Source organism: Arthrobacter sp. HLT1-20 (assembly GCF_054510895.1).
In genome coordinates this window covers 1-112,189 of the sequence record NZ_JBTNDR010000003.1, presented here as the reverse complement: position 1 = coordinate 112,189, position 112,189 = coordinate 1, and the positions used below count along the sequence as shown (strand labels likewise).

Here is a 112,189-nt window from a genome sequence, read left to right as displayed (position 1 = left end):
TCCGGGACATCATGCGCCGCACGGACGACTTCGCCCCCACGAACGCACTGACCTCAGTGGTCCCGCTGGCCCCGGCCACCCTGCGCATCCTCAGCAAGGTCCGTTTTGCGCTGCCCCCAGTACTGGCATCGGCCACGGGCGCCCAACACCGGGCTGTGCGCACCATGGTGGGCCGATTTTTCACGCCCGCCAAGGTTTCCGCCATTGAACCCCGCGTCCGGGAGCTGGCACGGGAAAAGCTTGCGGCCACCAGCCTGGCACTGGGTCAGGGCCCGGTGGACCTGGCGGAGTCAGTGGGCAGGCACATTCCGCCGGTTGTCATGGCCGAACTCACGGGGCAGCCAACCCCGGACCTTGACCTGCTGAAACGGTGGAGTACGGATTCCCTGGAACTGTTCTGGGGCTGGCCCGATCCCGACCGTCAGCTGGTGCTGGCTGCCAGTGCTGCGGAATTCTACGTGTGGCTGCGGCAGGAGGCGGCAGCCGCCCGGGGCACGGGGTCGCTGTTTGGCGTGCTGGACGCGGCCGGGCTCTCCAGCGCCGAAGTCTGTTCGCTTGGCTACTTCCTGGTTATTGCGGGCCAGGAAACCACCTCTCAGCTCATCAGCACCGTCTTGTTCCGGGGGCTGGAAACAGCTCAGGCAGAATTCGCCGGCGGCTGGGCCGCCTTGGGCGATCCGGCCGCTGCCCGCAACCATGTCCGGGCGGTGCTGGCCACCGAATCTTCCGTGCACACCTGGCGGCGTGCAGCACTTCGCGATACCCAGGTGGCGGGCCAAGCCATTCCGGCCGGGGCGGAAATCCTGCTGGAATTGACCGGACGGCATCCCGGGCAGGCGGCACCAACGGCTTACTCGCTGGCTTTTGGCCACGGGCTGCACCGCTGCTTGGGTGCCAAGCTGGCAGAGCTGGAAACCGCGCTGGTCTTGGAGGAGACCGCCCGGGCCCTGCCGCGCCTGGAACCGGCGGGCCCCCCGCCACCGTGGCTGCGGCTGCTTTCCTTTCAGGCCCCACTCACTGTCCACGCCCAACTCACCAGCAAGGAACTCCCATGAGCGTCACCTATATAACGGGCACCGACACCGACGTTGGAAAAACGCTGACGACGGCGGCCCTGGCCGTGGCGCTGTCCGCCACCGGGGCCAGCGTGGCCGTGTACAAGCCAGCCCAAACCGGCGTTCCCGTGGGCGGTCATGGCGACATTGACGAGGTTGCCCGGCTCAGCGGCGTTCACGCGGTTCATGAGGGCATCCGGTTCGATGACCCCATGGCACCACGGGCGGCCGCCCGCCGGGCCAACCGTGACTTGCCGGGGCTGGCGCACCACGTCAACCGCATTGCGGACTTGGCGGCCAGCCATGACCACGTGCTGGTGGAGGGCGCCGGCGGAGTCCTGGTGGAGCTCGATGCCGCGGGCCGCACCCTGGCGGATCTCGCGGCGGCAAGCACGGGAGCCCCGCGAAGCGGTTTCGTGGTGGTCTGCCGCAGCGGCTTGGGCACGCTGAACCACACAGCACTGACGCTGGAAGCGTTGCACAGTCGCGGCTTTGCCACCCCGGCCGTGGTGGTGGGCTCCTGGCCGGCAGCGCCGTCGAGCATTGACATCAGCAACCGCGAAAGCCTGCAAGGCACTCCGGGTGCCCAGTTTCTGGGATGCCTGCCGGCCGGGGCGTCGCGACTGGACCCCTCAACGTTCCGGCAGTTGGCTCACAACTGGCTGACACTACCCACGTGGGAATGATCGTGGCACAAGGGCCAGCCTAGTCGTTAGGGGACTCTGGCCTTGGCCGTCCCGGCCACAAGCACGGTGAGGCCGGGACGGCGGGTGCGTTCCAGTTCCAAACCAGCCTCCGCCAGCCCCCGGATGGTTCGTTGCGAGAGTGGCGGCAGCTGGGGCAGGACCGTTTTCGGAGATCGGGCCACTGCAACAAGAAGGGAAATTCTGTGCCCGCCACCGTGGACTTCCACGCGGGCGTAGTCGCTGTCGCATCTCCAGAGCAATCGATCCAGATCGCGGTACGGGATGGCCACCGTCTCCGGGCCCGTCGTGACTGTGATCCGATCATTGCCAAAACTGACGGCGCAGGGAACGGTCTTGCGGCCCACGATTCCCTAGAACAGATAGTAGCCCGGAAGCCCGATCAATAGGCCGAACACAATGATGATGAACCTGGCGCTGCCAAGGCGAAGGAGGAACGTGTCAAAGGAGATCAGCAGCATCAATGCCACTGCGCCACCGAGAAGGACCACTCCTACGATGATCATGGTCAAAGTTCGCATCGGCAGGGGGATCGCCGAAAAATATACCCGCGTTCCCGGGCTTGTATCCGCCCACGACGGAGCAACCCTGACAGGTTTCGCCTTCTTCGACGGTTTGCATGCACTAAACGTGATTCGGCTCAGAAGGCCAAGCCACATCCACGCCACGGCCGGGATGGCCCCCATTTGCACCAGAAAAAGTAAGCTGCGGGGCCGTTCAGGAAGTTACTTCAAAATGCTGCTGCCGCCAAACACCATCCAGTGCAGCAGCACCCCCGAAACGGCGGCACCTACAACGTGGAGAAGCACACCCAGCCAGGCGCGTTTCACGCCGAGGGTGAAATTGACGAACGCAAAACCACACAACCACCCTCCCAGCAAAGTCAGCAGGAACGGCAACAGGTCCATACCGTTGCCGGCCAACTACCAAGGCAACGCCAGTGCTACACACCCGAGGGCCCAAAACAGCGGGTATCGATAAAACCTTCGCGAAAGCGGGGCATTCGCTGGCGGATCAGTTTCAGTCAATACCTTGGACATTCTTCGAAGCACTCACTTTCGATGTGGATATGACCGATCATAATCCGTGTAGGTATATCCAACACCGACGATGGCCGGGACCGATATGTCACCGGTCCCGGCCATCGTCGTGGCTCTACGGCGCTGAAGGCAGCGAAAGCTCCGGCAGGTACACCTTGCCGCCCGTGGCTAGAAACTGTTGGCTCTTCTCACGCATGCCGGCGTACATATCGGCTATCGCTGCCTGGGACTCGGCGGAGCCGTACTCGTCCCTAATGTCCTGACTGATGCGCATGGAACAGAACTTAGGTCCGCACATGGAACAAAAATGTGCAGTCTTGGCCGGTTCGGCCGGCAGCGTCTCGTCGTGGAAGGACTCTGCAGTGACCGGATCAAGGGACAGGGCGAACTGGTCGCGCCAACGGAACTCGAAACGAGCCTTGGACAGGGCGTCATCGCGTTCCCGGGCGCCGGGATGGCCCTTGGCGAGGTCAGCCGCGTGCGCAGCGATCTTGTAGGTGATCACGCCGGTCTTCACATCGTCCTTGTTGGGCAGGCCCAGGTGCTCCTTGGGCGTCACGTAACACAGCATGGCCGTACCGTAGCGGGCAATCTCAGTTGCCCCGATGGCCGAGGTGATGTGGTCGTATCCGGGGGCGATGTCTGTCACCAGCGGCCCCAGTGTGTAGAAGGGCGCACCCTTGCACAGCTCCTGCTGGCGCTCAACGTTTTCCCGGACCAGGTGGAACGGGATGTGTCCGGGGCCTTCCACCATCACCTGAACGTCAAACTCCCACGCCCGCTGCGTCAATTCGGCCAAGGTGTCCAGCTCAGCAAATTGGGCGGCGTCATTGGCGTCGGCGATGGAGCCCGGACGCAGGCCGTCGCCCAATGAGAATGCCACGTCGTATTGTGCAAAGATCTGGCACAGCTCGTCAAAGTGCGTGTACAGGAAATTCTCCTGGTGGTGGGCAAGGCACCAGCCAGCCATGATGGCACCACCGCGGGAGACAATTCCGGTCACCCTGTTGGCGCTCAGCGGGACGTAACGCAACAGGACTCCTGCGTGAATGGTCATGTAGTCAACGCCCTGCTCACACTGTTCAATCACCGTGTCCCGGAAGATCTCCCACGTCAACGCATTGGCTTCGCCATTGACCTTTTCCAGCGCCTGGTAAATCGGCACTGTGCCAATCGGGACAGGTGCGTTACGGATGAGCCATTCCCTGGTGGTGTGGATGTCATCGCCAGTGGACAGGTCCATGACGGTGTCCGCACCCCACTGGGTTGCCCACTGCAGTTTGTCCACCTCCTCGGCGATGGAGCTGGTGATGGCCGAGTTGCCAATGTTGGCGTTGATCTTCACCAGGAACGCCCGGCCAATGATCATGGGCTCTGATTCCGGGTGGTTGATGTTGTTGGGGATGATGGCCCGGCCGGCCGCCACCTCGCTGCGCACCAGTTCCACGTCGCAGTTCTCCCGGATCGCGACAAATTGCATCTCGGAGGTGGTGATGCCGCGACGGGCATAGTGCATTTGTGTGGCGGACCGGCCGGCCAGGGCACGGCGCGGCTCAGGTACCAAACCCTTCCATTCGGCGGATGCGGCGCCCCTGCGCACGGCGGACTTGCCGTCATCGAGCAGGTTCCGTGTGCGTCCACGGTAGATTTCCGTGTCGTTGCGGGCACTGATCCACTCACGTCTAAACGGCTGCAGTCCCATCACCGGATCGCTGCCCGGCCCTGCGGTGCGGTACACCCGAAACGGTGCGTTAGCCTGGCCGTTGGGCGATGGCTCCAACGCGATTTCGGTCACTGGTACGCGAATTCCCGATTCCGTGTCCACGTCAAAAGCCAGTGAATGCGATTTCAGGGAATGCGTTTCAGCCTGCTCCAAACCCTTGATGGCAGGGGTGATTGTTGTTGCTTTGGGGTTCACAGATTGCTCACTTCCTTCGCCGGCATTACCCGGACAGGTTCAACGGTCGCAGGCTGCTTCAGCCTGATCTCAGCCCCTGCAAGGGCTCCCGTGTGGTCGGAAGAAACGCTACCACGCACCGCGGCCCACCATTTGCCACGTGAGCTCAACCGGTTCCACACAACACAACCTGGAAAGCGCTAGCATGAGGGCATGACTTTGGCAGCCAAACCGGCACTTCCGTCACTATGAGCGCCGCTGATCAGCCGCCGCTGGCGTTTCCCCCTGACTCGCCCGATATCAGGCTGTTGGTAGACCTCACCAGTCACGCCAGTGACCTCTCGGAGGCGTCTCACACTCTTCGTCTTGCGCTGGAAGCCGGTGAGGGGGAACCCCTCTGGTTCCCCCTCACAATGCAGGCGGTCACTGCATACGTCCGCCCCTTCGTCCTCTCGAATGTGCGTAAACGGCTGGATCAGATGCCCCAGTTCACCGGTATCCCAGCTGAGTTGCAGTCACTTCATGACACCATCCGAAAGTACCGCAACACCACGGTCGCCCATTCCCAATCCGACCTCACCATGCCCGTCGCGGTTGCACTTCTCAACGAACACGGTACCGTCCGCGACGTCCAGGGATGGACGCTCCAGCAGCCGATGCCTGGTTCCGTGGCCAATGACTTTGAACTCCTCATTGACGCCGTCCAGACGATCATCGAGGATGCAACAAGGCCCGTCGCGGACAGGCTTCGGGAGCGCTTTCGTGGCGAGTCCGCCGAAACGATCGCAGCATGGCCGAAACTCGAGTTCATCGCCGCCAGGGACAATGAATTCTCCGGTACCCGGCAACGCCCTAGGGCGCCGCGGTTCACAACTTATTGGCGGATCGACAGTGAAATTGTGCCCAGGGACGCGTTTCCAAACTCCCAGGGCAACGACCCGCTGCACAGATGATGTGCACCATCGGGAGGGCCATTGTCGTCTGGACCGGTCTTACGCTTCCTCATAGCGGTCATAGGCGTGTCAGTCACGCGCAATGAACTTCTCGGGTGCGAGCGAACACGCGTGCACGGCCCGGTACTCCTGAAGGTGTCGCCGGGGCAATCTAGGGGTTAGGGCGCAAATATTGGTAGATGGCTTGGCGGCTGACCACGAATTCTCGGGCAAGGGCGAATTTTGCCTCTCCGGCAGCGGCTCGTTGAATTGGTGCGCCTGTCTGCTCGGCGTTCAACATCTTGCCTCTGCCGTTCTAGGTGCCGGTCTTTTTAGCCACGGTGATGCCCTCGGGTTGTCGTTCACGGATGAGGGCTCGTTCGAACTCGGCGAACGCCCCCATCACGGAGACCAGGAATGTGGCCTGAGGTGTACTACTGATGTGGAACAGTTCCTGAATGGGTTGTTCCTATGTCCTCTCGTCCAACGTTTTCCGATGAGTTCAAAGCTGATCCTGTCGCGCTGGTTGATGCCTCTGGTCACCCGTTAGCTCTGGTGACTGCTGAAATGGGTATCTCCCTGACCGCTCTCAAGCGCTGGGTGAAGCTCGCCCATGAGGGCCAGAAGGGTAGCGGCAAGAAACCGGATGAGCCGGTGGATACCGCGAAGTACAAGGCCTTGGAAGCCCGGCTGAAAGAAGTGGAACGGGAGCATGAGTTCTTGAAAAAGTGTCGGCGCTCTTCGCCAAAGAATGTCAAGCCCCGGGTTTTGTGGAGGGTTTGTTAGACCCGTTCCATCGTTTTGATGGCGGGTAGATTTGTGTAGTAGTTGGCTTCTGCTTCGACGGGTGGGATGTATCCGATTTCGCTGTGGAGGCGGCGGTGGTTGTACCAGTCGATGTATTCAGTGACAGCTATTTCAAGGTCGTTGATACCGGTCCATGGCCCCTTGTTCCTGACCAGCTCAGCCTTGAAGAGTGAGTTGAGGGCCTCGGCCATGGCGTTATCGTAACTTTAACCGGCTAATAATGGCTGAGTCTGTGCCATAACCGGCTAATCGTGGTGGCTCATCGGGGCGTGGTGTGCGGCCTGCCTTCGAGTTGCCTGAGGCGTTCTTCTTGGTTGCGGACGCGTGCGGCCAGTGCCTCGATGAGCACGTTGAGTCGGAGGACCTCGGTGGCAAGATTCTTGTCGGCGTTTAGGCGTGTTTCGGCGATGCGCTGGTGGATGAGTTCACGGGCGGCCGCATCGCGGTAGAGGCTCGAGCGTGGGATGCCGGTGAGGACTGCGACAGCGGTGATGCTGATCCGGGCGCCCTGTCCGGTGAGCTCCCGCAAGGCTGCTTCGATCCTGTCATTGAGCGGTTTCTGGCTCATGCTGTTTCGGTTTCTAGGATGAGCGTATCCAGCTGGGCCACGAGTGCTTCGTGTCGGCGGGCTTCACTGTCCCAGCCGCGGCCCCGGGCGTCTTGGGCCAGCAGGGCGGCATCCTTGCGTTGGGCTTGAAGCACTGGCAGGTTGCTGTTCTCGGTGCGGAAGCTGGGGCAGTGCTCGCAGATGTTCGCATAGGGGCAGGCTTCCTGTGCTGGGGCGCGTAGGCAGTAGCCGCCAGCCAGCCGGGATTTAATGGTCGGTGTTTCACGCCAGTTGCCGTCGGTGATGCTTGTGATGGGCAGCAGGGTCCTTCCCGTTCCGGTGGTGGTGCCGATGCGGGTTTTGGCCAGGTCCAGGGCTCGTTCGTATTCGGTGCGCACGGTGGAATCGAACAGGGACGCGTAGCGCAGGCTCATCTCTGCCGAGACGTGCCCGAGCAAGCTCATCAGGGCTTGGAGGGTGACGCCGGCATTGATCAGGGCGGTGGCGTAGGTATGGCGGAGCTGGTGCGTGGTCACGTGCCCGAGCCCTGCACTGGCCGCGGCACGGTCCAGCTCTGAGCGCAGTCCGTTGACGTGCAGCCGCTTCCCATAGTGGGTGAAGAGGAACTGCACGGGTTTTCCTGTCACGGGGTGAGTGATCGCCTGTCCTGGGGAACGGGCGGAGGTGATCCGATCCAGCAGCGCTAGGCTGTCATCATCCAGGGGCACCATCCGTTCGGTCTTCATCTTGCCCAAGGGGACCTTCAACCACGCGCCGTTGCCAGCGATCTGGTGAACACAGTCCAATTCCAGATCCAGAAGCTCACCGACTCTCAGCCCGCAAGCCCGTTGCAGCAACAACGCGTCGGCGACCAAACGGTTGGAGGATACCAACAGGGCATGGGCGAGCATCCTGTCGCTGTCCGGAGGAAGATAGCGCGGCAGCGGCCGGGGCAGGCGAGGAATATCGGAACGGAACAACAGTTGCCGTGCCGGGGCATCTGGCCATCCCCATTCAGTGATTTCCCGCAGGAAGTTTGAGACGGCGTGGATCCGCCGGGCCTGCTCGGCAGGTGAGAGGATGCCCCCGCTCTTGGTGTTCGGGGCCCGACTCAAAGCGATCAGGTACGGCTCAACATGCCGGCACCGCTCCAACCCGGCAGGCCCGCAAAGATCCGGATCCAGTGTGGTGACATACGCCCCAAAATGGGCCAGTCGAGTAGCTAAAGATGAGACCGTTCCGGGAACACAGGTCACTGTTTTACGATCCAAATACCGCACCAAAGCCCCGCTCAGGGGCCCGTGAACTGTTTCCATGTGTTGGATGAAGGAACGGCGAGTATCTGGTTTCGGTGCTGGTTCGGGCATGATCTCAGCATGGAAAAGCACCCGGCGAACATCAGCGCTGAGCACCAGGTAGGGGTGGGCCGAGCGGCCGGAGCGTTGTTCCCGAGCCCGGCAAGCGCCCTCAAATTCCTCCAAGTCACCGGTACCTGCGGAAGAGAGCGGGCCGCCTGTGTGGAGCAGTAGCCGGGCCACGACCCCGGTGGCCATGGCACGGCTGACGCGGTCACTAAAGCCCAGTGTGCGGGCCCGGTCCAGAAAGAAAAGCAGGTCCGTTTCCAGTGGCTGGCCCGCGCAGGCACTAAGGATATTGGTGAGTTTGGTTTCCAGCAGATACCCGTAGTCACCATGGATCCTTCCGGTGAGCATCAAGAACAGAACGAAGGGCGTCGTATGATATTTGGTTTCGCAACGGGCCTGCAGGGGTTTACTCAACCAGTCTTCGGGGACCGGCCAGCGGGCCATGAACGTTCTGGCGCCGGAGAAGGCAGGTTTGGAGCCGTGCCCGCGGGCCGCTAGGTAGTTCCGGTATTCGCCCACGATCAGGGCCGGGTCATCAACTGCTGGATTGCTGGCGTTTACGGGCTGCATCGTATTCGGCTTTCACGTGGGCGGGGGCCAGATGGATATAGCGGGCGGTGGTATTGACGTGGGCATGACCCAGCAGCTCACGCATCACGGCCAGATCGACCCCGGCCTCGGCCAGGGCGCTGCCGAAGGTGTGCCGCAGCGCGTGCGGGTGTCCCTCGGAGACGCCGGAGATTTCCCGGTGATACCGGAAAATGGTCCGCAATCCTGCCGGGGTCAGGGGCTGGCCCCGGGTTTTGCCCTTGGCCACCAGAAACAGCATCCGGCTGGTTGATTCAGGACGCTCGATCAGCAGGTAGGTCTGGATGATCGCGGCAACATCGGTATCCAACGGAACCCGGCGTTCCTTGGCTCCCTTGCCGTGCACCAGCAGCCAGCGGGCACCGATATCAACATCCCCTACGGCCAAGGCCAGGACCTCTCCGGCACGCAGCCCGCAATAGAGCATCAACCCGGCCATGGCACGGTCCCGCCAGGACTTCAGACCTTCAAAGAGGGCCACAACCTCCGCATGGTCAAGGGCGCAGGGAAGCCGTCGAGGTTCACGTAGCCGCAGTGCCGAGCGTGGCTGCGGGCGGGCCAAATGACCGAGCAACCCGGAACGATGGTCTGGCCCGTGCCACCTGCTTTCCGCTCCGCGAGGGATGGGATTCTTCAACGCGGGGTCGCGCATCACCATGAACGTGAACAGACCCGAGACTGCGGCCAGGCGCCGGTTCACCGTGGCAGGGGCATAGCCGTCGGTGCGTTGCCCTTGCAAGGTCAACACATTGGGTCCGGGGCGGCCAGGAACCGTGGCCTGGCGGCAGGCAGTGAGGTAACGCAGCATCACGTCGGTGCTCACGTCAGCGAGACCGACGCCTTCGGTGCCCAGCCAGCGGCAAAAAGCCAACAAATCAAATCCATAGGCCCTCACCGTCGCCGGCGAATAGTTCCGGTCCGCCAGATAACCCAGATACTCGTTAACCGTGGCGAACACGGCCGAGCCAGAACCGGCAATCTGCCACGCTCCACCGGAGGCCTCCAACCTCAGATCCTGCCCGCTCTCCATGGGACAAAAGGGTCCGCCTCGTCCGAGCTAAAGTCAAGGGTTACCGTGGGTTTCCTGGGGTGAACAACTGGATTAGCCGGTTAACGGGGAATCGCCCTTGGCACCGACGGAGGCTACCGCTTCGGACTCGGCGAGGCGCTCGGTGTAGCGAATGGCACGATACTGCACACCTCTGTCCGAGTGGTGTACGAGCTGTGAAACATCTTTTCGATCACGCCGTCGAGTCCATAATCCCATCTCCAATGCGTCCAAGGCAAGAGCGGTGTGCATGGTCGTGGAGAGCTGCCAGCCGACCACCCGGCGGGAGAAAACGTCCAGCACAAACGCAGCATAAACCCAGCCCGAAAACGTTTTAATATACGTTATGTCTGCGACCCAGAGGCAGTTCTGTGCCGGCGCTGTGAACTGCCGACGGACCAGATCCGCTGGCCGTGCCGACAGGGGCCCCGGAACGGTTGTGCGGGGCCCCTTGGCCCGCCGCACACCATGGAGCCCGGCACGGCGCATGAGCCTCTCCACGGTGCAACGAGCCACTTTGTGGCCAGCACGGTTCAGGGCCGCGTAGACCTTCCTGGCCCCGTACACACTGTAGTTTTCCTGATGCACCACCTTGATCTTCTCCGTCGTTACAGCATCGCTGACAGCCCGCTTCGATGCGGGGCGGGACTTCGCCGCGTAGTAGGTCGAAGGGGCAATCGGCAGCTGCTTGCAGATCGGCTCGACCCCGTACTCTTCCTTGTGCTGGTCAATGAACTCAATCATCGTCGGGAGGGGCGGTCGAGCTCCGCCGCAAAGAAAGCCGACGCGGACTTCAAGATCGCATTCGCCCGACGCAACTCAGTGACCTCCCGCTCCAACTCAGCCAACCGGGTCGCGTCATCGGTGGTGGTGCCAGGGCGAACGCCCTGACCAATCTCCACCGTGCGAACCCAACCACGGAGTGTGTCCGCCGGAATGCCCAACTGCGCGCCGATACGAGTAGCAGCTCTACGCCGGTCATCAGGATTCTTCTGCGCATCCATCACCAGGCGAACTGCTCGTTGGCGAAGCTCATCAGGATACTTCTTAGGTGGTGCCATGGGGCTCATCCTTTCAAGGAATCAACACCCTCCATTAAACCCGGGGCGGTTCAGAACAATGGTAGATACCATGTACCGTCTTGTTCAACAGGAGGAGAACGCCGGAGCGACACCGACGAGCCTACGTCGCCGGGAGCTGACGGATCAGGCGGCGCGTACTCTGGCCGGATAGCGGCAACCTTGGCACGGAACAGTGATGCCGATCCCGAACAGCCCACCCGCTCGGCCAACGCCGCGGCCGGCATCGAAGGTGTCTTCACCAACAACTCCCGCACCCTCGGACTAAACGCGTCAAAACTCGAGATCCCGGACGCGCGCTGATAATCCGGCACACGGTCCGATTCCAAAGCCCGGTCAACAGTCCCGCGGAAACACCCACGATCCTACCGATCTCCCGCTTTGAGTGCTTGCCCGTCGAAAACAGGTGGCGTATCTCAGCCCAATCATCCAAATTGATCACCCTCCATGATGGTTGGTGGCCCTGTTTCATTTGGCAGCCGTGGCCCTATTTTCGGTTGGCGTTAACAGATTCAGGGCAACCCCGCAAAGAGCCGCCAGTCTCATATGGGGTCATGCCCGGCGAAACACCTAATACCAGTATCAAAGTCCCACATTCTTGACACACCTCAAGTGGCTGAGCAGGATGTGGTCGACCAGATCCATGCTTCCCTCATGTATCCGTGGAACCTGTTTTCTTCCGGGATCGCAGCGGCGATGTTGTACAGCCGGTTCCGATCCCCCTTGTCGGTCCGGTCGAATCGGCCGGTTCCCAGCTGGGATCCGAATGGCCCGTGCAGCATGTGCGTATTGGCGGCCGGTTCGGTATAGTTCACGTCCCTCAGTACGACCGCTGAGGTGGTGCCCTCAGCTTGTCAATCAGACCGGCCAGCATCGGCGGCACAAGGACTGGTTGGCGATGCAGCGCCAGGTAGGAATATTCGTTGTCGGCGGTGACATTCTCGGTGGTGGGGGTAACTATTTGCGTGGGAATCTGTCCGTAGAGAAGCACGAGTGCACAGGCAACGCGTGTTTGAATCGGCAGCTTGGCGTCTCTGAGGCAACGTTGGAGCATTTCCCACCGGCGGTCGGATCCCATGATTTGCTCTGGCAGCCGGCGACCCGGCAGCGGGAAGCCGGCCTTGGGGACCAGCGGTACAGCGGTTAGCGCTAAGCCGGTGGTTGTGATCGCTGAGTGCAGGCGTCCAGGCAGTGTTGGACTCGATGTTGCTCGCGGAGTCCAATCTGGGGTTTGAGGAGGAACTGAATAGCGGATAGCGCTAGGAGGGTCAGCCATATCCGTTGTCCTTGGCTATCGTTCTGAAGCGGGGAGCGGCTGGACGCCTCCGCGGCAGCAAACCAGAGCGCCGGCGCAACCTGGGGGGCACACGTACGATTTCGTCCGTTTTCAGCGATCCTGCACTTCGAGGCCTCCTCACCGGATATGCCCGTGTCTCTACCAGTACCCAAGACCTGACCACTCAAAAGACCGCACTAGCGGCCGCCTGTTGTTCAGCCTTCCGACCAAAGCCTTGAACGCAACTCTTACCCGGCGTACAGTGTCCACAAGATCTCGGCTGCAATGAGGCAACGACATGATCTGTATCTGCGTTAATGGAAGACCCGGGACGACGGCCAGTCCCCGTTTCGTCAGGAACGCACGCTTGTTGGCCGCAAGCCTCACTTTAGTCATCGCGGCGCAGCTGACCGCATGCGACGTCAGCGGCCCCCCTGCGCATGACAGCGGCTGCACTTCGAAATGGCCCGAGCGAGTTGCCACAGAGACAACTAACCCGGCTGAAGTCGAGTACCTCGACGACATCGTTGCATGCTTAGGCGACGACGCGGGAAGCATGTCCTTGACCAACAACAGCGACATGGTTTGGGCCATCTATTCGGAGTCTACTGCCAAGGTCGATACCGTATCCCCGGCCCCTACCGTTACCGAGTTCCATACCATTACCGATAGTCTCACCCCAGACAGATTCATGGTCCCAAAGGAAACAATCAGTATCAATGCAGCACGGCAGGTTGTCGAGTGGGCAATCCACCCGGAGTTCAGTGCCGCATGGACTGCAAATGCTTTCCTGCTCAAGCAAATCACCAAGACGGGTGAGTCCGCTCTCAAAAAAGCCCTAACGGGCACCTCCGCAGTCCGTCGCGCAGTATGGGCTTGCACAAAGGGCGTGTACGACGCAGGAACAGCCGCCCTGAAACTCACTGGCTATCAGCAGTACGACCCTGCGGAGCAGATCGCCACTGGATTCGGCATTTTGAACTCAGCTGGAACCTGCGGAACAGCCTGGGCGGCGGCAGCCGAACGAGAAGCGGGCACCACGCCGCGCTGGGCGCTAGTCGTTGAAGAAACTCATATTGCACTGGCGCCCGCAGGGGAGCTCGCCGAAAGATCCTCCAGCCTGAAGAGTGGCGTGAAGACGTTCCTGCCTTTGATCTGCAAGTGGGTCCCCCGCTGCTAGGGGTCGCTTAAGAAAGAGGGGTAAACTCCCGAAACCCAAAATGAGACCTAGTCTCAGCGCGATGGAATTTGATTGAGCGCCCACCCCAATACGGACTCAGATCACTTTTCGGCACAGAAATCTGCGCCGAAATGTAGTCCAACGCTCCCAGCAGAAGATCCTCACGCCCGACTGGAAATCTGGCATGGTGCTGAAAGAACTTCAGAAAGACAGCAAACCCTGCCCGAGTCGTTCCTGACTACTTAGCCCCCAAGGCCACATCATCATCGACTAAAGCCCACAAATCAAGAAGCTCACTAGTCAGTTCCAGGCCAATACCAGAACCTAACCACATCTAGATTGCCCCTGACGACACTTTCAGGAGTACCGGGCCTGCGAGCCGTGCGGACAAGCAACTTGACTGCCGCGGGCACAATTTCCGCCATGGAGGGAAGGGCGGTCACGACGAGCATGCCCGCGATGCCCAGATGGAACCCATCGAGCAGGCCGCCGTTGGCCGAGGCCTGCTGACGGATCCTCAGCTCACTATAAAGGTACGTGAAAGGGACTAGATTCAGCCGGACAGCATGGCAACATTCATTGGCGAGCCGGTCAAAACCCACATTGGCAACACCAAAGCACGGGCGACCGTTGGCCAGCCCAGCCGCCTCATCGTGTCATTGCCCCTGCAGCTGCAGCGTGCTCAGCCCGCGGCCACACTCACTGCCCCGCCTCGTTGCGAGCGTTTGCCTGCTCCAGTCCGGAGCGGGAATCTGCCAGTGCGAGGATCTCCGCCGCCCGCGCCTGCGCCATGGCCGCATCAGCCCGAACAAAGCCTAGGCGTGTGCGCCGATCCAGGAGGTCCGCCACGCTGGCGGCACCCTCGGCCTGCACCGCGAAGAGCAGTTCCGCCCCGGTGATCTCCGTCCCCTCAAACAAGGGCTCCGCCAACCGTGGATCCTGCCGCTGGAGCGCCTGCACCGCAGCGGCTTCCGTGCCGTATTTTTCCACGAGCCGGGCCGGTGCGTCCATCGCTCCGAGCACTGTGGCGGAGGCGGCGCCCACCAGCGGCACGGTCTTGGTGCGACACCGGGCGTCGATCCCCAACCGGGCCACCACAGCGTCCACGGCATCCTGGGCCATCCGGCGGTAGGTGGTCATTTTGCCGCCCACCACGGTGATGGGAGCTCCAGGGACATCCCGGATCAGGTGCCTGCGCGAAATGTCCGCCGTGCCATCCGGACCAGCCCCGTGGGCAGCCTCCACCAGGGGCCGCAGCCCCGCGAAAGATCCCACCACGTCGTTGCGGTCCAGGGGCACCGCCAAGGTGGTGTTGACAATGTCAAGGAGGAAGTCGACGTCGTGCTCGGGAACCAGGGGACGGTGGCCGTCGGCCAGGTGGTCCTCCTCATCCGTGAGCCCGATGTACACCACGCCGGAGGGCTGCGGCAGCACAAAAACGTAGCGGCCAAAGTGGCCGGGGACGGCCACCGTGTGAGCTGCATGGGGATTGCCCAGACGCTCGGCCCGCACCACGAGGTGCGTGCCACGGCTGGGGGTGACTGTCAGTTGGGATTCGAAGGTGGCCGCCCACACGCCGGTGGCGTTGACCACCACCCGCGCCCGGAGGGAAACGGGCTCCCCCGTTCGGGTGTCCACAGCCTCCACGGTGGTCGCCGTCAGGCGGCTGGCCTTGACGTCACGGATCACGTGGGCCCCATGCCGGGCCGCCGTGCGGACTACGCCAAGCACCAGCCGTGCGTCGTCCACGGCCTGTCCGTCCCAGTAGAGATAGCCGCGCCGCAATGCCGTGGCATCGAGGGCCGGGGCCAGGGCCGTCACCGCCTGACTGGAGAGGAGTTGGGGCCGCGGCAGTGTTTTGCTGCCCAGCCCGGACAGCCTGCGCAGGGCATCGTAGATGAGAACACCCAGCCCCGCCGCCGCACCCTCCCAGGCCGGGGCGCTGCGGGCGTCCGGGATGACAAACCCCAGCGGGCGGACCAGATGCGGGGCTATTGTGCTCATGAGCCAGCGCCGTTCCATGGCCGATTCCCAGGCCACGCCAAAGTCCATTTTTGCCAGGTACCGCAGCCCGCCATGGATGAGTTTGGAGCTGTAGCCGCTGGTGCCGGACGCAAAGTCGTGGCTGTCGATCAGGGCAACGCTGAGTCCGCGGCTCGCGGCATCCAGGGCCACCCCGGCGCCGGTGATGCCGGCACCCACCACCACCACGTCCACCGTGTGGGCGTCCACATACTCCAGCGCGCGCCGTCGGCTTTCATCATTGATCCAACTGAGGTTTGCCATCCTTATGCTCCATTCTGCTGTGCGCCGGTGTTCTGCGGGGTGAGGTAGCGTGCCAGCATCTTGGCCAGCTCTGCCAGTGCGTCCTCAAAGGCGTCCGCCTTGAGCAGAACCCGGCAGGACAGGGCCACGCCTTGCAGCGTCAGCAACACCGTGGTGGCGGTGACGCTGGAGGCTTCGACGCTGCCATCCTGCACGCCGGCATCAAGCAGCAGGCGGAGCTGGTCAAGAATGAGCTGTTGGCTGGCACCAAACCGGTCCGTCACATAGGGGATCAGGAATTCCGGGTCGCGCTCGGCGATGGACGCCAGCAGCGCCGAGGTGGCGAACACCCGGACGCTTTCCACCGCGAAGTGCACCAGCTGCTCCCGTCCCGTGCCGGTGGGCGTGCCGGTCCGCACGCTGTTCGCATAGCTGCGGAACTCATGGGTGAGCGTTGCCAGCACGGCATTCTCCACCGATCCCATGCGCCGGTAGAAGGTCATGCGGGAGATGCCGGCACGCTCGGCAATGTCGTTGGCCGTGGTCCGCCGGACACCGTGGAGCACCACCGAGTCCCGGGTTGCGGCCAGAAGCGTGTCATCGAGCTGCACATTGGTACGTTGTGACGTCATGTGTCACACTGTATCTCATGGTGACGAATCTCACAGAAGATATTTCCCGCTCCGTCTGGCACGGTTGGGGTGACCCCGCCCGCGCACGGCCCCTGGGCACCGGCGCCCTGGACTTTCTCCGCCGCACCCTGAAGTTGGCCAGCGTCGCGGCCGTTCATCCTCCCGTAGACCTGTCCGAGGTACGCGTGGGCCCGGTGGCGCTGGAGGAGACGGTGTTGGATGAGTTGCGGGCCATTGTGGGCGCGCAACACGTGGCCACGGATGCTGTGGAGCGCATTCTCCACGCCGGCGGCAAGAGCACCCCCGACCTGCTGCGCCGCCGCGGCGGGGATGCACTCGAGGCTCCCGACGCCGTGGTGTTCCCCGGCAGTAGCGAGGAAGTGCACCACCTCCTGGAACTGTGTGTGCGGCGGCAACTGGCCGTGGTGGCCTTTGGCGGCGGGACGTCAGTGGTGGGCGGTGTGGAGCCACTGCGTGGCCGCTTTGCCGGCGTCATCACCCTTGACGTGCGGCGCATGAACCGGCTCCTGCACGTGGACCCCGTCACCCGCACAGCAACCTTTGAGGCCGGCATCAGGGGCCCGGCCATCGAGGCGGCGCTGGAACCATACGGCTTCACGCTGGGGCATTTTCCGCAAAGCCACCAGGAAGCCACGCTGGGCGGTTATGTGGCCACCCGCTCCGCCGGCCAGGCGTCCACCGGTTATGGGCGTTCCGACGATCTGGTCAAGACCGTGCACCTGGAGACCCCCGCAGGCCCGTTCGACGTCGGCTCGCTGGCACCGGGCACGGCTGCCGGGCCCAAGCTGCTCGATGTGGTGGTGGGCAGCGAGGGAACACTGGGAGTCATCACAGAGGTCACCGTCAAGGTCTCCCCCACGCCCGGGGACAAGGTGTACGGCTCCTGGTCCTTCCCGTCCTTTGCTGCCGGGGCCGATGCCATGCGGCGGCTGCGCCACGACGGTCGCAGCGGCGACATGCCGCACGTCTGCCGGCTCAGCGACACTGATGAAACGGCGTCGACCTTCAGGCTGGGCGGCTGGAAGACGGGCTTGCTGTCCCGCTACCTGACGGTCCGCGGCCAGCAAAGTCCGGCACTTGCCCTCTTTGTCTGGGAAGGCGACGGTCGCCAGGCACGGGCCCGCATGCGGCGCAGCGCTCGGATCCTGCGGCGCGCCGGGGGCATCCCGGTGGGTCCGCTGCCGGGGAAGTCCTGGGAGCACGGCCGCTTCAGTGGCCCTTACCTGCGTGACGAGCTGCTGACCCGCGGCGTTTATGTGGAGACGCTTGAAACGGCGGCAACCTGGAGCCAGCTCGAGACCACCTATCAAGGTGTCCGCCAGGCCATCCTGGACGCACTTGAGGCCAGGGGCGCGGCAGCCTATGTACAGACGCATATTTCGCACGTTTATTCCGACGGCGCGTCCCTGTACTTCACCTTCCTGGCCGGACTCGAGGAAGACGGGATTGCACAAAATGCGCGGGTCAAGGAGGCTGCCTCGAACGCCATCGTGGCGGCCGGGGCCACCATCACCCACCACCACGCCGTCGGCCTGGATCATGTGCCCTACCTGGGTGCCGAAATCGGGGACCTGGGCATCAGGGTCCTGGCCGGCATCAAAAACACCCTTGACCCTGGCGGCATCATGAACCCGGGCAAACTTTTCCCAACACCTTTGGAGACTCAGCCATGAATAGCACTATTGGATCCCTCGCCAATGCAACCGTCCTGATCACCGGCGCCGCCATGGGCATGGGCAAGATGTACGCCCACCTGGCGGTCAAGGACCGCGCCGCCCAGGTGGTCCTGTGGGACATCAATGCCGATCTGTTGGAGGAGGCAGCCGCCGAACTGCGCGGCCGCGGCTCCGAGATCCACACGTACGTGGTGGATGTCAGCAAGCTGGCGGACATTGAGGCTGCGGCGGAGAAGGTGCGCACCGAGGTGGGCACCCCGGACATCCTGATCAACAACGCCGGCATTGTGCGCGGCAAGTACTTTTGGGAGCACGATCAGCGCAGCGACATCGCCGCGACCATGGCCATCAACTCCCTGGCCCTGATGCACGTCACCCGGGAATTCCTGCCTGCCATGATCGACGGCGGACGGACGTCGCGGATCGTCAACGTGGCTTCGGCGGCCGGCCTGCTGGCCAACCCGCGGATGAGCGTCTACTCCTCCTCCAAGTGGGCGGCAATCGGATGGAGCGATTCGCTGCGGCTGGAATTGATCCAGGCCGGCCACCACCACATCAAGGTGACAACGTTTTGTCCTTCCTACATCAAGACGGGCATGTTTGAGGGCGCCCGCGGCCCCCTCCTGACCCCGCTCATGGAACCGGCGGCTGTGACGGAGCGTGTGTGGCGGGCCATGAAGGAGGGCACCCCCATGCTGATGATGCCGTGGACGGTGAAACTCAGCACGGCACTACGTGGAATCCTGCCGATCGCCGTCTGGGATGTGGTGGCTGGGCGCGTGTTTGGCGTGTACAAGTCCATGGAGCATTTCACGGGACGCAAGTAAGGATCCTGCCGCATTGGCCCATTCCTCGTCCAAGCCCGCGCCACCAGAGGAAGGGGCTCAGGACTGTCATGGTGGCAAGACGGGGGCGTCGCGGCATGCGCCACAACCGGATTGAGGAAGAATCGCAGAACGGGTTCTGCTTCGATCCTCATCCATGGACCCTGAAATTACCGAGGATTTGATCAGGCGGCCACTCCCGACTCCGTTCGATTGACCGCCCCAACGAAGCGGTGTGTCGTGGCCATTTTCAAGAGGAAGACTGCCGCACCAGAGGCACCCGATTCGGAGCTCACATTTTTCACCGAATCGGGCGCGAATGAATGTAGAGAAACCGTGCACGAGGTTTTCGCCGAGCTAGGGCTCGACGTCACCATGCACCCCGGCCATGCCGTCGATGCATCCGGACGCCGTTTCGGTTTCTGGAATGTCGCCGCTGCCTGCCACGAACGGCCACGGCGTGCTTGGCGGGGTGTGATCCGGAAGCATCTTCAACGAGTGCTGGCCAGCTTCAATGCGCCCGATCCGTTCGACAACCTTGCCCCAGCGAACGTGGCCACGCAGACAAGTTCGGCGGCTGGGAAGCCCTCCGAACGCACAGGTCAGTCCGTCCGGGAAGACTTCGGCTGGCTCATGAGCATCCCGAATCGACATCAAGTTGTTTGGCACATCATCAAGGACGCCACCGTCGTCGCAGCGGTAAACGCCATGGCCCATTTCACCGCACTGGGATACAGCGATTCAGCAGGGCCGATCAGTCCGCACGTCTTCTGGTGGAACGGCAGGGGCTACGAGCAGCTCACGCACATGACAGAAGATGGTGGCCTGACAATCCAGGTGAGCCCGGCATTCCAAGCCGTCGTTGAGGCGGTGGCTGAGGGCAGATAGCGGACACCGGTGGAAATAGCTGCGACGTTTCCAGTAGCGTCCTTGATATGAACATCACGTTTCCTGCGAAGCTCAAGCCCGACGATTTGATCCGCGTTATAGCGCCTGCCCGAAGCCGGGCCATGGTTGCCGAACATGATCACAGCAACCTGATCGAACAGCGGTTCGCCCAGATGCGTCTGCGAATCTCCTACGGTTCGCGCATCGATGAACGCGACGGCTTTGACTCTTCCTCGATTGAGTCCAGGGTCTCCGACATTCACGAGGCCTTCGCGGACCCAGAGGTGGCAGGCATCCTGTCAGTGATTGGTGGTTTTAACAGCAATGAACTCCTTCCGCATCTGGACTGGGACCTGATCGCTGCACATCCAAAGATCTTCTGCGGCTACTCCGATATCACAGCGCTCCAGAACGCCATCCTCGCCCACACCGGACTGGTAACGTATTCCGGACCACACTGGTCCAGCTTTGGGATGCGGGACCATTTCGAACAAACGCAACAATGGTTCGCTGATACCCTCCTTGGCAATCAAGCCATGGACCTGAAACCCGCCACGGTATGGACCGACGACGACTGGTTCCTTGACCAGAACAACCGCAATCCTCTCGCCAACGACGGTTGGTGGGGGCTTCAGCCGGGCGCGGCGTCCGGCCGCATCGTCGGCGGCAATCTGTGCACGCTCAATCTGCTGCAGGCGACGCCCCACATGCCTGCACTGGATGGTGCGATGCTCTTCGTTGAGGACGACTACGAAAGTCATCCGGCGACATTCGCTCGTGACCTGACCTCTCTCCTGCAGGTGCCTGACGCCAGTGGTATCACAGGACTGGTCATTGGTCGTTTCCAACAGGCAAGCCGGATGACCCGCGAGCTTCTGGATCAAATCATCCGCACCCAGCCGGGCCTCAACGGTGTCCCCGTCCTAGCCAACGCGGACTTCGGGCACACATCGCCGCTCATGACGCTGCCCATTGGTGGGCAAGCCGAGCTGACCGTCGGGCCAAGCAATAGGCTCCGCATCAACGCGACCGGGCCGGCTGCAATCAGCTAAGGGCAGCAGGCATTGGAGGTCGGAGGTTCCACATGCGGGCAATAGGAGTGGAGTACCAGAACAATGAATTGGCCAAAGATTGAACCCATCATTTCGGGCCGTCTTCGCCTGGAACCGCTGCCAGTGGAGCATGCGCCAGAATTGGCGATGTGCCACCGGGGTTCGTTCACGTAACAGTGGAACGGAAAGCGTCCGGGATGGTTGCAACCGTTGCCTGGCTAACTTCAGCAATCCACCAGGGCCTTCATCCAACGCCCATGGTGAAGGGCGTCGAGAGTCGCTGGGAATCTTGGCAGGCATCAACTATCCGGGGCAGGCTCCTTGCACGCTGGCCAAGGTCATTGCCAGCTGCGAGTATGTGCACGTGATGATAGTCGGAGTTATCGGGGTCCGGTAGATCGGTACGGAAATTCACGCTCAGGACGTTCCGGTGTTGAGTGCGGCATGGACGGTGAAATTCTGTGGATCCAAGCGGCGGCTTCGCCGCCGCGTTTGATGGCACAGTAGACGGTGGAACGGGCTACGCCGAAACGTTCGGCAATTTCAACAGTCGTGTGTGTTCCCGCTCGGTGAACAGAAACCAAGTGTTTCTCCTGTGCCTTGGAGAGCTTGAGCTGCTTTCCGCGCAACTTGCCCCTTGCTTTGGCGACAGCCAGCTCCTCACGAGTTCGTGCCCGGATCAGGTCTGCCATAAATTCGGCAACCATGGCCAGAACATTGAAAGGGAGCCGGCCCACGGGATGGGCGGGGTCGTGGGTGGAGCCCCCGATGCTGAGCCTGACCTCGCGACGGGTGAGTTCATCAACTATGCCCTTTGCATCGCCCGGTGTTATTCCGATATCGGAATAACACCGGGCTTAATTGCGGGCACGGTATACGGGTATTTGAGGCCTTCGGAAAGACGTATTTTCGAGAATTTCAGAAGTCGTCTGCACACGCTCCGGTGAACGACCGGCTTACGGGACAACGCAGAAGTTTTATCCGGCCGCAGCCAATTCGGGATGATCAGACTGATTCGTCTGTGACTGCTAGTTCGGAATTGCGGTTCATTCGCAGCTCGGTTTGGCGGTTAGGTGATTCCGATGACGATTGTTGAAACTGCGGCTGTGAACGATGGCGGTTAATTCGCAGGATCGGTTGGCGGTACGGCGTCCCATCCAGCCGCCAGGTAGTGGCAACTCGAACTATTTTCGAAACCATCGGAGTTGACGAGGTAAGCAGCGTATTGTTCGGGGGCAGCTCTTGAATATATGCCCTAGCGCCACGCAGCCAGTGCACGGTAGCCTCGCGCCCGCTTGTTATTTTATTCCTATGGGGAATTTTTCATGTGGCTCGGACGACATACTTGCTGACCTCGCTGAACGCGCTCGACGGGACTTCCAACTGCGGGTAGAAGCGAAGGCTCGTTTCGATGCCGAAGGTCGAGCCGCGATTCCTCCGAGCCGCCGAGCCGAACTGGGACTAACGGAGCAGCATTATCGCAAGGCCGAAGTTTGGCTCAGAAGTCGACAGGAGTGGGAACGGGAACGACTAGAAGTTGGAATTGAATACTTCTCAACTTTCTCAATGGATGTTCTCCACACTTTCGTGAATGACCTGGACCGTGATGGTCCATTCGCGAAGGCGCACGGTCTCCGAAGCAACCTCGGGGATCCCCAGATGCCAGTGGAGCCGTATCCTCGCGGCCTCGAAGAGTTCATACGGACGTTTCACCACCGCTACTCCGATGAAAGGTATATTCGCGACTTCATCACCTTCCAACCTTCAATGACGGAAATCATTCAGCTCGCTTGGGCTGCTCTGAACCTAGAGGCCCCGATCGGTCTCACCGAGGCGGCTAACTGCAGGTACACCAAGCCGGCTGTCGAAAGATTGCTGCTCGTCGCCCAAGCCTTACACGCGGCGGAATACGGATACGCCGTGAAATTCGTGCAGTCGACCGGATACGCAGCCGGCGATGAGATCGCCTACCGTACCGAGCACTTGAAGTACCTCACTCCTGATTTCGCACAGTACATCCTGAATGCCTCCCCCAGTGATGAAACCTTGGCGAAAAAACTGACGAGCGGGTCAAGGACAAGATTCGGGCTCACCCTAGAAGGCGTGACCGTAGAACGCTTCCTGTACTTTCTAGACCGCTGCACAACTAGCGCAGCCAGACGATCCCACTAGAGAGTTCCGGCGCCCATCGGTGACCGTGTCGATACCGCACCGCATCGTTGCTGCGGTGCTTGCGTTCCTATCCCCGGTCTTCCGATTCTCTCTAGGATGGAGGCACCCACCGAGGCCGCGCGACCGCTGGCTCTCTCTCGCACGAACCCCGTGCGCTGAACCGCACGAACCGCCTGGTCGAAGATCTTGTTCGCGTACGCGTGCGTGAAATTGACGCCAACGGACAGTAAGCCGCTGGCGTCTCACGACCCGGCATCGTGGTCACAGCAATGGCCAATCTACTTCGAGTAGCCGTCCCGCAGAGGGTTCCCCAAACTGGGCTCTTAAGTAGTTGCTGATGACAGACTGGGAGCTAGAACCCAAAGTGGCGCGAATATTGCGGATTGTTGGCGGAACTAGGTTCAGTGTTCCTAGCTGTCGACTGTGACTAAGGACGACGATTGCATTGGCCCGGGAGAACTGTATCTGCTGGCTCGGATAGTCAACCGGACGACTAGGAGCAGGAGGCCCACGGTTGTGGCGAGTGACAAGATATTGATGCCGCTCCAGCCCAGGACTTGAAGTAGCGAGGCGGCTGCGAAAGACCCTGTTGCTGAGATGGCGGCGGTGGTTCCGTCAGTGAAGCCTTGAAGTTTCGCTCCCCGCCCTTGGGGATAGGACTGGAGCAGCAGTGCCGATCCGGCAACAAATAGAACGTTCCAGCCAACCCCAACAAGCATCATTGTTGCTGTCATGGCCCATCCAGTGCTCGAGATCATGCCTATGACGCACGCACTGGCCATAATGAAACACCCGACGACGTTGGTCATGAGCGTTCCAAACCTCTTGAGAAATAGTGCGCTGAGCGCGGACGGGGCGAACATGCCTATGAGGTGCCATTGGATCATTGTTGCTCCCATGGCAGAGCCGTGGCCTGCATGGTTGTTCGCCAGCGGGCCTGCGGCCATGAGGAGCGTCATGACGAGACCGGAACCGGCCAAGACAAGAACTGCCTGTTGAAACTGCGGATTGGCGACACGTTCTCGAATCTGGATCGCCGGCTGTTTGTATTCGACGACGGCGCCAGTTGCTGGTGGCATGGACGCGGCAAGGATAAGCGCGAGAACTCCCAGGAGTCCTATTAGCAGGCAGGACCCCACATAAGGCTGCCCGCCTACTTGTGCGGCGGCGATGGCGGCGAAGGGCCCCAGTGCCGCTGCAATGATCCCACCGTACATCACCAGCGCTAACGCGCGTTCACGCTTGGTCGGTGGAGCATATTCTGAGGCGACAAAGCGCAGAAACCCGCCCACGGCCCTGTATCCGCCGGTCAAGGCAGCCCCCACGCAAAACAGGGTGAATGAGTGCGAGGCGACGGCGATCGCCGAAAGTACCCCGCCAATAATTGCCGCGAGCGCCCCAACGATCATGACTGGCCGGTACCCAAATCGGGAGGCCGCATGACCGGCAAGGAACGAGCAGGCCGTTCCGACCACAACAATCAGACTCAAGGGAAGAGTCATCAATGCCGGGATGGGCGTCAGAGACATTCCCACCAATCCGGTAAGGGTCAGCTCGATGCTGACAATCATGTAGTAGCAGGCCTGGGCGGCGATGAGGCGGATCAGTAGGTTACGAAAGCGTAGAGGTGGTGTGGTCATGAATCCACAATTCCATTGGGCAAACGAGCCCACCAGTGGCTGGATAGCCATTATGCACAAGAATCCAGACATTTTGATCAGAAACAGTGCTGATCCCGCGAAAGACCTTGGTCGGATCAAGGTCGCGGTCCTAGCACTGCCGGAGGTCCTTGCACTGGATTTTGGCATTCCCATCCAAATCTTCGGAAGGAACTCACCACACCTCTACGACGTGGCCACGTGTTCCCCAGGCGGGCAGGCGGTCCCAGCGTCGGGCGGGTTTTCAGTGGTCCCGGACAGGGGGCTTGACCTGCTCGGTGAAGCAGACACGGTGATCGTTCCCGGATTCACCAGGTCCCGGGATCCGCTCCCGGACGATGTCCTGGATGCACTGGTCGAAGCCCATCAACGAGGGGCGAGGATGGTTTCGATCTGTACGGGCGCCTTTGCACTGGCCCAGGCCGGAATCCTGGACGGGCTCTCTGCCACCACCCATTGGGGTTCCACTGCCGATTTGGCCAGTCTCTATCCGCAAATCACCGTGGATGAAAATGTTCTCTTCGTTGACAACGGCCAAGTGCTCACATCAGCCGGTGTCGCAGCAGGAATCGACCTCTGCCTCCACCTGGTTCGGAGCGACTGGGGCGCCGCCCAGGGAAACCAGACAGCCCGATCTATAGTTTCAGCGCCTCGCCGCGAAGGCAGCCAATCACAATTCATTGAACACCGGAGCATGTACGGCAACTCGGACCAACCAACCGACGTCGCAGCCGCCATGGAATGGGCAACCCAGCACATGCACGAAGCCGTCACCATCGCGGACATCAGCGCCGCGACAGCACTCAGCGAAAGAACACTCTCCCGCAGATTTATCACCCATGCAGGAACCACCCCCATGAAATGGCTCGCGCTGCAACGCGTCGAACGAGCCAAAGAGCTACTGGAAACAACGGCAGCCCCCATCGACCGGATCGCAGCCTCAGTCGGACTGGGAACAGGAGCCAACTTCCGCCAAATTTTCAAGAAGACTACGTCCCTCACCCCCAGCCAATACCGACACGCCTTCAACGAAGGCCCCGAGATGCACCCTGACAGTGAGGCAACAGCACACACCCACCCGAATAGTCCCGCAGTAGGTTCCGCATATGGTCAGTTCTCCGTGGTGGTCTAGCAGGATATGTGAGGGCCAGCACTCGGGGCGAGTTGAACAGTATTTTGGCTGGTCGGTGGATTCTCGGGGCCGCCGAAAGACTCGAGTCACTTGCCCTCCGCTCATGCAGTCTCCCCTGATGATTGGTCCTCATCAGCAAGTCTGAACTTAGTCATCCGAAGTGTGGAACTTGCACGGTTTCAGTGCATTTGAAGTCACCCCGACACATAGTGTGAAGCTATGCCCAGCATCCTCCGCTTTCGTCCTCGCCTCAGGTTCCTGGCCGCGCCATGCTGCGCTGCCGCCCTAGTGCTTTGGCTGTCGGTCCTTGAAGACCGGCAATTCAATGCCAACAGTGCGCTGTTGCTCGCTCTTGCGCTGGCCATTGCCGTGGCGGACACGATCCCATTCGTGGCACTTGCGTTTGCTAGCTGCGCATTAGTTGCCCAGGCCGCTGGCGTATTCCCCTCGATTCTCGTGGCCGGTGTACTGCCGTACTGTGCAGTGCCGTTTGTGGTCTTTTTCGCCACACTGGGGTATCGCGGTCCACTCCGATGGGTCGCCCCGGTGTCGGCTGTTCTGTTGGCGGCCACTGCCACCGCGTCGTGGTTTCAAGACGGGCCGTGGATCAACTTCATTTTCGGCACGCACCTTTACGGGCGCGGCATGATTCGTAGCCTCACGGTGTGCCTGTTGATTATGGGAGCTTTTGCCGCCATCAACCTGGGGGCATGGGCCTTGGCTGTTGCTGTCAGCGCCACCTCGGCCAGCCGCCGAGCCCAATTGCGAGCTGAAGCCCGACTTCGTGAGACGGCCACGGCTCTAGCTGTGGAACAGGAGAGAAGTCGAATAGCTGCTGAGCTGCATGACGTTTTGGCTCACTCCCTGGCTGTCGTGATCGCTCAAGCTGAAGGAATCCGCTACATCCACCGCACCGAACCAGAATCAGTGGAAGCCGCCGCCACGGTCATCGCCGAAGCCGCACGGAGCGCCTTAGTGGAAACCCGACGATTGATTGAAGACACCAAACCTGATCTGTCCCTCGCTGCAGTAACAAGCGGCATTGCACTGTTGGCACAACGACTAACCAGATCCGGCATGACCGTCCGCCTTTCAGAAGAGGGCAGCCCCGACAAGCTGGTCCAACCGCATGGGCCTGCCGTCCACAGGGTCGTGCAGGAAAGCCTGACTAACGCCTTCAAACACGGAGACCGTGACGCCGGGGCCGACGTCGGTTTGAATTGGCATCCCGGCGGTGTCATCGTGCGTATTGAATCAACACTCCCAGCCGATGCAGCGCAGCCTTCGGGCAACGCAGCCAGCGCATCGGGTACCGGTTCCGGACGGGGCATTCTCGGAATGGCTGCCCGTGCCAACGCCAGCGGTGGCTGGCTGAACGCCTTCTCCACCGACACCCACTTTATTGTCAGCGCCTCCATCGGTGCACCACTCCTTGAACGGAATCACTCATGAGCACACCAACCATTCGTGTCGCCCTGGTCGATGACCAGCCGCTGTTCAGTGCGGGCCTGAAAATGATCCTGCGCAGCCAAGCCGACATTGATTTCATTGGTGAAGCCACCGATGGCGAAGCCGCGGTCCAGCTCGCGGAGGACTCGGCACCGGATGTCATGTTGATGGATATCCGGATGCCCGTGATGGACGGAATCACAGCGACAGCTCGCATCTCCAAGTCATCCTCAAGGACCAAAGTCATTGTCCTCACCACCATCCAACACGACGAAGCAGTAGTCCGTGCCATCCAAGCCGGGGCAGCGGGATTCCTGACCAAGGACGCAACGCCAGAGTTCCTGTTAGCGGCCATTCGAACAGTCCATTCGGGTCATTCAGTGATCGCACCATCAATCACCAACGAACTCCTACGCGACTACACCAGCCCCAATCAGGGAAACCCTGCAGCCATTGACGTCCTCTCCGAACGGGAGAAAGACGTCTTCGGGCTAGCCTCCACAGGCCTGTCCAATGCCGAAATCGCCGCGAACCTATTCCTCAGTGAGGCCACCGTGAAGTCCCATGTGGGCTCCATCCTGTCAAAACTCCAAATCAAGAACCGCATTCAACTGGTGGCCTTCGCCCACCAAAACGGTCTACTGACCTAACAACCATTCCGCCGAGCATCACCGAGCACCAGGAGTCACCATGAATAAGCGCATCATCTCCCTGGCCGTTCTGGCCGTTGGAACCGCAGCCGTCATCGGCGCTTCCGCTATCCCCGGACCCGGCATCACCGCATCTCCCGCGCCAATCGCCGGCATCACCAACAGCACAGAGGCATTGCTAAACTCGGGCACCATCGCCCAGGCAGGGTACAGCCAAGCCATTCATGAGTGCCTTGTATCTGCCGGATTCGACTACACACCCGCACCCGAAGGAGCCGCTGTTGATCTCAACGGGGCCATGGGCATCGGCCGACTGGATCTGGCCACGGCCCAGAACAGCGGCTACTCATCAGTGCAGGCTCAAGGCCCTGGCGAACCGGGACCCGGCACCCCTGAGGGTGACCTGTTCGCCAACCCGTCCTTCCTCGAAGCCCTCAACGGCACCGAAGCCACCCGCCAACTAGTCCGGGCCGGCACCACGGGACCATTCACATTCCTGGGCGGCTGCAAACTCCAAGCCGCCAAGACCATCTACGGAAACACCGAAAACTACGGATTGGCAACCGCAGCAGCCATGAATATCCTCGCGCCCGCCAGCCACGCCGCTGCAACGGATCCAGATGTTACCCAAGCCATCAAGGGGTGGAAGGACTGCATGGCGAAAACCCCATATTCCGCTTTCGAAGGGCCCTGGCAGGCAGTCAACGCAGGAACCACTGCCGGCGGCCAAAAGGAACGAGAAATAGCCGTGACCGACGCTATCTGCCGCGACCAGACAAAGCTGCACAACACTTTGGATACGATCCTAGATAAGTACGTCACGACCCTGGTCCAACAGCAGGACTCCCAGTTCCAACGCATCGCTGACATCCTGAAAGCTGCAGCAACAAACTCGGCAACACTAGCTGCCTCCAAAACAAGCTAGGCCCAAGGCTGCCAGGCGTCACCGCCCCGCACAGACCTCGAAGTTCAAACTCTGCGCCAGAATCTCACCAACAACTTGAAAGCCCGCCGACTGTCCCGTTCAAGGTTCCGCTGCGGGACGCGTCTCAGCGTTCGGAACGTACCTGTTCCGGGCTAGGCAAACTCGCTCAAAATGGCGTGGGCCGTCCATGGCTGGCCACCGCTTTGGTCGGTCCATGTGACCGAAAGAGCACACCACGCGATGACCCACGACCGCACCGTATCGATGTCGAATCCGGAGTGTTCGCTGACGATGTTCAGGCGGCGATTGAAATGGGACAGTGCCACATCTGTGGTTGGGTTGCAGAATATATTGGCATAGTCGAATGCGCGGTGGCCGAATAAGCCCTTTGGATCAATCGCACGCCAACGGCCCTGGAAATCAAGAACATTGCCGTGGTGGACGTCCCCGTGCAGAACCCTGTGTTCCTCTGTCCCCGTTTTTGCCTGAACCAACTCCCGGGCCATCGTTGCCGCCCGCGCAATGGAGCCTGTATGAGGCCGCGCATCATCTGGCGAGATGAGATCTTGAAACCACAGGGACAATGGCACGAGATCAGCAGGTGCAGTTAAATGGGCGGGCACATCGTGGAGGGCGGCGACGGTTTCGCAAAGGATGTGAGTGACTTCATCATCACGACCTGCCTGGCACATGTCGGCCAGATCCCGCTGCCGGTCCGCCCTGTTCATCAAGACTGCCTGGTCGCTGAGCTCATACACGTCAGCCGCGGCAGAGCCTGCCCACCAGGCCAGGACGCGGCCACCGCGGGCTTCCTCGGCGACACGAGCCACCTTGAGCATAACTTCTCGATTATGCCAGCGACCGCGAACTAACCAGCTCGAAGATGTGGTCACCGTTTCGCCGCATGGCTGGATACCCCACCGGTCAACGTAAGCCATCACTGTCCCCGCAACCCAATCCATGAATACGATCGTATCGGACTGACATTCAGAGGCCCCTTGACCCCACGATGACGACGCACCACGCAGAGGAACCACTCCTGTCCCATATGCCGTTACTTCAGCGAGTATCGCGATCAGCATGACTTCCCCCTATCAAAGAATCTGATTCATGTACATTTCAAGGGATAGGATGTACAATAAGTCCATGTCCATAGTCAGTGTCGCAGACGCACGCAACCACTTTTCAGACGTCATCGATCGCTCTAAAACCGAAGCGGTGTTCATTGAGCGCCGCGGTCAGCGGGCCGCCGTGGTTGTCAGCCCTGAGCGCTACGAGCGGATGCTGGAAGCTCTGGAAGAAGTCGAAGATATCGCCGCGTTCGACGAGGCGATGACAGAGGAAGGCCCCAATATCCCTTGGGCTCAGGTGAAAGCCGATCTGGGCTGGGTATGACCTACCAAGTCGAGTTGCGACCTGCCGCAGTTCGCGCTTTGAAACGAATTGACCATCAGGATCGCGACCGCATTCGTGGAGCGATTGCGCTTCTCGGGGAGGATCCACGGCCACCCGGCGCCAAAGCCGTCCAAGGGCATCCCGGCCTCAGAGTTCGTATAGGGGACTACCGCATCGTCTACACGGTTGACGACAACATCCTCGTTGTCGCAGTAATCTCCCTCGGTCATCGAAGCAACGTCTACGAACGCTGACTGCCCCCATGCATCCGCTTCTTTGGTCACCCCCGGTGTCTGTAGAGCGTCCCTCCAACGGTATGACTAATCGTCCAGGGCTCGATGCTTGTACACACGGATCACGTCCGAAATTGGATGGGGCAGGCCAGGAACTCCTGTGACGAACTCATCCGCCGTCACCTGGTCAACGGCTGGCAGGGCATTGCCGTCTTCTTCCGGGTCCTCCCTTATAAGGGTGAAACCGAGTTAGGGTTCGGTCATGTCAGAGAACTCCGCCCGTCGCATCATTCGCCTGTTTCCTGACTGTGGCCATCAGTGGCCACTGTGGGAGAACTGCACCGCCGAGCGACCGACCAAATACACAATGGATCCCGCAGGCTTTCGGCTGTCCCAGAACCTCACTCATCGGCTGCGCACTTGGTACGACGTCTGGGATGCCGAGAAACTATATGAGAGTGGCTGGAGTTCGCCTGAAAACGAATCGGCATGGAATGCGGAAGGTGCCAGCATCGCGGAGCAACTTCGCGAAGAAGTCAGAGCTTTCGCTGATGTGGAGTACGACGAGTAGAATCGGCGCCCGCCAAAGGTTCGACTAAGGGCACGATAAGCGCCGGGTGGTCATCGTCAGTCAAAGTGGGATGCTAGTTCTGTGGACTTGAAAATAAACCTCAATGTGCCAGTAGTTGCCATTCGCTCCTACCGTCTCGCGGATGCTGCAGACACCATGGCGATATTCCCTGCCGCAGTGACCGAGACCGCTGCCGCCGATTACTCGCCGGAGCAGATCCAGGCGTGGGCACGGCCAGAAGCGGGAGAACTATCCACCTGGCATGCCGCGATGAACGCGCGGAACAGTTACGTGGCGACCGTGGACGGGGAACCAGCAGGCTTCTCCGACGTAGATTCGCAAGGGTGTATTGACATGACGTTCGTGTCCCCGCGCTTCCTGCGGCTCGGGGTAGCGCGCCACCTGCTTGCCCAGGTGAAGGCCCACGCGCGCGCAGAGCGCCTGGCAGAGCTGACCGCCGATGTCAGTCTTACGGCCCGCCCCTTCTTCGAGCGCTAAGGATTCGTCGTCGAAGCAAAACAACATCCTGTGATGGTCGGTGTGCAGTTGACCAACTACGCAATGAAGAAGAACCTGATCGGCAGCGGGAGTCAGACTTCTCCCAGCGGCAGGTGTCCCGCAGAAGGTTCCTTCTCCGGGCGCGCTAGCTCAGTGCAGAGTACTGTGGACAATCAATGCGTTCGCCGTCGGAAAATGATTCTCGCAGCCGGCGAAGACCTGGGCCAGAGAGGCGTCTGATCAAGGAACGCTCTACCGGACACTGCAAGGAATTGACTCCCTGACAATCTGATAGTTGGAAAACAATCGCTGCTGACTTGGGCATAGAATCGAACACCATGAGTGATAGTCAAATTTCAATCGACTGGGAATCTGCGCGCGCGAGCAACCTCGACAACTGGGAGGACCGGGTCCCCTTGCACGAAGCGGCGTACGCGATCAGCGAGTTGGACGATCCCGACCATCTGACCGAAGTCGTCCGATCCGACTTGGCAGCACTCGCGCCTTTCCTGCCGGACGGCACGGTCTCGGGTTTGGACGTGTGCCATCTCCAGTGCCACATCGGGACGGACACGCTGTCAATGGCCCGGGCAGGGGCTAGGGTCACCGGCGTCGACTTTTCACCTTCCGCCCTGGAATCAGCAGCCGGGCTGGCGGATCGTCTGGGGCTCGAAGCGAGGTGGGTCGAGACCGACGTTCTCGACGCCCGTGCCGCCGTGGATGGCGACTTCGACCTCGTTTACACCAGCATAGGAACCATTAATTGGCTTCCCAACCTGGACCGCTGGGCGGCCCAAGTGGCGGGACTCCTGCGAGCCGGAGGGACGTTTTACATCCGTGACGGGCATCCTTCCCTCTATGCCATTGATGAGCATGCCGACGGACTGCGGCTTCGATACCCATACTTTGGCAACGGCCAGGCACAGGTGTGGGACGACGAGTCCACCTACGCGGGAGACGGCAAAGTGGCCCACGCCCGAACGTTCCAGTGGGCCCATCCCCTCTCCGAAATCCTCAACTCCCTCATCGGGGTAGGGCTGCAGATCCTTCGTCTCGACGAGGGCGCGACGCTTCCATGGAAGTTCAGCTCCCGCATGGTCGAAGTCTCGGACGGCTTCGCGTGGCCGGAATCCGAACGTGATCTTGTGCCTTGCACGTACACGATCGTCGCCCGGAAACCGAGCAAATAGACGAAACAGGCTGGGCACAGCCCGGTGCTTCGCCGTGCAAGGCGCAAGCACCGTCGTTACAACTAGCGTGACCACGTCGAAACCACGGGCAATACGATTCCGAATCCGAAACCTGCAAGCGTTCTTCTTCGCTGCCGGACCAGTTTCGTCGTCCCGTAGGTAGATGCCCGGATTGTCGCTTGGAAGTCCCGTAAGCCGTTCGCCCGTCGGGACAGCCTGGGATCAGTGACATTGGGCTGATTGCGCATTGGGGATGGCTTCGCATCGGGTTACATGGATCGTAGCGCCGAGACTGACAGCCAGACTCAAGAGCAGTGCCAGCAATCCTACGGTGACGGCAACATAGTAGCTAGCGGGGTCCGGAACGGTATCGACCACCGGCTCCATGTAGAACCAAATGGTGGTGGCAGCATTCAACCCAAGTACGCCGATGAGGCCAGTCATGACCCATGCGGCTACTGCAATTACTTTGATCTGCATTGTTCCCCCAATTTAGGAATGGTTGTAGCCCACTCACTGTCCTTGAATGCTAGCCGAACGCTGATGTTACAAGGATGTGTCCGCAGGGGGCCGCCAACGGAACACCCAAGCGCCTTGACACGAACCAAAAGGATCCGCTGCGCGGTGCTACTGGGTTCCAGGACCTGATCCAGCTACGACGAGGTAGGACACCTGACTGAACGGTTAGCCAGCGCTAAGTAGATGCGTCCCGGCCAACTTCCGAAGCGGCTCCGAACCACCGGGGTACACAACGGAGCAGCTCCGGCCCTGCTCCAAAGTCATAACGGATTCCGGTGCCGCTGGTCTTCTCAGCAAGGAAGCGGCTGACGTCCGGCAAATCCATCACCTCGCTCATCCTGGTAACTATCCAACAGCCGTTCCGAGGCCCATCCATTGACCGCGGCGGGTGGACGCGTGCCGCATCGCCAGCGAGAATAACCCGGCCGTCCCTGTACCGCTCGGCCAGCCGGGCGGCGTCGCTGAAGCGAGTTAGCGAACGTGGTGAGCGGGCCCCAAAGTCGGTGCCGGCGTGGGCGATCAATGGAGCCTGGAACTCTTCAAGGGTGGGTGGAACCACATGGCCCTCGGCCACGGTGGCCGCCGTCGCACCCCACCAGCCGGGACGAGCGCAGGCGGTCGGTGACAGGGTGCGGGATGCCCAGCAGACCACGCTGGTCCATGATCTCGATGCTGCGCGGGTGCAGTCCCAGCGAGCGGACCGCCTGGCTCGGCTCCGCCGAAACCTCGAGCACCAGCACGTCTACCTGGTGGAGCCGCAACTCGCTGGCCAGCATCATCGCGGTGGCCCGCCGCCGGAAATGATCACGTCAAAAGTTTAATCCACCAATCCCTGCCGATCACAGTCAGCTTGTGGTGTTTGAGCGGTCACCGCTGGACATGTCCCCCACCCCTGGCATGCCGTCTGCGAGCGCGTAGCGGAGCATCACCGTGCCCGTTGGCGAGGTCACCGCCGGCTCCACCAACACCATGTTGCTGGGGATCACGCCGTCGGCGAAAACCTTTTTCCCGCTTCCAAGGAGTATTGGGTACACCCAGAGTGTCAGCCTGTCGAAGAGTCTTTCGGCGAATAGGGTTTGGACAAGGTCGAGGCTGCCGATGACATGGATGTTCTCGTGGCGATCCCGCAGTTCACGGATGGCACCGGCGGTGTCCGGGCCAAGGTGTGTCGAGTTGGCCCATTCCGGTGTCAGCAGCTGACGTGAGGCCACGTATTTGGGCAGGCTGTTGAAGAGCCGTGCGATGCTCCAGTCCACGCCCTCTTCCTGGAAGGGCCAGAACGAGGCGAATATGCTGTAGGTCCGCCGTCCAAGCAGGAGTGCGTCCATCCCCGCCATTCCGGCGTCGATCTGCTCACCAACACGTTCGTCCAAGAAGGGTGCCTGCCAACCGCCAAAGGCGAAGCCACCATCGGTGTCTTCCTCCGGTCCGCCGGGCGCCTGCGCCACGCCGTCGAGGGTGGTGAACAGGTCTATGTGAATGAGTCCCATGGAGTGCTCCGTCCGGTTTGCCCGCCGTCGCCCCGGCTGCGCGACTACCCCCAAGGCTTTCACAGCACCCCACGCAAATCAATGGTCATGGTGGGCGGGTGCGGCTGAAGACTGACGCCCCGAAGACATGTTGGCCCTGGCGCGGCGGGGATCCCGCTAGAATTTGGGACGGGCGCCAACGAGGTGTGCCATCTACACACCCTTGGAGGGTTCCTTGTTCCCTGTCAGTTCACGCCGCCGCGCAGCAATGTTGGCGGCCTCCATCGCAGCACTCGGGGCAGCGGCCTTGGTTGCCGGCCCCGCCTTGGCCGGCCCCACCCCCGGCAGTGCTCCGGCACCCTACGTGCCCGTGACCCACAGCGTTGACTTCGCTGCGGGGGCAGCGTCCACGTGGACAGTCCCGGCCAACATCACCTCTGCAAAGGTCACCTTGTGGGGCGGCAACGGTGGCGCCAACCGGGGCAAGACCAAGCCCAACGGCCTCCCTGATGACAATGGCATCCCGGGCGGAACGGGGGCTGCATTGGCACTCGAGCTGCCCGTGCAGCCTGGTCAGGTGCTCAGCGTTTCGGCGGGCTTTGCCGGCAACGATGCCAGCAACGTTGCTGCCGGTTCGGCCGGCACCCAGCAGGCACCGGGTGGCGCTGGAGGCTTCACCGCCTTGCGCACCAACCCTGCCGGCGACATCTTCAGCCACGGCGGAGCTGGCGGTACGGCAACACTGCTGTTCATGGCCTCCTCCAGCACCGGCCCCTCCTCATTGCTGGCCATCGCAGGCGGTGGCGGCGGTGCCGGGGGAAACATCGGCGGCAGTTCGGTGTCTCAAGGCGGCATGGGTGGCTCCTCCACCCTGGCAACAGCCAATGACGGAGACCCCGGACCCAGCGGCGACGAAGGCTGCCCGCCTGTGGCTGGCGGCCTGGGTGGCCAGTCGGCAACCATGGCAGGCGGCACTGGCCAGTCGGTGGCGGATCCCGTAACGCAGGTCCTGGGTTCCGGCGGCGGCGGTGGCGGTGGCTATCTTGGCGGCCTGGGTGGCGCGTCGGGAACTGCTGCAACATCAGGATGCAGCGCGTCGGGCGGTGGCGGCGGCGCCGGCTCCAGTTGGATAGCAGCTGGCACCATTGCCACGGACACTGCCCGGCCGGCCGGTCTGTTCAACGGCCAGGCAACCATCAGCTGGACCGATCCCACACCCGTGGCCGCACTCACGGCAACCCCGGCCACTGTGGACGCAGGCGGAACCATCACCCTCGCGGCGGCAGTGTCCCTGCTCCCGGCGGTCAGCTCCCCCATGGCGATCTTCTCCGACGGCAGCACAGTTCTTGGTCAGGCTCCCGTGGCCGCCAACGGCACGGCCGCCTTGCCCGTGACGGGCCTGGCCCCCGGGGTCCACACCATGACAGTTTCCATCGTGGCGGAGAACATTGCCTACGCGGTGTCACCTGCCGTGGACGTCACGGTGAATGCCGCAGTGGTTCCGAGCACGCCAGCGGCAACTGTGGCGCCGTCCGCTTCATCCTCACCGTCTTCCTCCGCCACGGCAAACGCCACGGCCTCATCCACGGCTACGGCAGCCGCGTCACCGGGTCTGGCGCAGACCGGTGCCAATGGCGCCTTGCTGATTGTGGGCTCTGCGGTCGTTCTGCTCGTTGCTGGCGGCATCCTACTGATTGTTCGACGCCGGGCTGGCAAGTAGCGCTTACCGGCCTGCCGACTCAAATAGACCTCCGGGTTGAGACGGACCTCCTTGCGAGGCTCCCCAACCCGGGGGTCTTTTTGATGCCCCCGCAGTGCCGTTGACCATCGGTTGACCGTGCCGCCAATTCTTACCGGTCTTCAGATTTCCACACTTCTATAGGCCATCCAGTTCGTTCGGTAGGGCCTGATGATGAGCCCGGCCATGGGACCTTCTGTCTTCTTTCATCTCTGCCTCGTACAGGTGGCGTTTCCCCTCCACCAGTTCAAGGCGGGCCTGCTTCTCGGCCTCCTTGAACTCCGCGTAGTAGCCGTCGTCGTAGTCTTCAACGATTTGAAACGTCCAACGGCCACTGATGACGTTCCTGCCCACCATTCGTTGACCCAGGGAGTCCGCCAGCGACTCATGACCAGCCGTTCTGAGAAGATCAACCGCCTCCCCCAGCGCCAGATCGGCCGTGCCCGTCAGCCGATGGAATCCGTAGAGGTATCCGCGGGCGTGCTCAACCACCTCCAAAGCCTCAGAAAGTTTCCCCAGGGCCAGCACGGTTGCATCGCTCACCCCGGATCCCCGTCGGTGATTGGCATCCGGACCGTCATCCCGCATTGATGTCTCCATGGTGGACAGCCTATGCCTCCACCACCTGGCGGCCGGCAGATGAATAGTTGCGATTGCATCCCCACCAATCACCGGCTGCACCCTTCGACACCCCGGGCAGTCAATGTCCAAGCACCCTAGATGCCATTCGCCGGTGGGCTTAAAGTAGGTGTTAGCCGGTGGATCGCAACTTCTTTAGCGCCCGGTACCGAATCTCAGTTGCCAAAGGAGGCATGCGATGGGCGAGCCAGCAATACTGTTGCACTTCCTTGCTTCTGCCCTATTGATCGCGACGATGTCTGGGTGCGTGCCAGCGGGCGGGGGCCCCGTTCAAGCAACTCAGGCGTTTTATGCAGCAGTGAGGAGCCACGATTTAGTGGGGGCTTGTGGGCTGATGGCGCCAACGACCGCCAAATCCGTGGCCAAGGATGCTGGTGGTTCTTGTCCCGAAGGCCTCGGCGAAGCGGCACTGGCTGATGTGGATGCACGGGCAAACCCCCATCCAACAAGCCAAGTATTTGGCCGCAGCGCCTTGGTCGCTCTTGGCTCCGAGCATGTGTTTCTCACGAAATCCGGCACGCGGTGGCTCGTGGCTGCCGCCGGTTGCAAGCCCGTGGCGAATTCCCCGTACGACTGTGACATTGGGGGCGACCAAGAATGAAAGCTCTCTTCGTTGGCTATCTGTTCATCGTTATTCTTGGGCTGGCATTTATCTTGGCCCTGGGTTGGCTTCACTGGTAGGGGTGTGAGATGAGGACTTGGTTGCACAACAATGGTCTGGGCTTGTTCTTCGGCATCATCTTTATCGCGGCCCTTGTGGGCCAGGCGCTCACCGGCCACGCGCTCTTCAACCAGGAGCAACTCACTGCCGGACTCGACCAGATCAGCTTGGGCCAGTATTTGCTCTCCTCAAGTTTTGGGGTTGACGTCGCAGAAAACTGGCAGTCGGAATACCTGCAGTTCCTGCTCTACATCAGCGCGACTATCTGGTTGGTTCAGAAGGGTTCCCCTGAATCCAAGGAACTCGACAAGGCGGGACCCGGTTCCGACAGGGACCAGTTGGTGGGTGGGTTCGCAAGTCCCGACTCCCCAGTGTGGGCCAGGAGCATGGGATGGCGCCAGCCCCTGTATGCCAACTCGCTGGTATTGGTGATGGGCGGGATCTTCTTTCTATCTTGGTTTGCCCAATCCGTGGCAGGAACCAGCGCCTACAACGAACAACTTCTCCAGAACCTGCAAGCCCCGATCACCTGGGCAGGCTATGTGGCTTCGCCGGAGTTTTGGAACCGGACATTGCAGAATTGGCAATCCGAATTCCTGGCCGTCGGCTCAATGGTGGTGCTGTCCATCTATCTGCGCCAGCGTGGATCGCCGGAATCCAAACCCGTCGGATCAGCGCACAACACCACCGGGACCACCGGCTAGGGGCAAAATCCGTGCTACTCCTTCGACGCCGGCTCTGCCGCACAGCGGAGGTTGTCTGTAGTTGACGGCGCCTCACTCCGTCAGGAGCGCTAGCACGGCGCTGTCCGGTTGTCTTTTAGGGTTGGCCACCACACCTTGCTCGAACAGGAGAATGACGCGGGGGTTGATGTAAGACTCCCGGGCAATGGCCGGAGTATTGTGAAGCCACGTCGCAGCTGCATCAACTGCCGCACTAACTGCTTCAAGCTCGGGAACTCCGGCACGATGGGACCGGGACAGGGATAGCGCCGCCACCGCTGTGCCTTGCCAGGAGGGGGTCTTTGGCAGTAAAGCCGTGTCCCGCGATGTCACCAAGATAGTTGTTGATCTCTGTGTCGGAAATGGGCTCCCCGCGTGTGCGTCTTCCCTCGCGCACAGCACTGCAGATGGCTGGACCAGTTCCCGGGGTGCGCGGCATCGACGCGAAGTAGTCCCGCAGCAGTTCATCCGTGACGTGGACTTTCCATGCGCCGCCCGAATTTCCCCGGAACACCAGCTCGAGTGCACGTCCCTGGACAGCAACGCGGCGCCGTTGCAAGGTCGCCACCCCAAAGGAGCCGTTTTCCTGGGCGTACGCGGCACCCCCGACACGCAACCCCGCCCGATCCATCAGGCGTACCCCTGCCGCCATCGCACGGCGTCGGCTGTCCGCGGTCTGTTTCAAGTCAATGGAGACCCGGCGCCGAATTGTTGGCAAACGCTGCGCGAAGGCTAGGGATCGCACGGATTTCTCCTCGTCACGAGCATCTCGCCAGCGCGGATGATAAATGTATTGGGTGCGGCCCGCATCGTCAACGCCCGTGGCCAGTATACCCGTGGCCAGTATATGGGCATCGTTTTGGGAAGCGATCCACACCTCTGACCAGGCAGGGGGTACGGCGAGATCACGAATGCGCACCAGCATGCGCTCGGACTTGATGGCTCGGCCGTTTGCTGACCAGTAACTGAATCCCTGCCCAGCCCGCCGCCGAATAATTCCACCCCGGCCGGGTTCAACGTGCCTCAACTCTTCGACCATTTACATGCCCTTCGGAACCGGGGATTCCTGCATCCAGACGGCGAGTTTGGTTTTTGATCCGTGAGCCGTGGCTCGATATAACGCGCCGGAAACCATTGGCGCCATCCAGTGGCCTGCTCCGGCCGATAGCTGCCGCCGACAGCTTCGGCGCTTCGACAAGGGTTGACGGCAAAACGTCAAAGTGACAGGGTGAAGTTAGGCGCAGTTGAGTATTCCTACATCGATGATCCTTACAATTCATCGAACAAAGGAGCAACAATGAACACGAATCCTTCTCCCGACTCTTCCGCTTCGAAGAATCCGGCAGGCGGGTATGGGACGCCGGCTCCTGAGGATGAAAAGCCTCACGATGACGGATCCACAACCGACTCTTTGCCGGACGGTTCAGGAAATTCCAGACGCGGTTCACTCGAGGGGTCCGGACAGGATGAACCCGGCGATCGATTTGATGCCGGATAGCCGCCCACAGCGCTGCAGGGAATCATTGACAAAGGACCGGAAACCCGGTTCGAGCCATGGCCGCCGAAACGGCAGCGCGCATTGCCACGCTTGGGGTGTCGCTTAACAGTTTGCCCGGCGCTCCCGTCCAGGCCCGGGACTGGAATGACTACTCAGCAGGCCGGGCCGCGGCTGCTGAGCTTCTGGCCACTGGGAACATCGTGGACGAAGGAGTCATTTCGAGCCATCGGGACACCATCACAGCCACCGGGGAACTTGTTCATGGAAACGCCGCCGCAAAGTCGGCAAAGCAGTAGCCACCACCCATGCGTGGGTGTACAAAGCGACTTCGAACACCACTTACTCAAGGAGGAATCATGGGATTCATCGGATGGATCATTCTGGGCTTGTTGGTAGGAGTCATTGTCAAAGCAGTCATGCCGGGGAAAGTCGGTGGCGGCTGGATTACCAGCCTGGTCCTCGGCGTGGTCGGAGCCATTGTGGGTGGATGGATCGGCGATTTGCTGTTTGGCTCCGGAAAGATGGAGTTCTGGAATCTGGGATCCTGGATCCTCGCCATTGTGGGCGGCTTGCTTGTCGCCGGCGTCTACGGGGCCATCACAGGACGCTCCAAAAGCAGTGCCTAGATAGGCGGCGGTCAACCCCATCGGCAATGGAGGCATTGGAGTGAGGACCCAGTGCCAGAGGGCATATAATTCATCAGGTTCCGTCCAACTGGCGGCAAGTACCGGAAACAGTCCGGGACTTGCCGCCTAGCTTTCCACCAAGCAACAGCACCCGCATCCGATGCTGCCATTGCAGTAAAAAATCAAAGTCAGGAGTAACACATGAAGGGGAAATTGGTATTTGCCGCAGGAGTTCTCACCGGCTACATCTTGGGGTCTAGAGCCGGACGAACAAGCTATGAAAACCTGAAAAAGTCTGTGAAGTCATTGTGGGCAACAGATAGTGTCCAAGACATGGTGAGCAGCGTCGAGCACCAACTCAAAAACGTTGCAGGTGAACTCGGACATAAAGTGAAAGACACCATTGCAAGCTCTCCGCCACAGCAAAATGTTCCCAGCATGGCCACAATGCCCACGCTTCCGGATGTCACCTCGGACCCGGCGCTCAACGACACGGTAGGACAGGACTGGGCCGATGAAGGCGGCGCTGCGCCCACCACGCAATAGTCATTTGGCAGGGCAGATTTACAATTCTGCTGGTGAAGCGAGTGGAATGGCTCATGACCGAGCTCCAGCACATATGTCAATACCCTGTCACGCACTAACCGGGCATCAGTCAGCCTGAACAAGACCAACCTGAACCTGGACTAGACCGGAAAGCCCTGATCACAGGGCCGGCTTTGGCGCTGCGGTGGCCAGTGCTTGCGGCGGCGAGGGGCCGACGCGACATTGTCCTGCCTTCCGAGGAGGAAACCCCTGCGGAAGCCGCCCGGACCACTCTGGACACCCCTGCAAGATGGTGACGGCCTGCCCAAGTCTTCCTCGCGTCACCGGAATCCAGCTATGTGCTCGGGAAACCCTTGAACGTCAACGGCGCAACACCCACACCGTAGAAACGCGGCACCCGCTGCAGTTGAGCCTATCGGCACGGTGTCTGGAAGCGTAGGCTCACAACCAACGCTGCAAAGCTTCAGCGGCCAAGGGAATTGGGATGCGTAAATCCGTTCACTGGGCCAGAAAGGGCTCATGCATGGCCACCAACAAGAATCCAAGCCTGAAGGATCCGCACCTGTACGCGGTATTGCGTGACGACGGCGCTTCCCAACAGAAAGCGGCAAGAATCTCCAACGCTGCGGCCAAGGAAGGAAGATCGGCCCTGGGCCGCAAAGGTGGAAAGTCCCCGGCGTATGAGGAGTGGACAGTGGCCGAGCTGCGCGCCAAAGCCAAGGAGATGGGCCTCAAGGCATACTCCACGCAGCGTAAAGCAGCGCTGATTGAGTCTCTGCGGAATTCCTAGCCAGTCCAACCCGATCCCAGCGAGGAGATCAAGCGAATCATGGACACCGAATCGGCCGCTGCCAACCCGGGCGGCCAAGAAGCTGTGAGCGGGCGAAACGAAACCCGCGACGAACAGCGAGATCGCCAATGGATTGACCTGCTGCAGGAGCTCAGAGTCATGCAGACAGGTACGCAAATAATTGCCGGATTCCTACTGACTCTTCCTTTTCAGTCTAGGTTCACTGATTTGGATGCCATGGCCGTCGGGCTGTACTTGGGCAATGTGGTTTTGGCAGCCCTGGCAACGTGTTTGATGCTGGTTCCCGTGGCGATGCACCGCGAACTCTTTGCCCGGCGGATGAAGGACCGTCTGGTTTCCTCCGGTCACCGTGTGGTCCGCATCGCGTTGTGGCTTATTGGCCTACTGGTGGTCGGTACCATTGCCCTGGTCTTTGACATGGTTGTGGGAAGATTCCAGGCTGTCATAGTTTCGGTGCTGTTCGGCTGCACCTTGTTGGCGATGCTGGGTATCTATCCACTGTGGATACGGTCCCGGAGCACCTCTTCACCCGGCCGGCGGCGGGGGGCCTAGGCCATGATGTCCAGCCGCCGGTTGGTGGACTGAGGACTCATTTTTGATGGCGTTGGCCAGAAATGCACCCAGTCCTTCCACACCGCCCATGACAAACGCCTGACGCTGGCGGTCGGCCCCCGTGCCAAGCAGAAGGACCTGCTCGGCCAGGGCCGTGACAATGGCCAGGTCACCGGATTTCTCCAGTGCCTGGCGGGTTTCCTTCAGCAAGCAGCGAACCACCTCCGAGGCCGGCGCCAGCTTGTTGCTCAGGGGATGCACCAATTCGGCGCCGAGTCCGTGACGAGCAGAGTGCCACAACGCCGCATCCAGCATTTCCGGCCCGGCCGCCAGCGGCGGCGACAGTGGCTGGGTCATTGATGTCGCCACCAAAGCACGTCCCAACAAGGCCAACAAGAGAGTCGTGGAGGGTTCCAGTTGGGCATCGGCGACTCGTATTTCCACCGTAGGTTGTTGATCTGACAGCCTGGCGGACCAAGAAACAGACCCCATGTCCGGGGTAACACCAATCCCGATCAGCGCTTGGGTTCTCTTGTCGTAGTCGGCGGCGTCAATGAACGTTGGAGGACACCCGGCTGTAGTCCACCGCCGATACTCAATGGCACGCCAGCTGGCGAATGTGGTGTCCTTCCCACACCAAAACGGGGAGTTTGCCGACATCGCCAGCAGGGTGGGAAGCCAGTGCCGCAGATAATTCAAGGCATTTGTGGCGACATCCCGGTCCGGTATCCCCACGTGGACATGCAGACCGTTGATGTGGTGCTCGAGCGCCAATGTGCCCATGCTGGTGGCAATATCCTGGTAGCGGCTGTCCTCTGTCACCATGGGCCCCGCCGGGTTGTTGAACGGCGTACCGACGCCGGCCACCAGCACCCCATGATCCTCGGCGCAGTCAACGAGCGCTGTGCGGAAGCTCCACAGCGCTTGGGCTGCTTCTTCAAACGTTGTGAACACGGGGGACACAAATTCAACCTGCGAGCGCAGAAACTCGGCTTGAACAACTTCGCTGCCAAAATTTCGCTCGGCGAGATCCCTTTGGACATCCGCCGAGAGGGGGACGGGCGTCAGGGATGGGCGGTCCAGCAGAACGAACTCTTCCTCAATCCCAAAAGTTAACATGTTCTGTGCCTCTTTCCGCTCGGCCCAGCCTCACTCGCTGTTGGGCCCTGCCGGACTACTTGAAAATCACGGCCACACCCTATGGGGGCCTGACCTAGGGCGGCACGTCACGGTTCTATGAGCCTGGATGACCAACCAGCGGATGATGAGGAGAATGCTAGTCCTGATTCCAAGGACTGTCCACATCTTCCCTCGCCGGACTCCGGGCCCCCCGGTCGGCGTCTTGCCCAGGCCCACACGGGTGGTTGACAACCCAGCCCATTGCCCTAGCGTGGAGGGAAGAGCCACATGTAACAGGAGGTTGTCATGGCGGAGATCAACGGCGAACCAATAGAAATCTCAACGCGTATCAGGCCAAGTGAATGGACTCCTGAAAGCTTGTCGGAGCTAATTGCCTCGTACCAGCACAAGCTGCTGGAGATGGGTGCACCAGAGGGTGAGATCAGGACAGAGTTGCACCAGCCAGTGGACGGTTCAGCCAGTGTCCGCGTGAGTTGGGACCGCCACGGCGTGCGAACATTTGCCGATGTGGGGCGGGGCATCCCCCCTGAATCTGAGGTTGCACGGGGGCATGGAGAGTCCATCGCCGCTGATGAAGCAACCGTTGACTCACAAGGTCTTGGTGCTGTCCTCGGCGACGCTGAGTGGTCCGCCATAGACGCCCCTCCCACTCCACGGGCAATGAAAGCGCGCGAGAACAGTTCGGTTCCAGATGTCATCATCTACACAGACGAAAATGGCAAGACCTACGTCGAAGACGCCGCGAGCACCAAGGATCAGTGAAACCACCCCAACCTGACACTCACCGCGTTGAGAAGGCACCGTGGCTGGTGCGGCCTACAGTGGCATCCGATCGATGTCGTCAGCCACCCACTCGGCACCATTCCACAGCAGGTTGGCTGCGAGCGGCAATTGGTGTGAGGCGCTCTCCACAATGTGCATAAGATATCCAGCGGTGTTGGGAAACGCCACAAGATCCCCAGCAGCCACTCCCGCCGGAAATTCGAAGCGGCGGCGAAGCAGGAGCTCCTCTTCGATACAATAGGCTCCCACGAGGAACGCGCTGTCGAAAGTTCGTTCCCTTCGGGGCTGTCCTTGGTGCACCAGTAGTGGATCGACCAGGAAATCCGCTGACGTGGAACGGCATTGGGTCCGGTTCATGTGCAACCCCACCAGTGGCACGCCGTCGCTGCGATTTTTCGTGAACGCCACCTCGGCGATGGTCATGCCGCAACCATCCAGCAATGACCTGCCGGGCTCGCAGCGCAGCTGGATCTGCGCGCGACGCAGCGAGGAGGCGATGGACGCGGAGCCTGGTTCGGGCACGGAGCCGAGTATTTCACCCAGCCAGGCACCCCGCACGAGTTCTTGGTGGTACGGGTAGACCCCGGCAGCAGGGGCGCCCCCGGTTGCGCCGAACCTGTCAGATTTCCACGTCAATGTCTCATCGCCAGCGGGCAACGGTTCCAACGTGGACCAGAAATTTTCCCATTGCTCGGCACTATCCACATAAGACATGGGGATGCCGCCACCCATGTCCACGAACGTTGGCTCGTGGCCCATGGTTCGCAACTGGCCGATAAGGCTGAGCGCCTCACTGATTCCAAGAGCGCGGGCGGACGCGTCGTAACCGTTGAGGTGGAAGTGAATGCCGGCCACTGTGACGCGGGAGGCAAGTTCGGTGTCCCCCAGGACTTCCAGCCAGCGGGCAGCGAGGAGGCCAAAACGGGTGGGCGGGATCGCGGGGTGGGCAACTGCCAGCCGCAGAGCCACTTCGACGTTCTCCCCGCGCTCATCCGCCAATTCACTGACCACTAGCAGCTCATCCTTGTTATCCACACTGATAGTCACCCGGGACGCGATGGCCAGCTGCAACAAAGCCCTGGATTTCACTGCAGCAGTGACGATAATCCGCTCCGCCGGCACACCGCGGTCCAGACACTGGCGCAACTCATTGAGACTTGCCACGTCGACGCCGCATCCCTCACGGATTGCCTGATCGATCGCCCCCATCGTTTTGTTCGCTTTGCGGGCAAAATAGATTTGAAAATCGATGCTGTGGGCGGCTGCCACTGTGCGCAACTCTTGGGCATTGCTCCCAAGTGCTGCGAACTCATGAACATTGACGGGGGAACCGTAAGCGTCGATCAACTCCCGGCAGCGAGCAGGACTGTTCAGTAGATCCTCCATCCAAGTTTCGAGTCGGGCAGTCAACGGGGCGGTTCCGTACATTTTTTCGTTCATCAGCATTTCCCTATGAGTCGAATTGGTCGATGACACGGTCCGCGACGCGCTGGGCCCACAGACTGTATTCCCCATGCAGAGCCCGATTCAGGGTGTCGTGGCCCAGCGTCGGATCCTCGGAGGGACGGCCCAGCGCGGCCAGCGACTCAGTCCTGGACCCGTCGCGGGCCAGGGCGGTGCCATCCACATCGGTCAGCAATCCGCGGTCGCCATCGCCGACCGAGACGTGCCCACTGTGCAAGAGGCCAGCGATAATGTCACTGCTGGGGCGGCCACCAGGTGCCGCAGTGTGGAGCGCACCTGGCCCCGGCGTCACGGCGTCCACCAACACTGCCCCGTGGGGCGGGCTCTCCCCCGGTGTGGCCAGGCGAAGAATTCCAGTGTCGAACAGCGCCACTAGCTTAAGTGCGGTTAGCTCCGGCGGGCCAAAGGCGAACCGTTCCAGGTTGTGGGCGACCCGGACAAACTCTTTCCGCGCCTGGTTGCTCCTGGGCAACCGGTCCATCACCAACACCAGGTCCGCATAGAGCCCTGACCAGACCCTGGCCCAAAGCCACGCTGTGGTGATCGGTGCCGCATAGTGATTGACGGCCAGGCTGCCCCGCAAGCCTGCGGCGGTCGTCACCGCTGACGCCAATGTCCCGGCATCCAGTCCGGGATCTGCGGATCGTCCAGTCATGGCTGTTCGCCACAGCGAGAGGGCGCTCGCCGTTGACCCCATGACGTGGGCACACTCTTGAGCACAGTCAAGCAGAATCGACCACATCCCGGCGAGGCCAACACCGCAGTCGGGCACTTCGTCACGGACCTGCCTGCCCCACTCGCGCAGCGGCTGCTTGTATTGCGCCACGCAGGCGGAAACCCGCTCAGGCACTGATTCGCTCTTCGGGTACATGAGTGACCCGCTGCGAGACGATAAAACGATGTGCAAGGGCTCACCTCCGCTGGCAAGGTAGTGCACCCCTGCTCCGTCATGACAGTCGCCGCCGGGCCACTGCCATGAGCCCCCACGGCCTTCGGTCAACAGAAGCGCCACATCGTAGGCGGTCAGGGCGGCGCCGCGAATCCACACGGTTGACTCCGCAGGGATGTTCTCCGTGGTTAGAGTCGAGTAGTCCCCAATCAGAGCGTGTTGATTTGCGGCTCCGGGAACCGGCGTGAAAGGAACGGCGTCGGCTAGGCCATGCCCTGTAGCCAGCAGAACTTCGTCGTAGTGATGTGACCCGAAGGGGCCGCTCACCCGCCAAGTCGAGCCTGCTCGTTCCACCCCCGTAACAACAAACGGGGCGTGAACTACTGCCATGTTTCCGTGCTGGGAAAGCAACTGAAACTGCTCCCGCAAATACCTGCCCACCAACACTCGCTGCGGGTATTGCTCCGCAGGTGATTCCGGGGCAACCCGCCTCAGCCAAGCGGAGAAATTCTCACTGCTGAGTGAGGAGGAAGCATCCACAATGCCCATGTTCACGTTCAATCGCAGCATGTCGGGTTGCTCTCCTCGCCACACACTGCCGGAGCCGGGAGGAAATGGGTCGAACACATCGACAGTGATCTGGCGGGACGAAGCTGAAGTGAGCCGGTCGTGAAGCGCGAGCAGAGCAAAGAGACTCTTAGGTCCGCCGCCGATCACGGCTAGGCGGATCATTTGCCCCAAAGATCGTCGGATTCGGCCGTGGACCCCTGATCTGGTTCCGGATTGAGCGTGGAGCGAACCCAATCATCGTTGTAGACCGTTTGCAGGTAGGGCACCCCCGTGTCATGGACCATGAACGCAATGCGTGCACCTGCCGCCAGTGTGGGCACCAGCGTTTGCATGGCGGCAACTATTGCCCCCGTGGACGCACCGGCCAGAATGCCCTCCCGGCGTGCAAGTAGTCTGCAACCTCGGACCATGTCGATTTCTTCGATCTGGAAGACCAGGTCCGGATCGGCTCCGGATGCCAACTCCGGCACTATGCCAGCGCCCAGCCCCGGCAGTCGGCGCGTGCCGGACTTCCCGCCGAAGAGAACGGATCCTACGGAGTCCACGGCAACAATTTTGGTGTCAAGGTTGTGCGCCTGAATGTACTGCTGGCAGCCAAGGAGAGTCCCGGTGGTGCTGGTGGCAACGAACAAGTAGTCCAGGTTCCCGCCGGATCCGGCGATGATTTCCGGCATGGTGGTGGTGAAGTGCGCGCGCGGGTTGGCCATGGACCCATATTGATTGGTGGTCACCGAGCCCGGGTTCTTGTCCAGCAGTTCCCTGACTCGACGCCGTCGAGCGGACAACTTGTTGCCATCTGCGGGAGTCTCCACACGATCCACCGTTGCCCCGTACGCCTCCATGAGCTTTAGGGCAAGAGGATTGGCATTCTCATCGACCACTGCCGTGAACTTGACGCCGCGAACCACGCACTGTCGCGCCAAAGCTATGCCCAGATTCCCCGAAGTTGACTCGACAATCGTGCCCCCGGCAAGGAGTTGGCCTGAGCCCAGCAGTTCCTCAACGAGCCCATTCGCAGTCCGTTCCTTGGTGCTGCCGGCAAGTTGAAGCAGGTCAAGCTTGGCGTAAATCTCAACATCGTGTGACCCGAAGAGCCGGCTGAGCTTCACCGTCGGAGTCACAAATGGCTGTAGCGTTCCCAGACTATCCAAAACTGCTTGTCCCATTTCTACTATGCGCACATTCACTTAGGGGCCACCGATGCCAGTGCAGCGGGGCCAAGATTATGCATTACAACCGCGAACTGGTCAAACCGCCATTTTGTTGGCGTCTGGCAAGTCTAGATGCCAATCGGACCAACCCGGCGAGTCTTCGGGGGCGTGTTTCACGGCTTTGGTACTCCTTGTCCGCGGAACTGGCAGCGGCCCGGACTAATCGGCCATCACCTGGGCCACCGGTTTGTGGGACAGTAGAGTCATGACCCGGCCCACACGCAAAGTCCAGCTCGACAGTTCCGATCGGAAAGACGGTGGTGCCGTGGATCAACCCCCGGCGCTGGCTCTTCTGTCCTCGGTCATGCACGTGGCCGGCGTGGTCCATGGGGTTCGCACCCGGATAGCCAACGTCACCGGCTCCGTCCCCACCATCGTCGCCTACCCTGGCTATGGCAGCACCAGCTGGGTGCGCATCCTCGCCCGAGTAGTCCTCATGAAGAAGCCCGGCGCCGCCAACGACACCGTGCGTGGCTGGCGTGCCTTCACGAGCGTGCCGATCCGGCACAGCGAAGTGGAGGTTGAAGTCGGCGGCTTTGTCCATACGGTCCGCGCCGACTCGGGCGGCCTCGTGGACGTAGTTTTGGACGCAGCCTTGTCCCCGGGCTGGCACCCGATCTCCCTGCGGAGCACAGTTGCGGCCCCGGTCGAAGGGCGGATCCTGATTGTGGCGCCGGATGCCACCTTCGGCATAGTCTCCGACATTGACGACACTGTAATGGTGACTGCGCTGCCCCGGCCGCTGCTGGCTCTGTGGAACACGCTGGTGGTCAGCGAGCGGGCCAGGACACCTACTCCGGGCATGGCGGTTTTGTACGATCGGATTTTAGCCGCCAACCCTCAAGCGCCCATGATCTACCTGTCAACAGGACCATGGAACGTGGCACCCGCCCTGGCCCGGTTCCTGGCCCGGAACTTGTATCCCGACGGCGTCCTGTTGCTCACCGACTGGGGCCCCACGCAGCAGCGCTGGTTCCGCAGCGGACCTGATCACAAGCACCGGAATTTGGAACGGCTCGCACTCGAATTCCCTGGTATCAAGTGGCTCCTGGTGGGCGATGACGGCCAGCACGATCCTCAAATATATGCCGATTTTGCCCGCACGCACGCTGTACAGACGGCAGCGGTTGCTATCCGCCAGCTATCCCCCGGTGAAGCCCTGCTCGCCGGCGGCCGCACCTCCGAGGACACGCCTGCAACAGAACATGGTGCCGTGACCTGGGTTTCCGCACCGGATGGGGCCGGACTGGCAAAGCGGCTGAAGGCTCACGGATTCCTCTAACACCCATTTCGTTTCCCTCGCTTCATTCACTCCAACACGAAGGCAGCCATGACAGAGAACAAACACCCGGCAGACCAGCGTGCCGCCGTTGTCATCAACCCGATGAAGTCCCCTGACGACGGCTTCAAGGCGGACTTCTTCCAGCTGTGCGCGGACGCGGGCTGGGCTGAGCCCCTCTGGCTGGAAACCACCGAGGAGGACCCGGGCGGAGGCCAGGCGCGGGAGGCACTTGAGGCAGAGGTCGACGTCGTCATTGCCGCGGGCGGCGATGGCACCGTCCGCTGTGTAGCTGAAGTTCTGGCAGGCACGGGCACGGCAATGGGTTTGTTGCCGCTGGGGACGGGCAACTTGCTGGCCCGAAACCTGGGCATTGACGTCACGGACCCCCTCAACGCCGGCAGGGGCGTTCTGGGTGGAACGGTGACCGCGATCGACGTCGCCAAGGCTGTGGTTGACCACGGGTCGGAGGAGCAGTTTTTCCTGGTCGCCGCCGGGCTGGGATACGACGCCGCCCTCATGGGCGACACCATCGACGGGCTCAAGGATAGGGTGGGTTGGCTGGCGTATGTTGAGGCCGGTATCCGGAACCTGCCGGGGAAATCAGTCACAGCCAAGGTGGTGCTCGACGGCCACTCCACCGTCCACCGCAGGGTTCGCAGCGTGATGGTGGGAAATTGTGGAAAATTGATGGGCGGCTTGGAAATCTTCGAGGACGCCTCGGTCACCGACGGCATCCTGGATCTGCTGGTACTGGCACCCAGGGGCCGGTTTGGTTGGCTTCGCGTCATCGCGGGAATCTTTGGCAGGGGCAGCAACAGCTCAGCGCAAACCCACTCCGGCAAGTCGGTGGAAATAGCGTTGGACGGTCCGCAGGAATTCCAGGTCGACGGCGACCATGTGGGTACGGCAACACATTTGCTCGTCACGGTTGAACCATTGGCGCTGACCATCAGAATGACGCGCTCACCGGAGGAGGGGCAGTAAAACAGCCACCGCCACACCGATTTCATCCTTCCACGAAATACGAACTTCCCGACGCAGCAAAACGGGACGATACTAGGGTCAGGAGCCCGGCAACACAGCTTTAGTGCGCCAGACGGGCCGGAAGGCGGATGGCATGAGTCACAAGGAGAAATCCACGCAGCGTGCACCGTCCCAGAATGGGTGGCAACCGTCAGGTTGGTCTGAGAAGTTCATGGTGGAAGAGCGGTTAGTTCCTGCCTCCACCAGACGGGGGATCTACCTGACATCGCTCGCGCTGTCAGCTGCGGGCTTGGGATTGTTTCTCGTTCTCCTGGTTGGCGTCCTTACACAATCGGGGCTTCAACGTTTTGACCAGCCGGTAGCGACATGGTTCATCTCCCAGCGGTCTGAGACACTAACGGCAGCTGCAATCGTGCTGGCCGTGGCCTTTGGCCCGGTGGCACTTCCCGTCATCGTCCTAGTGGTCATCATCGGCTGGACGCTGCTGGCAAAGCACGCCTGGCGCCCGGTTCTGCTGGCCGCTGGCATGGCCACCGGCTTGCTGCTGGCCCAAACCATCCCCCGGCTTGTCCAGCATCCCCGACCACCCGTAGACCTCATGCTGTTCGGTGCCGACACCACCTTCTCCTTCCCTTCCGGCCACGTCCTGGGCACATCGAATTTCCTGCTGATCCTTGCATTTTTGATCGCCAGCCGGCGCCAGCAAAAGTACCTCACGGCGCTCCTGTTCACCCTTGCCGCGGTGGTGATCCTGGCCCAGGTGGCAAGCCGGCTTTACCTCGGCTACCACTGGCTCAGTGATACTGCTGCGTCGATCACACTCTCGCTTCTCATCCTTGGAGTGGTCATGGCCATCGATACTGCCAGGACGGTTCGCGTCCCCGGCGAACAGGTGCTCGGCGCCCACTCACAGCCTCAGGTGGACGGCACATGAACGCCGGCCAGAAAGCCCGGAAGGCTGCCAGTGCGGCCGGGAACAACCCCACTCTGACCACAGTCGCCAGGGTAGGCTTCGCCGCCAGCGGACTCATGCATCTGCTCATGGGGTACCTGGCCATCCAAATAGCACTTCACCGCGGCGGCGAGTCGGACCAGTCCGGCGCTTTTGCCCAGCTGAACAAACTGCCCGGCGGCACCATCCTGCTGTGGATCACCGTTGCAGGTCTCACTGCCCTGGCGTTGTGGCTCCTGCTTCAAGCAGCGCTCGGCATCGGTTCAACGTCGACGAAGCGTTGGGTTCGCAGCCTGATGTCATTTGGAAAGGCAGTTGCGTACTTGGCCCTGGCCGCCACCGCGCTCTCGGCGGCTCTCCGGCAACCCACGAACTCCACGACCAGCACCCGCCAAGCCAGCGGGAGCATCCTCTCGCTGCCCGGCGGGCAGGCCCTGCTGATAGTGCTGGGAATCGTCACAGCCGGCATCGGCGGCTATCTTGTTTACAAGGGTGCCCGGAAGAAGTTCCATGAAGACATCAACCTGCCTGCTGGCAGTTCAGGGAAGGCAATTGACGTCCTAGGGGTGACAGGCTACATCGCCAAGGGCATCGCCGTCACTACCATCGGTATCTTGTTCGTGGCAGCCGCCATTCAGCTGGACCCCAAAGATGCCTCCGGCCTTGACGGCGCGTTGAAGGCCCTTGCCACGTTGCCCTACGGAGAGTCCATCTTGATTCTTATCGGCGCGGGACTCAGCGCGTATGGGGTCTACAGCTTTGCCCGGGCCCGGCTGGCTCGACTTTGACCAACCGTGGAAGGCAACAACGGCCCTGACCCCCTATGATCTGCCCCACATTTCACCGGGTCAGGCACGGCCCAGCGGTTATGGTTGATGGCGGTGCCCGCAGACGCGTGCCTCGTGGCCGCAGGCCGTGGAGGAACCGACGGCGTGGACCCACACATCAACTCACGTCACCGGTTTGCAGGAAGAAGTTCATGACTCACGCTCGCCCCTTGGCCAACAAACTAGTTCCGGCCGCCACGGCCTTGGCCGCAGCGCTGGTCCTCGCCGGCTGCACACCCGGCAACACAACGCAGGACGCCAGCGGCAATGCCGGCACCCCTGTCACCGGCGGCACATTGGTGTACGCCTCAGGCGACGCCGAACCCAGCTGCTTGGATCCGCACGTTGGCGGCAATTACCCGCAGGCACTGGTTGCCTCGCAATATCTGGAGACCTTGTACACCAAGGACGCAGACGGCACGTTGATCCCTTGGCTTGCCAAGGGATCAACCGTGTCCGAGGACGGCCTGACCCGCACGGTGACCATCCGTGAAGGGATCAAATTCACGGACGGCACCGCCCTGGACGCTGCGGCGGTCAAGGCCAACTTTGAGCACCTTTTGAACCCGGACACCGCCTCATCCACGGGCTACCTGGCCCTGGGCAAGATTGATTCCATGAAGGCAGTGGATGCCAGCACCCTGGAGCTGAAGCTCAAGTCCCCGGACAACTCACTGCTCGAATCCTTCTCCATGCCGTGGGTTGCCATCGAATCCCCCACCGCGCTCAAGCGCACCCAGGCCGAGAACTGTGCAGCCCCCGTGGGCACCGGGCCGTTCAAGGTTGAGTCCTGGAAGAAGCAGGAGTCCGTGAACCTGGTGCGCAATGACGGCTATGTGCTCCCAGACGCCAAGGCCGGACACGCCGGGACCGCGTATCTTGACGCCATCACGTGGCGCTTCATCCCAGAGGCCGCAACCCGCTATGCAGCGCTGCAAGCCGGCGAGGTGCAGGTCATCGATAACGCCCAGCCGGACGCCATTGCCGCCGCTGAGAAGAACACAGCCATCAAGCACCTGGACGCACCCCGCCCCGGCGCCGCCAACCGCATTGAGCTGAACTCCTCCAAGGCACCGTTCAATGACGCCAAAGTCCGCGAGGCCTTCGTTCACGCGGTGAACGTCAACGCCAGCATCGACTCTCTCTTTTTCGGCACCGCCAAGCGTTCGTACTCCCCCCTGTCCAGCGTGGAGCCGCTGGCCTACTCCGAGGAATCCCTGTTCGGCTACGACCCGGCCACGGCCGGCAAGTTGCTGGATTCCGCGGGCTGGAGCCAGCGCGATTCCGCCGGCTACCGGGTCAAGGACGGAACCCGGCTCTCCCTCACCTTCCCGGTGAGCACCAGCCAGTCCATCCCCGCCGAACAGTCGCTCTTTGAGCAGATGCAGGCCACTGCCAAGGAGTCTGGCATCGAGATCAAGATCAAGCTCCTGGACCTCTCCAGCTGGTACGGCGAATTGTTCACGAACAATTACAACCTGGTCTCCGCCCCGTACACCAAGGTTGGGCCCAGCGTGCTGTCCATCCTTTTCCACTCCGATTCCACCATCCCGGCACCGTCGGGCTACTTCGCCAACCTGTCCCAAGTCAAGGACCCCAGCCTTGACGCACTGCTGAACACGGCTGGGTCCACCAAGGATGAGGCCGAACGCAAGGACCTGTACGCCCAGGCACAGAAGAAGGTTCTCGAGGGCTACTACCTGCTGCCGTTGTACAACCAGCAGAACCACTTCCTGTACGCGGAGAAGTTGAAGAACATGGGCGCCACCACGGCCGTTGCCACCCCCACGTTCTTTGACGCCTGGCTGAGCAACTAGAACCCTTCACAAGACGCCCCCGCCCATGAGCACATCCGCAGCCACCCCCACCCGACCACCCGACCTTGCTGGGTCAACCGTCAGGTGGCTGCTGGGGAAGCTCGGCGGGGGCGTCTTTGTGCTGTGGGCGGTTGCCACGGCCATCTTTTTCGGCATCCGGCTGATTCCCGGGGATCCGGCGGAGGCCATCATGGGCGGTCCCGGCTCCCAGGCCTCGGCCGAAGCCCTTGCCGCGGCCAGGGCCCAGTACGGCTTGGACCAGCCGCTGTATGTCCAGTACTTTGGCCAGCTGTGGCGGCTGGCTACGGGCGACCTGGGCACCTCCTATTCGCTGAAGACCCCCGTGGCTGAGGTGCTGGCGGAGCTGTTTCCACCCACCCTCGTCCTGGCTGTGTTGGCACTGCTGGTGGCCTGGATCATGGCACTTGTCCTCGCTGTGCTATCCACGCGCAGCGGTGCACTGGGCACGGCCCTTGGCTCGGGACTGGAGATTGTCTCTGCTGCGGTGCCGCACTTTTGGCTCGCCAGCGTACTGATCCTGGTATTTTCCACCATGCTGGGCTGGCTTCCGCCGGTGAGCACCAACACCCCGGCCGGCCTGGTGCTGCCGGTCATGACCCTGGCCCTGCCGCTGGCGGGCTTCCTGGGCCAGGTCATGCGGGACACCATGATGGCGGCACAGCGGTCAGACTTTGCGCTGTCGGCCAGGGCTCGCGGCGAATCGGAGGTGGGCGTGCTGCTGCGCCATTCGATCCGACACGCCGCCCTTCCTGCCATCGCCCTCTCCGGCTGGGCTTTCGGCTCGCTGCTCTCCGGCGCCGTGGTGGTTGAGGCCATTTTTGCCCGCCCCGGCCTAGGCCGTTCGCTGCTAGCCGCCGTCACGTCCCGCGATATCCCCATGGTCACGGGCGTGGCACTTCTCTCCGCCGCCGCCTACGTGGTCATCATGGCCGTCTCCGATGTTGCCGAACACCTTGCGGACCCGCGGATTGGTCCATCATGAGCGTCTTCCAACAAGGCATGCCGGTGCAGGACCCGCTGCTGGGCCAGCAGAATTTCCATGCACGACGGCGTGCGGCCACCTTTGTGCGTCGGCTCGCGGCAGCTGCAGCCGTGCTGCTCTTTTTTGTCCTGGCCGCCATTGCGCCGAATCTCCTGGCACCGTTTGACCCGTTGGCCATCAACCCTGCAGAGGCGTTCTCCGCACCCGGCGCCGGGCACCTGCTGGGCACCGACGAGTCGGGCCGCGACATTTATTCGCGCATCATCCACGGCGCACGTCCCTCACTGCTCATTGGGGCTGCCGCCACAGCCATCGGACTCGGTTTGGCCTTGCTTCTGGGCACCGTTGCCGGCTTTGGCGGGCGGTGGCTGGACTATGGTGTGGGACGCCTCCTGGAGGTGCTGTTCGCCCTGCCAGGCTTGCTGCTGGCCTTGGTGTTCATCGCCCTTGCGGGGCCCGGCGTGGCCACTACGGTTGTGGCGGTGGGACTGACTGCAGCACCCGGATACGCGCGGCTGATCCGCGCCCAGATCATTGCCCTGCGCAACTCCCCCATGGTGGAGGCCGCCACGGTACTGGGGCGCAGCCGGTTCCAGATCCTCACGGTCCACATCCTGCCCAACGCCCTCGCCCCCATTGCCGTGCTGGCTACACTGGGCCTGGGTCAGGCAATCCTGTGGGCGGCTTCGCTGAGTTTTCTGGGACTTGGCGCGCCCCCTCCTGCACCTGAATGGGGCACCATGCTCTCTGCCGGCCGCACCTACCTCTCGCTGGCTTGGTGGATGACGTTCTTCCCGGGCCTGGCCATTGTGCTGGTTGCCGCAGCGGCCACAGTGTTGTCGCGGTCCCTAAAATCGGCAGGCACACGATGAGAGCGGCCGAACCGATTGTGCGAATGGTGGACCTGGACGTTTCCTTTGGCGGGAGCACAGTGCTGCAGGGCGTGTCCTTCACGGTCAACCCGGGGGAATGTTTGGCCCTGGTGGGCGAATCGGGGTCGGGCAAATCAGTGACCGCCAGGTCCCTGATCGGCCTGGCCGGGCCCGGCTCCCTGGTGCGTGCCAGGACTTTTGACGTTGCCGGCCACGATGCCCGGAACCTTTCACAACGCCGCTGGCGCGGCCTCCGCGGCAACACGGTGGGGTTCATCCTGCAGGATGCCCTGACCTCGCTGGATCCATTGCGAACCGTGGGCAGGGAGATCGACGACGCACTGCGAATCCACTCCAAGGGATCCGGCGCCGAACGAGCCGCGCGGGTCATTGAGCTGCTTGAGGCTGTGGGGTTGGATGACCCTGTCCGCAGGGCGTCCCAACGTTCGGGGGAACTGTCCGGGGGCATGCGTCAGCGTGCACTGATTGCCTCCGCCATCGCCTTGGGCCCGGCACTCATCATTGCCGACGAGCCCACTACAGCCCTGGATGCCACGATTGCCGCATCCGTGATGGCTCTGCTGGGCGGCTTGCGCCACAGCGGCTCCGGCATGCTCTTGATCAGCCACGATCTTGCCGCCGTGGCAACCGTGGCCGATTCCATAGCCGTCATGCAGGCCGGGCGGATCGTGGAACGCGGCACCGCTGAACAGATCTTCAACGACCCCCAGCACCCGTACACCCGCGCACTGCTGGCTGCCGTTCCCGCCGGCAAGCCCCGCTTCACCCGGCTCTCCCCTGCCACCGATGCCAGGGTTTCCGCATCCAGGCCGCCCGCCACGGCTGCGGCACCCAACAGTCAGCCGGCCGCCGTCGTGCAGCCACTGCTTAGGGCACGCGGACTCACCAAGACCTTCCCCCTAGGTAAGTCGGCCGAGTTCGCTGCCGTCCGCAACGTCAGCTTCGATCTCCTGCCCGGCCGCACCCTGGGGGTGGTGGGTGAATCCGGGTCCGGTAAGACCACCACCGCGCGCATGGCCCTGGGGCTGCTTGCCCCGGATGCCGGAACCGTTGACCTCTTCGGTGCGCCGTGGAGCTCCGTTGCCGAATCCGCCCGGCGATCCCGCCGCGCATCGCTGGGTGCCGTCTATCAGGACCCTCTCTCATCCTTCGATCCGCGCCTGTCCACCGGCGCCCTGCTGGCCGACTCGCTCAGTCTGGGTGCCACGCGCAAGCCACGGGCCCATGCTGCGGAGATCACCGAGCTGTTGCAGATGGTGGGGCTGGAACCAGGGCTGGCAGCACGCAACCCCGCCACGCTCTCCGGCGGGCAGCGCCAGCGCCTGGCGATCGCCCGCGCCCTTGCCCCCAAGCCGCGGATCCTGATCTGCGACGAGCCGGTCTCGGCCCTGGATGTCTCCATCCAGGCACAGATTCTGGACCTGCTCGATGAGCTGCAGCAGCGGCTAGGGCTCGGCTACCTGTTCATCTCCCACGATCTCGCTGTGATCAGGCACATGAGTGATGAGGTGCTCGTCATGCGTGCTGGGGAGGTTGTGGAAGCCGGTGTCACCGAGCAGGTTTTCACGGCGCCGCAGCACCACTACACGCGGAGCCTGCTGGCCGCTGCCCCAACGCTGCTCGGCCACTAGCAGCGCGCAACAACGCAGCCGGGCGCACTGCGGCGAGCATCACTGCAAACCATGCGGGCAGGCGCTCTTGAGGCTGGGATGATTGAAGGGCAGCTTTCACCGATGGAGAACCCTTTGAATACCTTGATCCAAAAATTTCTTGCCCTCTTTACCACTGCCCAGCATGAGCAGCCGGAATCTCCTGATACTCGCCTCCCACATGGTGGAATGCCCCTGGCCAGTGCCGCCTACTTGAATGAATTTGCACAACGGCTGGGGCTCGAGGTCGATGACCTCTCACCGGCTGAGCAGGCCGAATTGAAGGCCCGCCTGGACAAGTCCATGGACTTCCGTGAGGAGAACTATGGCTTCCTGTACCACGAGGTCTACCAGCTGGGCCATGGATACTCGCTGGCTGACGCCAGCCGAGTGAGCGCTCAGATCAACGGCATCACCGACGACCCCGCGGCCAGGGCATATTTGGACTACCGCGAGAACGCCGTGGCTGCCGAAGCCCTGATGGCCGCAGGTTCCCTCTTGGCGCAGGAAGGCGATGCGCATGCTGCCGCGCGCCTGTTCAAGCTGGCCGATGCCCGCCGCCACCGCAGCTCGGTGTTGGATTTCGGCGAGGTGGAGGAACAGCCCACGGATCGTGAACTGGCAGAAGCAACTGACCAGGTAGACGCTGGCGCCACTGACGAAGCCAATGACGGCGCAGAGGCGCCAGACCACGAGCCGGAGTCCGGGCTGTCCACCCTCATGTACGGCCCCATCGAAGCCACGAAGCCCATCAAGTAGTCCCGCGGCACGGTACCACTAGTCGGGCCCTTGGCCTGGTGGGGTGCTCAAACCGCCTCCTCGGCGCTGCTCTCCGGCAAGAGCCGGCGCCGGAGGGCGGTGAGGATCCGCCTGATATCTAGGGCCACGGTGGCACCGGGCGTGAGCGATCCGCCGTCCAGGGCGGGGGCGGCGGCGACCGCATCGCTGAGGGCGGACACACTCTTGGTGGCTGCGTCGAAAACTTCAGGCCCGGCCTGGTCTTCATCCCATGCTTTAAGTACGTCCGCCGTTGCGGACAAGCAACTGCCCAACGGCGCCCGCAACCCTTCCCCCATCCGAACATCCAGGGGGCCTGCCCATATTGCTGCGGCGAGGACCTCGGAGAGGTCCCGAACATGGAACGTGATGTTCTCCAGGACCGCCAAATCCTCGTAGCTGTTGGCAAGGATTCGGTGGCGGGAGCGGAGGCGGGCTCGCGGGTTGGCTCGCTGGCTTTCTGCTGCCGCGTGGACGGCCCCACGAACTTCTTTGACGGCATTATCCAAGGACCGCCCGCGGCTAGCCCACTCTTCATGGTCGGGGGGCCAAGACTCACCCAGTGCGGCGGCTGCGTCGTCGAGTTGTGCAATCAGAATTCCCCGGGCGTGGCTGATCCTTGCCTGGGCCGCATCCAAGGCCAATGGCGGGAAAATCGTCACGTTGACCAGCAATCCCACCAGTACGCCCAGCACCATTTGGACGCCGTAGCCCAGCGAGAATGCCTGGCCCTGACTTCCACCAATGATAAGAACCAGCAGCGTCGCCACCGGGATGTAGTCCCGTCCGGCTCCGAGGCGGGGCAGCCCTGCCAGTAGTACTCCTGCTCCCACGGCAAGGGAAATGGACACAACATTGGGGGTTCCCAGCACCAGCACGCCTGCGCCGAGAACGATCCCCAGTATCAGGCCGTACAGCGTTTGCAGCCCCGTCCGCACGGACCCGATGAACGTGGGGTACATGCTCACCAGAACACCGAGAGGCGCGTAGTAGGGGTAGTCGTCCACCACGCCGGGCATGAGCGGAGCCAACCACCACGCAACACCCACGGCCAGGGCAGTCTTGGCGGCGAGCAGCACACGTTGCCCAGCCACGGAGGATCCAATACCAATCCTGAACGTTCCCACCAGTACCTGCCTTCCCGATGTCCCCGCTTTACCCGGCACAAGGGAACCAAGTTCGCCGCGCTACGTCAAACCAATCACCTTTTCAGGTTTTTCTCCATCACTGTGATGAGGCTGTGAATGCCAGCAGTGGCCATGGGGATTCATGGCAGGGATAGTCCTGGGCCATGTCATGGCAGTGAACAATTCAGGTTATGCGTCCGGTAGCCCGTTCGCCTTGGCCACGTCCCCCAGCCAGCCGAGGCTGGGCTTGGGTGTCCGCACAAAAGTCTCGCGGTCAACGGCGATGAGTCCGAACGTGGGGCGGAACCCGCTCGCCCACTCATAGTTGTCCAAGGCGCTCCAGTGCTGGTAGCCGAGTACTTCGACCCCGTCGGACATGGCAGCATGCAGCCCGCGCAGGGCACCATCCGTATAGGCGATGCGTCGGGAGTCATCGGCCGTCGCGATGCCGTTCTCCGTCACGATCACAGGAACGCCGCCGCTCAGCTCCCACGCGCTGCGCACTCCGAGCTCGAGCGCCTGCGGGAAGAACTCCCAGCCGGTGAGTGTCGTCTCGACGTCGTCGGCGACGGGCAGCGGGCCGTTCGGGCCAATGAAGGTTCTCGTATAGGCCTGCACTCCGACGAAGTCGTCCCCGGCAGACTGCTCCAGATACCAGTCGTCACGCTGGTAGCCGTACTCGTACATTTTTTCGTCGGCTCCCGGCTCGCCAGTGGAGTGGAATGCCTGGGTGGCAACCGTCCACCCCGTTTTGAGGCCCGAAACGCTCGAAAGAACCTCACGGGAGCGCTTGTGCGACTCGAGCAGGGCATCCGCGACGCCCAGGTCGGGGTTCGGCAGGCCACAGGCAACGAGGTTTGCTGCGTCCTCTCCCCCGGCCAGCATCGCCGCGATATTGGGCTCATTGATGGTGCAGACGTAGTCAACACCGTCAGAAACGATCGGCAGGATCGATTCCGTGTAGCGGGCGAAGAGATCGGTCGCGTCGTCGGCACGCCAGAAACCGTCGTTGTACATCCACCGCGGGACTGTGAAGTGCATAAGCGTCACTGTCGGTTTGAGCCCAAACTCGTGGGCGGCGTCAACCATGCGGCGGTAATGGTCGATCTCCGCGCGGGACACAAACCCGCGCTCCGGCTCGATGCGCGCCCATTCGATGCTGAAGCGGTAGGAGTTCAGCCCGGCGTCGGCCAGCAGCCGCATGTCTTCACCGTAGCGGTGGTAGCTGTCCATCGCATCTCCGCTTGGCTCTGCGATGGTCGAGCCTGCGGCGTGTTCCATCATCCACCAATTGCTGTTGACATTGTTGCCCTCGATTTGGTGGGCCGCGGTTGCGGCACCCCACAAAAAGCCGTTGGGAAAGTTGAGCATGGTACTCCTGAAGTTGCGGTGTGAATTGAAGTTGCTAATTGGCGGCGGCCGCGTCGCTCTCGGCGCCCCTGTCAATGCGGGTGCGCAATATTTCAGCGGCCTCCGGCGTGGTACGCAGTGAGCCGGCCAACGCCGGCCTGTATGCCGACCACCGAAACACCGGCGGGCACCGCGAGCGTCCCGAAGGCCTCGATGTGGGCGAGTCTCATACCGCAGCACCCCGCGCCCTGGCAGGGTTGGGCACGGCGTCCAGCAGGCGGATGGTGTATTCATCCTCGGGATGCTGCAGCACCTGCGCCGTGTTGCCGCGCTCCACCACCCGCCCGCCGTTGAGCACCATGATGTTGTCGGTCACGAGCCGCGCGCTGAGCAGGTCGTGGGTGATGTACAGCATGCTGACACCCCACTGCTCGCGCAGTTCCTCCAGCAGTGCCAGCACGCCGGCGCGCAGCGACACGTCAAGCATTGACACCGGCTCGTCCGCGATGAGCACCTGCGGGTTGCTGGCGAGTGCACGCGCAATGACCACGCGCTGGCGCTGCCCGCCGGAGAGTTGGTGCGGCAGCTTGGCGGCAAACTGTTCCACGGGCGCGAGTCCCACGGTCTCGAGCAACTCGAAAACACGTTTTCTGGCCGCTGGTCCGCGAAGCCCGCCAAAGTTCACCACCGGACGGGTCAAGGTATATTCGACGGTGTGCAGCGGGTTAAGTGCGGAGTAGGGGTCCTGGAAGATCATCTGCACGTTCTTGTGCAACTCACGAATCTGTCGCCTGCCTAGCCGGGCAACATCGAGATCGCCAAACTTGACTGTTCCGGAGCTTGGTTTCTCTATGCCTGTGATCAACTTGGCGATGGTCGATTTTCCGCTGCCTGAGGCCCCCACGAGCGCAAGCGATTGGCCCGGCTCCAGGGTGAAGGAAACATCGTCGACCGCTGTGACGGGCTTTTCACCCCTGCGTGGTGGCGGGTAAACCTTTGACACGTGGTCGACGACGATGGCGGAGTCGGCCGATCGGCCATCCCGCGCTGTGGCGCCCAACGCCTTGGCGGCGCCGCCCGTGTCCCGGCCGGCCCGGTCGGGGAAGCCGGGCAGTTCTACGACCTCGGCGCGGGGGTCGGCGTAGTGGCTAAGCAGCATCCGCGTGTATTCGTCCTGCGGGTTGGTGAGGATGTCGCGGCTCGGCGCATCTTCCACGATGCGCCCTTCATGCATGACCAGGACCCGCTGCGTCGATTCCAGCACAACTCCCAGGTCGTGGCTGATGAGCACGGCGGTAAATCCTTCGGATTTCTGCAGCGCCTTGATGGTGTCCATGATGGCCTGTTGCACCAGCACGTCCAGGGCTGTGGTGGGCTCGTCAAAAACCATCAGCTGCGGTTCAAGCGAGAGCGCCAGGGCTATGGACACCCGTTGGCGCATGCCGCCGGACAGCTCACCCGGGAACCTGACGAGGGTCTCCTTGGGGAGACCCACCTTCTCGATGAGCTCAATCTGGCGGGCGTCCCACCCGGACTTCGCGACATGCCCGTGGGCACGGAAAATGTCAAGGAAATGGTTGCGGATGGTGCGCACCGGGTTGAGCGCGTTCATGCCCGACTGCAACACCATCGCGAAGCCGCCCTGGCGCTGCTGACGCAACGTCTCGGCGTCGAGCTCGCGAATGTCCTTTCCCCGGAAGAAGATTTGTCCACCGTTGGTGCGGGCGGGCGGCTTTTGCAACCGGGTGATCGCAAGCCCGAGCGTTGATTTGCCGGAGCCTGACTCGCCGACCAAGCCGACGAATTCGCCGGCCTCGAGCGCAAATGACACGTGGTCCACGGCCTGCAAGGCCTTGAACCCGCTTGATTCATAGACCACTGAGAGATTGTTGACCTCAAGAATGGGGTTCATCGTGACTTCCCTTCACGTAGGCGTGGATTGCTGATGGCGTCGACACCGAAGTTGATGAGCGTGAGGCTCAGGGCGAGCAGGGCGATGCAGAGACCGGGAGCGAACAGCAGGATCCACTGCCCGGTCAGGAGGGCGTTGGAGTTTTGCGCCCAGTAGAGGATGGTGCCCCAGCTGACGATGCTGGAGTCGCCGAGGCCAAGAAATTCGAGCCCGGCCTCGGCCAGGATGGCGCTTGTTGCTGCGCCGAAGAATCCGCCGGCGATGATTGAGGTCATGTTGGGCAGGATCTCCTTGAACACGATCCGCCAGGCCGGCTCCCCCGAGAAGCGGGCCGCCGTGACAAAGTCGCGGGAGCGCAGCGTCTGGGTCTGGGCCCGCAGCACGCGGGCACCCCACGCCCAACCTGTGACGACTATGACGGCGACAATCATGACGAGTCCGCCATTTTGCAGGTAGGCGGCGATCACAATCATGAGCGGCAAGCCGGGGATGACCAGGAACAAGTTCACGATGAAGTTGATGACGTCCGCACCGAACCCGCGGATGTAGCCCCAGCTCAAGCCGATGGCAATCGCAACAAGCGTGCAGAGCAGCCCGGCAATGAAGCCAACCGAAACGCTGATCTGCGATCCGTAGATCAGCTGGCTGAGCACGTCTTCGCCCGCCGCCGTTGTACCAAACCAGTGCTCCGCGCTGGCGTCCGCATTGCGTTCGAACCCATCCTGGGAGGCCCCGTAGGGAGCGAGGAGGGGCGCGAAGATGGCCACAAAGATGAAGCAGGCGAGAATGATGAGTCCCAGCCGGGACTTCCAGTTGGCCCACAGGGTTGCGGCCGACCGGGCGAAGAACGCGAATCTGCGCGGCGGGTTCGTCATTTTTGCCGTGGCCGTGGTGATGTTTTGTGTGGTGGTCATCGTCGTGTCCTTGGGTCGAGTACCCCGTACATGATGTCCACGAGGAAGTTTGCGATGAGCACGCTGACGGTGATCATCAAAAACAGGGCCTGCATCAGCGGGTAGTCCTGGCCGATGACGGCATTGAACAGGAGGTAGCCGATGCCGGGATAGCCAAACACCTGTTCAACGAGCACCGAACCGCCCACCACACCGCCAAGGGCCAAGCCAAAGCCGGTGAGGTTTGGCAAGATGGCGTTGCGTGCTGCATAGCGGATGGCGACGGTGCGTCCCTTCAGGCCGTTGGCCTCGGCGAACGTCACGTAGTCGTCGCCGAGCGTGTTGATCATCGCATTGCGCATGCCGATGATCCACCCGCCAAGGGATGTGATGAGGATCGTGAGCGCCGGAAGTGCTGCGTGGTACATCACGTCCGTGAAGAATTCCCAGGTCAGGGCCGGGGTGGCAGTTGGCCCAAAGGCGCCGGAGGTCGGGAACAGGTGCAGCACATAACCGAGGAAGAACAGCAGCAGCAGCGCGGTCCAGAAGTATGGGAACGTGCTGGCGAAGCTGCCGGTCAGCGTGGGGAGTGCGTCGAGCCAGGTGTTTCGCTTCCAGGCTGTCAAAACACCGATCAGGGTTCCCAGCACAAAGGCAATGATCGTTACGAGCCCCACAAGGATGACGGTGTAGGGGAAGGCCTGCCAGATCATCTCCGAGACCGACTGCGGATAAAAAGTATAGGAGACACCAAAGTCCAAGGTGATGACCTGGTGCAGATATCCCAGATACTGTTCGAAGATGTTGCCGTCCGGCACCCCTAGCTGGGCCTCGATGGCTTTCCGCGTGGCGTCGGTGACCGGTCCGTTCTGGGCAAGCTTGGCAATCGCCGCATCCGTGGGGGAACCCGGCATCATGCGCGGAAGTAAGAAGTTCAAGGTGACGGCCGCCCACAGGGTGAGCAGGAAGAAGCCAATTCGGCGAAGTACATACGTCATGGACTATTCACCGTCCTTGGTGGCGAGCTTAAGCTTGGTAAAAATGAGCAGCGGGCTTGAATCGTAGGTCTGCGGTGGGGCGTATGGATCCTCCGCGGTGGGCCAGCCAGTGAACTTGGAGGTGTTGTACAGTCCCCAGAGCCCGCCGTAGTAGAGGCCGATCACTGGCATCTGCTCGTACACGATCTGCTGGAGCTGGTGGCTGATCTCCAGCTGTTTCGCCGGGTCGATGGTTTCCTTGAACTTGGCCAGCAAGGCATCGGTCGCCGGGTTGCTGTAGCGCTGGAAGTTGCTCGGTGCCAGCTCGCCAACCTTTACGTAGAACTCGCTTGAGAGCAGGCTGTTGTAGGCCTGGAAGATGTCACCGCCGCCCATGCCCCCCATGGCCACCTCATAGTCACCGTTCTGGATGGCCTGCTGGTAGCCGGCCGGTTGGGGTTGCTTGATGGTCATGTTGATTCCGATCGCGGTGAGCTGCTTGCGCACCTCTTGGATAGCGCGCAGCCAGTCGGTGTAGCCATTGGCCGTCATCACCGAAAACGTGAACGGGGTGCCTTTGGCGTCGACCAAGGTGCCGTCGACAAGGGTGTAGCCGGCCTTGGCCAGCGAGGCGAGCGCGGCATCGGTGTCCTGCTCGATCACGCCGCCGTTGGGAATGCTGGGATTGAGCTCAGATTCTTGGTTGGGCAGCATGAGCCCGGTCTGGCCGGCTTTGCTCATGTACTCCTCCGTGGCTGCGTCGGCGATCTTGTCCCGATCCAGGGCCAGAGCAATCCCCCGCCTCAGATCGGCGTTGTCCCAGGGCGCCTTAGCCAGATTGGGCACCAGGCTGATCACGCCGCCTGGCGGAAACCAGTTCTTGTTGTCCGGATTGGCAGCACCCCAGGTGCCCTCTACGTTGCTCATGTACGAGTAGGCCCAATCGAAGCCTTTTGTTACGATGTCAAGCTCGCTCGTGGCCGCCGGCAGCACCAGATGCTCAATCTCCACCTTGTCCGCCTGCCAGTAGTTCTGGTTCTTGTCCATCGTGTATTGCTGGGAGGAGAAGTTGCCCACCATGAACGGTCCCGTGCCCACCGGGCTCTCATTGCGCCAGGTGTCTGGATCTTTTACGTCCTTCCAAATATGCTCCGGCACAATGAGGGTCAGTGAGATGACGTCGGCCGCAGGCGCGTCATTGTCCTTGAGATGCACCACAACGTGGTCGCCGCTAATCTCGACGCTCTCGATATGCTGCCAGGCACCCTTGATGTCCAGCGTGGGGTATTTCTTGATGAGGTTGAAGGTGAAAACCACATCTTCCGGCGTGAACTTTTCGCCATCGGACCATGTGACTCCTTGGCGAATCGTGTAGTCGATGGTGCGTGCATCCTTCAGCGTCACCTTTTCGGCAAGCCAGGGCGTCTGCGTTCCGTCAAGCACATTGACAGCGGTGAGCGGCTCGTAAATGTAGCTGGCAGCAACGCGCTTGTTGAACAGATACGGGTTGAAGATCTTCTCGAACATGGGCGAACCCTTATCGGCCGCAATGAGCATTGTGTCGTCCGGGATCGAGGGGTCCGGCTCGCTCTTGATCTGGATGCTGCACCCGGAGATTAGCATGAAGGCAACGCAGATTCCGGCGATCACCGACAGACGTTTAGTTCGGGTTTTCGAGTTCGTCATTGACACTCTTGCTTCCTCATGTCTTCACTGTCACGAGGCAGTCCGTGCGGGCTGCGCTGTGCCGGGATGCCTATAGCATCCACTGGTCTCCCCGAGTGTATGCGCATACATTGCCGTCCCGCAAGACCCCCGCTACTCATCCGCGCAGTGTTACGAGCGCGCCGTACTCTCCCTTAGGAGCACCTTCACCGGGAGTCGAATGCTGGCCGGTTCTGCTTCCGGGTCGTCGAGCCTGCGCTGCATGAGCTGAATGGCGGCACGACCCACAAGCTCCATGGGCTGGTGCACCGTAGTGAGCCGTGGCGAGGAAAGATTTGAGGCTTCGATGCCATCAAAGCCCGTAACGACCACGTCCCTCGGCACACGAATGCCTGCGCCATTGAAGGCATCGAGGACACCCAGTCCCATCTGATCATTGGCGCAGATGACAGCCTGGGGCAGAGAAGCGGCGGCGAGTAGATCTGCGCCGGCCCGGCGCCCGGAGGCCCGTGTAAATTCGCCTCGCAAAAGCCCTACCTCACGGGGATCCAAGCCGCGATCCCGCAGCGCAGACTCGAAGCCGGCCCAACGGTCGAAGTCGTCCGGGGAATCGAGCGGCCCCGCCACATAGGCGATGTCACGGATGCCAAGGTCGTCAATCACGTGCGCGGTGAGTGCCTGCATTCCCTCGTGGTTGCTCACCGTCACACTGTCAAAGGCGCCACTGTGCGCCGCACTTGCGAGGACCACGATCGGGATACGCCTGGCCAGCTGCTCCAATGCGGCATCGGGAACACTCTGGGCCAGTACCAGTAGGCCATCAACTCGGCCCGCCATGTCACGTGCAGCATCGGCAGCGAGACCACCCCGCCCGACGGCGACAGTGAGAGCGAAGCCGCGGCGCCATGCTTCAAGTTCAGCGCCACGCAGCACTTCATCGAAGTAGAGATTGAATTGGTGAGACTCAGGGGCGCCTCCCACATCATCAACAAACGAGTAGCTTGGCGACTCGTCGGCCAAAAGGTCGCTGAGCTCCCCCATGTCGTCCATGGCGTCAAACCCCGGAAAATAGAGTCCCAGGGCGCCGGTGCGCCGTGCCGCCAGGCCTCTGGCCGAGCCGCTGGGCACGTAGCCGAGCTCACGCACCGAGGCCATGACTCTTTCCCTGGTCGCTTCACGGACATCCGCGGGACGCCTCAACACCCGCGACACCGTCGCTATCGAAACTCCGGCATCCGCAGCGACGTCGTAGACGGTTGGAGCCTTGGCCATGGGCACTCCCCTCGTTTGGTCTTGGGCCCCCTTCGGACCCGTGTGCCACGGAGAGGGGAAGCGCCAGCTTCAATACTAGATGAGTGAGTCCCATAGGACGGGCGGACGCCGTCGCCGCACTGCCCGGTCGCCGGGCGCAAAACAGCCCGTGCGGCTTAGCACGGGCTGCTCAGGGTGTCCGGTACGGTGCTGGGGGCACCATACCGGACCGGGAAATGGATGGGGATGAACGAAATGTGTAATGGTCATTTCGGCTCCTCCTTTCGGGCGTGCGCACACCGGCTCGGCCACAATGGCAGTGGGAGCTACCGGATATTGAACAGGTCAACTCGCACGATCTCGCGATACTGGCGATCGCGAAGCTGATCGAACTTTTGTTGGTCCACAGGGGCGAAGAAGATCCTCTTGATCGAGGACTTTATGGGCTTGGGGTTCATGGCGGCACCTCCCTTCAATGCTCGGAATGAATTGTTGGACATATTGTGGCGCGACAAATAAAGCCCTTTCATAAAGTTAAGAAAGAATGAAAATGGCATTATGAGAGCACAAAAGAGCGCGAGTGGTTTTGTGCGTGTTATCAGGCCGGCAAACTGTGCTCTTTGCAGCACGTGGCAAGGACTCCTCGATCGCAAAAAAGCGAGATGCGGAGCCGTTCAAGCCAAGGGTGCGGCGAATGAGCAGAGATAGTCGGTCGGAAAGTGGCTGCTTGAGCGCAGCCTGGTCCGGGCAGCTTTGCGGCGGCGGCCCTACGCGGTCACAGGTCTAAATATGACGGCGATTGACAGGCGTGCCGGGCAAGGCATGACGGGAGCCGATAACTCCGGACTTGATAACTGTAAACATCATTGCCTCCCTTCAATTGCACGCGAACATCCCGGACAAAATCGTCGGGGACTAATAGATAAGCTACAGCACAATGTGCGCACAAAGCCAGCCCCTCGCGAAATAATTCCGAATATTAATTAATTGCCGCCGGCAGGGCTTGGCTCCAGGTGGTCAGGAGGCGTTTGTTTTTTCCAAAGTAGCAGGGAGCTCGTGGCCCGCAGAAGTCACTGACAATTCCAAATGCGCCTGATTGGTCTGCAGGACTCGCAACAGCAGTTCCCTCGCAACAGTGAGCAAATCAGCCACCTCGGGGTAGGCGAGTTCGTAGAAGACCTGCGTTCCCCGTCGAGTGGCGACCACCAAATGGTGACGGCGCAACACGGACAGGTGTTGCGAGAGATGGGAAGCTTCAAGCCCCGTGTTGGCCAAAATTTCCGAGACGGGAAGGTTGTCGGCCGCGGAGAGTAACTCAAGCACGCGAATCCGCACGGGATGGGCCAGGCCTTTGAACAGGTTCGCCTTCACTTCATAGAGAGGAGCCTGGGGGTCCGGGTTTCCGTCCATCTCGATGGCCTCTTTCACTAGTTCGTTACTTGACAGGATATTCAACTTATCTTATCGGGAAATACCTCAAGCCAAGGCAGTCACTGTGAATGCACAACTCCGAGGCTGATCCATGACATGATGTAATTATCAAGTAGTAAAGCAGTAAAAATAGTAAGGAGAGCAGCATGCCTACACCTCCCAATTTCACCGACCGGTCGCCCAGCCGACACGGAGTACAGAACGCATCAGTGTTCATCATTGCGATCTCCTGCTTTGTCGGCGGCATCTACGCCTTCTCGTTTGTGCAGCAATACACCATGGCGGCGGTGGCTGGTGGCCTGATCCTGATCGCGTTGTCGTTCTTTCTCCCCATGCAGTTGATGGCGCTCTTTGACCGCGGTGCACCTGTGGACCCTGGTACCACCACCCACGAAGTCCCGACGGACCGGAAGTGAAGCACAGCGGCGGCGGCATGGATGCAGCGGACTGGAACAGGCACTACGAATCCAACGGCCAGCAGTGGACTGTCCCCAATCCGTGGGTTTACTCGGAGTTGAATGGAGCACGCGCTGGCAAGGCCTTGGACCTGGGAGCAGGTGATGGCAGGCACGCAGTGTGGCTGGCCGAACGGGGCTGGCAGGTTGAAGCAGTTGACTTCTCGATCCTTGGACTGGAAATAGGAGCACGGCGAGCCGAGGCTAAAAGAGTGCAGGACCGAATCACTTGGACGATGGCCGATGTTACCGCTTTCGCTCCTGTTCCGCAGTCCAATGATCTTGTTCTGGTTGCCTACCTCAATCTTCCAGAGGCTCAACTGAAACAGGTCCTCGCCACGGCGGCCGTCAGCCTTGCGCACGGAGGGCGTTTGCTGTTCATAAGTCACGACGCACCACCCGTAGCGGCCAGCACAGCTGTGCCAAGGGAAACCCACACTCAATTGACGCCCGGGCAGATTTCAAGCTGGCTGCGGCTGGCAGGGCTGCATGTTGATTCGTCAGAATCATTGTTCCGTCCTGTGCCCGGTGAGCGGCAACCTGCTCGTGACTGCCTGGTCATGGCTTCGGCACCCTATTCGACTGCCCCGTCGGCAGCAGCCGCTGCAGGATCTTCGCCAGCCGGAATTCCCCACGCGTTGGCTCCCGAGCAGACCGTGTGAAAATTCTCATCATGACCACCACCAACAAGAAGGCACAGCCTTGGGCTGGCCCGGACGTTGCGTTCCCACGTCTGAATGCCCTGGCTTTCTGGCCCTTCCTGTTGGGCAGTGCCATAGCCCTGTCAAGCTTCATCACCCCTCAAGGGTCTGCCGCGTTTGGCTGGACCGCCAACGCTCCTCTACCAAATTGAACATTCTCCCGGGGAGTCGGCTCGGACCTGTGAGTGGTTGGTCTGGCATTGTTTGGGCTCGGTGCCGCGCATACGCTCTGAGCGTCCCGCCTTGTATCTTCACCACCGGGAACGTGCGCCGCACAAGCGGCAGACGCCGTCTGCGACCCCGGCCAGCCGAGCGGGAATCTAGGACTAGAGGCACACGCAACATTCTCCGCCCGGGCAACGCTGGCCGGGTGGAGTGAATCAGGTACGAATCCCATCGACAGGAATCAGTCTTGACGAATTCCACACAGTCCACACCCCTTGAGCTCGCTGCTCCGACTAGTGACGGGCATGCACGGCTCGTCACCTGGGTCGGCGAAATTGCCGCACTGACCCAGCGCGATCAGATTCATTGGGTTGATGGATCCGCTGCCGAGTCCAGCCGGCTGACGGACCAGTTGGTTAAGGCCGGAACTCTGGTCCGTCTCAATGAAGAGTTGTTCCCCCATTCGTTTGCCGCTTTCTCTGACCCCAAAGACGTCGCCCGGGTGGAGGATCAAACCTTCATCGGTTCAGAACATGAACACGACGCAGGTTTTACCAACAACTGGCTGGACCCCACCCGCATGAAGAAGAAGCTCAAGGAGCTCTTTACCGGGTCCATGCGCGGACGCACCATGTACGTCATCCCGTTCGTCATGGGCCACCTCGACGCCAAGGATCCCAAATTTGGTATTGAAGTTACTGACAGTGCCTACGTGGTCGCTTCAATGCGCATCATGACCCGCACGGGCACCGATGTCCTCAACAAAATGCTTGCCCTGAACGCCGTTTTTGTCCCGGCAGTGCACTCCGTGGGCGCACCACTGGAACAGGGCCAAGTGGACGCCATCTGGCCTTGCAACGACGAGAAATGGATAGTCCACTTTCCCGAGGAACAGTCCATCTGGTCCTACGGCTCCGGCTATGGCGGGAATGCCTTGTTGGGGAAGAAATGCTACTCCCTGCGCATCGCCTCGGCCATGGCCCGCCAGGAGGGCTGGTTGGCCGAACACATGCTCATTCTCAAACTCACCAGCCCCGAGAACCAGGCCTTTCACATCGCCGCAGCCTTCCCCTCAGCCTGCGGCAAAACAAACCTGGCACTGCTAAACCCGACGGTCCGGGGCTGGAAGGTGGAAACGCTCGGTGACGATATTGCTTGGATCCGGATTGGAAACGACGGCGAACTACGCGCCACCAACCCAGAGGCCGGTCTTTTTGGCGTCGCCCCCGGGACTGGGTGCCAGACCAACCCCAACGCAATGGAAGCCATCACCCAAGGCAACACCATCTTCACCAATGTGGCCCTCACCGACAATGGCGGAGTGTGGTGGGAGGGTATGACGGAAACAACGCCGGATCACCTGATCGATTGGACGGGGCTGGACTGGACTCCGGAGATGGGACGGCCGGCCGCCCACCCCAATTCCCGATTCTGCACACCTATCAGCCAGGTGGGCATTCTGGCGCAGGAGTATTACCACCCCGACGGCGTCCCGCTGGCCGCCATCTTCTTCGGGGGCCGCCGCAAAACCACGATTCCTTTGGTCACCCAATCCAGAGATTGGACCAGCGGCGTCTTGATGGGAGCAACACTGTCCTCCGAGACCACCGCCGCGGCGGCCGGGGAAGTAGGGATTGTGCGTCGCGATCCGATGGCCATGCTGCCGTTCATCGGATACAACGCGGGTGACTACCTCAAACACTGGCTTGCCATCGGCAAACTGGGGAACCATGAAAGGCTGCCCCAAATATTCTTGGTCAACTGGTTCCGCCGAGACCACCACGGACGTTTCCTCTGGCCCGGATTTGGCGAAAACTCGAGGGTGCTGAAGTGGGCCATGGAACGAATTCAGGGACGCGCCACAGCCACGGAAACACCCATCGGATTTGTCCCTGCCTTTGGCTCGATGGATGTTGAGGGGTTGGACCTGACTAACGAGCAGCTAAGAGCAGCCTTGGCTGTGGACCCCCACGAATGGGAAGCCGAAATCGAAAGCATGGACAACTGGTTCCACCAGTTTGGCGACTCCCTGCCTCAGGAACTTCGCCTTGAGCAGCTCCGCCTGAAGGATCGGTTCGCCGCAGGAAAACCGATCATCAGTTCGAGATAGCACTCAGCGGCTGGTCCGGGAGCTAGGGGCCTCACCGGTCCCCCGGGCCTGCCTTCGAGGAACCGCCCGCACACTCCGCCGAGTCCAATCTGCCTGTGGCTTCAAAGGCAACAACGGGGTTGATGGTGAGTTGGACCGGCATCTCGCCGTGGGGCGTGCGCACAAGATTTTCTTCTCTTGCACGTGAAATTCCACCCTATTTAAAGCCATCCGGCTGGCCGGAGCCGAACTCGCGGCAACAACCCTGGCGCCCCTCACCTCGGTGAGCCGAATCCTGCCTGTTCTGTGCGCAGCTTCCCTCGGCTCGTCGCAGCAGGCGTCGGCAGACCCTGTAGTAAGTGCTATTGGCTGCAACGTCAATGTCGCTGGGATGTGACTTCTCCCCTTGACCATCAGCCAAGACGTGCTGCCAGATTCGTATCCAGGGCGCCCAGGAACTCCTCAGTGGTCAGCCAAGGCTGTGCGGCACCCACCAAGGCAGCCAAATCCTTGGTCATCTTTCCGGACTGGACTGTATTTATAACCACGGCTTCTAGCGTATTGGCGAAATCAACAACCTCCTGGGTTCCATCCAGTGCTCCACGGTGGCGCAGCCCACCGGTCCAGGCGAAGATCGAAGCGATGGGGTTGGTGGAAGTCGGCTTGCCGGCCTGGTGTTGACGGAAGTGGCGGGTCACGGTGCCATGGGCGGCCTCGGCTTCAATGGTCCTGCCGTCCGGGGTCAAAAGAACAGAGGTCATCAGACCCAGCGACCCGAAGCCCTGAGCTACGGTGTCGGATTGGACATCCCCGTCATAGTTCTTGCAGGCCCAAACGTAGCCACCTTCCCATTTCATAACGGAGGCAACCATGTCATCGATCAGGCGGTGCTCATAACTCAGCCCGGCAGCGTCAAACTGGTCTTTAAACTCTGCGTCGAAGATTTCCTGGAAGAGATCCTTGAACTGACCGTCATAGGCCTTCAGAATGGTGTTTTTCGTCGAGAGGTACACCGGATAATTACGCTGGAGTCCATAGGCGAAGGTTGCCCTGGCAAAGTCGCGGATGGAGTCGTTGAAGTTGTACATGCCCATGGCAACCCCACCACCGTCAGGGTAGGTGACAACGGTTTGCTTGATCGCCTCAGTGCCATCCGAGGGGGCAAAGGTGAGTGTTAGTGTGCCGGCGCCGGGCACCTTGAAATTGCTTGCCCGGTACTGGTCGCCAAAGGCGTGGCGGCCGATGATGATTGGCTTGTTCCAGCCCGGAACTAGGCGGGGAATGTTGGAGATAATGATGGGCTCGCGAAAGACTACGCCACCGAGAATGTTCCGGATGGTTCCGTTCGGGGAAACCCACATCTTCTTCAGACCAAACTCCTCCACGCGGGCCTCGTCGGGCGTTATAGTGGCACATTTGACGCCGACATTGTATTTTTTGATGGCGTTGGCAGCATCGATGGTGACCTGATCATCGGTTGCATCCCGGTTGTGGATTGAAAGATCAAAGTACTTTAGATCCACGTCCAGATATGGGTGAATGAGGCGCTCCTTGATGAACCGCCAGATGATTCGGGTCATCTCGTCCCCGTCGAGTTCGACGACGGGCCCGACTACCTTGATTTTCGTTACAGACACAACTACTCCTTGATGGGTGGACGTGAGCGATCACTACAATGCGGAGTCACTATTGGTGGATCTTCATTCACCGGATTCCGTTGCTTGGCCGGCGGTGCGCAGAATGTCCGCTAACAGCTCGCGTGCTACGGATAGCAAGCCACTGATCTGGGGGTGGGCAAGCGCATAGTACATTTGCGGTCCCCGGCGTTCCGAGGTGACGAGATGGTAGCGACGCAGGACCGATAAATGCTGTGACAGGTGTGATGCCTCCAACCCAGTCGCCGCCAACAGATCTGCCACGGAGACTTCCGTTCCGTCCGACAGGAGCTCCAACGTTCTGATTCTCACCGGGTGCGCCAGACCCTTGAACAGGTTTGCCTTGACTTCGTACAGTGGTGCCCGAAAATCTGTGGGTCGGTCCATGGCACCTCTTAAATGAGCTTGAGTGATTGATGACTTTATCAAGTTATCATCATTCGGCCGGGCTCGCTCAGCGCTAATTTCCAAGGGGTTCACGATCACTGGCACGCACGGCTACCTACGCCAGCTGAGGCGGCAGCCTAATATTACGATATGATGAAGTTATCAATTGGTTAAGTATCGATCACCCCTCAGCACCGTTGGCACGCACGCCATAGTCAGGAACTGTGTTTCCATGAACCACTTCTCCGAATCACACCGGCCGCCGCACCAGGTGGCGACCACGCTGTTCACAGGAATTGCGGCCCAGCGATGAGAGTCTACGACTACGTCCGGCCCCTTCTTCCCAGCTGGCAGGACTACCGCTCCCCCGGCAGGGCGTGGCGTGGTGATCTTGTCGCCGGAATGACGGTAGGGATCGTGGCGCTTCCGCTGGCCCTGGCCTTCGGTGTGTCCTCGGGGGCGGGGGCCGCCAGCGGACTCATCACCGCCATCGTTGCCGGCATCATTGCCGCAGTGTTCGGCGGCTCAAACATCCAGGTGTCCGGGCCCACGGGCGCCATGGTGGTGGTGCTAGGTCCCATCGTCGTCACCCATGGCCCGGGCGCCGTCGCACTGGTTAGCCTTATGGCGGGCATCGTGGTGGCCACAGCGGGACTGCTGAAGATCGGCCGGGTGGTTTCCTACATTCCCTGGCCTGTAATCGAGGGGTTCACCTTGGGCATCGCTGTGATCATCTTCCTGCAGCAGGTTCCCGCCGCCATCGGTTCCCCGGCTGGCAACAGTAGTAATTCGTTTGTCGCTGCCGCACAATCGTTCGGGCACCTGGACCCTGCCACCGCGGTCTGGACACTTGCGGCGGTTGCGGTGGTGGCACTGGTGATGGTGCTGGCGCCGCGGATCCATCCACAGTTGCCAGGGTCGATCATTGCAATCATTGTGGTGTCGGTGGCCGCCAACATGGCGAACCTGCCCTTGGCCCGGATCGGCGCACTGCCACACTCCCTGCCGGCCCCCTCCCTGCCAGCCTTCGACGCGGCCACCAGCGCGTCCCTGCTCGGTGCCGCACTGACCGTTGCGGCTCTTGCGGCAATAGAGTCCTTACTTTCAGCACGAGTGGCCGCAGCGATGTCTGACACAGGCCCGTACGATGCAGACCGTGAACTCTTCGGCCAGGGCCTGGCATCCATCGCCTCCGGGTTCTTTGGCGGCATGCCGGCAACCGGTGCGATCGCCCGGACGGCTGTCAACGTCCGTTCGGGAGCCCGAACCAGGATGGCAGCAATTGTGCACGCACTCGTGCTGGTCGCCGTCGTCTATCTCGCGTCCGGCGTCGTGGGACAAATTCCTCTCGCCGCCTTGGCCGGAGTGCTCATGGTTACCGCAACCCGGATGATTTCCCTCGCAACCGTGCGCAGCGTGGTCCGATCAACCAGAGCCGATGCCACTGTCTTCATGGTCACCGCACTGGTCACTGTTTCCTTTGACCTGATCATTGCTGTGGGCATCGGCATCGCCGTAGCCGCATTCTTCACACTTCGGAACCTGGCAAATTCCGGCGGCGTCCATAGGGAGGAGATTCCTGCCCCGGCCCACTCAGAAGACCAGCAAATTGCGATCTTCCGCCTGGACGGCGCACTCTTCTTTGGTGCAGCAGAGAAGATGCTCGAGCGGGTAACTCGAATCAGCAACGTCACGGTGGTCATTCTGCGCATGTCACAGCTTCAGGTCCTTGACGCCACAGGCGCCCGCACCATCACCGACATGGTCACCGGCCTGGAACGGCGGGGAATCACTGTCCTCATCAAGGGAATTCAACCCGGGCACTTGGAACTCGCAACACGTGTTGGTGTGCTTGCCTCACTGCGCCACCAAAAGCACCTGTTTGCCAGCCTCGAGGAAGCAGTGGAACACGCCCGCAGCCATGTGGACCGCCCCCTGGTCAATAAAAAGTTGGGCGGATGATTCGTTGGATGGTGGGATGAATCCGGATTTCCACTTCTCTTGCCGCGGCTCCGACATTGACCGCGCACAAGTGCACCAATGGCTCAGCGAGGATAGTTGCTGGGCCAAGGGAAGATCCCGCGCAACGCAAGATACGGCCATGGACGGGTCCCGGAACTTCGGCACGTACCGGACGAGCTCGGGTCGCCAAGTCGCCTACGCACGCGTGGTTACAGACGGGGCAAGGTTTGCTTGGCTTTGCGACGTATTCGTGGCCCCTGACGTAAAGGGCCACGGCGTCGGCGTTGCCCTAATTGAGGGGGGCCCTGGATGCAGAGATCACCGCAGCCGGTCGAGTCCCAGCCAATCAGCTAAAGCACGACGACGGTCTCAGCGGTTACCGGCCGCCTTGGATCTTGCGAGAGCGCTGCTCCTGGGCCTTGGGTCCGTAGGGATAAACGCCGACCCGGGGCTGGCTGATGTTCGTCAGGCGCTGGGATTCCTCAGTGGAAAGTTCCAGCAACGCCGCGGCAAGGTTGTCCGCCAGCTGCTCGGTGGTTCGTGCACCAAGGATCACTGACGTTACAGCGGGGCGGTCAGCCAGCCAGGCCAGTGCCACCTGCGAGGCGCTTACCCCATGGTCTGCGGCAATCCCTTGCACGGCTCCGATCACGTCCCAGGTGCGGGGATCATCATTGCGTTCCTGCCACGCCTCCATGCCGCGCTGGGGATTCTCACCCAAGCGCGTGGCGCCAGCTGGCGGCGCGTCTTTCCTGTACTTGCCGGAGAGCCACCCGCCACCCAACGGAGACCACGGCAACAGGCCTATCCCCGCATCCAGGGAAGCCGGAACAATCTCCAACTCGATCTCCCGCACCAACAGACTGTACTGGGGCTGCAGAGTAACGGGGGCGCTCCAGCCATGGGCACTAGCCAGGTGGACAGCCTTGGTCAGCTGCCATCCCAGGAAATTGGAAAAACCGTAGTAGGCGATCTTTCCCTGGCTGACCGAATCGTGCAGGAAGCGCAGCGTCTCCTCAAGGGGTGTGATGGGGTCCCAGGCATGCAGTTGGTACAGATCGATCTGCTCCACCCCCAAGCGGCGCAAGGAATCATCCAAGGCGCGCGTCAAATGGCGCCGGGACGTGCCGACGTCGTTCGGGGCAGTTCCCATGGGGAAGCGGCCCTTGGAGGCAACAACCATCTGGTCCCTGATTCCCGGACGTTGGGCCAGCCAGCGGCCAATGATTTCCTCGGACAATCCGGCGCTGTACACGTCAGCGGTGTCGATGAAGTTGCCGCCAGCGGCCACATAGTTGTCCAGGATGGCGTGGGACGCCTCCTCAGTGGCCTCCGCCCCAAACGTCATGGTGCCCAGCGCATAGTTGGAAACCACTGCGCCGCTGTTGCCTAGTGTGCGGTATTGCATCATGTTCCTTCAGTTGTGGATCAGGGATGGTGGGTGGTGCTACCGGTGGTTGCGCCAGCTGTGCTCCGGGACAAATCCAAGCAGCTGTTTGGCCTTGTCGATGGACAGTAGGGTCTGGTGCTCACCAAGCTCCTGGCGCAGCTTCACGTTTGGGAAAACCTCGGCGGCCAGGGACGCGCTTGACCGGACCATGACGGTGTCGGCGTTGGCAATGATGAACGCCTCAAAGCCTGGCTGGCCATTTTCCAATGCCCGCGCCACAGCCTGGGCGCCGTCCCGGCCATCGATGTACCCCCACAGATTCCATTTACGTGCCCTGGCATCGGCGTCAAAGGCCGGGAAAGCAACATAGTCCTGGACATCCATGACATTGGAAAAGCGAAGCGCAACAATGCTCAACTCCGGATCCCAACGTGTCAGCTCCCTAGCCATCGTCTCTTCCAGGTGCTTCACCAGTGAGTAAGTGCTTTCCGGCCGGGCCGGGTACTCCTCATCGACCGGCAAGTAGGGAGGGTCGACGTCGAACGGCAGTCCCAGCACCGTCTCACTGGAGGCGTAGACGAGCCTTTTGATGCCCGCCCTCCTTGCCGCTTGGAACACGTTGTAGGTGGAGAGCATGTTGTTCTCGAAGGTGGCTGCATCCGGAACTATGCCGGGTGCGGGAATGGCACCCAGGTGCACCACGGCGTCGAATCCGCTGTGCCTGTCATCCAGGCCCAACAAGACATCCAGTACCTGGCCGTAGTTGCGCAAGTCCACGATGACAAGCTGCGGGCACCGCTCCCCCGCGCGGTCCAGATTCAGCACCTGATGCCCGTCCTGGGTCAGCCTGCGTATTACGTGGCGGCCGAGTTTTCCGCTTCCGCCTGTCACGGCAATTCTCATAAAAAACTCCTCACATTGGATCACGGGTGGATACGGGCGGCGGGCGGTCTACGCAAGCTACGCTATCCATTTCAAGGTGCCGTGTCAGCAACTGTGCCACACCCAGCTTTTCCTAGGACTGGCAGGCCTACCTTTCGGCTGGGCATTGGCGCAACCGTGCCATCCCGTGCGTAGATATGTCGGCTTGTGACCACTAACAAGCTATGCAGGGCGCCTGGTGAGGGAGCTTGGCGGCTGCCCGTGGAAGGATTGCACCGTCATAGTCATCTCTCATTGCCACGGTTGGAGCAGGACCCATGGTTACACATGTTGACGTGGTGGTGGTTGGTGGAGGGGTCATGGGCTCAGCCGCCGCACGGGCTGCTGCCCAGTCGGGAAAATCAGTGGCCCTGCTCGAGCAGTTTGCCGCCGGGCACAAACTGGGCGCCTCCCACGGAGCAACCCGCAACTTCAACATTGCCTACCGGGAGCCTGAGTATTTGGACCTTGTCACCGAGGCACGCGCCTTGTGGGACGGGCTGTCCAGTGAAACCGGCACCGAATTGCTGGACTTGGTGGGTCTTGTCAACCACGGGCGCATGGAACCACTGCGTGCCATCAAACGGTCCCACGAGTCCTTCGGCATCCGCAGCGAGTTTCTCTCGGCCGAACAGGCCTCGGAACGGTGGGCCGGTATGACGTTCCGCAGCGACGTGCTTTTTGTGCCCGAATCCGGGCGTGTTCGCGCCGCCGACGCCCTTGAAGCCTTGCGTATGTCAGCCGAATCAGGCGGCGCACAGTTTCACTACGATTCCCCCGTCCGGGACATTGTTGTCCACGGCGCCGACGGCGTGACTGTCATGACTGACACCACGGAGTTCCGGGCCAAGCGGGTCATCGTCACCGCAGGGGCATGGAGCCACAAGGTGCTTTCGCAGCTGGTGGCGCTCCCTCCGCTGCGTGTCACCCAGGAGCAGCCGGCACATTTTCAACCCCTGGACGCCACAACGGATTGGCCAAGCTTCAACCACAGTCCGGATCCGCGATCAACCGCAGACTCCTACTGGTACAGCCCCACGTACGGCATGTTCACGCCGGGCGAAGGGGTCAAGATCGGCTGGCACGGCGTGGGGCCCGTGGTGGACCCGGACTCCCGTAACTTCCAACCGGAACCCGTGCAACTGGCGGCACTGCAGCGCTACGCCAGCGAATGGTTCCCCGGTCTCGACGCCAGCACCTACACCCCCATCAGTTGCACCTACACATCAACGGATTCCGGGAACTTCATATTGGACAGGTTTGGGCCGGTGGTTGTTGGCGCCGGCTTCTCCGGCCACGGCTACAAGTTCGCGCCCGCAGTCGGGCGAATCCTGGCCGAGCTTGCCGACGGCGTTCCGGCTCCGGCGCTGTTCCGGACGCCAAGGGTCTTCGGCGCCCGTGACCGGCTCCAGGACGTCCTTCGTGCCGATCTCCCTGCTGCTCATGGCGCGAACGATCTCCTGGTCAACCCGTCGCGAAAACAGACTTAGTCCGTGCCCGGAGCGAGGGAATGAGGCAGCTATGAGTTGGCGGCGAGCTCGACGGCGAGAAACTCGCGTACGTCGTCGAGCTGGGGTGCGTTGATGCCGTGCACCAGTCCCGGATACACCCGCTCAATCAGCGTGGTGTGCTGCGGAAGGTACTCACTGCTGCGCCTGATCGCCGCTGGGGTGATGACCGTGTCCTGCGAACCGCGGCCCCAAAACAGTCCCGGGCGGCTGACACGCAGAGTGGCATCGCCCGCCTGCGGTGCACCCAGGACAAATCCGCCCAGTACCACGGGGCCACCACACGTTCAGGCCTTGTGCGCAGCAGCTGGCTGGCCATGAGCCCGCCCTGCGAGAAGCCAATGGGTACAATCCGGGTGCCCGGGTCCAGATTGGCCTCCACCCACGCCCAAATGGCCTCACCTGCTTCCTCCACTGGCCCCGCGTCGGGGTTTCCGGGCGTGGTGATTGAAAACCACGCCGCCCCGCCAGTGCCAAGCTCTAGCGGTGCCCGCAGGGATGCCCACGGCAGGTTCATCCCAAGTGCTGGTGCCAGCTGGCCCAGGTCGTGCTCATTGGAGCCGAACCCATGCAGGAAGAGCGCCACAGCAGGGTGAGCTACGTGGGTAGTCCAGCCGGGCGAGCGTACGTCGCGCAGTGAGGTGTTCATGTTCGGGATCACTCCTGGGGATAGGGGGAAACCAGCGGCCGTGGCCCGATTCGGGCGTGCAGCGCTGGAGGCTCTGGAATCAACGGCGATTGCTGCGAGCCGACAATCCGGTCCAACTGGCAGGGTCACACCTCGCTGGCGAGCATTTGACCCTCTGGATCCAGCCGCTTGAGTACTGCACACGAAATTGCTGACAACTGCTGGACCTGCTCGGCCGTCAGCGCATCAATGACCAACTCCCTGACCGCCGCTACGTGACCCGGGGCGGCGGCCACAACCTTGGCCCAGCCGGCCTCGGTGAGCAGCACGTTCGTCGCCCGTCGATCCTCGGCGCAAAGCGCTCGCTCGACCAACCCCGAGTCCTCCAGGCGGGAGACAACCCGCGACAGTCGCGGGAGCGTGGCATTGGTGCGCGCCGCCAGTGCGCTCGTGCGGAGCGTGCGCCCTGGCGCCTCGGAAAGCATGGCCAGAGTGAAGTAGTCGAAGTGCGTCAGGTTTTCATCCGTGAGGAGCTGGAGGTTCAGTGCCGCAGGGAGGAGCTCCAGGACGGCAGTGAAGCGAACCCAGGCGTCACGCTCCTGCTCAGATAGCCATCTGGTTTCATTCATGACGAAATACTACCAAAGCTTGTAGCTACAACAAATCAGATATATATTAGTTGTACCAACAACCATTGACCTTCGGGTCTGAACCAGGAGCATGAAAATGACCAATGTAACCATCTTCGGCACGGGCAACATGGGCACAGCCATTGCGGGCGTCTTCACCGACGGCGGCGCCTCAGTCCAGCACATCGACTCCAAGGACTCCGCCACCATCACAGGTGACCTAGTGGTTCTTGCCGTCCCCTACCCGGCTTTGGATTGCATTGCCGCAGAGTATGGCAAACAACTGGTCGGCAAGATCGTCGTGGACATCACCAATCCCCTCGACTTCTCAACCTTCAACTCCCTCGTCGTTCCGGCAGGCAGCTCAGCTGCTGCGGAGCTGGCTGCGGCGCTGCCCTCATCAAAGATACTCAAGGCGTTCAACACAAACTTCGCCGCCACCCTGGGCTCCAAGAAGCTCGGCAACGTGGAAACTGCTGTTCTCATCGCTGGCGACGATGCCGCCGCCAAGGAAACCCTGGCTGCACTCGTGACCTCAGGTGGTGTCAGCGCGATCGACGCCGGTGACCTCACCCGCGCCCACGAACTTGAGGCCATCGGGTTCCTGCAGCTCACCCTCGCGGCGGCCGAGAAGATCAGCTGGGCAGGCGGCTTCGGCGTCATCAACTGACTTTCGCATTGCGGTGGGGGCGTTCCTCGCAGGTACCGGCCAAACACTAAGGTTCTTAGTTGGGGACGCCAACCCACGGCACCTGAGTTGGATCATCCCGGGTTGGCTGGGAACAATATGGGACACGGCCAAGCGCCTTGTCCACGGAAAGCCGTATTTGCATCCTTTGACGAGGTCACTACTTGTAGGGCGCAGCATGGGTCTGGGCAACCTCGAGACCAAACAGCTCTAGCAATGGGGATCGCGACTCATGTGAAAAATGCCCGCGAAATACCTGGCCACGGCCTCTTTCCCAGCAAACTTCATGTCCCGCAAGAAGGTTCACAGGCCAAAGTAGTGACGACTGTCAACGCTTGCACATAAAAACCCTGTGACCGGGAGGTCGGGCCCGTCCAAGGTTGTGCGCTCCGCGACGGCAGGGACCGGCCCGGCCGCGCCTGTCCTAGTGGTCCGCCCCGTGCCGAGCGAGGTCTATCATTCAAGAAGACCCCACTTTTTCAACACAGCATTGGAGCGCCCCATGACAGACGTGACCGCCACACATGATGTCTTCTACGGCAATCCCGCTTCAGACGATGACATTGACCTCGTGGAGGAAACCCCGCGGTCCGCCGTGGCCCGCTTCAAGGACAGGCCCGACGTGGTCCGTCACGGCGGCAGGTACGTCCTGATCAACCGCGACCGCACGCCCAACGAAGCCATGGTGGATGATCTGCTGTTCATCCGCGCCGCCTTGGAGGCCGCGCAGCTGGACTACCTGCTGGTGCGCGGCAACGACGAGCGCCCCGTGATATCCGTTGATTGGAAGTACCGGGCCGAGCTGCGCAAGGCACTCGTGAGCGCCTGCGCCAACGAGCCGTTCTATGCAATGACAGTGGACGCGCGCAAGAAATCGGCGCTGCTGGTGGCTGATGGAACGCTGGCCAAGAACCGCAAATCCCGGATCCTGCGGCTCTACCGGCCGCGCTGGGAGCCCGACGGCGGCCTGGGTTACGGCGCGTCACTGGGTGTGCAGATAGAACTGTGGAGCTTTGAAGGTGAGCAGTTGATTCTGCCGGTGGAAAATTCACTGACCCGGCGCACCCTGCTGGCCCAGGATGCGGTGCGCGGCACCGTGGAACGGTACGGGCACGTTTGGCCCACCATTGAGAACATGTTCGCCGACCATGCCTCCGACATCGGCTTCGACATTGACCTGGTCTTCTCCTGGGTTGACGGCAGCTCACCCGAGTACATTGCCGCCCGGCGTGCCCGGATGCAGGGTGTGGTGGTGGGCGAGGGCGACGACCATGAGGCCCGGTTCCGGCAGATCGACGAGCTGAAGTATGCCCTGCGTTCCGTCTACACTTTTGCGCCGTGGATTCGTCGCATCTTCATCGCCACCGACTCCCCCACCCCGTCCTGGCTGGCAGACCACCCCTCGGTGACAGTGGTGCGCAGTGAGGAATTCTTCGCCGACCCGACGGTGCTGCCTACACACAATTCACAGGCTGTGGAGTGCCAACTGCACCACGTCGAGGGCCTGTCGGAGCACTTCCTGTACTCCAATGACGACATGTTCTTCGGCCGTCCCGTCAGCCCGGACATGTTCTTCACGCCCGGCGGCATCACCAAGTTCATCGAGGCCGAGACGAGGATTGGCCTGGGCGAGAATGACGCCGAACGCAGCGGCTTCGAAAACGCCGCCCGGGTGAACAGGAAGCTGTTGTGGGAGCGGTTCGGGAGGATCACCACCCGTCACCTCGAACACGCTGCCGCGCCCCTGCGCCGGAGCGTCATGGCCCAGATGGAACGAGAATTCCCTGCGGAATTCAGCGCGACGGCGGCCAGCACCTTCCGTGCGGCGGAGAACATTTCCGTCACCAATTCCCTGTACCACTACTACGGCCTACTCACGGGCCGTGCGGCCGTTCAAACCGGAGCCAAGGTGCGGTACATCGACACCACCGCACGGTCCGGCCTGAACTACCTGCCCAAACTGCTCGCCAAACGCAACATGGACTTCTTCTGCCTCAACGACGGCAGCTTCCCGGAGGTCCCTGCCGCCGAACGCGCCGAATTGGTCACCGATTTCCTGCAGAAGTATTTCCCGATCACGGCACCCTGGGAAAAGTAGCCCGCCCCGGCCGGGCGGCACAGTTCTTGAGGGTTAGTGCGGAGTCAGCCCGCGCCGTCGTGCCTGGATCGGGATACCCGTGGTGCGCGGCGCGTGGTCGGGGATGCGCACTCCTGCGGCACTGAGGCGGACACGTGTTTCCTCGGCGCTGACTTGCTCACCGACGGTCGGGCCGGCGCCCAGGGGCACGGTTGAGTGGACAATAGTGTGCTCATACACGTGGACGAGGTTGAAGGACTGCCCGCCGTCACGGCCGCGGGTGCCGCCTGCCGGCACGTTCAGATCCTGGGTGTAACACGTGGCTGAGGCGACGGACACCGGGATCCCGGCAAACATGGCGGTGGTCGAGTAGTGCAGGTGCCCGGCCAAAATGGTGCGTACATCGGAGCCACGCAACACAGCCGCCAGCTCGGACTGCCCGCGCAGCTCCACCAACACCGCCAAATCCAACACGCTGGGGACGGGCGGGTGGTGGAGTGCAAGGATGGTGCCATCCGGAGCGGGAGTGGCAAGTTCCCCGGCCAACCACTCCAGCTGGTCCGCACCGAGCTCACCGTGGTGAAACCCCGGCACCGAGGTGTCCAAGGTGATGACCCGGAGGCCGTTCAGGAAAAAGCTGCGATCTATGGGAGCGCTGTCCGCGGGCTCCCCCAGCAAGCCGGTGCGGAAGTTGCCGCGATGGTCATGATTCCCCATGGCCCAAATCACCTCGGCCCCCATGCCTTTACAGGCGGGCTCCACGATCCGGCGCAGCTTGGCATACGCCTCTGGCTCGCCTTTGTCGGTGAGGTCGCCAGTAAAAATGACCGCCTCCGGCCGGGCGCCTGACGCCGTGATTTCGGCGAAGATTTGGCGCAGCCGCTCCTCGCTGTCCACGGCCCCGTACAGGGGATCCGGGCCGCCCAGCAGGTGGGTGTCGCTCAGGTGAAGCAGGAAGTGGCGCGGCCTGGGATGTTCGGCCTCGATGAAGTCCATGACTGCCTTAATAGTCGGGTGGATGCGGCAACTGCCACATTCCTCTCACATACCTCTATCCAACCACCGCCCACGTGAACTGCAAGCCAACACTGTCAACAATTTGCAACAACTTCTCTGGTTCCACCGTTTCATTTGACTGGCGCGCAACTCCCAAGCCACCAACACCACCCGATGGAAGCAATGGATGCGAGGAATTTCCTTGGCACACGCAGCCCTAACCCTTTGTGCTGAAAAATTCTTGCCCGTGGACAATAGACCTCAACGGGAATAGATTAGACATGGCAACCGATTGCCATGTGTAGATCATCGTTGTCATTCATCGTCATTGGTGAACTACTGACCGACCCAACTGCTCCTACGAAGGAAGCAATGCGCCAAACTCTCAACGTCACTAAGGATCAGCGGTCGTGGCCGCTCGTTGCCGTCTTGGCAGCAACCGGCGCGGCCGCGTCATTCATGTACACCTTGGTGGTGCCCATACAGGCTCAGCTGCCGGAGCTGCTGAACTCGCCTCGGGAAGCAACGGCCTGGGTGGTGACCATCACGCTTCTGACCTCGGCAGTGGCAACCCCTATTTCGGGGCGTCTGGGCGACCTCTTTGGCAAGCGTAAGGTCATCTTGCTGCTGTTGATCGCCTTGATCATCGGCAACGTTCTGGCGGCCGCCTCCACCAGTTTGACGATGCTGCTGGTAGGCAGGGGGCTGCAGGGACTGATGACCGGCGTCATTCCCCTGGGCATTGCTGTCCTGCGCGACCATTTGCCGCCGAAGGGCATTGGCGGGGCGGTGGCCCTGATTAGCGGTTCGTTCGGGTTTGGTGCCGCACTGGGTCTGCCCATCAGCTCCTTCATCGCCGAAACCATGGACTGGCATGCCCTATTCTGGACCGCCGCGGTACTCGGGCTGGCCCTTCTGACCCTCGTGGCCTGGATAGTCCCGAGGGACACGGTGTTCGCCACGGGCGGCTTTGACTACATCGGAGCCATGGGCTTGTCCGCCGGCTTGACCGGAATCCTCGTGGCGATCGCCCAGGGCAACGCATGGGGCTGGACATCGCCAGCCACCCTGGCTTGCGGCGGTGGCGGTGTTTTGTTGCTCCTGGCCTGGGGAGCTTTTGAATTGCGCCTGGAGAATCCGGTAGTTGACCTGCGGGTGGCGGCACGCCCCACCATTCTTATGACCAACTTGGCATCGGTAGCCCTTGGATTCGCCTTCTTTTCATCAGCCGTGCTGTTTCCGCAAATTTTGGAGCTGCCCACAAGCACCGGGATCGGCTTGGGCATGTCACTGATGTCGATCGGCTTCATTCTTGCCCCTGCGGGTCTGGTCCAGATCGCCATGGCACCTGTGGCCGCGCGGCTGAACCGCAATATTGGCGGCCGGGCCACCTTGGTGACCAGCGCCGTCGTCATCTCCTTCGCCTATGTGTTGGCTCTGCTGGCTGCCACGGAAATCTGGCAGATCCTTCTCGCCAATGCCCTTGTTGGTGCGGGCATCGGCATTGGCTACGCCTCCATGCCCATGCTGATTATGGGGGCCGTCCATTCAACGGAGACCGGGGCGGCGAATGGTTTGAATTCTCTGATGCGGGCTTTGGGAACAGGTAGCGCCGCAGCCGTCATGGGCGCCATTCTCGCAGGGTCCAGCGCGGGCCATTCAGCGCCCACCGCGGCCGGATTCCAGCTAGGGTTTGCCATAGCGCTCGGCGCAACAGTCACGGCCGGAGTGCTTGCGCTATGCATTCCCAAACCACTTCCCCTCCACGCACCGGCCATTGATCTTACCGGGAAGGCAACGGCGCTGGAAGAAAACGCTTCCCACCACTAGCACCTAAATAGGGTGAGTTGGGCAGCTTGGGTGGGGGTGACCCGTTTCTTGGCTGCCGTAGCTCGTTGAGGGCGTGCTCTGGAATGCCTGGCGTCTATTGGGTGGTCTTTGATGGGGTTATGCGCCAGTCTGGGAGTTGGCGTGGCGCATACCCTGGGGCCCCTTTGTGTCTGCGCACGCATAGTGGCTGGCGTGGCGCCAGTGTCACAGCAGCCCCGCGTTGCCGTGGACGGCTGCGCATAGCGAAAGTCGGTGATGCCTGATTTGAGTGCGCCAGCCACCCTCGTTCTCAGCGCGGCGCATAATGCTGGGCAGACCCGGTTCCGGTGTCGCACCACCGTGAGCAACCACAGGACTCTTGCCTCGCAAGCAACAGTGACGATCACCACTGGCGCGGCAACGCCGCCCAGCAACTGACCGTTGCTGTTCTGCCCACCCGCAAGACTGCATTCGATCAACACCCCAACATCAATAGCCGGCCTCTACTGGGTGCCTGAGGACGGCGCGGAGACGACGTTGAATCTGCGGTGCGACTACTCGCCAGTTGGGATCATCCCGGACTGCCCGGCGTTGCTTCACTGTCAACAATACCCAGGGCCGTCTCAGCCCCTGCGCGAAACCGTCGTGAACTGGGAGGTTTTGGACCGTGGCAGGACGCATCCCCGTCGAGGAGCCCAAACCCAGCGGGTCATTGCCAGTGCAGACGTAGGGACTGCCATCCCACCCGTCACCCAGCACCGAGGGTAGCGAGTGGGCGCTCAGTCATCCACGACCCGACGACTTGTCCCAGGCCAGCAGATCCGTCACTGACCCGAGCAACGTGGAGCCAATCGCCACCCTCTTTGCCGACGTCAAGAAGGAAATCGACGGGGTCAACAGGCAATAGGTCCTCGTTGGCTGGCCACTTCGGCTATCTCAGCCGCGCGGCCTCCTCCGCCACCAAATGGAGCATGGTGGTTGTGGCCAGGACGGACGCCCTAAAACTACGCCCGTGCAGCACCACCTCAACCATCATCAGCCCGGGCGGTTGCTGGCCCCGGATCATGAGCTTCTTCGAAGGCCGAGACCCGTATGAGCGCACCTGCTCCGGGCAAATATTTCCGGCCAACGGCAACTCAAAGGCTGCCGTGCAGTGAAAGTTCCGATCAGTCGCTTGCCAGCGTTCAAAATGGTGAGGTCTCTGCTTCAGGGGACACTATAACCGCCCCCGCCACAAGGCTGGGCGTTGCCCTTGGCTCTCATCGCACCCTCGATTGGCACAAAGTCGAAGCTGGTATGCCCGCTGACCATCAACATGTCCAACCAGCCCGCCCGCGGACCCTCACGGGCTCATGGATGACGACCCGTCACAACAAGTTTCTGGAGGGCCAGTTCACCAGCGGATCAGCACCTGCCAGCAATCAAACCTCCCTGATGGCGTCCCTGTCTGGACTTGGCTTCTGTCCGCGGCGTCAGAAGCCTGCCCAAGGAATGCCGATCCGTCATCGTTGCCTGTTCTTCTGGCTTCCTGGCTTGATGCCCGCCGGGCCCGGCAGCGGTGGTGCCGTGGAGACGTAGCGATGGTTGGTGGGAGTGCTAATTTCCGTGCCAGGTGGGCCATTTGACAGCCCGTTTCCGGGCTCAAAGGACCAGCCCGGCGCTTCCTTGGCCTGGTTGCAATCGGAGCAGAGCCCCTGGCCATTCTCGATGGCAGTGGCGCCACCGGCCGCATAAGCCTTGATGTGGTCATACTCCCTGATCGGTGCGTCGCAATATGACGTCCGGCACCGCTGGTCCCGCAAACGCAGGAATTCCTTCATGCCCTCAGGAAAGAACCGTGACCGCGAATCCATGGCCAGCAGCATATTACTGCCCGGGTGGGTGAAGAGCCGTTTAAGCCACACCCTAGGCAAAGAGTCGCTGCCTGTTCGCTCGCCATCGCCATCGCCAAGAATCATCATGCGTGCGATGGGCGCCGGGATCGGATCGTAGCCAACCAAAACCGCCGGATCACTCGCACCACCAAACAAGGACCGATCTGTCATGATCAACTCCAAGGCAATATCTGGTTCACCCACGACGGAGCATAGCGGACCGGCCTCGGGCTCAGTGGCCTCACGGGGCACCCTCGGCCCGGCGCCGTCGGGGGTGGGCGCACTGGCATCCACCCAGGGCATTCCCCGATGATCGCCCAGACCCCCCGCGCCGTTGTCACAGGGCGCATGCTGGATGAGTCTGTGCATCAGAGCATCAGCCATGATCTGGCCCTTGCCGCGTTCGTCTCCAGAAACTTTGGCACTGCCTGCAACCCTGGTTAGCGTAGCCAAAATGCGCACACCCTGTTTAAGCGGGATCAGCGCCGTCAAGAAGGTCATTCCGTCCGCAGCCGGCCGCAAGGAGACATAGCGGTCACCAACAGCCTTTTCGTGGCGCTTGACGAACACCTCCGGATCAAGTTCGTAGGCGGCTTTCCTGCTCGCCGCACTCACTTCGCGAGTGCCCAACAAGGCAGCGGCCGATGGGTCTCCGCAGATCAGCTCATCCACCCTAAGCCGGTCTTCCAAGGAGAGGAACGCTGTCTCCCTGGCAACGAGACTGACCCTGTATTCGCTTATCTGGCCCGCGCTGAATGTCTTCATGCTGCAGGGCATTTCCCGCACCAACACTTCGGCAAGTTCGCACAGCTGGCGTCCGCGATGAGGGGACTCGTGCCGGGCCAGGCCCACCTGTTGGGCAATTCCCGCGCCCAGCTTCTGTTGGGGAATTCCCGCCCGCGCCTGCTCGAGCCGCTGCTTAGCCACGAAGAGCGTCTGGGTCTGGGCTTGGACAGCTGAGATTGCGTTCTTGGCTTCTTCCAAAGCAGCGATCACATCAATCAAGGCGGCACCAGAGACACGGTCAACAACGTCCGGGTCAAAGCCATGGGCCGTTGCAACGCCACCCACGGCCGTCATGACGTCAGTAGCCATGGCTGCCTGCGACCTAGCCTTGGTGGCAACAGCTTTGGCCGCGGAAGCGCGCTGAGCCAGGTAGGCCAAAGCCTCTGCCTGGCGCCCCTCACTGATGGCCAGTTCCACCGCCCCGTCAGCTTCATCAGCCCGGATCCGCGCCTGCTGCGCCAACTCATGGGCCAGCGCGGCATCCAACTGAGCCAAAACCACCGGGTCAAAAAACGTGCCGCAACGTCCCAACACGGCAGCACTCAAATCCAGCAGGCCAGTGCACGATGACAAGGCCGCCGCACTGGGCAGGGACTCGCTTGCGCCCGCAAGAGCGCTGGGTTTCTGAGCAAGCCCGACGGACGCATCAGCAATCCTGGCGGGGCCCGCTTGCGCCATGACCGAAACTGGGTCGGGATTGCTGCCAAACCAATCCGGAGCCGCCATGCCGCTCACCTACCTGACAATCCGACTTCATCCTGTGGGACCAAAGTGAAACCTGCGGGACGAAGAACCAACGTACCTAATGGAAGATTTATTTGTATCTGCGATGACCTTCTAATACTGTTATTCTATTTCCTGCCACTGACATTCAAAAGCCCAGAAGGTCTCTTGAAGCAAATCTGTGGACAGCGGAGAGCCCAGCTCTACCTGTGGATGAATGAATCCGCAAAACATGGTGGCACCGATGGGATCGGACTCTTGATTCGGGGCCGTCGGGCGACCCCGAACACTTCCAACGCGTTCTTCTTCATGATCAACCCATGGACGTGGGACTTGATGTCCAGTTTTTCAAAGGCGGTAAACCAGCGATCCCGCGCGCTCGTGGATGATCGGAGTCGAACAGTCTGTCCGCGACCTGCAGAGAGTGCGGCGTCGGAGCTCTGAACTCACTGCGGACCGGATCTGCCGGGCGCTCAGACAAGGGCTACGAAACGGTCGTGCCCGACCCGTCGCACGGCTCAGGGCGGCACAGACCTTCCTGGCCCATAGACTATGTAGTTTCCTTGTGCGCCTGTTTGATCTTCTCCGTCGCTACATCGTCACTGACAGCCCGCTTCGATGCGGGGGCTCGGCAGCGTAGTAAAGGGTTAGCTCTCCAACAGGTCGGCCGTCGCCCGCAGCCACCTCGCCACGACCTCGGCCCGGACGCCGGCGCGAAGCAGACGTTCGACGTCGGATGGCGAGCCCTCCGCCTCGGGTAGCCCAGGGGCCGCCGCGGCCGAGGCCGGCAGTCCGAGGAACGGCGATTTCAAGTACTTATCATCGCCGTAGAAGCCGGGCGTCTGCGGTGCAGATACTCCCATCTTGCTAAGGACCAGCGCGATGAACTGCTCGTTCGTCATCCGGCCCACTGCATCAGCGATCAGCGGCACTGCAACTGCCGAGAAGATGCCTCGCTGATTCGACTCGTAAGCCACCTGATCCGGTGAGCAGGCGCTGAAACTGATTGCCGCGTTGGGGATTGCCACTGTGGCCGGCACCGGATTGCCGCGCGCATCCGCGAACGCCTGCTGTTCGATGGGGCCGAGAGCCATGTAGCGGACGTCGAGATTAGGAATCGGCGCCGTAGCCACAACGGCGGCGGCGCCCCGTCCCGAAGCGGTCAGCTCTCCACGGATGTTGTCCCCCGAGTGGCAGGAGTCGAAGAAGAAGGTGAGGCTGACGTCCTTTGGAAGCGTGTTCCAGATCGCGCCGAGGTCATCGTCAACGACGTACTCGCCGCTCGTGGTGCCGAAACCGGACCCCGAAGGCACCAGAGCCTGATCCATGACAGCTGCGGGACCTCTTCGGAACGCCTCGTCGCCGTCCAGGTCCTCCACCTCTGTGCCGTGACCTGAGTACTGAACAACCAGCACGTCTTTGGGGCGGCTGTTTGCCACCAGCAGCGTGATCTCTCGGAGGATACCCTCCCGGGTGGCGGCCTCGTTGTGCAGCGGTGTCACCTGGAAGTCGAGCGCCTCCAGCGCCACCTGCCAGGCCTCCGCGTCGGCAACGCAGCCGTGCAGGGGTTGTGTCGCGTACTCGTCGATCCCAATGCACAGCGCACGCCGGGGCGCCCACTTACTCGGATCGTCAGGCAAAGCGATCGGGGCGGGTTTAAACGCCGAGACGCCGCCCTCGCCGCGCGTCCTCGAGGCAGGGAATGCGGGCACACTGTCCGTGCCGACAATGCGACAGGCCACGCTCTGCATCGTGTACGGGTCCGTGTCGAAGTCACCGTGCGAACTCGCCTCGGTCATCCAGCGCGGAACCGCACCGGCCTTGCCGTTGGATAACACGAGGTCGGCCCGCCCGCCGTCGATCCGGAAGGTTGCCTTCAAGGTTTCGTTCGCCTTGATGCAGCGCTCCAAGCCGAGGATTTCTGCGGAGTACTCCTTCTCGAACGCGCCCCGGATCAAGTACAGCAGCGACTTGTTGTACAACTTAAAGCAGTCGTCCTTCTGCTCGGTGTGGTCGTCCATGGTGAACATCGCGACATGCTTGATCTTCTCCTCAGAGATCAGCGGATGCAGCGTCTTCAGGTATGTATCGACGCGAATGGCTGGCGCGAGCAGGCTCAACGACTCGATGTCGATATGTGCACCGACGAGCAGCGGCAGGAACGCTGAATGGAAGATGGAGCCGGCGCTGTGACCCACCGCGTGTAGGCTGATCGCGTCACCCCGAGCGAGCACCTGCGGTGCAAGGTACTGGGCGAAGAGATTCGCGGCACCACCGTCGGCGCTGGAAGCGGCTACTGCATCGAGCTTCATCTCTCCCCAGACTTCGGGCCCCAAGTGGTTGTGCAGCAGCAGTTCAATCCGACCGTCAACGTAGTCGAGCGGACCGCCACGGCCACCACTCCACCACCCTTTGATCGCCCGCTGCATTGCACCACCTAGAGCGGACCAGAAGTCCGAATCCCAGACGAAGTAGACCGGGTAGACGCCCAGTGAACGCCACCAGTCGATGGTGTCCAGCGCGTATTCGAGCGCATTCTCCGGCGACACTAGCCCGCCGTGCGAGTACATCATCACAGGTACCGAGGAGTTCGGATGCGAGCTGCGTCTTTCGTCGACAAACGTGCCGATCGCTTGGGCGAGCTCGGCTATGTCTGCTTGGCTGGTGGTGAATGCGGCATCGGCGGGCCCGTCGTACAACCTGCCGTTGCGCATCGCAACTACATGCGCTTTCAACTTCGCGCGTTCCTCATCCGTGTAGCGGCGGCCGCGTGCGACCCCTGGTTCGATGTCGGTCATGGCTGTTCCTCTCGAAATGGTGGACCATTCAGTACGGGCAGGTCATCAATACGGCATGTGGTTAGGGGCGAACAACGGTGACCACCGTGTTCGGATCGGCGTAGACGGCGTAACCGAGCCAGCTCGGGTCGTAAGACTCTCGGGCCCTCTCGCGGGCCCGCCGCACAGCGGCACTAAGAAGGACCCGCGGTTCCGCGAGAAGTGATTTGTAGAGCTCGATCGAGTAGTCGCCAGCAGGTTCATCCTCGATCGACCACAACGTACCAATGAACACGCCTGCACCGGCGGCTAAGAAGGCGGACCCGAACCCGGAAGTCGGCGAGGCCACCACGCCCGTCTGGCAGGCGTTCAACACAATCACTGCCCCCGCGGCGCGGCCAGGCTCAACGGGTGAGAACGGCAGCGTCATCTGCAACTGTGCCACTGTGAACTGCTCCCCGGCATTGAGGAGCAAATGCTGGACCGGAGGCACCGCAACGTCGATGCCTCCGTGACCGGCAAAGTGGAAGAGGGAGAACCGGCTCCCGCTCAGGATCCGATTGAGGGTTGCCGTGTCCGCCGGGTCGATGACCTGTGCGTGGTATTGGGTGCACAGGAATCCGACCTCGACGGCGACGTTGTGCAGGCCGCTCGTCGGTGCAAGCACCAGCACGTTCGGCGGTTCGATTTGGACGGCGGTGACTTTCGGGGTGCCCGTGAGCCACCTGAACACTCCGCGGGCACCGAGGAAAAAGGGCGAATCCTGCTCCTCCTGTGGCTCCGCACCCGGTTCGTTTTGCGGGGCGTGCACCCGGGTGATCTCCCACGGGATCTCGGTCTCATTCGTCGAGAGGTAGATGTCGCCCAGCGTTGCGCGTTGCCGCCAGAGTTCTGCGCGGATGGCCGCCGGAAAGAGGTTGTCAAAGAGCGTCCCACCATGGATGGCCAATGCCTCCGCCCACCGCTGCGACCGGAGGGCATGATCCTTGATGGACGCATGTTGGTTCCAGAGCCCGAGCAGATTCGCGTAGAAGGCCAACAATTGGGGGCCACGGGCAAACTCCGTTCTGCCCTGCACCACGCCGTGGTCGCTACGGAGTTGGAAGCTCAGGGCGGTCTTTTCGGGGTCGGTGTCGAAGCCTCCCTGCGTGATTTGCAGTTGCCAGTTCTGCGGATAGAGGCCCGCGTCCAGCTCAACGCGCGCAGCATTCTCAACCAGCCGCTCCACACCGGCCTCAGCAACTGCGTTAAGCCGGAAGACGGCTAGCAGCGTGAGCTTCTGCGTAATCCTGACCTCCACAAGCACCGGCCCGGGCCCGAACGCACTGAGAGCGAAGGTCCAGCTGATACCGTCCGCTCCGGAAGGTATCAGCGGAATGAGTGGATCTTCAGCCCTTATCAGTTTGACGTTCTGAATGCGGAGGACCTCCACAGTCACCGGAACGTCCTTCTCCCCCGTGACAATCACGGCGTCGGATCCTGGCTCGACGTCGGGACCATTTATTGTGACAACCAGATCGAATGTCTTATCAACAGGGACGCGCTCAGGCATCGCGGCCGTGACGCTCGCGCGTACGATTCCCGCAGGCAGCGCCGCCTCCGCACGGTCAGTCGCAACGACCTCGCAAAAGGCGCCAGGGAGCGGCTCGTCCCTGGGATCGCGACCTCCCGCCCTGATGAAGAAACCCGTCGCCAGTGTCCGCTGAAGCGACTCCGCAGCGAATCGAGCCTTCCAATCGCCACCGGGGCCTGAGGTACCGGGTCCCACCCACTGCTGGTCTGCGATGCGGATGTCTGGCTCCAGTTCGGCTCCGAGGGCGAACCGTGGTTGATGCCGAAAGGAGAGCACGATCAGCTCCGCGACGGGTTCGCCCACCTCCACCCGCACCCAGAGGTAACCGGATGACCCCTTGTTCGTTTTATCGTCGAGCCAGCCGACGAATCCAGCCCGTGTGATCAACAGCAGACGCTCACGGTTCGGCACAAGCCGCAGAATAACGGTCCGTTCGGTTCCGCGCCCGCCGATGCGGATGCGGGTCAGTGCTTCTGGGGGCCTAGTGGCGGGAATACCGACGGCGGCAAGTCGTTCGACGGCGCGCGCATTCAGTCGCACACCAGCGTAAGCAGTCCATGACACCTTTGCCACGCTCATCGTGCCCCGCTTCTTCGTCGGCATTCGAAGAGACCCTCCGCCACGCCGTCCAGAGCAGTCTAACGCCGGATCCTCATGCTGAGAAAGGGGCCCACGAGACTAAAGTCTCCCGGGAACCATGTTGCCGTGGCGATACCGGCGTCGGAGTCCGGAAACCATACGACTTGACGAGCATAGAAACCAGTTCTCGTACTCTTCGGGCTGGGTGCCTCCCGGCGGAATGTGGGAGCACACAACGGTCATCCAACATCGTTAAAGCTCGGCCTGGCAACACCGTGTCTACGCTTCGACACGGCCCCGCACGACCAGAGGGTTAAGCGTGCCCAAGGCGGGGTTCGAGCCAGAATATTGCCCTGCCAAACACTACGAAGTAGCGAACTGCCGCGGATTTCCAGCCACTACGGTCCAGTCCAATCCAAACCGGGCCCGTCCAGCAGGAAAAGTGTTGCCACGGTCAACACAACTATTTCACATCAATTTCGAGGTTGACGTGGGATCGTGAACACACTGCCCATGTCGGTATGTCAAAGGCCATGAGCACCGGCACCGGCAAGATCGTTGGGACGTTCCAAGAAGCCACGGCAATCGGCCTGATTCTCGCTCCCAAACGGGCAACTAAACCTTGGGGCAGGCTACTCGGAGTTCAGTGTTGCTGGGTGGCTTTGATGCCGGTATTCACTGTCTGAAACTCGATCGAGGCTAGCTGGCCACATTGGTGAACCGGCACGCACACTCATGGACATGGAATACTCTCGCGCGAGCAATGTCCACATCCGCGGAGTCCTGGCCCTGCTCCGCAACGATCCGCGGGTCCACTGGTCCACGGCTTTGCGGAGCATGGACTCGAAGGCTTATTGCAGGCAGTGGCCCACGGGGATGTCACCTGCCTGGAGTTGCTCAGACTCTATCTCCAGTCCTGCGGCAACCAGAAAGTCATAGCTTGGGAAGGTTTCCTCGGCAGGCCCACGCTCTACGCCAGACTTGCCCGCCTCGAAGACCTCTTTGGCGCCAACATGGCGGCTGCCGAGTCACGCACCTCGCTGCACGTTGCGCTGATGCTTCCTCAACTGCGGAAGGTGTGGACCCACGGCGCAAACACCCAGCGCCGCACTACCCCAATCAAGTCACCATGCCAGCCCGCATACGGAATAAGCACTCGGTCAGTGTTGACTGATGATGCCTCCTGAGCGTCAACGCAACTTGGAAATCGCCATCAATTCCGGCGCTATATGCCTGAATCCGCCCCGCGGCGGGCTATCAATCCGCCCGCGTGCCTGCTGTTCGTCGGTCAAGCGCGGGCAGGGTGCAGGAAACAAGTGACTCCGCTGCGCCACGGACCGCCGCGAGGATGCGTACTCGGTCGATACTGCCTGCAAGAATGCCCATGACCAGCCCGTCTTCGAGACCCAGCAATATGCGGGCAAGATCGGGTGTTGGCATGTTAATTGCGAAGTCACCGGCCTCGACGCCAGCGTCAAGGATGCCTTTGTAGATGGAGACTTGCTTGTCCGTGAGTACGCGCTCAATGGCACTCATTTCGGAGTCGCGCAGGCTTGTGCTCCAGAACTCGTAAAGAATTGTCGAGAGGTCATTGTCCAACCCTCCGGTGATTCCTGCCTGGATTGCGGCGGTAAGCATCGCAGGCGCTGATGGAGCCTGTTCGTCCACTGCAGCGCCTAGCTGGTCGATGAACTCATCCGTGACCACCCTAACCACCTCGCGGACCAACGCACTGAGGCTGTCGAAGTAGTAGAGAGCGGCGTTGGGCTCCATCTTGGCTTCCGCAGCGATCGCCCGCAGCGTCGTTCCCGCCGCCCCGTCGCGCACGGCAACCATCCTCGCTGCATGGATCAGCCTCTCCCGCTGGAGGGCCTGAGTGTTTGGGCGTGCCATGGAACCATTCTGCCCCATCCATCGCAGTGGATTTCGCACCGACCCTTGACAGTCACATCCATTGTTGTTTGAATGTGATTCAAATAACAATCAAACCCAACCTAGAAGGCCAACAACCATGGTGAGACAAGATTCCGAAGCGCTGGCGGCGGTACCAACCCCACAGACCCAGACGAAGGGGCTACGCGGGAATTCCTTGGGATTGGCGCGTTCCATGGCCCTGGGCCTGGCCGCGGTCGCCCCGGCCTACAGCCTGGCGGTGACCCTCGGATTCGTGGTCACTGCGGTAGGCCAGCACACACCGGCTGCCTTCCTGCTCGGATTCGTGCCGATCCTTTTGACGGCTTTCGCATTCCGAGATCTGAACAGAGAGATGCCGGATTGCGGTGGAAATTTTGTTTGGACGTCCCGTGTGTTCGGACCCACCACAGGATGGTTTCTGGGTGGGTGGATCACCCAAATGGCAAGTTTCATCGCCATGGCCGCTTTGGCACAGGTCGCCACTACCTATCTTCTGCAATTCGCTGGGCTGGACTCGCTCGCTGACAATGCAGTCACTACTTCCGCCATCGGGTGCGGGCTGATCATTCTGAGCACGCTGGTCGCTGTGCGGGGCATCGAGATTGCGGCATGGTTACAATACGCACTGATCGCCCTCCAGCTCATCGCGATCGGGGGCTTTTGTGTGGGTGCGTTCGCGCATGCAGCCAACGGGTCCGCCCTCCCCGGCGCCGAAACCCCCACCCTGGGCTGGCTGAATCCCTTCAATTTCGGCGACCTCAGTGGCCTGACCCAGGGAGTGCTGTTGTGCCTGTTCATCTACTGGGGCTGGGACGCGTTGATCTCTGCGAACGAAGAAACGACCGATAGCTCCCGCACGCCTGGCCGTGCCGTTGTACTCTCAACCATCATCCTGCTGGTCTGCTACGGGACCACCTCCTTCGCCGCTCTCGCCTACGCAGGGTCGGGCAGCAGCGGCATTGGGGACCCGGATGTCGTTGGTGATGTCCTGTCAGCTCTCGGTCCCGGAGTAACGGGGCCAATCTTTGGGAAGGTTATCGTCTTAGCAGTCGGGCTCTCTGCCCTGGCCGCCATGTTGACAGTATCTGTGAGCATTCCCCGAATGTGGCTCAGCATGAGCATATTCAAGGCGCTACCGGCGCGCCTAGGTAGGGTCCACCCGCAATGGAAGACCCCGTATGTCGCCACGCTCTGGTGTGGAGGATTGAGCGCCACAGTCCTCATCGGGCTGACGCTCATTGCGCCGAATTTTATTGGCTATGCGATCCTTTCCGTCGGACTGCTCATCGCTGCCTACTACGGCGGGACCGCGGTGGCATGCGTGGTCTACTTCCGCAAGCAGTTCCGCTCGCCCAGGGCGCTGCTTCTCAAGGGCATACTGCCCGGAACCGGCGCCCTCCTGATGGCCGCTGCGTTCGTCATCAGCGCCGTTGACATGTTCAGCCCGGCCTACGTTGATTCCTCATGGCTCGGCATCGGAACAGTCTTCTGGATCGGCGTCGGCGCTCTCGTGCTGGGCGTCATCGTCGTCCTTGCGATCCGGCCCGCCCTTCCAGGCTTCTTCCGGCAGAACAGCCTGCCCCGAGGTGATGCGACCAGCCCACCGCTGCAGTTGACTGTCACCGAGAAACTCGAAATCAAGCTCATCGAAAGCGAATAGATCTCCATGCGCACTCTCACCATTGCCGTCCTGCAAACCGCGCCCGAGCCACAAAACCTTGAAGCGACGTGGCAGAAGTTTGTGCAGCAGGCAAGGAATACATGCTCGCTCTTCCCCCATGTTGACCTGATCGTTGTGCCGGAACTGCTCCTTGCGGCCCCGGACCGGCTTCTGGCTTCCGATCCAGACTTCGAGGCCCGCTCGGCCGCTCCGATACCGGGCCCGCTTACAGATCGGATCGGCGCTTTGGCCCGGGAATTGGATGTCTGGCTGGTGCCCGGGTCCCTGACCGAGATTGGCGAGGACGGGTTGACCTACAACACGGCCATCGCCGTCAGCCCACAAGGCGACATTGCCGCCCGCTACCGCAAACTCTTCCCCTGGGCACCGTATGAGACTTCGCATCCGGGCTCGGAATTCGTCACCTTCGATATCGAAGGAATCGGCCGGGTGGGATTGGCCATTTGCTATGACGGCACCTTTCCAGAAGTTGCCAGGCAACTTGCCTGGTTGGGCGCAGAGGTCATCATCCAGCCAACCCTCACGTCTACCCGTGACCGCGAGATGGAAATAGTCATGTCCCGGGCGAACGCGTTTGCCAACCAGATTTTTGTGGTCAACGTCAACGCCTCCGACCCCGTCGGAGTCGGTAGCAGCTTGATCGCCGACCCGGACGGGACAATCATGCAGATCGCCGGCAGCGGTGAGGAAATCCTCATCGGAGTCCTGGATCTGGACCGTGTATCGCAGGCGCGGGCGCTGGGAACACTGGGGCTCAACCGTCCATGGGACCTGCTGGCCAACGATACAGGTGCAATTCAGTTCCCGATGTTCGGCGGCGCACGCTTCCACCGTCCGCCCTGGTTCCACGACGGCGCGGACTCCAACCCCAGCCGCAACGAGCCACCAAAAGCCCCGCTCCTGGACCGATCCTAGGCCCTCGAAGACCTGCCGTCTGTCCGCTCGCCTTCTCTCCCCGGCCTGGCCGCCCCGAACGTCTCCGACTACGTCGGACGGGCGCGGATGCCCAACCACGATTAAGGAACACCTATGTCCAACATCTTTGCTGACACCATTGTCGTCAACGCTTCGGTGCATACCCTCGACCCAGCGCAGCCTGGCTGTGACACAATCGTCATTGCTGGGGGTCGCGTGATTGCCACTGGCGGCGCGGCGCTGGTCAAGGAACACAGGGGTTCGGGCACGTCAGTCGTCGACGCCCATGGGCACACCGTGACACCTGGCCTCATTGACGCGCACATTCACCCTATTGAGGGGGTCGAGGCAACTGTCGGTGTCGACTTCGGCGGCATAGTCACGTTCAACGCTTTCCTGGCCGAGCTCCGCACTGAGGCCGACCGGGTTCTTGCCCACGAACCGGCCGGCTGGGTGCGCGGATGGAACATCGACTACGGCGTCTTCGAGGGGCGCACCATCACGGCCGATCTGATTGAGGACGCCGTCCGCGGACTCCCGGCGTTCCTGCTGCTTTTCGACTTGCACACCGCGCTGGCAAGCCGGGCGGCGCTGAAGGCAGCAAACATTATCGGTCCCAGAAAATTCGCCGATTCCTCTGAGATTGTTGCCACCAATGAAGGCCTGCCTACTGGTGAGCTGCGTGAGGCGACTGCCTGCAACCTGGTCGCGGCTGCCGCACCAGCCCTGACCCGCGCACAGGCAGTCGGGCGCGCCCGTGAGATCATGATGAACCTCTCCAAGAGCGGCATCACGGCCGGATCCATCATGGACGGCGACATCGCGTCACTGGACTTTCTCGATGAAGTCGACAGCACCGGCGCCGGACTTCCACTAAGGCTGGTTGCCGCGCTGGGGCACACGCCCGGGCTGGATGCCCACACGGTCAGCGATTACCTTGCGGCCAAGAACCGTTCCGGTCGTCGTTGGCGCGGGGGACTTATTAAGATGTTCCTCGATGGGGTAATCGATACCGGCACCGGCTGGATGTATGAGGCCGACACCTTCGGCGACGGCCTGCACTCGTTCTGGCCAGACCCGAGTGAGTTCTCCGCCACGGTCAAGCATTACAGCGATGAGGGCTTCCAAATTGCTACACACGCCATCGGCGACAAGGCCATCGGAGTGGCCATCGACGCCTACATTGCGGCGGGGGTGACCTCGGTCCGCCATGCTCCTCACCGGATCGAGCACCTCGAGTGTCTCGCCGACCAGGATCTTGCCAGGCTGGCAGGTGCTGGCATTACGGCGTCCATGCAGCCACTGCACATGCAATGGCGCCATGCTGACGGTTCCGATTCCTGGGCCAGACGGCTGGGCCCGGACCGGGCCAGCCTCGCCTGGCGCGCGCAGGATGTGCTGACGTCCGGCGCACCGCTTGCTCTGGGATCCGACTGGCCCGTTGCTCAGTACGACGTACGCATTGGCATGGCATGGGCCCGGCTGCGCCGCACACCCGGGCAGCCAGATGCACATGTGTTTGAACCGCAGCAGCGGCTCTCACCGACCGAAACGTTGAAAGGGTTTACCTCGTGGGCTGCGAGGGCACAGGGCGACCACGATGCCGGCAGCATCCGGCCAGGCTACCGCGCCGATCTGACGATGTGGGCCGAGGACCCGCTCAAGGTCTCTGGCGATCAACTCATCGACGTTCCGATCACATCGACCTGGGTCGACGGCACGGCGGTGTTCACCTGGGAAGGATAGTACCAACGCCCAAGCTGAAGCAGGGAAACAATAGCAGTCTCACACGCCAGTTGCCGCCAGTAAAGGTCTCATCCGGTGGCGGCAACCGGAAATGTAGCCCCGGATGATGAGAGCAACCATATGAACATAATCTCTGGTGCTTCTTGAACCGAAAGCTACCGCGCCAAGGGCCTGTTTGCAGCATCCTCACGGGCAAACGCAATTCCACCGGACTTCCCACGGTGTGAAACAACGCTTGCCATGCCCCTGATTTTTCGCCCGTGCGAACGCATTTCGGGTTTTTGGGAACGCTTGAACACGAAAACCCTCTGCAAACAGAGGGTTCAGCGTGCCCAAGGTGAGCCTCGAACTAAATTTCAGTCCGTGCAAACGAAGGGAAGCCCCGACATCCTGCGGCAGCACAACCCGATTCGATCCAGTCCATGCCAGTCCTGCAGGAGAAGTGTTCCCAATGGGAACAACTCCGTGATGATGGTTCTCGGCTTGAGAATCCCATAAACGGCGAGCATGGATGTTCAAGGCTCAGCGTCGCCGCCCACACAACGGCGGTATGAATTCAGAGAACGGTCAGCGAGTCACCGGCTATGCTCCGGTGACGCTTACGGTGAATAGATTGGGCCCGCTTCGCGTAACTTTCACTTGGTCTCTTGGTGCGTTAGAACTGATGGAAACATGGGCAATCGCCGTTTCCAAAGTGTGGTCGATCGTGGAGTGGTCCCAGATCTTCAGGGTCAGGGAATTGGATTCAAAGTTCATGCGCCATTGCTTTCTTTGATGGTTTTCCGGCCGCCTCTTCATTGAGACAACAGCCTCAGCCTATGCGAGCACACGCCACCAATAGGGTGCAGTGTGACTGAGAACACGGGCGATGGTGGCATGGATCCTTAACGAAGCCGCGTTTGATGAGGACGTGACAGGTGCAGGACTCGCTGGTCGCTAAAATGCCGGAGACCCTGCCGCTTGCCGGCGCCGACCGGCCAGCGAATGGCCTACGACGCCGGATTCCTCACCGAAATTGTCCAGGTGGCTCGGGACACGCAGACGGTCCTCGCAGTGGCTGGCGCCGAGGTTGACCACCTGCCGCGCACACGCCGTCGAGCTGGTCGATGTCAACTCCAAGGCCAGTCCACTGGGCGCGAACGGCGATCAGTTCGGGCCCGATGCTTGTGCCGCATCAGCGTCGCTGATGCGAATAAAATCCACGTCCTCGTGCCGCACGTTCATTCCGTTGGCATCGACCAGGACCGCTTGCACACGCTCTTGGCCAGCCCTGGTCACGGGAACCAGGCTCGCCCCTGACCCACGAGGAACATTCGCTTCTCCCCACTGCTGCATGGCTACGAGTACCAGCTTGAGTTCATTGCCGGCCGCTGTCAGCTCGTAGGCATCACGCGTCCGTTGCCCTTGTTCTTGATAGGGAACCTTCTCCAAGACGCCGTGCTCCACGAGTGTGTTGAGCCGTGCACTGAGCACGTCACTGGCGATACCCAAAGAGTCCCGGAACTGCGCGAAGGTACGTTTCCCCAGGAGTGCCTCACGGAGCAGGAGGAAGCTCCAGGAATCACTGAGGACACCAAGTGATCTGGCAATACCGCACTGGCTGTCGAGTGCGTTCATGAGGGTTGCTGACTTACGAGGCATGTTCCAACCGTAGCTTGAATCTGCACAACCAATCCAGCAGCAACGTTTGCCCGGCTGTCGCATCAGGTCATCGACAGCACTAGCTTACGGCTCTCCAAACCGAATTATTAAGGCTGAGTTGCCATAACCAATTTAGCATCGGTATGGTAGATCCAGCCCGCCCGGCCATGTGAATGGCATTGTCACCCGCGCAAACATTCCTGTTTCGAGAAACCGAAGGATAGCCCGTGACACCACCGCCAGAGATGCCGAGGACCCGTTCGCGCACTATTCACTACCAACGCCCGGAACAGGACAAGAAAAAGCTATTAGAGCGGACCGGCCTCGAGCAGTTGCGCACACTAGCCGACGGCCTGACCCCACCACCCCCTATCAGCAGCCATGTGGGGCTCGAATTCGTTTCCGTCGCCGAGGGCGATGTGGTGATGACAGCGCAACCTGACGAGTCACAGTACAACCCGATCGGCTCGGTCCATGGAGGATTCTTTGCCACAGTTCTTGACTCGGTGTGCGGGTGTGCCGTGCACAGCACGCTGCCCGCCGGCGTCGGGTATACGAGCTTGGAGATCAAGGTGTCCTTCCTTCGGCCCATCACCGCGGAAACGGGAACCGTCACCGCCCACGGCTGGGTCACCCACCGTGGCAAGAGTGCATCCTTCGCCGAGGCCGATATTCGCGACAGCGAGGGCCGCGTGCTGGCCACCGCATCAAGCACCTGCCTGATCATCCCGATGGGCCCCGCACAATGAGCCGCCAGTCACCCAGCGAACTGCGGCTGCCGGCGCGCAAGCGGGGACAACTAGGAAAGCGTGGCGCGTTCTTGGCCGCCGCATCCGTGCTCGCCCTGGTGCTGTGGTCCTCCGGAGCCCCGAGCACGCTGTACCCCAGCTACGCCGAAAAATGGGATCTGGCCCCGGTGGTGATGACCAGCGTCTTCGCCACCTATCCCCTGGCCCTCATCGTGGTGTTACCGCTCTTCGGCAACCTCTCCGACCTCTACGGACGTCGTTTGGTCATGATCGGCGGAGTCACGCTCATCGCACTCTCCACATTGCTGTTCGCCTTCGCACCAAACGTCGGCTTCCTCTTCGCCGGCAGGGCGCTGCAGGGCATTGGTTCCGGTCTGGCCATGGGAGCGGCAACCGTGTCGCTGATTGAGAACAATCCCAGACTTAGCCCACGCTTTGCCAGTACGACGGCGACAGTTGCGACAGCGACGGGGCTCACCTTGGCCCTCTTCGTCAGCGGACTGATGGCACAGTATGCGCCGCAGCCCTTGGTGTTGAGCTACATCGTCCTGCTCGTGCTGGCTATCGCGGCGACGGCAGCCCTGCTCATGACACCGGGCGACCGGCCCGACGTCCGGCAGCGGTGGCGCCCTCAGTCCCCCAAGGTTCCGCACGGAATCAGGATGAGTTTCCTGATCGCCACATTGTCGGTGGCGCTTGCCTATTCCATGGGCGCGATCTTCCTTTCCCTGGGAGCGCACATGATCGCCCAGTTCGCACAGACAGACAACCGGGCGATCGTCGGTTCGCTCCTGGCAAGCTCATCTGTAGCGATCTGCCTCACCGCACTGCTGGCGGTACGGGTTCCGGCCCGTTCCCAGGTGTGGGCCGGGGCCGTGCTGACGGTCGTCAGCCTGGCCCTGATGGTTGGGGCAAGCACTTTTGGATCAAGCGCCCTGTTTCTGAGCTGGTGTCTTGTGGGTGGCAGCGCCTATTCCCTGGCATTCACCGGCGGGCTCGGCCTCATCAACAGCGTCGCACCCGCACGCCACCGAGGGGCAACGCTCTCGTTGCTGTACCTCGTCGCTTACCTTTTCCAAGCCGTTACGGCCATCGGAGTCGGCGCACTTGCCACCTCAGGATCCCTGAGCACAGCCGTGATAGCCGCGGCCGCTGCCCTGGCTGGCGTCTGCATCCTCGTGGTTGTCCTGCTCAAGATCTCGACTCGCCATGCGCCGCAGACTGAGAGGGCCGGCAACGCTTAGCGACGACGGTATCACCGCCGCCGAATCTATTGAAGGCCATGGTCGGCCGTGGCATGCTGAAATAAGCCACTTCGAGGAGGAATCATGCAACGGATTGTGCCCAACGTTTGGTGCCAAGGCAACGCCGTGGAGGTCGGAGCGTTCTACTCTGCGGTGCTTCCTCAAACGTCAGCTACGACAACCATGAATTATCCAACGGAAGGCTTGCTGGACTTCCAAGGTGATTTCGCTGGGCAGGCGCTCGTCGTTGATGTGATCGTCAGTGGTTACCAGATCCGCCTCATCAATGCCGGGAATGAATTCCGCCCCACACCTGCCATCTCGTTCATTTTGAACATGGATCCGCTCCTGTTCGACGGCGGCGAGGACGAGGCAAGCTCCCGTATCCGCAGCATCTGGGAAGCCTTCGCAGAAGGCGGCCAGGTGCGCATGGAGTTAGGCGAATATCCGTTCAGTAAGCTCTACGGCTGGGTCGAAGACCGCTTTGGGGTGAACTGGCAGCTGATGTTGAGCGACCCTGCAGGAGATCGGCGCCCCCTGGTGATTCCACAGTTCCTCTTCACCGGACCCGTGGCCCAGGCCCAGCAGGCAATCGACCTCTACACCGGGCTTATTCCAGATTCAGGCACCGGCATGGTCATGCCCCATCCGGACGAAGCAAACGGCATCATGTTCGCCGAATTCCAACTCGCCGGTCAGTGGTTCTCCGGCATGGATGGCGGCGCCGATCACGAATTCACGTTTACACCAGGGCTGTCACTGGAAATTTCCTGTGCTGATCAGGACGAAATCGATCGGTTGTGGGAGGCACTTTCCAGCGTGCCCGAGGCCGAACAATGTGGCTGGGTGGTGGACCGCTACGGCTTGAGCTGGCAAATCGTGCCGGAGAACATGGGCGAGCTCATGCAGCACCCGGGGGCCTTTGCGCGGATGCTCGACATGAAGAAACTCATCATTGCCGAGCTGTGACGTACCCAGTCACGGCGCTGTTTATGCGGTTGTGGCGGCTAGTTGCGGATAGAGCTTTTCGATGGGGCACTCAGACCTGCCTTAAGAATCAAAACCACGCACTGATCTGCGAGAGAGCCAGGACGCCGGTCCATTCCAGAGTCTCGCCCAGCCGGGCATCCTGGTGGCCGTCATTGAGGGCGTCGAGTGCGTCGGCTCCGTGCCGCAGCGATACGTTACGGGTCAGCGGACAATTTTGAAGTTGAAGGCAGGTGTGCCGAGTGCGCCCCAGAGGCGGAGCCAGACGGGCAGGAGCATTTCGGTCCCCCGGGCGGTGGTGATGTCACCGAGGTCGATGACGTCCCGGTGGCCGAAGTCCTTTAGGAGCGCGGTAACGGTGCGCTTGGCATCGGCGTCGTTCCCGGAAACGAAGACCGTGCTGGACTCCGAAAGTTGGTCAGGGTGGACCATGAGGTCCGCATTGAGGGTGTTGAGGGCCTTCACGACGCGGGCGGCGGGGAAGGCACGCTGGATCTGTTCACCGAGGGAATCAGTGTCCTTGACGAACAGAGTCGGGGGCATGCCGTGGCTGAAGTCGAGAGGGTTGGCGAGGTCGAGAATGACCTTGCCGCTTAGATTTTCCGCACCGACAAGAGCCAGAACCTCCAGGGAGGCGCCGCCGTTGGTGGCATTCATGATGAGTTCGGATCCGGCGGCAGCGTAAGCGAAGCTGGCCACGGACACGTCGGGATTCCCGGCAGCCCAGGCGGCGAAGGGTGCGTTGCCCATGGCGTCGACCTCGGTGCGGGCCAGCGTGGCCTCGGCATCGCGAGTGCCGATGGTGACATCGTGCCCAAGTTCGACGAGCCGCGCAGCGATGGTTCGCCCGACAGCGCCTGTTCCGAGAATGGCGGTCTTCATGGGTTGATCTCCTTGTGGTTTCTTCTGCTGCAAAGCCTCAACCCGGTGCGACGGATCGTTCTCAATAGGCTGTAACGGATCGATCCGCCTGTCAACCTTTGGACGCAGTCTGCACTTCAGCCAAGGTGGAGGCCATCCTCGTGTTTGAATCCCCCTGTCAACACGGCATTAAGCGTGCCCAAGGTGGGATTCGAACCAGACTTCAGCCCCCGGAAACAAGCGGAAGTTGCGAACCACCGCGGCAGTACGGCCCAGTACGACGCAGTCCGGGCCAGTCCAACAGGAAATGTGTTGACACTGTCAACCGGCATCATTGACACCAATATCCTCGATCGATTCCTGCGCAATGAATGCGATTGTCACCATTCGGTGACACAATGGATTGAGGAAGGGATGACGCCATGACATTTGAGAGCCACATTGACACACCCGCCGCGGCCGGAGCATTGATCCGTGCCCAGCGGCTGAAACATGGCTGGACGCAACAGGCATTGGCCGATGCGGCTGGCGTCTCACGGAAGTTCCTCATTGACCTCGAATCGGGACATGACCGTGCCGAACTTGGCAAGACCATGGCAGTCCTAACGGCGTTAGGGCTCTCCCTCTCCACCACCACGCCTATCCCCCGCGGCAGCCAGCACGATCCCGAAAGGCGCGACTACGCAGCCACCTTCACAGACCTCCTGGCAAAGAAGGATTTTGAATTCGCCATCAAGATGCTTGCCGACTACGCCAGCGCGTCCATGAAAGCCGGCAAGCCACTCCTCCAACGCAGCCCAAGACTAAAAGATCCGCAATGGTCTGCCGCTCTGGCGGCAATCACCAACTACACCGCACACCGCCTCGGCCAACCAACGCCAACCTGGACCAGACGCATTCAACCTCTCAAAGAAGCTTGGATGCCAGCCCAGTCCTACCGGAGCGTCCGCGACCCCATGAAGCAACTCACCCAGTCTGAAACACCGCACGAGCTCGCCGCCATGAACGTCTTCATCCGCGAACGCAGCCTGGCCACAGCATGAGCGGAGGCGAACTCACCGGTGAGCAAATCTTGGCCCTACTGCATGAACTCGCCAACAGGCTGGCGGCCAATGGCATACATGGGGACATCAAACTCGTCGGCGGCGCCGCACTCGTCCTCCAGGGCATCGGCAACCGTCCTACCGCAGACATCGATGCGAGCTACGCCGAGAAAGCCATCGTCAACTCGATCGTGGCCGAGATGGCCACAGACTACGACCTAGCCAGTGACTGGCTCAACTCCAACGCATCGGCCTTCATTCCCGAGAACGCCAGCTGGATCACCCTTGAAGAACTCGACGGACTAACCATCCAAGCAGCCGACAGCGAAACACTCCTGGCCATGAAGATCGCCGCCGAACGAGACAAAGACACCCTCGACATCGCCCGCCTCCTGCGCAAACTCAACATCACCAACGCCACCGACGCCGTAGACCTCGCCTTCAACAAATATGGACAACACTCCATCCCACTCGCCGCCACCCGCGACAACTACCTCATCGTCGTCGACGACGCCCTCGACGCCGCAACAACACTCGCGCCAGAGAACAACTTCTAGCTCACACGCCAAGGCCGCCGGAATTGATCCCGTGAGGACACCACTCGCGTGGACGCACACCAGGAACCTTGCGAAACATCAGCCAACAGCAACCGCGGCACCATTTTCCAAGAAGTCACGTTGAAGATGACATGACGGCCTTACTCCACGAGACCAGTCAAGGCGACACGGCCACAATTGTTCCGAATGAGCTACACCATTCCAGTTCGATCAACGGAAACCAAAGTGGCGTGAATCTGCGCAGGAACAGCTTCTAGGGCTTTACCGAGTAATGTTTCCAGCGGAACAGCCAACGGTGATCGATTAACGTCTATGATCTCCGTCCAAACAACGGGCTTGTACCTCGTGACCATGGACAATGCGTAAAGGAATATCCACCACGTCAATAGCGGGTCAAGCGTTTTGCCGGTACTTCCGCACGCTGGCATCAAGACCGCACTTCCACGAAGCTGTCGAGCCGGGTTCCTCAATCCTTCGAAGGAGAAGACAGCCTCGTCTGTTCGAATCCCGTTGTCATCCGAGTACGAACCTCCCCTGAACTTCAAGACACTCGCCCCAGCTAGGTCTGGATAGACAGCACGCAATTGCGCCGCGTCGCCTGCCATCTCCTCTTCAGTAGCTTGAAGTGTCAGAGTTGTCTCAGGAGGAAACTCTTTGCTTAAGTACTGATTGTGGATCCAGCGAGGTTGATTGAAACTACCCAAAGGATAATCCAAATGCAGCTCGGGGATCATATTCCAGATCTCGCCCATGGAAACTGTTTCCTCTAGCGACGACGAACTAAGAATATTCGCCAAGCGACCGTATGATGTGTCGTCATTTCCCTCGGACCTCACCTTCATTTGCCAAAACGTTTTCGAGGTGACCGAATTGAAATCAGCCACGCGCAGCCCATGGCCGCTAACTTCTGGTGACTTGCCAATCTTAGGGGGTGTTAGAGCGGCGGCTATTGCCCGGCCTGCCTGAGAGATCCCATAGTAGAGATTGAGAGCTCGTGACTCGAATCCAACGTGTGCCGCCGCTTGAAATTGCTGCTGCGCCTGCTCCAACGAGCTCGTGAACAACTTCTGCCGCGACGCGGGCATCCTGACAGGAGGACTCAAGCGTAATGCTCGAACTTTCCTCCACGATTCCTCGGGTGAGTCAGATTCCATTTCAAAATATCGCTTCGGCATGTTTCCAGTATGCCCGAATGGTGCGGCTGAAGAATCCACTTGGCAGCTACAAACTTTGGGCCTGGAAAAGGCGGCCTCAACGGGAAACCCGCTACCTCCACTAATCAGAATGACGTTATCCCAGAATCTTCCGTCGGCGTAGTCCAAGATACCTAGAATCGGTCTGTATTTGGAAGAGGTTAGAACCACTCGCTGGCTCAGCATTCAAGACCCTGCCAAGGGTATTGAACTGCACAATAAGGATCTGGACCGCTTCGCCCAGGTCTACAACAATGAACGGCCCCATCGGGCCCTGGGGCGCCGCACCCGGCCCAAGCCTACAAAAGTGCCCCGAAAGCAGCACCCTACGTACCCACCACCGGCGCACACCGACAAGATCGATGACGTGGGAAAAGTATCGCTGCGCTATCAAGGCAAACTACTCCACCTCGGTGTGGGACGCGCACACATCGGTGCGGACATCACAGTCCTCGTCGCCGACAACGCCGCAACCGTCATCCACACCACCACCGGAGAAATTCTCGGCGAGTACACACTCGACGCCACCAAGAACTACCAGCCCAAAAAGAAAAAGTCCCCGGCAGAAGCCGAGGACCAATCTTAAAGAACGATGTCGCGAGACATGTATGAACCATGTCCCGCGACATCACAAGCGTGCCCAAGGTGGGATTCGAACCCACACACCTTTCGATACTGCATTTTGAGTGCAGCGCGTCTGCCGTTCCGCCACTTGGGCCTTAGCAAAGCGTTCATACGAACACTGTTACGAAGATCACGTCCGGGTTTTGGAATCGCTTCCGAACCAGTGCGCGCATCTACTCTACATGGAGATAGGCTGTTTTGTAGAACCAAGGCCCACTTTGGGGTCAATTTTTGCTAAATGTGGTGTAACTCACCTCTTCTAAGGAGTTTTTTGTGTCGGAACAGACCGAAACCAAACCCACCACACCCGCACGCCGCGTCATTGTTGCCGAGGATGAGACCCTGATCCGCCTGGACATCATGGAAATCCTCCGCGGCGAAGGCTACGACGTGGTTGGCGAAGCGGACAACGGTGAGAAGGCAGTGGAGCTCGCCAAGGAGCTCAAGCCCGATCTGGTTCTTATGGACGTCAAAATGCCCGTCATGGACGGCATCACGGCCGCCGAGATCATCGTCAAAGCCCGCATTGCCCCCGTGGTCCTGCTGACAGCATTCAGCCAGAAGGAACTGGTGGAGCGTGCCCGCGACGCCGGCGCCATGGCCTACGTGGTCAAGCCCTTCACCCCCGCAGACCTTCTCCCCGCCCTGGAGATCGCCCTCTCCCGCCACGAGGAGATCAAAGCCCTCGAGGACGAGGTTTCCGACCTTCAGGAGCAGTTCGCCACCCGCAAGCTTGTGGAGCGCGCTAAGAGCCTCCTGACCACCAAGATGGGCCTCACCGAGCCCGAGGCCTTCCGCTGGATCCAGAAGACCTCCATGGACCGCCGCCTGAGCATGCGCGAGGTCGCCGAGACCATCATCAACCAGGTCAACTAGACGATATGAGGTGAGGGCCGGGGCCTTCTGTTTCACAGCTTCCGTGGGTTGCCAGTGAACAACCTCCTTGGCATTTCGGCCTTTGGAGCGTTGCATTGGTAGTGCCACATGTGAGTTTTGGGAGGTCCCGGCTATGTTTCAGCATACGTTTATTGGGCTCGATGTTCACGCGGTTTCCGTGGTGGGATGCGCGTTGAATCCCGACACCGGGGAGCTGGTGAGGATGGCCATGGATTCAGACCCGGCGGTCGTCCTGGACTGGATCCTCCGCTTCGAACCACCCGTGAAAGCCGTCTACGAGTCCGGCCCGACCGGTTACGTGCTCGTCCGGTACCTGCGGGAGGCCGGCATCGACTGCGTGGTCGCGGCATCCTCGAAACTGTTGAGAGCACCGGGCGACAAGGTCAAAA

Annotated in this window: 107 protein-coding genes, 1 tRNA gene, 5 pseudogenes, 1 riboswitch and 1 other annotated feature (1 of these 115 cut by a window edge); of the genes and pseudogenes, 61 read left to right on the top strand and 52 right to left on the bottom strand. The window is 61.3% G+C overall.

Going from position 1 to position 112,189, the window contains the following annotated elements; genetic code table 11:
* Positions 1-1,055 carry the 3' portion of a cytochrome P450 gene (locus ACX80Q_RS03065; RefSeq protein ID WP_459329040.1) on the top strand. It extends 34 nt beyond the left edge of the window, so only the last 1,055 of its 1,089 coding nucleotides appear in the window; its start codon lies beyond the left edge, outside the window; it ends in the stop codon at positions 1,053-1,055.
* Positions 1,052-1,741, top strand: coding sequence for a dethiobiotin synthase (gene bioD, locus ACX80Q_RS03060; RefSeq protein ID WP_459329039.1), 690 nt, complete (start codon positions 1,052-1,054; stop codon positions 1,739-1,741). The genes ACX80Q_RS03065 and bioD overlap by 4 nt, the downstream gene beginning before the upstream one ends.
* Positions 1,742-1,767: 26 nt before the next feature.
* On the opposite strand, the gene ACX80Q_RS03055 is transcribed toward bioD, so the two are convergent.
* The 4 genes from ACX80Q_RS03055 to thiC all read right to left on the bottom strand — a co-directional run bounded on the left by ACX80Q_RS03055 (position 1,768) and on the right by thiC (position 4,717).
* Complete coding sequence (locus ACX80Q_RS03055) at positions 1,768-2,106, bottom strand: hypothetical protein (RefSeq protein WP_459329038.1); 339 nt, start codon at positions 2,104-2,106, stop codon at positions 1,768-1,770.
* A 6-nt stretch (positions 2,107-2,112) separates the two neighbouring features.
* Entirely contained in the window at positions 2,113-2,265 is a 153-nt protein-coding gene (locus ACX80Q_RS03050) for a hypothetical protein (RefSeq protein WP_459329037.1), read from the bottom strand.
* Positions 2,266-2,484: 219 nt separating this feature from the next.
* Positions 2,485-2,682 carry a hypothetical protein gene (locus tag ACX80Q_RS03045; RefSeq protein WP_459329036.1) on the bottom strand — a complete coding sequence of 66 codons (198 nt, stop codon included), beginning with the start codon at positions 2,680-2,682 and terminating at the stop codon, positions 2,485-2,487.
* A 232-nt stretch (positions 2,683-2,914) separates the two neighbouring features.
* Complete coding sequence (gene thiC, locus ACX80Q_RS03040; protein ID WP_459329035.1) at positions 2,915-4,717, bottom strand: phosphomethylpyrimidine synthase ThiC; 1,803 nt, start codon at positions 4,715-4,717, stop codon at positions 2,915-2,917.
* Positions 4,712-4,819, bottom strand: a riboswitch (TPP riboswitch). Its footprint overlaps the gene before it by 6 nt.
* 125 nt (positions 4,820-4,944) lie before the next feature.
* Here thiC and ACX80Q_RS03035 point away from each other — a divergent pair.
* The gene (locus ACX80Q_RS03035) at positions 4,945-5,649 is read left to right on the top strand and encodes a hypothetical protein (protein ID WP_459329034.1); all 705 of its coding nucleotides are present in this window, start codon (positions 4,945-4,947) and stop codon (positions 5,647-5,649) included.
* Between the two features lie 295 nt (positions 5,650-5,944).
* On the opposite strand, the gene ACX80Q_RS03030 is transcribed toward ACX80Q_RS03035, so the two are convergent.
* Positions 5,945-6,070 carry a recombinase family protein gene (locus tag ACX80Q_RS03030; protein WP_459329109.1) on the bottom strand — a complete coding sequence of 42 codons (126 nt, stop codon included), beginning with the start codon at positions 6,068-6,070 and terminating at the stop codon, positions 5,945-5,947.
* Positions 6,071-6,099: 29 nt separating this feature from the next.
* Here ACX80Q_RS03030 and ACX80Q_RS03025 point away from each other — a divergent pair, with 29 nt between their 5' ends.
* On the top strand, positions 6,100-6,414 hold the full coding sequence (locus ACX80Q_RS03025) for a transposase (RefSeq protein ID WP_459329033.1): 315 nt from the start codon (positions 6,100-6,102) through the stop codon (positions 6,412-6,414).
* Here ACX80Q_RS03025 and ACX80Q_RS03020 read toward each other — a convergent pair.
* The 6 genes from ACX80Q_RS03020 to ACX80Q_RS02995 all read right to left on the bottom strand — a co-directional run bounded on the left by ACX80Q_RS03020 (position 6,411) and on the right by ACX80Q_RS02995 (position 11,043).
* Positions 6,411-6,626: an integrase core domain-containing protein gene (locus tag ACX80Q_RS03020; protein ID WP_459329032.1), complete on the bottom strand. Its 216-nt coding sequence runs from the start codon at positions 6,624-6,626 to the stop codon at positions 6,411-6,413. The two genes, ACX80Q_RS03025 and ACX80Q_RS03020, sit on opposite strands and share 4 nt — an antisense overlap.
* A 68-nt stretch (positions 6,627-6,694) precedes the next feature.
* A complete protein-coding gene (locus ACX80Q_RS03015; protein WP_459329031.1) occupies positions 6,695-7,003 on the bottom strand; it encodes a hypothetical protein in 309 nt (102 codons plus the stop codon).
* A complete protein-coding gene (locus tag ACX80Q_RS03010) occupies positions 7,000-8,916 on the bottom strand; it encodes a tyrosine-type recombinase/integrase (RefSeq protein WP_459329030.1) in 1,917 nt (638 codons plus the stop codon). Before ACX80Q_RS03010 ends, ACX80Q_RS03015 begins: the two co-directional genes overlap by 4 nt.
* Complete coding sequence (locus ACX80Q_RS03005; protein WP_459329029.1) at positions 8,882-9,964, bottom strand: tyrosine-type recombinase/integrase; 1,083 nt, start codon at positions 9,962-9,964, stop codon at positions 8,882-8,884. The genes ACX80Q_RS03010 and ACX80Q_RS03005 overlap by 35 nt, the downstream gene beginning before the upstream one ends.
* Before the next feature lie 72 nt (positions 9,965-10,036).
* Entirely contained in the window at positions 10,037-10,726 is a 690-nt protein-coding gene (locus tag ACX80Q_RS03000; RefSeq protein ID WP_459329028.1) for an IS3 family transposase, read from the bottom strand.
* Positions 10,652-10,765: a sequence feature (AL1L pseudoknot), on the bottom strand. (Overlaps the previous gene by 75 nt.)
* On the bottom strand, positions 10,723-11,043 hold the full coding sequence (locus ACX80Q_RS02995) for a transposase (protein ID WP_459329027.1): 321 nt from the start codon (positions 11,041-11,043) through the stop codon (positions 10,723-10,725). It overlaps the preceding feature by 43 nt. The genes ACX80Q_RS03000 and ACX80Q_RS02995 overlap by 4 nt, the downstream gene beginning before the upstream one ends.
* A 180-nt stretch (positions 11,044-11,223) precedes the next feature.
* On the opposite strand from ACX80Q_RS02995, the gene ACX80Q_RS02990 reads away from it, so the two are divergent.
* Together ACX80Q_RS02990 and ACX80Q_RS02985 are read left to right on the top strand one after the other, a co-directional pair.
* On the top strand, positions 11,224-11,364 hold the full coding sequence (locus tag ACX80Q_RS02990) for a hypothetical protein (RefSeq protein ID WP_459329026.1): 141 nt from the start codon (positions 11,224-11,226) through the stop codon (positions 11,362-11,364).
* Positions 11,365-12,704: 1,340 nt separating this feature from the next.
* Positions 12,705-13,517: a hypothetical protein gene (locus tag ACX80Q_RS02985; RefSeq protein WP_459329025.1), complete on the top strand. Its 813-nt coding sequence runs from the start codon at positions 12,705-12,707 to the stop codon at positions 13,515-13,517.
* A 7-nt stretch (positions 13,518-13,524) separates the two neighbouring features.
* On the opposite strand, the pseudogene ACX80Q_RS02980 reads toward ACX80Q_RS02985, so the two are convergent.
* The 3 genes and pseudogenes from ACX80Q_RS02980 to ACX80Q_RS02970 all read right to left on the bottom strand — a co-directional run.
* Positions 13,525-13,734 (bottom strand): annotated as a pseudogene (locus tag ACX80Q_RS02980) (DUF4158 domain-containing protein); the annotation flags it as partial.
* Between the two features lie 482 nt (positions 13,735-14,216).
* The gene (locus ACX80Q_RS02975) at positions 14,217-15,803 is read right to left on the bottom strand and encodes a glycerol-3-phosphate dehydrogenase/oxidase (RefSeq protein ID WP_459329024.1); all 1,587 of its coding nucleotides are present in this window, start codon (positions 15,801-15,803) and stop codon (positions 14,217-14,219) included.
* A 2-nt stretch (positions 15,804-15,805) separates the two neighbouring features.
* Positions 15,806-16,414 (bottom strand): TetR/AcrR family transcriptional regulator, encoded by a 609-nt coding sequence (locus tag ACX80Q_RS02970; protein ID WP_459329023.1) that lies wholly within the window; start codon positions 16,412-16,414, stop codon positions 15,806-15,808.
* A gap of 17 nt (positions 16,415-16,431) precedes the next feature.
* Between ACX80Q_RS02970 and ACX80Q_RS02965 the strand changes: the two genes are divergently transcribed.
* The 4 genes from ACX80Q_RS02965 (at position 16,432) to ACX80Q_RS02950 (ending at position 20,875) form a co-directional block, all read left to right on the top strand.
* Complete coding sequence (locus tag ACX80Q_RS02965; RefSeq protein WP_459329022.1) at positions 16,432-18,108, top strand: FAD-binding oxidoreductase; 1,677 nt, start codon at positions 16,432-16,434, stop codon at positions 18,106-18,108.
* Positions 18,105-18,938: an SDR family oxidoreductase gene (locus ACX80Q_RS02960; protein ID WP_459329021.1), complete on the top strand. Its 834-nt coding sequence runs from the start codon at positions 18,105-18,107 to the stop codon at positions 18,936-18,938. The genes ACX80Q_RS02965 and ACX80Q_RS02960 overlap by 4 nt, the downstream gene beginning before the upstream one ends.
* Positions 18,939-19,175: 237 nt before the next feature.
* Positions 19,176-19,823 carry a hypothetical protein gene (locus ACX80Q_RS02955; protein WP_459329020.1) on the top strand — a complete coding sequence of 216 codons (648 nt, stop codon included), beginning with the start codon at positions 19,176-19,178 and terminating at the stop codon, positions 19,821-19,823.
* A gap of 47 nt (positions 19,824-19,870) precedes the next feature.
* On the top strand, positions 19,871-20,875 hold the full coding sequence (locus ACX80Q_RS02950) for a S66 family peptidase (RefSeq protein ID WP_459329019.1): 1,005 nt from the start codon (positions 19,871-19,873) through the stop codon (positions 20,873-20,875).
* A gap of 380 nt (positions 20,876-21,255) precedes the next feature.
* On the opposite strand, the pseudogene ACX80Q_RS02945 reads toward ACX80Q_RS02950, so the two are convergent.
* Positions 21,256-21,696 (bottom strand): annotated as a pseudogene (locus tag ACX80Q_RS02945) (recombinase family protein); the annotation flags it as partial.
* Between the two features lie 490 nt (positions 21,697-22,186).
* Here ACX80Q_RS02945 and ACX80Q_RS02940 point away from each other — a divergent pair.
* Positions 22,187-23,047, top strand: a complete 861-nt coding sequence (locus tag ACX80Q_RS02940) for a hypothetical protein (RefSeq protein WP_459329018.1) — start codon at positions 22,187-22,189, stop codon at positions 23,045-23,047.
* 410 nt (positions 23,048-23,457) lie between these two features.
* Here ACX80Q_RS02940 and ACX80Q_RS02935 read toward each other — a convergent pair whose 3' ends face one another.
* Positions 23,458-24,687, bottom strand: a complete 1,230-nt coding sequence (locus ACX80Q_RS02935; protein WP_459329017.1) for an MFS transporter — start codon at positions 24,685-24,687, stop codon at positions 23,458-23,460.
* Here ACX80Q_RS02935 and ACX80Q_RS02930 point away from each other — a divergent pair.
* The 4 genes from ACX80Q_RS02930 to ACX80Q_RS02915 all read left to right on the top strand — a co-directional run bounded on the left by ACX80Q_RS02930 (position 24,686) and on the right by ACX80Q_RS02915 (position 28,861).
* Positions 24,686-25,837, top strand: coding sequence for a GlxA family transcriptional regulator (locus ACX80Q_RS02930; protein ID WP_459329016.1), 1,152 nt, complete (start codon positions 24,686-24,688; stop codon positions 25,835-25,837). The genes ACX80Q_RS02935 and ACX80Q_RS02930 overlap by 2 nt on opposite strands.
* Before the next feature lie 342 nt (positions 25,838-26,179).
* The gene (locus tag ACX80Q_RS02925) at positions 26,180-27,289 is read left to right on the top strand and encodes a sensor histidine kinase (RefSeq protein ID WP_459329015.1); all 1,110 of its coding nucleotides are present in this window, start codon (positions 26,180-26,182) and stop codon (positions 27,287-27,289) included.
* Positions 27,286-27,936, top strand: a complete 651-nt coding sequence (locus ACX80Q_RS02920; RefSeq protein ID WP_459329014.1) for a response regulator — start codon at positions 27,286-27,288, stop codon at positions 27,934-27,936. Before ACX80Q_RS02925 ends, ACX80Q_RS02920 begins: the two co-directional genes overlap by 4 nt.
* Positions 27,937-27,976: 40 nt before the next feature.
* Positions 27,977-28,861 (top strand): hypothetical protein, encoded by an 885-nt coding sequence (locus tag ACX80Q_RS02915; RefSeq protein ID WP_459329013.1) that lies wholly within the window; start codon positions 27,977-27,979, stop codon positions 28,859-28,861.
* Positions 28,862-29,013: 152 nt separating this feature from the next.
* Here the strand turns inward: ACX80Q_RS02915 and ACX80Q_RS02910 are convergent, their stop codons facing one another.
* Positions 29,014-29,823: an aminoglycoside phosphotransferase family protein gene (locus ACX80Q_RS02910; protein WP_459329012.1), complete on the bottom strand. Its 810-nt coding sequence runs from the start codon at positions 29,821-29,823 to the stop codon at positions 29,014-29,016.
* A 184-nt stretch (positions 29,824-30,007) separates the two neighbouring features.
* Between ACX80Q_RS02910 and ACX80Q_RS02905 the strand changes: the two genes are divergently transcribed.
* From ACX80Q_RS02905 to ACX80Q_RS02885, 5 genes are all read left to right on the top strand, one after another.
* Entirely contained in the window at positions 30,008-30,256 is a 249-nt protein-coding gene (locus ACX80Q_RS02905) for a type II toxin-antitoxin system Phd/YefM family antitoxin (RefSeq protein ID WP_459329011.1), read from the top strand.
* Positions 30,253-30,510 (top strand): type II toxin-antitoxin system RelE family toxin, encoded by a 258-nt coding sequence (locus ACX80Q_RS02900; RefSeq protein WP_459329010.1) that lies wholly within the window; start codon positions 30,253-30,255, stop codon positions 30,508-30,510. The genes ACX80Q_RS02905 and ACX80Q_RS02900 overlap by 4 nt, the downstream gene beginning before the upstream one ends.
* A gap of 241 nt (positions 30,511-30,751) precedes the next feature.
* Positions 30,752-31,060, top strand: a complete 309-nt coding sequence (locus ACX80Q_RS02895; RefSeq protein ID WP_459329009.1) for a hypothetical protein — start codon at positions 30,752-30,754, stop codon at positions 31,058-31,060.
* An 81-nt stretch (positions 31,061-31,141) separates the two neighbouring features.
* Entirely contained in the window at positions 31,142-31,558 is a 417-nt protein-coding gene (locus ACX80Q_RS02890; protein WP_459329008.1) for a GNAT family N-acetyltransferase, read from the top strand.
* A 338-nt stretch (positions 31,559-31,896) separates the two neighbouring features.
* Positions 31,897-32,748 (top strand): class I SAM-dependent methyltransferase, encoded by an 852-nt coding sequence (locus ACX80Q_RS02885; RefSeq protein ID WP_459329007.1) that lies wholly within the window; start codon positions 31,897-31,899, stop codon positions 32,746-32,748.
* A 222-nt stretch (positions 32,749-32,970) separates the two neighbouring features.
* Here the strand turns inward: ACX80Q_RS02885 and ACX80Q_RS02880 are convergent, their stop codons facing one another.
* The 4 genes from ACX80Q_RS02880 to ACX80Q_RS02865 form a co-directional block, all read right to left on the bottom strand.
* Positions 32,971-33,228, bottom strand: coding sequence for a hypothetical protein (locus tag ACX80Q_RS02880; RefSeq protein ID WP_459329006.1), 258 nt, complete (start codon positions 33,226-33,228; stop codon positions 32,971-32,973).
* Positions 33,229-33,442: 214 nt separating this feature from the next.
* The gene (locus tag ACX80Q_RS02875; RefSeq protein WP_459329108.1) at positions 33,443-33,826 is read right to left on the bottom strand and encodes an FAD-dependent monooxygenase; all 384 of its coding nucleotides are present in this window, start codon (positions 33,824-33,826) and stop codon (positions 33,443-33,445) included.
* Positions 33,807-34,046 carry an FAD-dependent monooxygenase gene (locus ACX80Q_RS02870; protein ID WP_459329005.1) on the bottom strand — a complete coding sequence of 80 codons (240 nt, stop codon included), beginning with the start codon at positions 34,044-34,046 and terminating at the stop codon, positions 33,807-33,809. Before ACX80Q_RS02870 ends, ACX80Q_RS02875 begins: the two co-directional genes overlap by 20 nt.
* A 66-nt stretch (positions 34,047-34,112) precedes the next feature.
* The gene (locus ACX80Q_RS02865) at positions 34,113-34,757 is read right to left on the bottom strand and encodes a dihydrofolate reductase family protein (protein ID WP_459329004.1); all 645 of its coding nucleotides are present in this window, start codon (positions 34,755-34,757) and stop codon (positions 34,113-34,115) included.
* 214 nt (positions 34,758-34,971) lie between these two features.
* Here ACX80Q_RS02865 and ACX80Q_RS02860 point away from each other — a divergent pair, with 214 nt between their 5' ends.
* Positions 34,972-36,456, top strand: a complete 1,485-nt coding sequence (locus tag ACX80Q_RS02860; protein ID WP_459329003.1) for an Ig-like domain-containing protein — start codon at positions 34,972-34,974, stop codon at positions 36,454-36,456.
* A 156-nt stretch (positions 36,457-36,612) separates the two neighbouring features.
* Here ACX80Q_RS02860 and ACX80Q_RS02855 read toward each other — a convergent pair whose 3' ends face one another.
* Complete coding sequence (locus ACX80Q_RS02855; RefSeq protein WP_459329107.1) at positions 36,613-37,062, bottom strand: hypothetical protein; 450 nt, start codon at positions 37,060-37,062, stop codon at positions 36,613-36,615.
* Between the two features lie 385 nt (positions 37,063-37,447).
* On the opposite strand from ACX80Q_RS02855, the gene ACX80Q_RS02850 reads away from it, so the two are divergent.
* Together ACX80Q_RS02850 and ACX80Q_RS02845 are read left to right on the top strand one after the other, a co-directional pair.
* A complete protein-coding gene (locus tag ACX80Q_RS02850) occupies positions 37,448-37,714 on the top strand; it encodes a hypothetical protein (RefSeq protein WP_459329002.1) in 267 nt (88 codons plus the stop codon).
* Positions 37,715-37,803: 89 nt separating this feature from the next.
* A complete protein-coding gene (locus ACX80Q_RS02845; RefSeq protein WP_459329001.1) occupies positions 37,804-38,478 on the top strand; it encodes a DUF6766 family protein in 675 nt (224 codons plus the stop codon).
* Between the two features lie 241 nt (positions 38,479-38,719).
* On the opposite strand, the gene ACX80Q_RS02840 is transcribed toward ACX80Q_RS02845, so the two are convergent.
* Positions 38,720-39,535: a DNA topoisomerase IB gene (locus ACX80Q_RS02840; RefSeq protein WP_459329000.1), complete on the bottom strand. Its 816-nt coding sequence runs from the start codon at positions 39,533-39,535 to the stop codon at positions 38,720-38,722.
* A gap of 515 nt (positions 39,536-40,050) precedes the next feature.
* On the opposite strand from ACX80Q_RS02840, the gene ACX80Q_RS02835 reads away from it, so the two are divergent.
* The 5 genes from ACX80Q_RS02835 (at position 40,051) to ACX80Q_RS02815 (ending at position 42,529) form a co-directional block, all read left to right on the top strand.
* Positions 40,051-40,290, top strand: coding sequence for a hypothetical protein (locus tag ACX80Q_RS02835; RefSeq protein ID WP_459328999.1), 240 nt, complete (start codon positions 40,051-40,053; stop codon positions 40,288-40,290).
* Between the two features lie 60 nt (positions 40,291-40,350).
* The gene (locus ACX80Q_RS02830) at positions 40,351-40,620 is read left to right on the top strand and encodes a GlsB/YeaQ/YmgE family stress response membrane protein (protein WP_459328998.1); all 270 of its coding nucleotides are present in this window, start codon (positions 40,351-40,353) and stop codon (positions 40,618-40,620) included.
* A gap of 201 nt (positions 40,621-40,821) precedes the next feature.
* Entirely contained in the window at positions 40,822-41,166 is a 345-nt protein-coding gene (locus ACX80Q_RS02825) for a hypothetical protein (protein WP_459328997.1), read from the top strand.
* Positions 41,167-41,689: 523 nt separating this feature from the next.
* Complete coding sequence (locus tag ACX80Q_RS02820) at positions 41,690-41,956, top strand: SAP domain-containing protein (RefSeq protein WP_459328996.1); 267 nt, start codon at positions 41,690-41,692, stop codon at positions 41,954-41,956.
* A gap of 39 nt (positions 41,957-41,995) precedes the next feature.
* Positions 41,996-42,529, top strand: a complete 534-nt coding sequence (locus tag ACX80Q_RS02815) for a DUF6328 family protein (protein ID WP_459328995.1) — start codon at positions 41,996-41,998, stop codon at positions 42,527-42,529.
* Here ACX80Q_RS02815 and ACX80Q_RS02810 read toward each other — a convergent pair.
* Positions 42,503-43,648: a carboxylate-amine ligase gene (locus ACX80Q_RS02810; protein WP_459328994.1), complete on the bottom strand. Its 1,146-nt coding sequence runs from the start codon at positions 43,646-43,648 to the stop codon at positions 42,503-42,505. The two genes, ACX80Q_RS02815 and ACX80Q_RS02810, sit on opposite strands and share 27 nt — an antisense overlap.
* A 306-nt stretch (positions 43,649-43,954) precedes the next feature.
* Between ACX80Q_RS02810 and ACX80Q_RS02805 the strand changes: the two genes are divergently transcribed.
* Complete coding sequence (locus ACX80Q_RS02805; RefSeq protein ID WP_459328993.1) at positions 43,955-44,431, top strand: hypothetical protein; 477 nt, start codon at positions 43,955-43,957, stop codon at positions 44,429-44,431.
* 54 nt (positions 44,432-44,485) lie between these two features.
* Here the strand turns inward: ACX80Q_RS02805 and ACX80Q_RS02800 are convergent, their stop codons facing one another.
* From ACX80Q_RS02800 to ACX80Q_RS02790, 3 genes are read right to left on the bottom strand one after another with little or no spacing between them, the layout of a single operon-like run.
* Positions 44,486-45,892, bottom strand: coding sequence for an alanine racemase (locus ACX80Q_RS02800; protein WP_459328992.1), 1,407 nt, complete (start codon positions 45,890-45,892; stop codon positions 44,486-44,488).
* 10 nt (positions 45,893-45,902) lie between these two features.
* Positions 45,903-47,537 (bottom strand): FAD/NAD(P)-binding protein, encoded by a 1,635-nt coding sequence (locus ACX80Q_RS02795; RefSeq protein WP_459328991.1) that lies wholly within the window; start codon positions 47,535-47,537, stop codon positions 45,903-45,905.
* On the bottom strand, positions 47,534-48,496 hold the full coding sequence (locus ACX80Q_RS02790) for a pyridoxal-phosphate dependent enzyme (protein ID WP_459328990.1): 963 nt from the start codon (positions 48,494-48,496) through the stop codon (positions 47,534-47,536). The genes ACX80Q_RS02795 and ACX80Q_RS02790 overlap by 4 nt, the downstream gene beginning before the upstream one ends.
* 295 nt (positions 48,497-48,791) lie before the next feature.
* On the opposite strand from ACX80Q_RS02790, the gene ACX80Q_RS02785 reads away from it, so the two are divergent.
* The 9 genes from ACX80Q_RS02785 to ACX80Q_RS02745 all read left to right on the top strand — a co-directional run bounded on the left by ACX80Q_RS02785 (position 48,792) and on the right by ACX80Q_RS02745 (position 58,752).
* Complete coding sequence (locus tag ACX80Q_RS02785; RefSeq protein ID WP_459328989.1) at positions 48,792-49,868, top strand: App1 family protein; 1,077 nt, start codon at positions 48,792-48,794, stop codon at positions 49,866-49,868.
* A gap of 48 nt (positions 49,869-49,916) precedes the next feature.
* Positions 49,917-50,852, top strand: coding sequence for a diacylglycerol/lipid kinase family protein (locus ACX80Q_RS02780; RefSeq protein WP_459328988.1), 936 nt, complete (start codon positions 49,917-49,919; stop codon positions 50,850-50,852).
* A gap of 133 nt (positions 50,853-50,985) precedes the next feature.
* Positions 50,986-51,786 (top strand): phosphatase PAP2 family protein, encoded by an 801-nt coding sequence (locus ACX80Q_RS02775; RefSeq protein ID WP_459328987.1) that lies wholly within the window; start codon positions 50,986-50,988, stop codon positions 51,784-51,786.
* Positions 51,783-52,592: a DUF1206 domain-containing protein gene (locus ACX80Q_RS02770; protein WP_459328986.1), complete on the top strand. Its 810-nt coding sequence runs from the start codon at positions 51,783-51,785 to the stop codon at positions 52,590-52,592. The genes ACX80Q_RS02775 and ACX80Q_RS02770 overlap by 4 nt, the downstream gene beginning before the upstream one ends.
* A 191-nt stretch (positions 52,593-52,783) precedes the next feature.
* The gene (locus ACX80Q_RS02765) at positions 52,784-54,448 is read left to right on the top strand and encodes an ABC transporter substrate-binding protein (protein WP_459328985.1); all 1,665 of its coding nucleotides are present in this window, start codon (positions 52,784-52,786) and stop codon (positions 54,446-54,448) included.
* A gap of 25 nt (positions 54,449-54,473) precedes the next feature.
* On the top strand, positions 54,474-55,451 hold the full coding sequence (locus ACX80Q_RS02760) for an ABC transporter permease (RefSeq protein ID WP_459328984.1): 978 nt from the start codon (positions 54,474-54,476) through the stop codon (positions 55,449-55,451).
* Complete coding sequence (locus ACX80Q_RS02755; protein ID WP_459328983.1) at positions 55,448-56,323, top strand: ABC transporter permease; 876 nt, start codon at positions 55,448-55,450, stop codon at positions 56,321-56,323. The genes ACX80Q_RS02760 and ACX80Q_RS02755 overlap by 4 nt, the downstream gene beginning before the upstream one ends.
* Complete coding sequence (locus ACX80Q_RS02750) at positions 56,320-57,975, top strand: dipeptide ABC transporter ATP-binding protein (RefSeq protein ID WP_459328982.1); 1,656 nt, start codon at positions 56,320-56,322, stop codon at positions 57,973-57,975. The genes ACX80Q_RS02755 and ACX80Q_RS02750 overlap by 4 nt, the downstream gene beginning before the upstream one ends.
* 207 nt (positions 57,976-58,182) lie before the next feature.
* Complete coding sequence (locus ACX80Q_RS02745; RefSeq protein ID WP_459328981.1) at positions 58,183-58,752, top strand: hypothetical protein; 570 nt, start codon at positions 58,183-58,185, stop codon at positions 58,750-58,752.
* A 47-nt stretch (positions 58,753-58,799) separates the two neighbouring features.
* On the opposite strand, the gene ACX80Q_RS02740 is transcribed toward ACX80Q_RS02745, so the two are convergent.
* From ACX80Q_RS02740 to ACX80Q_RS02700, 9 genes are all read right to left on the bottom strand, one after another.
* Positions 58,800-59,864, bottom strand: a complete 1,065-nt coding sequence (locus ACX80Q_RS02740) for an FUSC family protein (protein ID WP_459328980.1) — start codon at positions 59,862-59,864, stop codon at positions 58,800-58,802.
* 222 nt (positions 59,865-60,086) lie between these two features.
* Positions 60,087-61,268: a glycoside hydrolase family 1 protein gene (locus ACX80Q_RS02735; RefSeq protein WP_459328979.1), complete on the bottom strand. Its 1,182-nt coding sequence runs from the start codon at positions 61,266-61,268 to the stop codon at positions 60,087-60,089.
* 205 nt (positions 61,269-61,473) lie between these two features.
* Positions 61,474-63,159, bottom strand: a complete 1,686-nt coding sequence (locus ACX80Q_RS02730) for an ABC transporter ATP-binding protein (protein ID WP_459328978.1) — start codon at positions 63,157-63,159, stop codon at positions 61,474-61,476.
* Positions 63,156-64,073: an ABC transporter permease gene (locus ACX80Q_RS02725; protein ID WP_459328977.1), complete on the bottom strand. Its 918-nt coding sequence runs from the start codon at positions 64,071-64,073 to the stop codon at positions 63,156-63,158. The genes ACX80Q_RS02730 and ACX80Q_RS02725 overlap by 4 nt, the downstream gene beginning before the upstream one ends.
* A complete protein-coding gene (locus ACX80Q_RS02720; RefSeq protein ID WP_459328976.1) occupies positions 64,070-65,050 on the bottom strand; it encodes an ABC transporter permease in 981 nt (326 codons plus the stop codon). Before ACX80Q_RS02720 ends, ACX80Q_RS02725 begins: the two co-directional genes overlap by 4 nt.
* Before the next feature lie 3 nt (positions 65,051-65,053).
* The gene (locus ACX80Q_RS02715) at positions 65,054-66,715 is read right to left on the bottom strand and encodes an ABC transporter substrate-binding protein (protein WP_459328975.1); all 1,662 of its coding nucleotides are present in this window, start codon (positions 66,713-66,715) and stop codon (positions 65,054-65,056) included.
* Positions 66,716-66,865: 150 nt separating this feature from the next.
* Entirely contained in the window at positions 66,866-67,966 is a 1,101-nt protein-coding gene (locus tag ACX80Q_RS02710; RefSeq protein ID WP_459328974.1) for a LacI family DNA-binding transcriptional regulator, read from the bottom strand.
* 305 nt (positions 67,967-68,271) lie between these two features.
* Complete coding sequence (locus ACX80Q_RS02705; RefSeq protein WP_459328973.1) at positions 68,272-68,574, bottom strand: hypothetical protein; 303 nt, start codon at positions 68,572-68,574, stop codon at positions 68,272-68,274.
* A 388-nt stretch (positions 68,575-68,962) separates the two neighbouring features.
* Complete coding sequence (locus ACX80Q_RS02700) at positions 68,963-69,355, bottom strand: ArsR/SmtB family transcription factor (RefSeq protein ID WP_459329106.1); 393 nt, start codon at positions 69,353-69,355, stop codon at positions 68,963-68,965.
* A 167-nt stretch (positions 69,356-69,522) separates the two neighbouring features.
* Here ACX80Q_RS02700 and ACX80Q_RS02695 point away from each other — a divergent pair, with 167 nt between their 5' ends.
* The 4 genes from ACX80Q_RS02695 to ACX80Q_RS02680 all read left to right on the top strand — a co-directional run bounded on the left by ACX80Q_RS02695 (position 69,523) and on the right by ACX80Q_RS02680 (position 72,807).
* Positions 69,523-69,792 (top strand): hypothetical protein, encoded by a 270-nt coding sequence (locus ACX80Q_RS02695; RefSeq protein ID WP_459328972.1) that lies wholly within the window; start codon positions 69,523-69,525, stop codon positions 69,790-69,792.
* Positions 69,789-70,493: a class I SAM-dependent methyltransferase gene (locus ACX80Q_RS02690; RefSeq protein WP_459328971.1), complete on the top strand. Its 705-nt coding sequence runs from the start codon at positions 69,789-69,791 to the stop codon at positions 70,491-70,493. The genes ACX80Q_RS02695 and ACX80Q_RS02690 overlap by 4 nt, the downstream gene beginning before the upstream one ends.
* Before the next feature lie 11 nt (positions 70,494-70,504).
* Entirely contained in the window at positions 70,505-70,684 is a 180-nt protein-coding gene (locus tag ACX80Q_RS02685; protein WP_459329113.1) for a hypothetical protein, read from the top strand.
* Between the two features lie 260 nt (positions 70,685-70,944).
* Positions 70,945-72,807, top strand: coding sequence for a phosphoenolpyruvate carboxykinase (GTP) (locus tag ACX80Q_RS02680; RefSeq protein WP_459328970.1), 1,863 nt, complete (start codon positions 70,945-70,947; stop codon positions 72,805-72,807).
* Between the two features lie 392 nt (positions 72,808-73,199).
* Here ACX80Q_RS02680 and ACX80Q_RS02675 read toward each other — a convergent pair whose 3' ends face one another.
* A complete protein-coding gene (locus ACX80Q_RS02675; RefSeq protein ID WP_459328969.1) occupies positions 73,200-74,423 on the bottom strand; it encodes an NADP-dependent isocitrate dehydrogenase in 1,224 nt (407 codons plus the stop codon).
* 63 nt (positions 74,424-74,486) lie between these two features.
* Positions 74,487-74,828 (bottom strand): ArsR/SmtB family transcription factor, encoded by a 342-nt coding sequence (locus ACX80Q_RS02670; protein ID WP_459328968.1) that lies wholly within the window; start codon positions 74,826-74,828, stop codon positions 74,487-74,489.
* 309 nt (positions 74,829-75,137) lie between these two features.
* On the opposite strand from ACX80Q_RS02670, the gene ACX80Q_RS02665 reads away from it, so the two are divergent.
* Together ACX80Q_RS02665 and ACX80Q_RS02660 are read left to right on the top strand one after the other, a co-directional pair.
* Complete coding sequence (locus ACX80Q_RS02665; RefSeq protein ID WP_459328967.1) at positions 75,138-76,790, top strand: SulP family inorganic anion transporter; 1,653 nt, start codon at positions 75,138-75,140, stop codon at positions 76,788-76,790.
* Positions 76,750-77,076 (top strand): annotated as a pseudogene (locus tag ACX80Q_RS02660) (hypothetical protein); the annotation flags it as partial. The gene ACX80Q_RS02665 and the pseudogene ACX80Q_RS02660, both read left to right, overlap by 41 nt.
* A gap of 90 nt (positions 77,077-77,166) precedes the next feature.
* On the opposite strand, the gene ACX80Q_RS02655 reads toward ACX80Q_RS02660, so the two are convergent.
* Together ACX80Q_RS02655 and ACX80Q_RS02650 are read right to left on the bottom strand one after the other, a co-directional pair.
* Positions 77,167-78,198, bottom strand: a complete 1,032-nt coding sequence (locus ACX80Q_RS02655) for an aldo/keto reductase (RefSeq protein ID WP_459329105.1) — start codon at positions 78,196-78,198, stop codon at positions 77,167-77,169.
* A 39-nt stretch (positions 78,199-78,237) separates the two neighbouring features.
* Positions 78,238-79,083: an NAD-dependent epimerase/dehydratase family protein gene (locus tag ACX80Q_RS02650; RefSeq protein WP_459328966.1), complete on the bottom strand. Its 846-nt coding sequence runs from the start codon at positions 79,081-79,083 to the stop codon at positions 78,238-78,240.
* A gap of 296 nt (positions 79,084-79,379) precedes the next feature.
* Between ACX80Q_RS02650 and ACX80Q_RS02645 the strand changes: the two genes are divergently transcribed.
* Positions 79,380-80,591 (top strand): FAD-dependent oxidoreductase, encoded by a 1,212-nt coding sequence (locus ACX80Q_RS02645; RefSeq protein ID WP_459328965.1) that lies wholly within the window; start codon positions 79,380-79,382, stop codon positions 80,589-80,591.
* Between the two features lie 29 nt (positions 80,592-80,620).
* On the opposite strand, the gene ACX80Q_RS02640 is transcribed toward ACX80Q_RS02645, so the two are convergent.
* The 3 genes and pseudogenes from ACX80Q_RS02640 to ACX80Q_RS02630 form a co-directional block, all read right to left on the bottom strand.
* Positions 80,621-80,881 (bottom strand): alpha/beta hydrolase, encoded by a 261-nt coding sequence (locus ACX80Q_RS02640; protein WP_459329112.1) that lies wholly within the window; start codon positions 80,879-80,881, stop codon positions 80,621-80,623.
* A gap of 23 nt (positions 80,882-80,904) precedes the next feature.
* Positions 80,905-81,258: pseudogene (locus ACX80Q_RS02635) on the bottom strand (alpha/beta hydrolase); the annotation flags it as partial.
* A 125-nt stretch (positions 81,259-81,383) separates the two neighbouring features.
* A complete protein-coding gene (locus ACX80Q_RS02630) occupies positions 81,384-81,866 on the bottom strand; it encodes a MarR family winged helix-turn-helix transcriptional regulator (protein ID WP_459328964.1) in 483 nt (160 codons plus the stop codon).
* A 97-nt stretch (positions 81,867-81,963) separates the two neighbouring features.
* On the opposite strand from ACX80Q_RS02630, the gene ACX80Q_RS02625 reads away from it, so the two are divergent.
* Together ACX80Q_RS02625 and ACX80Q_RS02620 are read left to right on the top strand one after the other, a co-directional pair.
* The gene (locus ACX80Q_RS02625; RefSeq protein ID WP_459328963.1) at positions 81,964-82,536 is read left to right on the top strand and encodes an NADPH-dependent F420 reductase; all 573 of its coding nucleotides are present in this window, start codon (positions 81,964-81,966) and stop codon (positions 82,534-82,536) included.
* 520 nt (positions 82,537-83,056) lie between these two features.
* Positions 83,057-84,652, top strand: coding sequence for a stealth family protein (locus tag ACX80Q_RS02620; RefSeq protein WP_459328962.1), 1,596 nt, complete (start codon positions 83,057-83,059; stop codon positions 84,650-84,652).
* 33 nt (positions 84,653-84,685) lie between these two features.
* Here ACX80Q_RS02620 and ACX80Q_RS02615 read toward each other — a convergent pair whose 3' ends face one another.
* The gene (locus ACX80Q_RS02615; RefSeq protein ID WP_459328961.1) at positions 84,686-85,627 is read right to left on the bottom strand and encodes a phosphodiesterase; all 942 of its coding nucleotides are present in this window, start codon (positions 85,625-85,627) and stop codon (positions 84,686-84,688) included.
* 372 nt (positions 85,628-85,999) lie between these two features.
* Here ACX80Q_RS02615 and ACX80Q_RS02610 point away from each other — a divergent pair, with 372 nt between their 5' ends.
* Complete coding sequence (locus ACX80Q_RS02610) at positions 86,000-87,457, top strand: MFS transporter (protein ID WP_459328960.1); 1,458 nt, start codon at positions 86,000-86,002, stop codon at positions 87,455-87,457.
* A gap of 893 nt (positions 87,458-88,350) precedes the next feature.
* A complete protein-coding gene (locus tag ACX80Q_RS02605; protein WP_459328959.1) occupies positions 88,351-88,593 on the top strand; it encodes a hypothetical protein in 243 nt (80 codons plus the stop codon).
* Between the two features lie 345 nt (positions 88,594-88,938).
* Here ACX80Q_RS02605 and ACX80Q_RS02600 read toward each other — a convergent pair whose 3' ends face one another.
* The 3 genes from ACX80Q_RS02600 to ACX80Q_RS02590 all read right to left on the bottom strand — a co-directional run bounded on the left by ACX80Q_RS02600 (position 88,939) and on the right by ACX80Q_RS02590 (position 95,709).
* Positions 88,939-90,822 (bottom strand): HNH endonuclease, encoded by a 1,884-nt coding sequence (locus tag ACX80Q_RS02600; protein WP_459328958.1) that lies wholly within the window; start codon positions 90,820-90,822, stop codon positions 88,939-88,941.
* A 644-nt stretch (positions 90,823-91,466) separates the two neighbouring features.
* Complete coding sequence (locus ACX80Q_RS02595; protein WP_459328957.1) at positions 91,467-93,617, bottom strand: caspase family protein; 2,151 nt, start codon at positions 93,615-93,617, stop codon at positions 91,467-91,469.
* 61 nt (positions 93,618-93,678) lie between these two features.
* A complete protein-coding gene (locus ACX80Q_RS02590; RefSeq protein WP_459328956.1) occupies positions 93,679-95,709 on the bottom strand; it encodes a CHAT domain-containing protein in 2,031 nt (676 codons plus the stop codon).
* Between the two features lie 902 nt (positions 95,710-96,611).
* On the opposite strand from ACX80Q_RS02590, the gene ACX80Q_RS02585 reads away from it, so the two are divergent.
* Entirely contained in the window at positions 96,612-96,935 is a 324-nt protein-coding gene (locus tag ACX80Q_RS02585; protein WP_459328955.1) for a helix-turn-helix domain-containing protein, read from the top strand.
* Between the two features lie 70 nt (positions 96,936-97,005).
* On the opposite strand, the gene ACX80Q_RS02580 is transcribed toward ACX80Q_RS02585, so the two are convergent.
* Positions 97,006-97,641 (bottom strand): TetR/AcrR family transcriptional regulator, encoded by a 636-nt coding sequence (locus ACX80Q_RS02580; protein ID WP_459328954.1) that lies wholly within the window; start codon positions 97,639-97,641, stop codon positions 97,006-97,008.
* Positions 97,642-97,759: 118 nt separating this feature from the next.
* On the opposite strand from ACX80Q_RS02580, the gene ACX80Q_RS02575 reads away from it, so the two are divergent.
* From ACX80Q_RS02575 to ACX80Q_RS02565, 3 genes are all read left to right on the top strand, one after another.
* The gene (locus ACX80Q_RS02575) at positions 97,760-99,322 is read left to right on the top strand and encodes an APC family permease (protein ID WP_459328953.1); all 1,563 of its coding nucleotides are present in this window, start codon (positions 97,760-97,762) and stop codon (positions 99,320-99,322) included.
* 6 nt (positions 99,323-99,328) lie between these two features.
* On the top strand, positions 99,329-100,258 hold the full coding sequence (locus tag ACX80Q_RS02570; RefSeq protein WP_459328952.1) for a carbon-nitrogen hydrolase family protein: 930 nt from the start codon (positions 99,329-99,331) through the stop codon (positions 100,256-100,258).
* 114 nt (positions 100,259-100,372) lie between these two features.
* On the top strand, positions 100,373-102,004 hold the full coding sequence (locus tag ACX80Q_RS02565) for an amidohydrolase (protein ID WP_459328951.1): 1,632 nt from the start codon (positions 100,373-100,375) through the stop codon (positions 102,002-102,004).
* 1,146 nt (positions 102,005-103,150) lie between these two features.
* Here the strand turns inward: ACX80Q_RS02565 and ACX80Q_RS02560 are convergent.
* Positions 103,151-103,645 carry a winged helix-turn-helix transcriptional regulator gene (locus tag ACX80Q_RS02560; RefSeq protein WP_459328950.1) on the bottom strand — a complete coding sequence of 165 codons (495 nt, stop codon included), beginning with the start codon at positions 103,643-103,645 and terminating at the stop codon, positions 103,151-103,153.
* A 227-nt stretch (positions 103,646-103,872) separates the two neighbouring features.
* On the opposite strand from ACX80Q_RS02560, the gene ACX80Q_RS02555 reads away from it, so the two are divergent.
* The 3 genes from ACX80Q_RS02555 to ACX80Q_RS02545 all read left to right on the top strand — a co-directional run bounded on the left by ACX80Q_RS02555 (position 103,873) and on the right by ACX80Q_RS02545 (position 106,607).
* Positions 103,873-104,394, top strand: coding sequence for a PaaI family thioesterase (locus ACX80Q_RS02555; RefSeq protein WP_459328949.1), 522 nt, complete (start codon positions 103,873-103,875; stop codon positions 104,392-104,394).
* Entirely contained in the window at positions 104,391-105,638 is a 1,248-nt protein-coding gene (locus ACX80Q_RS02550) for an MFS transporter (RefSeq protein WP_459328948.1), read from the top strand. The genes ACX80Q_RS02555 and ACX80Q_RS02550 overlap by 4 nt, the downstream gene beginning before the upstream one ends.
* A gap of 84 nt (positions 105,639-105,722) precedes the next feature.
* The gene (locus tag ACX80Q_RS02545) at positions 105,723-106,607 is read left to right on the top strand and encodes a VOC family protein (protein ID WP_459328947.1); all 885 of its coding nucleotides are present in this window, start codon (positions 105,723-105,725) and stop codon (positions 106,605-106,607) included.
* Positions 106,608-106,829: 222 nt separating this feature from the next.
* Here ACX80Q_RS02545 and ACX80Q_RS02540 read toward each other — a convergent pair whose 3' ends face one another.
* Positions 106,830-107,507: an NADPH-dependent F420 reductase gene (locus ACX80Q_RS02540; protein ID WP_459328946.1), complete on the bottom strand. Its 678-nt coding sequence runs from the start codon at positions 107,505-107,507 to the stop codon at positions 106,830-106,832.
* A gap of 401 nt (positions 107,508-107,908) precedes the next feature.
* Between ACX80Q_RS02540 and ACX80Q_RS02535 the strand changes: the two genes are divergently transcribed.
* Both ACX80Q_RS02535 and ACX80Q_RS02530 read left to right on the top strand, forming a co-directional pair.
* A complete protein-coding gene (locus tag ACX80Q_RS02535) occupies positions 107,909-108,529 on the top strand; it encodes a helix-turn-helix transcriptional regulator (RefSeq protein ID WP_459328945.1) in 621 nt (206 codons plus the stop codon).
* Entirely contained in the window at positions 108,526-109,086 is a 561-nt protein-coding gene (locus ACX80Q_RS02530) for a DUF6036 family nucleotidyltransferase (RefSeq protein WP_459328944.1), read from the top strand. The genes ACX80Q_RS02535 and ACX80Q_RS02530 overlap by 4 nt, the downstream gene beginning before the upstream one ends.
* A gap of 191 nt (positions 109,087-109,277) precedes the next feature.
* Here the strand turns inward: ACX80Q_RS02530 and ACX80Q_RS02525 are convergent, their stop codons facing one another.
* Positions 109,278-110,261 carry a YaaC family protein gene (locus tag ACX80Q_RS02525; RefSeq protein ID WP_459328943.1) on the bottom strand — a complete coding sequence of 328 codons (984 nt, stop codon included), beginning with the start codon at positions 110,259-110,261 and terminating at the stop codon, positions 109,278-109,280.
* A gap of 169 nt (positions 110,262-110,430) precedes the next feature.
* On the opposite strand from ACX80Q_RS02525, the gene ACX80Q_RS02520 reads away from it, so the two are divergent.
* Positions 110,431-110,865, top strand: coding sequence for a hypothetical protein (locus ACX80Q_RS02520; RefSeq protein WP_459328942.1), 435 nt, complete (start codon positions 110,431-110,433; stop codon positions 110,863-110,865).
* Between the two features lie 51 nt (positions 110,866-110,916).
* On the opposite strand, the gene ACX80Q_RS02515 is transcribed toward ACX80Q_RS02520, so the two are convergent.
* Positions 110,917-110,997: transfer RNA gene (locus ACX80Q_RS02515), tRNA-Leu, on the bottom strand.
* A gap of 179 nt (positions 110,998-111,176) precedes the next feature.
* Here ACX80Q_RS02515 and ACX80Q_RS02510 point away from each other — a divergent pair.
* Together ACX80Q_RS02510 and ACX80Q_RS02505 are read left to right on the top strand one after the other, a co-directional pair.
* Positions 111,177-111,779: an ANTAR domain-containing response regulator gene (locus ACX80Q_RS02510; protein ID WP_103465939.1), complete on the top strand. Its 603-nt coding sequence runs from the start codon at positions 111,177-111,179 to the stop codon at positions 111,777-111,779.
* Between the two features lie 133 nt (positions 111,780-111,912).
* Positions 111,913-112,189, top strand: a pseudogene (locus ACX80Q_RS02505) (IS110 family transposase); the annotation flags it as partial.

What these genes read in the sequence shown, in the direction of transcription:
- bioD (WP_459329039.1), top strand. Translation starts at nt 1,052, where the DNA reads ATGAGCGTCACCTATATAACGGGCACCGACACCGACGTTGGAAAAACG.
- ACX80Q_RS03050 (WP_459329037.1), bottom strand. Translation starts at nt 2,265, where the DNA reads ATGATCATCGTAGGAGTGGTCCTTCTCGGTGGCGCAGTGGCATTGATG.
- ACX80Q_RS03035 (WP_459329034.1), top strand. Translation starts at nt 4,945, where the DNA reads ATGAGCGCCGCTGATCAGCCGCCGCTGGCGTTTCCCCCTGACTCGCCC.
- ACX80Q_RS03025 (WP_459329033.1), top strand. Translation starts at nt 6,100, where the DNA reads ATGTCCTCTCGTCCAACGTTTTCCGATGAGTTCAAAGCTGATCCTGTC.
- ACX80Q_RS03020 (WP_459329032.1), bottom strand. Translation starts at nt 6,626, where the DNA reads ATGGCCGAGGCCCTCAACTCACTCTTCAAGGCTGAGCTGGTCAGGAAC.
- ACX80Q_RS03015 (WP_459329031.1), bottom strand. Translation starts at nt 7,003, where the DNA reads ATGAGCCAGAAACCGCTCAATGACAGGATCGAAGCAGCCTTGCGGGAG.
- ACX80Q_RS03010 (WP_459329030.1), bottom strand. Translation starts at nt 8,916, where the DNA reads ATGCAGCCCGTAAACGCCAGCAATCCAGCAGTTGATGACCCGGCCCTG.
- ACX80Q_RS03005 (WP_459329029.1), bottom strand. Translation starts at nt 9,964, where the DNA reads ATGGAGAGCGGGCAGGATCTGAGGTTGGAGGCCTCCGGTGGAGCGTGG.
- ACX80Q_RS03000 (WP_459329028.1), bottom strand. Translation starts at nt 10,726, where the DNA reads ATGATTGAGTTCATTGACCAGCACAAGGAAGAGTACGGGGTCGAGCCG.
- ACX80Q_RS02995 (WP_459329027.1), bottom strand. Translation starts at nt 11,043, where the DNA reads ATGGCACCACCTAAGAAGTATCCTGATGAGCTTCGCCAACGAGCAGTT.
- ACX80Q_RS02975 (WP_459329024.1), bottom strand. Translation starts at nt 15,803, where the DNA reads ATGGCAAACCTCAGTTGGATCAATGATGAAAGCCGACGGCGCGCGCTG.
- ACX80Q_RS02970 (WP_459329023.1), bottom strand. Translation starts at nt 16,414, where the DNA reads ATGACGTCACAACGTACCAATGTGCAGCTCGATGACACGCTTCTGGCC.
- ACX80Q_RS02965 (WP_459329022.1), top strand. Translation starts at nt 16,432, where the DNA reads ATGGTGACGAATCTCACAGAAGATATTTCCCGCTCCGTCTGGCACGGT.
- ACX80Q_RS02960 (WP_459329021.1), top strand. Translation starts at nt 18,105, where the DNA reads ATGAATAGCACTATTGGATCCCTCGCCAATGCAACCGTCCTGATCACC.
- ACX80Q_RS02950 (WP_459329019.1), top strand. Translation starts at nt 19,871, where the DNA reads ATGAACATCACGTTTCCTGCGAAGCTCAAGCCCGACGATTTGATCCGC.
- ACX80Q_RS02940 (WP_459329018.1), top strand. Translation starts at nt 22,187, where the DNA reads ATGGGGAATTTTTCATGTGGCTCGGACGACATACTTGCTGACCTCGCT.
- ACX80Q_RS02930 (WP_459329016.1), top strand. Translation starts at nt 24,686, where the DNA reads ATGAATCCACAATTCCATTGGGCAAACGAGCCCACCAGTGGCTGGATA.
- ACX80Q_RS02935 (WP_459329017.1), bottom strand. Translation starts at nt 24,687, where the DNA reads ATGACCACACCACCTCTACGCTTTCGTAACCTACTGATCCGCCTCATC.
- ACX80Q_RS02920 (WP_459329014.1), top strand. Translation starts at nt 27,286, where the DNA reads ATGAGCACACCAACCATTCGTGTCGCCCTGGTCGATGACCAGCCGCTG.
- ACX80Q_RS02915 (WP_459329013.1), top strand. Translation starts at nt 27,977, where the DNA reads ATGAATAAGCGCATCATCTCCCTGGCCGTTCTGGCCGTTGGAACCGCA.
- ACX80Q_RS02910 (WP_459329012.1), bottom strand. Translation starts at nt 29,823, where the DNA reads ATGGATTGGGTTGCGGGGACAGTGATGGCTTACGTTGACCGGTGGGGT.
- ACX80Q_RS02905 (WP_459329011.1), top strand. Translation starts at nt 30,008, where the DNA reads ATGTCCATAGTCAGTGTCGCAGACGCACGCAACCACTTTTCAGACGTC.
- ACX80Q_RS02900 (WP_459329010.1), top strand. Translation starts at nt 30,253, where the DNA reads ATGACCTACCAAGTCGAGTTGCGACCTGCCGCAGTTCGCGCTTTGAAA.
- ACX80Q_RS02895 (WP_459329009.1), top strand. Translation starts at nt 30,752, where the DNA reads ATGTCAGAGAACTCCGCCCGTCGCATCATTCGCCTGTTTCCTGACTGT.
- ACX80Q_RS02885 (WP_459329007.1), top strand. Translation starts at nt 31,897, where the DNA reads ATGAGTGATAGTCAAATTTCAATCGACTGGGAATCTGCGCGCGCGAGC.
- ACX80Q_RS02880 (WP_459329006.1), bottom strand. Translation starts at nt 33,228, where the DNA reads ATGCAGATCAAAGTAATTGCAGTAGCCGCATGGGTCATGACTGGCCTC.
- ACX80Q_RS02870 (WP_459329005.1), bottom strand. Translation starts at nt 34,046, where the DNA reads ATGATGCTGGCCAGCGAGTTGCGGCTCCACCAGGTAGACGTGCTGGTG.
- ACX80Q_RS02865 (WP_459329004.1), bottom strand. Translation starts at nt 34,757, where the DNA reads ATGGGACTCATTCACATAGACCTGTTCACCACCCTCGACGGCGTGGCG.
- ACX80Q_RS02855 (WP_459329107.1), bottom strand. Translation starts at nt 37,062, where the DNA reads ATGCGGGATGACGGTCCGGATGCCAATCACCGACGGGGATCCGGGGTG.
- ACX80Q_RS02850 (WP_459329002.1), top strand. Translation starts at nt 37,448, where the DNA reads ATGGCGCCAACGACCGCCAAATCCGTGGCCAAGGATGCTGGTGGTTCT.
- ACX80Q_RS02845 (WP_459329001.1), top strand. Translation starts at nt 37,804, where the DNA reads ATGAGGACTTGGTTGCACAACAATGGTCTGGGCTTGTTCTTCGGCATC.
- ACX80Q_RS02840 (WP_459329000.1), bottom strand. Translation starts at nt 39,535, where the DNA reads ATGGTCGAAGAGTTGAGGCACGTTGAACCCGGCCGGGGTGGAATTATT.
- ACX80Q_RS02835 (WP_459328999.1), top strand. Translation starts at nt 40,051, where the DNA reads ATGGCCGCCGAAACGGCAGCGCGCATTGCCACGCTTGGGGTGTCGCTT.
- ACX80Q_RS02830 (WP_459328998.1), top strand. Translation starts at nt 40,351, where the DNA reads ATGGGATTCATCGGATGGATCATTCTGGGCTTGTTGGTAGGAGTCATT.
- ACX80Q_RS02825 (WP_459328997.1), top strand. Translation starts at nt 40,822, where the DNA reads ATGAAGGGGAAATTGGTATTTGCCGCAGGAGTTCTCACCGGCTACATC.
- ACX80Q_RS02820 (WP_459328996.1), top strand. Translation starts at nt 41,690, where the DNA reads ATGGCCACCAACAAGAATCCAAGCCTGAAGGATCCGCACCTGTACGCG.
- ACX80Q_RS02815 (WP_459328995.1), top strand. Translation starts at nt 41,996, where the DNA reads ATGGACACCGAATCGGCCGCTGCCAACCCGGGCGGCCAAGAAGCTGTG.
- ACX80Q_RS02810 (WP_459328994.1), bottom strand. Translation starts at nt 43,648, where the DNA reads ATGTTAACTTTTGGGATTGAGGAAGAGTTCGTTCTGCTGGACCGCCCA.
- ACX80Q_RS02805 (WP_459328993.1), top strand. Translation starts at nt 43,955, where the DNA reads ATGGCGGAGATCAACGGCGAACCAATAGAAATCTCAACGCGTATCAGG.
- ACX80Q_RS02800 (WP_459328992.1), bottom strand. Translation starts at nt 45,892, where the DNA reads ATGAACGAAAAAATGTACGGAACCGCCCCGTTGACTGCCCGACTCGAA.
- ACX80Q_RS02795 (WP_459328991.1), bottom strand. Translation starts at nt 47,537, where the DNA reads ATGATCCGCCTAGCCGTGATCGGCGGCGGACCTAAGAGTCTCTTTGCT.
- ACX80Q_RS02785 (WP_459328989.1), top strand. Translation starts at nt 48,792, where the DNA reads ATGACCCGGCCCACACGCAAAGTCCAGCTCGACAGTTCCGATCGGAAA.
- ACX80Q_RS02780 (WP_459328988.1), top strand. Translation starts at nt 49,917, where the DNA reads ATGACAGAGAACAAACACCCGGCAGACCAGCGTGCCGCCGTTGTCATC.
- ACX80Q_RS02775 (WP_459328987.1), top strand. Translation starts at nt 50,986, where the DNA reads ATGAGTCACAAGGAGAAATCCACGCAGCGTGCACCGTCCCAGAATGGG.
- ACX80Q_RS02770 (WP_459328986.1), top strand. Translation starts at nt 51,783, where the DNA reads ATGAACGCCGGCCAGAAAGCCCGGAAGGCTGCCAGTGCGGCCGGGAAC.
- ACX80Q_RS02765 (WP_459328985.1), top strand. Translation starts at nt 52,784, where the DNA reads ATGACTCACGCTCGCCCCTTGGCCAACAAACTAGTTCCGGCCGCCACG.
- ACX80Q_RS02760 (WP_459328984.1), top strand. Translation starts at nt 54,474, where the DNA reads ATGAGCACATCCGCAGCCACCCCCACCCGACCACCCGACCTTGCTGGG.
- ACX80Q_RS02755 (WP_459328983.1), top strand. Translation starts at nt 55,448, where the DNA reads ATGAGCGTCTTCCAACAAGGCATGCCGGTGCAGGACCCGCTGCTGGGC.
- ACX80Q_RS02750 (WP_459328982.1), top strand. Translation starts at nt 56,320, where the DNA reads ATGAGAGCGGCCGAACCGATTGTGCGAATGGTGGACCTGGACGTTTCC.
- ACX80Q_RS02745 (WP_459328981.1), top strand. Translation starts at nt 58,183, where the DNA reads ATGCCCCTGGCCAGTGCCGCCTACTTGAATGAATTTGCACAACGGCTG.
- ACX80Q_RS02735 (WP_459328979.1), bottom strand. Translation starts at nt 61,268, where the DNA reads ATGCTCAACTTTCCCAACGGCTTTTTGTGGGGTGCCGCAACCGCGGCC.
- ACX80Q_RS02730 (WP_459328978.1), bottom strand. Translation starts at nt 63,159, where the DNA reads ATGAACCCCATTCTTGAGGTCAACAATCTCTCAGTGGTCTATGAATCA.
- ACX80Q_RS02725 (WP_459328977.1), bottom strand. Translation starts at nt 64,073, where the DNA reads ATGACCACCACACAAAACATCACCACGGCCACGGCAAAAATGACGAAC.
- ACX80Q_RS02720 (WP_459328976.1), bottom strand. Translation starts at nt 65,050, where the DNA reads ATGACGTATGTACTTCGCCGAATTGGCTTCTTCCTGCTCACCCTGTGG.
- ACX80Q_RS02715 (WP_459328975.1), bottom strand. Translation starts at nt 66,715, where the DNA reads ATGACGAACTCGAAAACCCGAACTAAACGTCTGTCGGTGATCGCCGGA.
- ACX80Q_RS02710 (WP_459328974.1), bottom strand. Translation starts at nt 67,966, where the DNA reads ATGGCCAAGGCTCCAACCGTCTACGACGTCGCTGCGGATGCCGGAGTT.
- ACX80Q_RS02700 (WP_459329106.1), bottom strand. Translation starts at nt 69,355, where the DNA reads ATGGACGGAAACCCGGACCCCCAGGCTCCTCTCTATGAAGTGAAGGCG.
- ACX80Q_RS02695 (WP_459328972.1), top strand. Translation starts at nt 69,523, where the DNA reads ATGCCTACACCTCCCAATTTCACCGACCGGTCGCCCAGCCGACACGGA.
- ACX80Q_RS02685 (WP_459329113.1), top strand. Translation starts at nt 70,505, where the DNA reads ATGACCACCACCAACAAGAAGGCACAGCCTTGGGCTGGCCCGGACGTT.
- ACX80Q_RS02670 (WP_459328968.1), bottom strand. Translation starts at nt 74,828, where the DNA reads ATGGACCGACCCACAGATTTTCGGGCACCACTGTACGAAGTCAAGGCA.
- ACX80Q_RS02665 (WP_459328967.1), top strand. Translation starts at nt 75,138, where the DNA reads ATGAGAGTCTACGACTACGTCCGGCCCCTTCTTCCCAGCTGGCAGGAC.
- ACX80Q_RS02655 (WP_459329105.1), bottom strand. Translation starts at nt 78,198, where the DNA reads ATGCAATACCGCACACTAGGCAACAGCGGCGCAGTGGTTTCCAACTAT.
- ACX80Q_RS02650 (WP_459328966.1), bottom strand. Translation starts at nt 79,083, where the DNA reads ATGAGAATTGCCGTGACAGGCGGAAGCGGAAAACTCGGCCGCCACGTA.
- ACX80Q_RS02645 (WP_459328965.1), top strand. Translation starts at nt 79,380, where the DNA reads ATGGTTACACATGTTGACGTGGTGGTGGTTGGTGGAGGGGTCATGGGC.
- ACX80Q_RS02630 (WP_459328964.1), bottom strand. Translation starts at nt 81,866, where the DNA reads ATGAATGAAACCAGATGGCTATCTGAGCAGGAGCGTGACGCCTGGGTT.
- ACX80Q_RS02625 (WP_459328963.1), top strand. Translation starts at nt 81,964, where the DNA reads ATGACCAATGTAACCATCTTCGGCACGGGCAACATGGGCACAGCCATT.
- ACX80Q_RS02620 (WP_459328962.1), top strand. Translation starts at nt 83,057, where the DNA reads ATGACAGACGTGACCGCCACACATGATGTCTTCTACGGCAATCCCGCT.
- ACX80Q_RS02615 (WP_459328961.1), bottom strand. Translation starts at nt 85,627, where the DNA reads ATGGACTTCATCGAGGCCGAACATCCCAGGCCGCGCCACTTCCTGCTT.
- ACX80Q_RS02610 (WP_459328960.1), top strand. Translation starts at nt 86,000, where the DNA reads ATGCGCCAAACTCTCAACGTCACTAAGGATCAGCGGTCGTGGCCGCTC.
- ACX80Q_RS02600 (WP_459328958.1), bottom strand. Translation starts at nt 90,822, where the DNA reads ATGGCGGCTCCGGATTGGTTTGGCAGCAATCCCGACCCAGTTTCGGTC.
- ACX80Q_RS02595 (WP_459328957.1), bottom strand. Translation starts at nt 93,617, where the DNA reads ATGACCGACATCGAACCAGGGGTCGCACGCGGCCGCCGCTACACGGAT.
- ACX80Q_RS02580 (WP_459328954.1), bottom strand. Translation starts at nt 97,641, where the DNA reads ATGGCACGCCCAAACACTCAGGCCCTCCAGCGGGAGAGGCTGATCCAT.
- ACX80Q_RS02575 (WP_459328953.1), top strand. Translation starts at nt 97,760, where the DNA reads ATGGTGAGACAAGATTCCGAAGCGCTGGCGGCGGTACCAACCCCACAG.
- ACX80Q_RS02570 (WP_459328952.1), top strand. Translation starts at nt 99,329, where the DNA reads ATGCGCACTCTCACCATTGCCGTCCTGCAAACCGCGCCCGAGCCACAA.
- ACX80Q_RS02565 (WP_459328951.1), top strand. Translation starts at nt 100,373, where the DNA reads ATGTCCAACATCTTTGCTGACACCATTGTCGTCAACGCTTCGGTGCAT.
- ACX80Q_RS02560 (WP_459328950.1), bottom strand. Translation starts at nt 103,645, where the DNA reads ATGCCTCGTAAGTCAGCAACCCTCATGAACGCACTCGACAGCCAGTGC.
- ACX80Q_RS02550 (WP_459328948.1), top strand. Translation starts at nt 104,391, where the DNA reads ATGAGCCGCCAGTCACCCAGCGAACTGCGGCTGCCGGCGCGCAAGCGG.
- ACX80Q_RS02545 (WP_459328947.1), top strand. Translation starts at nt 105,723, where the DNA reads ATGCAACGGATTGTGCCCAACGTTTGGTGCCAAGGCAACGCCGTGGAG.
- ACX80Q_RS02540 (WP_459328946.1), bottom strand. Translation starts at nt 107,507, where the DNA reads ATGAAGACCGCCATTCTCGGAACAGGCGCTGTCGGGCGAACCATCGCT.
- ACX80Q_RS02535 (WP_459328945.1), top strand. Translation starts at nt 107,909, where the DNA reads ATGACATTTGAGAGCCACATTGACACACCCGCCGCGGCCGGAGCATTG.
- ACX80Q_RS02530 (WP_459328944.1), top strand. Translation starts at nt 108,526, where the DNA reads ATGAGCGGAGGCGAACTCACCGGTGAGCAAATCTTGGCCCTACTGCAT.
- ACX80Q_RS02525 (WP_459328943.1), bottom strand. Translation starts at nt 110,261, where the DNA reads ATGCCGAAGCGATATTTTGAAATGGAATCTGACTCACCCGAGGAATCG.